This is a genomic window from Mesorhizobium sp. GW821-FHT04C10, from assembly GCF_059420305.1.
In genome coordinates, this window is record NZ_JBWKTL010000001.1 from 3,946,707 (window position 1) to 4,060,337 (window position 113,631).

The 113,631-nt window shown below is 62.8% G+C and carries 103 protein-coding genes and 3 tRNA genes (2 of these 106 running past the window's edge); 52 read left to right on the forward strand and 54 right to left on the reverse strand.

From position 1 onward, the window contains the following. Positions 1-317, forward strand: partial view of a dienelactone hydrolase family protein gene (locus AC07UC_RS19075; protein ID WP_494907043.1) — the final stretch only. The gene continues 421 nt to the left of window position 1, outside the view; the window shows 317 of its 738 coding nt (coding positions 422-738); its start codon lies off the left edge, out of view; it ends in the stop codon at positions 315-317. A 17-nt stretch (positions 318-334) separates the two neighbouring features. On the opposite strand, the gene AC07UC_RS19080 is transcribed toward AC07UC_RS19075, so the two are convergent. Continuing rightward, a complete protein-coding gene (locus AC07UC_RS19080) occupies positions 335-886 on the reverse strand; it encodes a chromate transporter (RefSeq protein WP_140772987.1) in 552 nt (183 codons plus the stop codon). Continuing rightward, positions 886-1,440, reverse strand: a complete 555-nt coding sequence (locus AC07UC_RS19085) for a chromate transporter (protein WP_494907044.1) — start codon at positions 1,438-1,440, stop codon at positions 886-888. The genes AC07UC_RS19080 and AC07UC_RS19085 overlap by 1 nt, the downstream gene beginning before the upstream one ends. A 222-nt stretch (positions 1,441-1,662) precedes the next feature. On the opposite strand from AC07UC_RS19085, the gene AC07UC_RS19090 reads away from it, so the two are divergent. The 3 genes from AC07UC_RS19090 (at position 1,663) to AC07UC_RS19100 (ending at position 5,024) form a co-directional block, all read left to right on the forward strand. Continuing rightward, entirely contained in the window at positions 1,663-2,223 is a 561-nt protein-coding gene (locus AC07UC_RS19090; protein WP_140772991.1) for an RNA polymerase sigma factor, read from the forward strand. A gap of 2 nt (positions 2,224-2,225) precedes the next feature. After that, complete coding sequence (locus AC07UC_RS19095) at positions 2,226-4,391, forward strand: vWA domain-containing protein (RefSeq protein WP_494907045.1); 2,166 nt, start codon at positions 2,226-2,228, stop codon at positions 4,389-4,391. A gap of 363 nt (positions 4,392-4,754) precedes the next feature. Continuing rightward, a complete protein-coding gene (locus AC07UC_RS19100; RefSeq protein WP_181179885.1) occupies positions 4,755-5,024 on the forward strand; it encodes a hypothetical protein in 270 nt (89 codons plus the stop codon). A 15-nt stretch (positions 5,025-5,039) separates the two neighbouring features. On the opposite strand, the gene bmt is transcribed toward AC07UC_RS19100, so the two are convergent. Both bmt and AC07UC_RS19110 read right to left on the reverse strand, forming a co-directional pair. Beyond that, complete coding sequence (gene bmt / locus AC07UC_RS19105; RefSeq protein WP_494907046.1) at positions 5,040-6,062, reverse strand: betaine--homocysteine S-methyltransferase; 1,023 nt, start codon at positions 6,060-6,062, stop codon at positions 5,040-5,042. Positions 6,063-6,170: 108 nt separating this feature from the next. Further along, positions 6,171-7,028, reverse strand: a complete 858-nt coding sequence (locus tag AC07UC_RS19110) for a helix-turn-helix domain-containing protein (RefSeq protein WP_140772996.1) — start codon at positions 7,026-7,028, stop codon at positions 6,171-6,173. 229 nt (positions 7,029-7,257) lie between these two features. On the opposite strand from AC07UC_RS19110, the gene AC07UC_RS19115 reads away from it, so the two are divergent. Continuing rightward, positions 7,258-8,268, forward strand: coding sequence for a fatty acid desaturase (locus AC07UC_RS19115; protein ID WP_494907047.1), 1,011 nt, complete (start codon positions 7,258-7,260; stop codon positions 8,266-8,268). A gap of 90 nt (positions 8,269-8,358) precedes the next feature. Continuing rightward, positions 8,359-9,186 carry a phosphate/phosphite/phosphonate ABC transporter substrate-binding protein gene (locus AC07UC_RS19120; RefSeq protein WP_494907048.1) on the forward strand — a complete coding sequence of 276 codons (828 nt, stop codon included), beginning with the start codon at positions 8,359-8,361 and terminating at the stop codon, positions 9,184-9,186. Here the strand turns inward: AC07UC_RS19120 and AC07UC_RS19125 are convergent. From AC07UC_RS19125 to AC07UC_RS19135, 3 genes are all read right to left on the reverse strand, one after another. Beyond that, positions 9,151-10,506: a M24 family metallopeptidase gene (locus AC07UC_RS19125; RefSeq protein WP_494907049.1), complete on the reverse strand. Its 1,356-nt coding sequence runs from the start codon at positions 10,504-10,506 to the stop codon at positions 9,151-9,153. The genes AC07UC_RS19120 and AC07UC_RS19125 overlap by 36 nt on opposite strands. Positions 10,507-10,515: 9 nt before the next feature. Then, positions 10,516-13,086 (reverse strand): GcvT family protein, encoded by a 2,571-nt coding sequence (locus tag AC07UC_RS19130; protein ID WP_140773003.1) that lies wholly within the window; start codon positions 13,084-13,086, stop codon positions 10,516-10,518. Between the two features lie 74 nt (positions 13,087-13,160). Next, positions 13,161-14,738 carry a trimethylamine methyltransferase family protein gene (locus AC07UC_RS19135; RefSeq protein WP_140773005.1) on the reverse strand — a complete coding sequence of 526 codons (1,578 nt, stop codon included), beginning with the start codon at positions 14,736-14,738 and terminating at the stop codon, positions 13,161-13,163. A gap of 263 nt (positions 14,739-15,001) precedes the next feature. On the opposite strand from AC07UC_RS19135, the gene AC07UC_RS19140 reads away from it, so the two are divergent. The 7 genes from AC07UC_RS19140 (at position 15,002) to AC07UC_RS19170 (ending at position 24,522) form a co-directional block, all read left to right on the forward strand. Next, complete coding sequence (locus AC07UC_RS19140; RefSeq protein WP_494907050.1) at positions 15,002-16,933, forward strand: phospholipase D-like domain-containing protein; 1,932 nt, start codon at positions 15,002-15,004, stop codon at positions 16,931-16,933. 170 nt (positions 16,934-17,103) lie between these two features. Then, the gene (locus AC07UC_RS19145) at positions 17,104-18,285 is read left to right on the forward strand and encodes an MFS transporter (protein WP_140773008.1); all 1,182 of its coding nucleotides are present in this window, start codon (positions 17,104-17,106) and stop codon (positions 18,283-18,285) included. After that, the gene (locus tag AC07UC_RS19150) at positions 18,282-19,457 is read left to right on the forward strand and encodes an MFS transporter (RefSeq protein ID WP_494907051.1); all 1,176 of its coding nucleotides are present in this window, start codon (positions 18,282-18,284) and stop codon (positions 19,455-19,457) included. Before AC07UC_RS19145 ends, AC07UC_RS19150 begins: the two co-directional genes overlap by 4 nt. Positions 19,458-19,530: 73 nt before the next feature. Next, positions 19,531-21,588 carry a prolyl oligopeptidase family serine peptidase gene (locus AC07UC_RS19155; protein WP_494907052.1) on the forward strand — a complete coding sequence of 686 codons (2,058 nt, stop codon included), beginning with the start codon at positions 19,531-19,533 and terminating at the stop codon, positions 21,586-21,588. 257 nt (positions 21,589-21,845) lie between these two features. Beyond that, positions 21,846-23,225 (forward strand): aspartate aminotransferase family protein, encoded by a 1,380-nt coding sequence (locus AC07UC_RS19160; protein WP_494907053.1) that lies wholly within the window; start codon positions 21,846-21,848, stop codon positions 23,223-23,225. A gap of 136 nt (positions 23,226-23,361) precedes the next feature. Further along, positions 23,362-23,727 (forward strand): hypothetical protein, encoded by a 366-nt coding sequence (locus AC07UC_RS19165; RefSeq protein WP_494907054.1) that lies wholly within the window; start codon positions 23,362-23,364, stop codon positions 23,725-23,727. Positions 23,728-23,877: 150 nt separating this feature from the next. Then, the gene (locus AC07UC_RS19170) at positions 23,878-24,522 is read left to right on the forward strand and encodes a cytochrome c oxidase assembly factor Coa1 family protein (RefSeq protein WP_494907055.1); all 645 of its coding nucleotides are present in this window, start codon (positions 23,878-23,880) and stop codon (positions 24,520-24,522) included. Between the two features lie 281 nt (positions 24,523-24,803). Here the strand turns inward: AC07UC_RS19170 and mmsB are convergent, their stop codons facing one another. Further along, positions 24,804-25,688: a 3-hydroxyisobutyrate dehydrogenase gene (mmsB, locus tag AC07UC_RS19175; RefSeq protein ID WP_494907056.1), complete on the reverse strand. Its 885-nt coding sequence runs from the start codon at positions 25,686-25,688 to the stop codon at positions 24,804-24,806. Positions 25,689-25,714: 26 nt separating this feature from the next. Further along, positions 25,715-26,881, reverse strand: a complete 1,167-nt coding sequence (locus tag AC07UC_RS19180) for an isobutyryl-CoA dehydrogenase (protein ID WP_140773024.1) — start codon at positions 26,879-26,881, stop codon at positions 25,715-25,717. Between the two features lie 144 nt (positions 26,882-27,025). On the opposite strand from AC07UC_RS19180, the gene AC07UC_RS19185 reads away from it, so the two are divergent. Together AC07UC_RS19185 and AC07UC_RS19190 are read left to right on the forward strand one after the other, a co-directional pair. Then, positions 27,026-27,640, forward strand: a complete 615-nt coding sequence (locus AC07UC_RS19185) for a dimethylsulfonioproprionate lyase family protein (protein WP_494907057.1) — start codon at positions 27,026-27,028, stop codon at positions 27,638-27,640. After that, positions 27,640-29,115: a cobyric acid synthase gene (locus AC07UC_RS19190; protein WP_494907058.1), complete on the forward strand. Its 1,476-nt coding sequence runs from the start codon at positions 27,640-27,642 to the stop codon at positions 29,113-29,115. Before AC07UC_RS19185 ends, AC07UC_RS19190 begins: the two co-directional genes overlap by 1 nt. 275 nt (positions 29,116-29,390) lie before the next feature. Here AC07UC_RS19190 and AC07UC_RS19195 read toward each other — a convergent pair whose 3' ends face one another. The 4 genes from AC07UC_RS19195 to AC07UC_RS19210 all read right to left on the reverse strand — a co-directional run bounded on the left by AC07UC_RS19195 (position 29,391) and on the right by AC07UC_RS19210 (position 31,879). Then, entirely contained in the window at positions 29,391-29,810 is a 420-nt protein-coding gene (locus AC07UC_RS19195; RefSeq protein ID WP_494907059.1) for a VOC family protein, read from the reverse strand. A 128-nt stretch (positions 29,811-29,938) separates the two neighbouring features. After that, positions 29,939-30,769, reverse strand: a complete 831-nt coding sequence (locus AC07UC_RS19200; protein ID WP_494907060.1) for a helix-turn-helix domain-containing protein — start codon at positions 30,767-30,769, stop codon at positions 29,939-29,941. Positions 30,770-30,870: 101 nt separating this feature from the next. Next, entirely contained in the window at positions 30,871-31,041 is a 171-nt protein-coding gene (locus AC07UC_RS19205) for a hypothetical protein (protein ID WP_080511798.1), read from the reverse strand. A gap of 52 nt (positions 31,042-31,093) precedes the next feature. Then, positions 31,094-31,879, reverse strand: coding sequence for a TSUP family transporter (locus AC07UC_RS19210; protein ID WP_202327356.1), 786 nt, complete (start codon positions 31,877-31,879; stop codon positions 31,094-31,096). 120 nt (positions 31,880-31,999) lie between these two features. Between AC07UC_RS19210 and AC07UC_RS19215 the strand changes: the two genes are divergently transcribed. Next, on the forward strand, positions 32,000-32,431 hold the full coding sequence (locus AC07UC_RS19215; RefSeq protein ID WP_202321861.1) for a TerB family tellurite resistance protein: 432 nt from the start codon (positions 32,000-32,002) through the stop codon (positions 32,429-32,431). 15 nt (positions 32,432-32,446) lie between these two features. Here the strand turns inward: AC07UC_RS19215 and AC07UC_RS19220 are convergent, their stop codons facing one another. From AC07UC_RS19220 to AC07UC_RS19240, 5 genes are all read right to left on the reverse strand, one after another. Beyond that, positions 32,447-34,069 carry an ABC transporter ATP-binding protein gene (locus AC07UC_RS19220; protein WP_494907061.1) on the reverse strand — a complete coding sequence of 541 codons (1,623 nt, stop codon included), beginning with the start codon at positions 34,067-34,069 and terminating at the stop codon, positions 32,447-32,449. Next, complete coding sequence (locus AC07UC_RS19225) at positions 34,066-34,935, reverse strand: ABC transporter permease (protein WP_494907062.1); 870 nt, start codon at positions 34,933-34,935, stop codon at positions 34,066-34,068. Before AC07UC_RS19225 ends, AC07UC_RS19220 begins: the two co-directional genes overlap by 4 nt. Further along, entirely contained in the window at positions 34,932-35,879 is a 948-nt protein-coding gene (locus tag AC07UC_RS19230; RefSeq protein WP_494907063.1) for an ABC transporter permease, read from the reverse strand. Before AC07UC_RS19230 ends, AC07UC_RS19225 begins: the two co-directional genes overlap by 4 nt. A 260-nt stretch (positions 35,880-36,139) precedes the next feature. Then, positions 36,140-37,618: an ABC transporter substrate-binding protein gene (locus AC07UC_RS19235; protein ID WP_494907064.1), complete on the reverse strand. Its 1,479-nt coding sequence runs from the start codon at positions 37,616-37,618 to the stop codon at positions 36,140-36,142. A gap of 227 nt (positions 37,619-37,845) precedes the next feature. Beyond that, positions 37,846-39,123 (reverse strand): acetylornithine deacetylase/succinyl-diaminopimelate desuccinylase family protein, encoded by a 1,278-nt coding sequence (locus AC07UC_RS19240; protein WP_494907065.1) that lies wholly within the window; start codon positions 39,121-39,123, stop codon positions 37,846-37,848. Positions 39,124-39,343: 220 nt separating this feature from the next. Here AC07UC_RS19240 and AC07UC_RS19245 point away from each other — a divergent pair, with 220 nt between their 5' ends. Then, positions 39,344-39,775, forward strand: a complete 432-nt coding sequence (locus AC07UC_RS19245; protein WP_140773044.1) for a L,D-transpeptidase — start codon at positions 39,344-39,346, stop codon at positions 39,773-39,775. Positions 39,776-39,842: 67 nt separating this feature from the next. Here the strand turns inward: AC07UC_RS19245 and AC07UC_RS19250 are convergent, their stop codons facing one another. The 9 genes from AC07UC_RS19250 to AC07UC_RS19290 form a co-directional block, all read right to left on the reverse strand. Then, positions 39,843-40,826: a lipid A biosynthesis lauroyl acyltransferase gene (locus AC07UC_RS19250; RefSeq protein ID WP_181179889.1), complete on the reverse strand. Its 984-nt coding sequence runs from the start codon at positions 40,824-40,826 to the stop codon at positions 39,843-39,845. A gap of 13 nt (positions 40,827-40,839) precedes the next feature. Then, positions 40,840-41,868 carry a zinc-binding dehydrogenase gene (locus AC07UC_RS19255; protein ID WP_056572508.1) on the reverse strand — a complete coding sequence of 343 codons (1,029 nt, stop codon included), beginning with the start codon at positions 41,866-41,868 and terminating at the stop codon, positions 40,840-40,842. Positions 41,869-41,983: 115 nt separating this feature from the next. Next, positions 41,984-43,261, reverse strand: a complete 1,278-nt coding sequence (locus AC07UC_RS19260) for a beta-ketoacyl-ACP synthase (protein WP_140773050.1) — start codon at positions 43,259-43,261, stop codon at positions 41,984-41,986. Between the two features lie 51 nt (positions 43,262-43,312). Continuing rightward, entirely contained in the window at positions 43,313-44,503 is a 1,191-nt protein-coding gene (locus tag AC07UC_RS19265; protein ID WP_494907066.1) for a beta-ketoacyl-ACP synthase, read from the reverse strand. A 56-nt stretch (positions 44,504-44,559) separates the two neighbouring features. Beyond that, positions 44,560-44,853 carry an acyl carrier protein gene (locus tag AC07UC_RS19270; RefSeq protein WP_027029416.1) on the reverse strand — a complete coding sequence of 98 codons (294 nt, stop codon included), beginning with the start codon at positions 44,851-44,853 and terminating at the stop codon, positions 44,560-44,562. Between the two features lie 235 nt (positions 44,854-45,088). Beyond that, a complete protein-coding gene (locus AC07UC_RS19275; protein WP_181179891.1) occupies positions 45,089-46,234 on the reverse strand; it encodes a slipin family protein in 1,146 nt (381 codons plus the stop codon). A gap of 414 nt (positions 46,235-46,648) precedes the next feature. After that, positions 46,649-46,722: transfer RNA gene (locus AC07UC_RS19280), tRNA-OTHER, on the reverse strand. Between the two features lie 224 nt (positions 46,723-46,946). Further along, the gene (locus tag AC07UC_RS19285; protein ID WP_494907067.1) at positions 46,947-47,495 is read right to left on the reverse strand and encodes a histidine phosphatase family protein; all 549 of its coding nucleotides are present in this window, start codon (positions 47,493-47,495) and stop codon (positions 46,947-46,949) included. Positions 47,496-47,594: 99 nt separating this feature from the next. Then, entirely contained in the window at positions 47,595-50,615 is a 3,021-nt protein-coding gene (locus tag AC07UC_RS19290) for a caspase family protein (protein WP_494907068.1), read from the reverse strand. Between the two features lie 128 nt (positions 50,616-50,743). Here AC07UC_RS19290 and AC07UC_RS19295 point away from each other — a divergent pair, with 128 nt between their 5' ends. The 3 genes from AC07UC_RS19295 (at position 50,744) to AC07UC_RS19305 (ending at position 54,461) form a co-directional block, all read left to right on the forward strand. Then, positions 50,744-51,694, forward strand: a complete 951-nt coding sequence (locus AC07UC_RS19295) for an AEC family transporter (protein WP_494907069.1) — start codon at positions 50,744-50,746, stop codon at positions 51,692-51,694. Positions 51,695-51,888: 194 nt separating this feature from the next. Next, positions 51,889-53,346 carry an NAD-dependent succinate-semialdehyde dehydrogenase gene (locus AC07UC_RS19300; protein ID WP_056572490.1) on the forward strand — a complete coding sequence of 486 codons (1,458 nt, stop codon included), beginning with the start codon at positions 51,889-51,891 and terminating at the stop codon, positions 53,344-53,346. 92 nt (positions 53,347-53,438) lie between these two features. Continuing rightward, positions 53,439-54,461 (forward strand): aldose epimerase family protein, encoded by a 1,023-nt coding sequence (locus AC07UC_RS19305; protein WP_494907070.1) that lies wholly within the window; start codon positions 53,439-53,441, stop codon positions 54,459-54,461. Between the two features lie 12 nt (positions 54,462-54,473). Here AC07UC_RS19305 and AC07UC_RS19310 read toward each other — a convergent pair whose 3' ends face one another. Then, on the reverse strand, positions 54,474-55,394 hold the full coding sequence (locus AC07UC_RS19310; RefSeq protein ID WP_494907071.1) for a sugar kinase: 921 nt from the start codon (positions 55,392-55,394) through the stop codon (positions 54,474-54,476). 151 nt (positions 55,395-55,545) lie between these two features. Here AC07UC_RS19310 and AC07UC_RS19315 point away from each other — a divergent pair, with 151 nt between their 5' ends. Both AC07UC_RS19315 and AC07UC_RS19320 read left to right on the forward strand, forming a co-directional pair. After that, positions 55,546-55,995 carry a FixH family protein gene (locus tag AC07UC_RS19315; RefSeq protein WP_140773928.1) on the forward strand — a complete coding sequence of 150 codons (450 nt, stop codon included), beginning with the start codon at positions 55,546-55,548 and terminating at the stop codon, positions 55,993-55,995. 7 nt (positions 55,996-56,002) lie between these two features. Then, positions 56,003-57,202: a cytochrome-c peroxidase gene (locus AC07UC_RS19320; RefSeq protein ID WP_494907072.1), complete on the forward strand. Its 1,200-nt coding sequence runs from the start codon at positions 56,003-56,005 to the stop codon at positions 57,200-57,202. Between the two features lie 64 nt (positions 57,203-57,266). On the opposite strand, the gene AC07UC_RS19325 is transcribed toward AC07UC_RS19320, so the two are convergent. Next, entirely contained in the window at positions 57,267-57,719 is a 453-nt protein-coding gene (locus tag AC07UC_RS19325; protein ID WP_056572481.1) for an Lrp/AsnC family transcriptional regulator, read from the reverse strand. Positions 57,720-57,881: 162 nt separating this feature from the next. On the opposite strand from AC07UC_RS19325, the gene putA reads away from it, so the two are divergent. After that, positions 57,882-61,490 carry a bifunctional proline dehydrogenase/L-glutamate gamma-semialdehyde dehydrogenase PutA gene (gene putA, locus AC07UC_RS19330; RefSeq protein ID WP_494907073.1) on the forward strand — a complete coding sequence of 1,203 codons (3,609 nt, stop codon included), beginning with the start codon at positions 57,882-57,884 and terminating at the stop codon, positions 61,488-61,490. Between the two features lie 82 nt (positions 61,491-61,572). Then, positions 61,573-62,640, forward strand: a complete 1,068-nt coding sequence (locus tag AC07UC_RS19335; RefSeq protein WP_494907074.1) for a glycosyltransferase — start codon at positions 61,573-61,575, stop codon at positions 62,638-62,640. 43 nt (positions 62,641-62,683) lie between these two features. On the opposite strand, the gene hmuQ is transcribed toward AC07UC_RS19335, so the two are convergent. The 4 genes from hmuQ to AC07UC_RS19355 form a co-directional block, all read right to left on the reverse strand. After that, entirely contained in the window at positions 62,684-62,998 is a 315-nt protein-coding gene (hmuQ, locus tag AC07UC_RS19340; RefSeq protein ID WP_019858631.1) for a heme-degrading protein HmuQ, read from the reverse strand. A gap of 59 nt (positions 62,999-63,057) precedes the next feature. After that, the gene (locus AC07UC_RS19345) at positions 63,058-64,104 is read right to left on the reverse strand and encodes an energy transducer TonB family protein (RefSeq protein ID WP_494907075.1); all 1,047 of its coding nucleotides are present in this window, start codon (positions 64,102-64,104) and stop codon (positions 63,058-63,060) included. 91 nt (positions 64,105-64,195) lie between these two features. Then, on the reverse strand, positions 64,196-64,639 hold the full coding sequence (locus AC07UC_RS19350; RefSeq protein ID WP_494907076.1) for a hypothetical protein: 444 nt from the start codon (positions 64,637-64,639) through the stop codon (positions 64,196-64,198). A 5-nt stretch (positions 64,640-64,644) separates the two neighbouring features. Next, a complete protein-coding gene (locus tag AC07UC_RS19355; protein ID WP_494907077.1) occupies positions 64,645-66,864 on the reverse strand; it encodes a TonB-dependent hemoglobin/transferrin/lactoferrin family receptor in 2,220 nt (739 codons plus the stop codon). A gap of 199 nt (positions 66,865-67,063) precedes the next feature. Between AC07UC_RS19355 and hemP the strand changes: the two genes are divergently transcribed. From hemP to AC07UC_RS19380, 5 genes are read left to right on the forward strand one after another with little or no spacing between them, the layout of a single operon-like run. Continuing rightward, on the forward strand, positions 67,064-67,270 hold the full coding sequence (hemP, locus tag AC07UC_RS19360; protein ID WP_010909946.1) for a hemin uptake protein HemP: 207 nt from the start codon (positions 67,064-67,066) through the stop codon (positions 67,268-67,270). Positions 67,271-67,291: 21 nt separating this feature from the next. Next, positions 67,292-68,353, forward strand: coding sequence for a hemin-degrading factor (locus tag AC07UC_RS19365; RefSeq protein WP_494907078.1), 1,062 nt, complete (start codon positions 67,292-67,294; stop codon positions 68,351-68,353). 11 nt (positions 68,354-68,364) lie between these two features. Continuing rightward, positions 68,365-69,255 (forward strand): heme/hemin ABC transporter substrate-binding protein, encoded by an 891-nt coding sequence (locus AC07UC_RS19370; protein ID WP_202321887.1) that lies wholly within the window; start codon positions 68,365-68,367, stop codon positions 69,253-69,255. An 11-nt stretch (positions 69,256-69,266) separates the two neighbouring features. After that, positions 69,267-70,367, forward strand: a complete 1,101-nt coding sequence (locus AC07UC_RS19375; protein ID WP_202321889.1) for a FecCD family ABC transporter permease — start codon at positions 69,267-69,269, stop codon at positions 70,365-70,367. A 23-nt stretch (positions 70,368-70,390) separates the two neighbouring features. Then, complete coding sequence (locus AC07UC_RS19380) at positions 70,391-71,179, forward strand: heme ABC transporter ATP-binding protein (RefSeq protein ID WP_494907079.1); 789 nt, start codon at positions 70,391-70,393, stop codon at positions 71,177-71,179. Positions 71,180-71,446: 267 nt separating this feature from the next. On the opposite strand, the gene rirA is transcribed toward AC07UC_RS19380, so the two are convergent. Further along, a complete protein-coding gene (gene rirA, locus AC07UC_RS19385) occupies positions 71,447-71,908 on the reverse strand; it encodes an iron-responsive transcriptional regulator RirA (RefSeq protein ID WP_494907080.1) in 462 nt (153 codons plus the stop codon). Between the two features lie 330 nt (positions 71,909-72,238). Here rirA and AC07UC_RS19390 point away from each other — a divergent pair, with 330 nt between their 5' ends. The 3 genes from AC07UC_RS19390 to AC07UC_RS19400 all read left to right on the forward strand — a co-directional run bounded on the left by AC07UC_RS19390 (position 72,239) and on the right by AC07UC_RS19400 (position 74,764). After that, positions 72,239-73,534, forward strand: coding sequence for a DUF445 domain-containing protein (locus AC07UC_RS19390; RefSeq protein ID WP_494907081.1), 1,296 nt, complete (start codon positions 72,239-72,241; stop codon positions 73,532-73,534). A gap of 103 nt (positions 73,535-73,637) precedes the next feature. Beyond that, a complete protein-coding gene (locus tag AC07UC_RS19395; protein WP_140773084.1) occupies positions 73,638-74,066 on the forward strand; it encodes a phasin family protein in 429 nt (142 codons plus the stop codon). Positions 74,067-74,266: 200 nt separating this feature from the next. Continuing rightward, entirely contained in the window at positions 74,267-74,764 is a 498-nt protein-coding gene (locus tag AC07UC_RS19400; protein WP_027043813.1) for a MaoC family dehydratase, read from the forward strand. Between the two features lie 25 nt (positions 74,765-74,789). Here the strand turns inward: AC07UC_RS19400 and AC07UC_RS19405 are convergent, their stop codons facing one another. Continuing rightward, positions 74,790-76,265 (reverse strand): MFS transporter, encoded by a 1,476-nt coding sequence (locus AC07UC_RS19405; protein ID WP_494907082.1) that lies wholly within the window; start codon positions 76,263-76,265, stop codon positions 74,790-74,792. 129 nt (positions 76,266-76,394) lie between these two features. On the opposite strand from AC07UC_RS19405, the gene AC07UC_RS19410 reads away from it, so the two are divergent. Continuing rightward, entirely contained in the window at positions 76,395-77,285 is an 891-nt protein-coding gene (locus AC07UC_RS19410; RefSeq protein WP_494907083.1) for a LysR family transcriptional regulator, read from the forward strand. A 16-nt stretch (positions 77,286-77,301) separates the two neighbouring features. Here AC07UC_RS19410 and AC07UC_RS19415 read toward each other — a convergent pair whose 3' ends face one another. Continuing rightward, positions 77,302-78,720, reverse strand: a complete 1,419-nt coding sequence (locus AC07UC_RS19415) for an aminotransferase-like domain-containing protein (protein WP_494907084.1) — start codon at positions 78,718-78,720, stop codon at positions 77,302-77,304. 105 nt (positions 78,721-78,825) lie between these two features. Between AC07UC_RS19415 and AC07UC_RS19420 the strand changes: the two genes are divergently transcribed. Then, complete coding sequence (locus AC07UC_RS19420; RefSeq protein WP_202321899.1) at positions 78,826-79,689, forward strand: DMT family transporter; 864 nt, start codon at positions 78,826-78,828, stop codon at positions 79,687-79,689. Between the two features lie 20 nt (positions 79,690-79,709). Here AC07UC_RS19420 and AC07UC_RS19425 read toward each other — a convergent pair whose 3' ends face one another. Both AC07UC_RS19425 and AC07UC_RS19430 read right to left on the reverse strand, forming a co-directional pair. After that, positions 79,710-80,750 carry a zinc-dependent alcohol dehydrogenase family protein gene (locus tag AC07UC_RS19425; RefSeq protein WP_140773095.1) on the reverse strand — a complete coding sequence of 347 codons (1,041 nt, stop codon included), beginning with the start codon at positions 80,748-80,750 and terminating at the stop codon, positions 79,710-79,712. 110 nt (positions 80,751-80,860) lie between these two features. Beyond that, the gene (locus tag AC07UC_RS19430) at positions 80,861-81,322 is read right to left on the reverse strand and encodes a winged helix-turn-helix transcriptional regulator (RefSeq protein ID WP_202321903.1); all 462 of its coding nucleotides are present in this window, start codon (positions 81,320-81,322) and stop codon (positions 80,861-80,863) included. Between the two features lie 99 nt (positions 81,323-81,421). Between AC07UC_RS19430 and AC07UC_RS19435 the strand changes: the two genes are divergently transcribed. After that, a complete protein-coding gene (locus tag AC07UC_RS19435) occupies positions 81,422-82,666 on the forward strand; it encodes an MFS transporter (protein WP_494907085.1) in 1,245 nt (414 codons plus the stop codon). A gap of 5 nt (positions 82,667-82,671) precedes the next feature. On the opposite strand, the gene maiA is transcribed toward AC07UC_RS19435, so the two are convergent. Together maiA and AC07UC_RS19445 are read right to left on the reverse strand one after the other, a co-directional pair. Beyond that, entirely contained in the window at positions 82,672-83,319 is a 648-nt protein-coding gene (maiA, locus tag AC07UC_RS19440; RefSeq protein WP_494907086.1) for a maleylacetoacetate isomerase, read from the reverse strand. A 12-nt stretch (positions 83,320-83,331) separates the two neighbouring features. Then, positions 83,332-84,030, reverse strand: a complete 699-nt coding sequence (locus tag AC07UC_RS19445; protein WP_494907087.1) for a fumarylacetoacetate hydrolase family protein — start codon at positions 84,028-84,030, stop codon at positions 83,332-83,334. Positions 84,031-84,263: 233 nt separating this feature from the next. Between AC07UC_RS19445 and AC07UC_RS19450 the strand changes: the two genes are divergently transcribed. Beyond that, a complete protein-coding gene (locus AC07UC_RS19450; RefSeq protein WP_140773104.1) occupies positions 84,264-84,947 on the forward strand; it encodes a response regulator in 684 nt (227 codons plus the stop codon). A 76-nt stretch (positions 84,948-85,023) separates the two neighbouring features. On the opposite strand, the gene AC07UC_RS19455 is transcribed toward AC07UC_RS19450, so the two are convergent. After that, positions 85,024-86,364, reverse strand: coding sequence for a hybrid sensor histidine kinase/response regulator (locus AC07UC_RS19455; RefSeq protein WP_140773105.1), 1,341 nt, complete (start codon positions 86,362-86,364; stop codon positions 85,024-85,026). Positions 86,365-86,378: 14 nt separating this feature from the next. Next, positions 86,379-87,515, reverse strand: a complete 1,137-nt coding sequence (locus AC07UC_RS19460; protein WP_181179893.1) for an FIST signal transduction protein — start codon at positions 87,513-87,515, stop codon at positions 86,379-86,381. Between the two features lie 315 nt (positions 87,516-87,830). On the opposite strand from AC07UC_RS19460, the gene AC07UC_RS19465 reads away from it, so the two are divergent. From AC07UC_RS19465 to AC07UC_RS19480, 4 genes are all read left to right on the forward strand, one after another. Beyond that, complete coding sequence (locus AC07UC_RS19465) at positions 87,831-88,331, forward strand: (2Fe-2S)-binding protein (protein WP_140773106.1); 501 nt, start codon at positions 87,831-87,833, stop codon at positions 88,329-88,331. Positions 88,332-88,440: 109 nt separating this feature from the next. Then, complete coding sequence (locus AC07UC_RS19470; protein WP_140773107.1) at positions 88,441-90,792, forward strand: xanthine dehydrogenase family protein molybdopterin-binding subunit; 2,352 nt, start codon at positions 88,441-88,443, stop codon at positions 90,790-90,792. Between the two features lie 12 nt (positions 90,793-90,804). Continuing rightward, positions 90,805-91,602 (forward strand): FAD binding domain-containing protein, encoded by a 798-nt coding sequence (locus tag AC07UC_RS19475; RefSeq protein ID WP_494907088.1) that lies wholly within the window; start codon positions 90,805-90,807, stop codon positions 91,600-91,602. 269 nt (positions 91,603-91,871) lie between these two features. Beyond that, positions 91,872-92,894 (forward strand): acyltransferase family protein, encoded by a 1,023-nt coding sequence (locus AC07UC_RS19480; RefSeq protein ID WP_494907089.1) that lies wholly within the window; start codon positions 91,872-91,874, stop codon positions 92,892-92,894. A gap of 69 nt (positions 92,895-92,963) precedes the next feature. On the opposite strand, the gene AC07UC_RS19485 is transcribed toward AC07UC_RS19480, so the two are convergent. The 3 genes from AC07UC_RS19485 to AC07UC_RS19495 form a co-directional block, all read right to left on the reverse strand. Continuing rightward, on the reverse strand, positions 92,964-93,446 hold the full coding sequence (locus AC07UC_RS19485) for an SRPBCC family protein (protein ID WP_202321918.1): 483 nt from the start codon (positions 93,444-93,446) through the stop codon (positions 92,964-92,966). Between the two features lie 68 nt (positions 93,447-93,514). Continuing rightward, entirely contained in the window at positions 93,515-94,003 is a 489-nt protein-coding gene (locus AC07UC_RS19490) for a GNAT family N-acetyltransferase (RefSeq protein ID WP_494907090.1), read from the reverse strand. Further along, complete coding sequence (locus tag AC07UC_RS19495; protein ID WP_202321923.1) at positions 94,000-94,758, reverse strand: copper homeostasis protein CutC; 759 nt, start codon at positions 94,756-94,758, stop codon at positions 94,000-94,002. Before AC07UC_RS19495 ends, AC07UC_RS19490 begins: the two co-directional genes overlap by 4 nt. 273 nt (positions 94,759-95,031) lie before the next feature. On the opposite strand from AC07UC_RS19495, the gene AC07UC_RS19500 reads away from it, so the two are divergent. Next, positions 95,032-95,487 (forward strand): carboxymuconolactone decarboxylase family protein, encoded by a 456-nt coding sequence (locus AC07UC_RS19500; protein ID WP_494907091.1) that lies wholly within the window; start codon positions 95,032-95,034, stop codon positions 95,485-95,487. 85 nt (positions 95,488-95,572) lie between these two features. Here the strand turns inward: AC07UC_RS19500 and AC07UC_RS19505 are convergent, their stop codons facing one another. Beyond that, on the reverse strand, positions 95,573-96,004 hold the full coding sequence (locus AC07UC_RS19505) for a cupin domain-containing protein (protein WP_202321927.1): 432 nt from the start codon (positions 96,002-96,004) through the stop codon (positions 95,573-95,575). A gap of 130 nt (positions 96,005-96,134) precedes the next feature. Next, entirely contained in the window at positions 96,135-96,428 is a 294-nt protein-coding gene (locus AC07UC_RS19510; RefSeq protein WP_494907092.1) for a hypothetical protein, read from the reverse strand. Positions 96,429-96,658: 230 nt separating this feature from the next. Between AC07UC_RS19510 and AC07UC_RS19515 the strand changes: the two genes are divergently transcribed. Beyond that, on the forward strand, positions 96,659-96,802 hold the full coding sequence (locus AC07UC_RS19515; protein WP_494907093.1) for a hypothetical protein: 144 nt from the start codon (positions 96,659-96,661) through the stop codon (positions 96,800-96,802). Here AC07UC_RS19515 and AC07UC_RS19520 read toward each other — a convergent pair. Beyond that, on the reverse strand, positions 96,799-97,932 hold the full coding sequence (locus AC07UC_RS19520; protein ID WP_494907094.1) for an acyltransferase family protein: 1,134 nt from the start codon (positions 97,930-97,932) through the stop codon (positions 96,799-96,801). The genes AC07UC_RS19515 and AC07UC_RS19520 overlap by 4 nt on opposite strands. 488 nt (positions 97,933-98,420) lie before the next feature. On the opposite strand from AC07UC_RS19520, the gene AC07UC_RS19525 reads away from it, so the two are divergent. Next, positions 98,421-98,615 (forward strand): hypothetical protein, encoded by a 195-nt coding sequence (locus AC07UC_RS19525; protein WP_494907095.1) that lies wholly within the window; start codon positions 98,421-98,423, stop codon positions 98,613-98,615. 358 nt (positions 98,616-98,973) lie between these two features. Here the strand turns inward: AC07UC_RS19525 and AC07UC_RS19530 are convergent, their stop codons facing one another. The 3 genes from AC07UC_RS19530 to AC07UC_RS19540 all read right to left on the reverse strand — a co-directional run bounded on the left by AC07UC_RS19530 (position 98,974) and on the right by AC07UC_RS19540 (position 102,427). Next, positions 98,974-100,065 carry a DNA methyltransferase gene (locus AC07UC_RS19530; RefSeq protein WP_494907096.1) on the reverse strand — a complete coding sequence of 364 codons (1,092 nt, stop codon included), beginning with the start codon at positions 100,063-100,065 and terminating at the stop codon, positions 98,974-98,976. Beyond that, the gene (locus AC07UC_RS19535) at positions 100,062-101,030 is read right to left on the reverse strand and encodes a hypothetical protein (RefSeq protein WP_494907097.1); all 969 of its coding nucleotides are present in this window, start codon (positions 101,028-101,030) and stop codon (positions 100,062-100,064) included. Before AC07UC_RS19535 ends, AC07UC_RS19530 begins: the two co-directional genes overlap by 4 nt. A gap of 113 nt (positions 101,031-101,143) precedes the next feature. Further along, on the reverse strand, positions 101,144-102,427 hold the full coding sequence (locus tag AC07UC_RS19540; protein WP_494907098.1) for a ParB N-terminal domain-containing protein: 1,284 nt from the start codon (positions 102,425-102,427) through the stop codon (positions 101,144-101,146). Between the two features lie 463 nt (positions 102,428-102,890). Between AC07UC_RS19540 and AC07UC_RS19545 the strand changes: the two genes are divergently transcribed. From AC07UC_RS19545 to AC07UC_RS19570, 6 genes are all read left to right on the forward strand, one after another. Next, positions 102,891-103,514 carry a recombinase family protein gene (locus AC07UC_RS19545; RefSeq protein WP_494907099.1) on the forward strand — a complete coding sequence of 208 codons (624 nt, stop codon included), beginning with the start codon at positions 102,891-102,893 and terminating at the stop codon, positions 103,512-103,514. Positions 103,515-103,840: 326 nt separating this feature from the next. After that, on the forward strand, positions 103,841-104,215 hold the full coding sequence (locus AC07UC_RS19550; protein ID WP_494907100.1) for a hypothetical protein: 375 nt from the start codon (positions 103,841-103,843) through the stop codon (positions 104,213-104,215). Between the two features lie 901 nt (positions 104,216-105,116). After that, complete coding sequence (locus tag AC07UC_RS19555; protein ID WP_494907101.1) at positions 105,117-105,605, forward strand: hypothetical protein; 489 nt, start codon at positions 105,117-105,119, stop codon at positions 105,603-105,605. Beyond that, positions 105,602-106,189 carry a hypothetical protein gene (locus AC07UC_RS19560; protein ID WP_494907102.1) on the forward strand — a complete coding sequence of 196 codons (588 nt, stop codon included), beginning with the start codon at positions 105,602-105,604 and terminating at the stop codon, positions 106,187-106,189. The genes AC07UC_RS19555 and AC07UC_RS19560 overlap by 4 nt, the downstream gene beginning before the upstream one ends. Positions 106,190-106,203: 14 nt before the next feature. Then, positions 106,204-106,734, forward strand: coding sequence for a ribonuclease HI (gene rnhA / locus AC07UC_RS19565; RefSeq protein WP_494907103.1), 531 nt, complete (start codon positions 106,204-106,206; stop codon positions 106,732-106,734). A 979-nt stretch (positions 106,735-107,713) separates the two neighbouring features. Beyond that, on the forward strand, positions 107,714-110,215 hold the full coding sequence (locus AC07UC_RS19570) for a hypothetical protein (protein ID WP_494907104.1): 2,502 nt from the start codon (positions 107,714-107,716) through the stop codon (positions 110,213-110,215). A gap of 57 nt (positions 110,216-110,272) precedes the next feature. On the opposite strand, the gene AC07UC_RS19575 is transcribed toward AC07UC_RS19570, so the two are convergent. After that, positions 110,273-111,631 carry a site-specific integrase gene (locus AC07UC_RS19575; RefSeq protein ID WP_494907105.1) on the reverse strand — a complete coding sequence of 453 codons (1,359 nt, stop codon included), beginning with the start codon at positions 111,629-111,631 and terminating at the stop codon, positions 110,273-110,275. Positions 111,632-111,730: 99 nt separating this feature from the next. Then, a tRNA-Asn gene (locus AC07UC_RS19580) sits at positions 111,731-111,805 on the reverse strand. 222 nt (positions 111,806-112,027) lie between these two features. Between AC07UC_RS19580 and AC07UC_RS19585 the strand changes: the two genes are divergently transcribed. Further along, positions 112,028-112,288: a hypothetical protein gene (locus AC07UC_RS19585; protein WP_140773120.1), complete on the forward strand. Its 261-nt coding sequence runs from the start codon at positions 112,028-112,030 to the stop codon at positions 112,286-112,288. A 48-nt stretch (positions 112,289-112,336) separates the two neighbouring features. Here the strand turns inward: AC07UC_RS19585 and AC07UC_RS19590 are convergent, their stop codons facing one another. Continuing rightward, positions 112,337-112,555, reverse strand: a complete 219-nt coding sequence (locus tag AC07UC_RS19590) for a hypothetical protein (protein WP_181179899.1) — start codon at positions 112,553-112,555, stop codon at positions 112,337-112,339. 265 nt (positions 112,556-112,820) lie between these two features. On the opposite strand from AC07UC_RS19590, the gene AC07UC_RS19595 reads away from it, so the two are divergent. Next, a tRNA-Cys gene (locus AC07UC_RS19595) sits at positions 112,821-112,894 on the forward strand. A 91-nt stretch (positions 112,895-112,985) separates the two neighbouring features. Continuing rightward, a protein-coding gene (locus AC07UC_RS19600) for a protein-L-isoaspartate O-methyltransferase family protein (RefSeq protein ID WP_140773122.1) crosses the window boundary here: on the forward strand, positions 112,986-113,631 show its 5' portion. It continues 23 nt past the right edge of the window; only the first 646 of its 669 coding nucleotides appear in the window; it begins with the start codon at positions 112,986-112,988; its stop codon lies beyond the right edge, outside the window.

The following is a 113,631-nucleotide window of genomic DNA, read 5'->3' on the forward strand; positions in this document are numbered from 1 at the left end:
CCGAAAAGATCAAGGCCGCCGCCAGTTTCCATGGCGGCAATCTCGCCAGCGACGCCGCCGACAGCCCGCACCGCAAGGCCGCGTCGATCAAGGCACGCGTCTATGTCGGCATGGCCGGCGTCGACAGGAGTTTCCCGCCGGAACAGTCGACCCGGCTGGAGGAGGCACTGCGGAACGCGGAGGTCGACCACACGATCGAGAACTATGTCGGCATGGCGCATGGCTGGTGCGTGCCGGATCACAGCGTCTACAACGAAGCCGGCGCCGAGCGGCATTGGCAAAGGCTGATCACGCTGTTTGCCGAAACACTGATCTGAGCCGTCGGGCGGATCGCCTAAACGAGGCCGATCGCATGAAGTCCGATGAAAATAGTCACGCCTGCGCCGATCAAAAGCAGCGGATTGACCTTGGTCAGGAGAAGCGCGGCGGTTGATGCCAATGCGATGGCGCGCGCGACCCAGCCGCCATCTATCGCCTGCAGCAACACGTAGGTCGCCGCGAGGATCATTCCGGCGGCGACTGGCCGGAGCCCTGTCTCCAGCGCTCGCTTCCAGCGTGCGCCGCCGTTGCGGGACCACAGATGAGCGACCGCGTAGATCAGAAAGGTGGTTGGACCGAAAATTGCCAGCGTTGAAACGACGGCGCCCCAAAAACCCGCGACTTGCCAGCCGATCAGCGTAACCAGCAGCGATCCCGGCCCCGGGGCCATGCGCGAGATGGCGAAGGCGTCGACGAATTGCGCCTGGCTTAGCCACTGATGGACGTCGACCACCTGCCGGTTGATATCGGCGATGGCGCTCTGCCCGCCGCCGATGGTGACAAGCGAGAGCGGAGCAAAGACCGCCAGCAAGCTCAGCAACAACGATGTCTGTGGGGTCTCGCTCATCAACCTGCCCTGGCGTAGGTGTAGGCGACGCTCACTGTCCCAGCCGCGAGAACGACCCAGAAAAGCGGCCAGTGCAGAAGTGCGACGGCAATGAATGTACCGGCCATGATCGTCATGGGAACAACGTTTCGAGGCACCGCTCGCGCGGCCGTGATGCCCATCGAGAGCGACAGGCCGACGGCCGCCGCCGCGGCTCCGGTTAGCGCAACATGTGTCAGCGCATAGCGCGACAGTGAAGAGAATACCGCTCCCAGCAGGACTATGACGATGGCGGGCGGGACGATAATCCCGACAAAGCCAATAGCGGCACCACGCCAGCCAAGCAGCCTGTAGCCGATCCAGACAGCCATGTTCTTGACGTTCACACCCGGGAGGGCCTGGGAAATCGACAGGCCGTTGAGAAATTCCTCCTGTGTCATCCACTTGCGGCTCTGAACAAATTCCCGCAGCAGCCAGCCGCTCAATCCACCGCCGAAACTGGTCAGGGCGATGCGTGTGAAAATCCAGAACAGCTGCGAGCAGCTGGGGGTGGACGGTGTTTCCGGTTCGGACATGTTCGACGTTCTGACCGTGGCCATCTACTTGCTGGACAAAAGAACCAGAGACCCGAGTCCATATGGAATTGCCAGCACCATGCTTGATGCCAGCGGGTCACTCTTTCTTGCGCCGGATGTGAAGCCGTCCCGGCGGGTGATTGAGCGCTAAAGCGCTGGGCGGAAAAAAATCTTTGCATCACCCCAAGGATCAGCCATTAGCCTTCGTCCAACAGGCAAATGATGGCGATGATGCTGGATGAGAGCGAAGCCTCCGACGCCGAACTGATCGGGCGGGCGAAGGGCGGAGACAGGGGGGCCTTCGGCAAATTGCTGGAGCGCCACTACGACTTCGTCTATCGCGCCGCCTATCGCTGGTGCGGCAAGAAGGCGGATGCCGAAGACATCGCCCAGGAAGTCTGCGTCCGGCTCGGCAAGGCGATCCGCGACTATCGCGGTGGCGGCGCCTTCACGACATGGCTCTACACCATGACGATGAACGCGGCGCGCGACATGATGCGCAAGACCGCCCGCGAGACGGTCAAGACCGAGGCTTATGGCGTCCATGCGCTGATTTCGGGCGAGGCCCCGGCCGAGAGCGAGGATCCGGCCGAGGCGCTGTGGGCAGCGGTGCGGCAGCTTCCGGACAAGCAGCGCGATGCCGTGCTGCTTGTCTATGGCGAGGGCTTGAGCCACGCGGCCGCCGCCGAGGCGATGGCGATCTCGGAGACGACGGTTTCCTGGCACATCCATGAAGCGAAGAAACGGCTGAAGACGCTGATGCGCTCGGCCGGGGAAGTGTGACCATGGTCGACGATAACGAACTCAAGAGACTGCGCGATATCGCAGCACCGGCGCCGGGCGAGAGCGCGAAGGCGCGCGCCTTCGAGGCCGCCATGCGCGCCTATGATCAGGAAAATATTTCTGCCGTCACCCAAGGATCGGTCGGCGGTCTTCGTCTCACAGAGCGAGCACAAAAGCTCTGGAGCGAGATCATGCAAAAGAAACTCATCGCCACGCCGGCCCTTGCCGGGCTCGTCGCCCTGCCGATCGCCGGATACGCCACTTTCCACCTGCTGAGGGAGCAGCCGCCTAAATTCGGCGGCGACGAAAAGATCACCGAGACGCTGGCCAACAAGCCGGCGACCGTGAAGCCGATCGTGGCAGAGCCGAAGCAGGCTCCGACCGAACTGGCGAAGGACAAGAAGGCCGATGCCGATGTGGAGAGCCGCGACGCTGCCGATGCGCTTGTCGCGCCGACCGCTCCGCCGAAACCCGAATCGACTGCGGCCGGCGGCGTGGCGCAGCAGAATGCACTGGGGCGTGGCGTGCCGGCTGAGGCTCCGGCAACAGTCGATGAACTCGAGTCGGGCACTTTGAGGACCTACAAGCCGGCGCCGGCCCCGACGAGCGAGTTCGCGTTGGATGGCACCAGAACCGCGCCCAGCACATCGCGGGTCGCCCGCATGCCCGCGGCCGAGTCCAAGCTGATGGCGCCGCAGCCGGCCATGGCACCGGCCGATCAGATCGCGCCGCAGGAGGAGAGCCGCAATCGCGTCCAGGATTTCAAGACCAATCCGGTGCATGCCGCACTGGAAGACCCGGTCTCGACCTTCTCGATCGATGTCGACACCGCTTCCTATTCCTTCGTGCGCCGTTCGCTGAAGGAAGGCTCCGTGCCGCAGGCCGACACGGTGCGTGTCGAGGAGATGATCAACTACTTCCCCTATGACTGGAAGGGGCCGGACTCGGCGTCGACGCCGTTCAACTCGACCGTCAGCGTCATGCCGACGCCGTGGAACGGGCACACCAAGCTGATGCATGTCGCCATCAAGGGCTTCGACATCAAGCCGACCGAGCAGCCGAAGGCCAATCTGGTGTTCCTGATCGATGTGTCGGGTTCGATGGACGAACCCGACAAGCTGCCGCTGCTCAAGTCGGCATTCCGGCTGCTGGTCAGCAAGCTGAAGGCCGACGACACGATCTCCATCGTCACCTATGCCGGCGAGGCCGGCACCGTGCTGATGCCGACCAGGGCTGCCGAGAAGGACAAGATCCTCAATGCCATCGATAATCTTCAGCCGGGTGGCTCGACCGCTGGCGAGGCCGGCATCAAGGAGGCCTACAAGCTTGCCCAGCAATCCTTCGTCAAGGACGGCGTCAACCGGGTGATGCTGGCCACCGATGGCGACTTCAATGTCGGCCAGAGCGACGATGATGATCTCAAGCGCCTGATCGAGCAGGAGCGCAAGAGCGGTGTCTTCCTGTCGGTGTTCGGCTTTGGCCACGACAATCTGAACGACCAGATGATGCAGACCATCGCCCAGAATGGTAATGGCACCGCCGCCTATATCGATACCCTGGCCGAGGCGGAAAAGGTGCTGGTCGAGGATGCCTCCTCGACGCTTTTCCCCATCGCCAAGGACGTGAAGATCCAGGTCGAGTTCAACCCGAACAAGGTCTCGGAATACCGCCTGATCGGCTACGAGACCCGGGCGCTGAACCGCGAGGATTTCAACAACGACCGCGTCGATGCCGGCGATATCGGCTCGGGCCATTCGGTCACCGCGATTTACGAGATCACGCCGAAGGGCAGCGGCGGCGAGCAGATCGACCCGCTGCGCTATGGCCAGGCCACGGTCAACAATGGCGGTGTCGCCAACGCGGATGAATATGCCTTCGTCAAGATCCGCTACAAGCTGCCCAACGAGGACGTCTCGAAGCTGATCACCACGCCGGTGACATCGGCCAACGAGGTGGCATCCTTCGACCAGGCCAGCACCGACCAGCGTTTCTCCGTCGCGGTCGCGGCTTTTGGCCAGAAGCTGCGCGACGAGGATGCGACCGCGAAGTTCGGTTACGACAAGATCATGGAGATCGCCACCGCCGCTCGAGGAGCCGACCCGTTTGGGTACAGGTCCGAGTTCCTCTCGCTTGTGCGCCTTGCCTCGGCGCTGGGCGGCAACCGGTAGTGGTGATACGGCCGGTTTCTTTCAGATGGGATCGTTCTGATATGGGAAACCGGCCTACGGGCGGGTGAGGCAGGCCGGCGAGGGGTCATTCCCTTGCCGGCCTTTTTTTCGGATCTATTGATATTCAGGTGAGACCGGCCTGCGAATGGCGGCTTCCTGCGCTTCCGGTGCTCACGTACTTTTAAGTACGCTCCGCTCCGGTTCTCGGAAGCCACCATTCTCGGCTCGGCCTGACCTGAATCTCAACAGATCCTGGCGCAGCGCTAAGCGGCATGATCGTTAAATTGCGCGGTATTTCCGGTACCGGATCGCAATGTCCTCTTGTTACACCGGGCTTGTTTACGGGGCTTGAGGGAGCCGGAATTGCAGACTAGGACTATCGCCAACTCGCCGCCGCCGGTGCGAGACGCTTCGCCGGTTTCATCAGCCCCGTCAGCCGAAACCAGACGCATCAGCGACGATGTCGCGCAGGCGCGTGACACCGCAATGTCGGCGCTGACCAACGACCGCTTCCGCTTGATGCTGGAACAGATCACCGACCCGGGTTCATCCGGTGCTCTGATGACGATGCGCGGCGACAACGTGGTCGATTTCAAGTCGGCGCAGTCGAGCTACGCTGACAATAGCGATTAACCCAAAGATATTGCTTCAGGCCCGGCTGCGGCGGCGCTCGCGGCGTGCTTCGCTGGTCTCGGTGGTGTTTTCCGTCGCTACCTTGTTGCGCATCGGACCGATGCGCTCGACGATCGTTTCGACCGTCGGGCGGCTGGCTTTGGTATGGGCGTCGAGCGCCTTGCGCATGGCGGCAAGGTGCTGGAACGAGGTGCCGCAGCAGCCGCCGACGATTTTCGCGCCGGCATCGACAGCGAGACGGACATAGTCAGCCATCAATTCAGGCGTGCCGGAATAATGGATCTCGGTGCCGCGGAATTCGGGAATGCCGCAGTTGCCCTTGACGATCACCGTCGCCTGCGGCTTCGCCTCGGTCATGTCGAGCAGCGAGGCCAGGATATCGGAGGCACCGACACCGCAATTGGCGCCAACGCCGAGCGGGGCCTGCGACAGCCCGTCGGCCACGCCATGGATATCCTTCGGCAACAGGCCCATCATGGTGCGGCCGGCTGTGTCGAAGGAGCCGGTATAGGTGTAGGGCAGGCCGACGCGGATGGCGGCTTGCGCCGCGGCGCGGATTTCGTCGGGCGCCGACATGGTCTCTATCCAGGCCACTTCGGCGCCGCCTTCCTTGAGACCCTCGATCTGCTCGGCAAAGGCGTCGACCGCCTCGTCATAGGTCATGGCGCCGAGCGGCACCAGCAATTCACCGGTCGGGCCAACGGAGCCGGCAACGATCACCTTGCGGCCGGCCTTGTCGGCAACGGCCCGCGCAATCTCGGCGGCGCGCTTGTTCAGCGCATGCACGCGGTCCTGCGCATGGTGGAGCTTCAACCGATGGCGGGTGCCGCCGAAGGAGTTGGTCAGGATGATGTCGGCGCCGGCATCGACGAAATTCTGGTGCAGGCTGGTGATGGTGTCGGGCGCGGTCTCGTTGAGCAGTTCCGGCGCCTCGCCGGCCTCCAGACCCATGGCGAACAAATTGGTGCCCGTGGCGCCATCGGCCAGCAGCACGCCCTTTTCAGCCAGCAGGGCATCGATCGGATTGGTCGTCGTCATCGGATTGGCTTTCATATTTCGAATTCGAATAAGGATATAAAGAAGTCTTTATGTCTAGTCAATGATTTTGCAAGTGACGGGCTGCTCGATTGCCGCGATGGCCGTCGATCAGGCAGAGCCTGACGGGAACGTCATGCCGGCCAGATTGCGCGCGAAGGCGGCGGCCTCGTGCGGGTTGACGTCGGCGGCCCGGATCAGGTTGTCGAAGTGCTGGGTCAGTGCCTGAACCGGCTGGGTGGCGTTCAGCACGACATACATGTCACCGACATAGATGGCAGCGCGATAGGGCCCGAAGATGGTGAGCGGGATCGAATAGCGCATGCGGCCGTCATAGAGAAACAGCCGGAAGGTCGGGTAGAGATCGTCAAGCAGCGTCGCCATATGGGCGAGCTGCTGCTGGCGATCGGCCTCCGGAAAACGGTCCCAGACGCCGAGGCCGCGGGCAAAAATCTCCAGCGTGTGGCGCGGCATGCAGACTTCCATGTCGGTTTCCGGGCGCCGGTTGTATTCGATGCGGTATTGCGTCTCGCTGGCCTGCGCCAGGCGGCTCCTGTTGGTGATGTTGGCCTCATAGTCGACCAGCGCGCGGGTCCGCAGCAGGTCGGGGATGCCGGCCGGCACGTAACGGATCTTGGTGCCCGCGGCCTCGGCGAACCATTTGGCGAGCAGGGTGCGGTCGAAACCGTCGGGCGCTTCCTCGATCTCCAGGCTTTCACGGATTTCGCCGGTGACGCCTTCGTCCTGACTGAGACCGAGCAGCCAGTCGAGCGATACCTTGAATTCAGCGGCGATGTTGAGCAGCGTTTCGGCCCTCGGCAGGCGCGTCGAAGCGCCCGACATCAGCTGCGACAGTGCCGACCGGTCGATGCCGACCGCTGAAGCGAAGGCAGACTGGTTGAGATCCGATCGTGTCAGGAGCAGCCTCAGACGCTCCCGGAAGATTGCTGACAGGTCGCGTTTGTCCATCGTCCGGTTCTCCGAATCCTGAGGAAAAATTTGCGCCGAAGCGGCCCGGGGTCCGTCTCAGGCGTAAATGAATCCCTAAGGTTGTTTACAATGTGTAACATATGCGGTCAAAAATGCGCAATCGCAACATTTTGTATACTTTGTCGCGTTGAGTGGAATCGCTTCTCCTGACACTATGCTGTCAGGAGCCATTGGGGGTTCCGGCGACTGAGGGGCAGTGGTCGATAGCATGACAGGCAAGAGCATCAAGCGACGCAACGCACCGGCCATCGAGTGGCCAACCACGGTTCTCGCTTTCTTCTGTTACGGAACGTGGCTTGCCATCGGTTTCCTGCTCTGGCCTTCCTACCCCATCTTGGCGCTCTTTCTCCTCGGCTTTGTCCTGGCACTGCAGTCGTCGATCATGCACGAAGTGCTGCATGGCCATCCGACGCGCAACGCGTTGATCAACGAAGCGTTCGTCTTCCTGCCGATCGGTCTTGTCTGGCCGTTCCGGCGCTTCAAGACGCTGCACTTGCGCCACCATGCCGACGAGCGGCTGACCGATCCACTGGACGATCCGGAAAGCTACTATCAGGCGCTGTGGCAGCACGACGAATTGCCGCCGACGATGAAATTCCTGCTCAAGGTCAACAACACCATGGCCGGACGGTTCTTCCTCGGCCCCTGGCTGTCCTGCATCGGCTTCTTCATCGACGACGCCAAGCAGATCATGGCCGGCGACAAGGCGATCCGCAAAGCATGGCTGTTGCATGCGATCGGCCTCGCCATCGTGGCGCCTATCGTGCAGTTCGGCTTCGGCATTCCGCTTTGGCTCTACATTCTGGCACCGGTCTGGCTCGGTCAGTCGCTGATCGCGATCCGCACCTTTGCCGAGCATCAATGGTCCGAGCATCCGGAGGGCCGCACGGTGATCATCGAGCGCTCGCCGCTGTCGTTCCTGTTCCTGAACAACAATCTGCACTTCGTCCACCACAAGACCCCGACAGTCGCCTGGTACAAGCTGCCCAAGCTGTTTCGCGAGCGCCGCGACGAGTGGCTGCGGATGAACAATGGCTATGCCTATCCGAACTATTTCGCGCTGATCAAAGCCTATGCCTTCAAGGCAAAGGAGCCGATCGTGCACCCGGTGCTGCGTCGCGCGCCTGAGCACGGCCGGGCGTTCAAGCCACGCATCCGGGCCCGCAACATCAATGGGCTCGGCAGCGCGCCGGTGCCCGCCGAGCCGCCAAAGGAATAGTCCGGGCATCCCGGGATACGTGTCGGCCAATTCTGATTGGACGCCGCGTTTTTGCGATCCTTTCTCCAAACATGATGATTTGATATCGGCATGAGTGAATCGATTGCGGCCCTGCCAATGTATGACTGGCCCGAGGCGCGCGGCGAGGTAGACGCGCAATGGGCGCTGTTGCGGGACGCCTTCCGTCAAAAGGGCATCGATGCGCCGCAAACCATCGTGCGCCGCAATGGCGACCTGCCGCCCGTGCCGGGCGGCATCCGCGATGCCCAGGGAGCCTTGATCGCTCCGGATCCGGTGACATTGCCGCCGGATGAACTCGATTTTCACAAGCTCTGGCTGCACCCGGCGCTGCTGTTCGCGCAGACCTGCTGGGGACCGATGGAACTCGGCCTGTCGAACCATGTGCAGGTGGTTGGCCAGCCAAGCTATGACGCTTATGAAGGCGGGCAGGGCGAGCTCTATTCGAGCGCGCTGGTGATGCGGATCGGCGAGGGGCCGGAAGTCCGCTCGCCCGCGGACGGCAAGGCCTTGCTGCCGCTCGACCTGATCCGTGGCAAGCGCTTCACCTTCAACAGCCTCGATTCGATGTCGGGCATTATCGGGCTGACGCGCGACCTGCAGGCGGCCGGCGAAAGCCTCGATATCTTTTCCTCGCGCAGCGCAAGCGGCGGCCATCGCGGCTCGATCGTCACCGTTGCCGAGGGCAAGGCTGACATAGCCGCGATTGACTGCGAGAGCTGGGCGCTGGCGCAACGTTTCGAGCCGGCGGCGCGCAAGGTCGTGATCGTCGGCTGGACGGCACGGCGCAAGGGCCTGCCGTTCATTACCGCCCGGACGACGCCGGAAAAGACAATCAAGGCAATGCGCGAAGCCCTTGCCGGGTTAGCCGAGCAGCCTCGCATCCAACGGGTAGGTTGAAAGCTGCTCGTTGCCGGTCTCGGTGATCAGGATCTGCTCCTCGATCTTGACGCCCTCGCGCCCGCCCAGCCGGCCGATATAACTTTCCACGCACAACACCATGCCCGGTTCGAGCACGCCGTCGGGCGTGTCCGGCGTCCAGTCGCTGGCATGCGGCAGCGTGGGGTATTCGTCGGCCAGCCCGACCCCGTGGTAGAGGACGCCGTAGCGCGTCGGGAAGCAGTCTCCAGGCGGCACCACCGAGCGCTCGACAAGATCGCGGAACGAAATGCCGGGCTGCATCAATTGCGTGTTGTGTTCGATCTGCTCGGCGGCGATGCGGAACAGGTCGCGCTGCTCGTTGGTCGGGTTTGCGTCGCCGCAAAGCCAGGTGCGCGACAGGTCGGCGCAGAAGCCGTAGGGGCCGATCAGGTCGGTGTCGAAGGCGACGAGGTCGCCCGCTTCGATCACGCGCGACGAGCATTCCTGGAACCAGGGATTGGTGCGCGGGCCCGACGCCAGCAGCCTCGTCTCGATCCATTCACCGCCGCGCGCAATGTTGCCGCGATGCAGTTCGGCCCACAATTCGTTCTCGGAGATGCCTGATATCAGTGCCCGTTCCATCTCACCCATTGCCGCCTCGCAGGCGACGATGGCACGGCGCATGGCGAGGATTTCATCAGGCGATTTGATCAGCCTTGCGTTTTCCATCACCGCTTCGCCGTTGCCGATGGAGACACCTAGGCGCGCCAACTCCTCGACGCCTTCCGGATTGAGGTGGTCGACCGCGATACGGCTGTTGCCGCCGCCATGTTCCCTCACCAGATCGGCGATGCCGGCGGCCCAGCGGCGGACCTTTTGGTCTGTCAGTTCGCCGCCATAGAGATACATCCACGACACGGCCGGACGCACCTCGTCGACGACGCCGGAGTGATCGGACAGATGTTCGCAGGAGAAATAGTCGAACAGCACCACCGGGCCCTCGGTGGCGACGAAACAATGCCGCGTCGGGTTGTGCGCCACCCATAGCTGCATGTTGGTGCTGTCGGTCGCATAGCGGATATTGACGGGGTCGTAGAGCAGGGCACCGGCATAGCCGCGCCGCTTCAGCTCGGCGCGGATGCGCTCCAGCCGGTATTTGCGCATCGCCGGAAGATCGGGGGCGGCAATGCCCGCCGCCGCCCACTCCGCTTCAGCTATCGCGCCATAGCCCAACACATGCTGGTTGAGCGAAGCCGCCTTCTGGCGGGAGCCTTCGCGCAATTCCTCGATCGAGCCAGGCTCGAACGGCATGATCTTGCGATGGCGGCCGAAGCTGCCCTTTGGCGCCGCGCTGTCCATGGTCGAACCTCAGGTTCGCATCTTCTCGCCGCTCGGATCGAACGGCGCCTCGACATTGATGCGGGCCGGACGCCGATGTCCGAGGATCTCGATCTCGAACAGCCCGGCGCTTTCATCCTCGGCCAGTGCTGCCGGAACGTAACCCTGCGCCATCGACTTCTGGACATAATGGGCATAGCCGCCCGACGTCACCCAGCCGACCACGCGCCAGTCGCCGTCGATGATGCCGCGCACGGCCGAAGCGCCCTCGGCGGCCTTGGAGCCACGCACTTCCTTGCCCTTGTCGTCGAATCGCGGCGCGCCATAGCCATGCGGCTTTTCCACCGTGCCAAAATCCTTGCTCACCTTGGCCCAGATCGGTTCGTCTCCCATGACGTCGGCATCTGCAGCGTCGACGATGAAGGAGACACGGCGCAGTTTTGGTCCTTCCGCCTGTTCCTTGGCGGCGGCTTCGCGGCCGATGAAATCGTTCTTCTCGAGCTTGATGAAGCGGTCCATCGAACCTTCGAACGGGCCGTAGATCGGCCGCAACTCGCGGAACCAGGTCGGGAAGTTCTTTTCCAGGCGCATCGACAGCAGCGCGCGCATGCCGAAATCGACCAGGCCGAATTCTTCACCGGCATCCTTGATCGCCTTGTAGACCAGGCGCTGATAGGCCGGCGCCATCCAGATCTCGTAGCCGAGATCGCCGGTGTAGGTGATGCGGTTGACTAGGCAGGGCGCGCCGCCGACCGCCATCTCGCGGAAATCCATGAAGCGGAAGGCTTTGGTCGAGATGTCGACGTCGACCAGCTTCTGCAAGAGGTCACGTGACTTCGGCCCAGCAATCGAGAGGCCGACCAGCGTCTGGTCGAAGCGATGGATGCGCACCGAACCATCCTTCGGCAGGTGTTTTTCGAACCAGCGCATGTGGTATTTCTGCGCGGCCGACGAGCCCCAGATCATGAAGCGGTCTTCGCCGGCTTTAGCGATGGTGAAGTCGCCGATCAGCTTGCCGAATTCGTTGATCATCGGGGTGAGCACGATGCGGCCGGTCTTCGGCATGCGGTTGGTCATCAGCCGGTTGAGGAACTCTTCCGCGCCCGGTCCCGACACTTCGTATTTGGCGAAGTTGGCGATCTCGGTGACGCCGACGCGCTCGCGCGTGGCGCGCACTTCCTCGCCGATCGGGCCGAAATCGTTGGAGCGGTGGAAGGAGACGATGTCCTTCGGCTCCTTGCCCTTCGGCGCGAACCACAGCGGGGTCTCCAGGCCCCAGCTATCGCCCATGACGGCGTTGTTGGCGAGCATTGTGTCGTAGAGCGGTGTCGTCTGCGCCGGACGCGCTGCCGGCAGCTCTTCATTGGGGAAGCGGATGGAGAAACGGCGCGAATAGTTTTCGCGCACCTTGGCGTTGGTGTAGCGCAGGCCGGCCCATTCGCCGAAGCGGGCGACATCCATGCCCCAGACGTCGAAGCCGGGATCGCCATGCACCATCCAGTTGGACAGAGCGAGGCCGACGCCGCCGCCCTGGCTGAAGCCGGCCATGACGGCGCAGGCGCACCAGAAATTGGTCAGGCCCTGCACCGGGCCGACCAGCGGGTTGCCGTCAAGCGCGAAGGTGAAGGGGCCGTTGATGATCTGCTTGATACCGGCCTTTTCGATGCCGGGGAAATGCTTGAAGCCGATTTCCAGCGACGGCGCGATGCGGTCGAGGTCCGGCGGCAGCAATTCATGGCCGAAATCCCACGGCGTGTTGACCGGCGACCACGGCTTGCAGGCCTTTTCATACGTGCCGAGCAGGATGCCGTTGCGCTCCTGGCGGGTGTAGATCTCGCCCTTGAAGTCGAGCACGCCGATCATCTCGCGGCCGGTCGACTTGTTGAATTCCTCGACCTCAGGCATCGGCTCGGTGAGCAGGTACATGTGCTCCATCGCCAGAACCGGCAGCTCGACGCCGACCATGCGGCCGATCTCGCGCGCCCACAGGCCGCCGCAGTTGACGACATGCTCGGCATGGACAGTGCCCTGTTCGGTGACGACGTTCCAGGTGCCGTCGGGCTGCTGCGTCAGGTCGACGACGCGGTTGCGCAGCACGATCTCGGCGCCGAGTTTCTTGGCCGCCTTGGAGTAGGCGATCGTCGTGCCCGAAGGATCGAGATGGCCTTCGACCGGATCCCACATGGCGCCGACGAAGTTCGTCTCATCCATCAGCGGGAACATCGCCTTGGCTTCCGAAGGCGTGATCAGCTCGGTGTCCATGCCGAGATAGCGGCCCTTGGCGTGGGCGAGCCGCAGGAAGTCCATGCGCTCGGGCGTATCGGCCATCATCACGCCGCCGGTCAGGTGCAGCGAGCAGGACTGGCCTGATATTTCCTCGATCTCCTTGTAGAGCTGGACGGTGTAGGCCTGCAGCTTGGCGACGTTGGGGTCGCCGTTCAGCGTATGGAAGCCGCCCGCCGCGTGCCAGGACGAGCCGGAGGTCAGTTCCGAGCGCTCGATCAGCATGATGTCGGTCCAGCCGGCCTTGGCCAGGTGATAGAGCACCGAGCAGCCGACGACGCCGCCGCCGATGACAACCGCTTTTACGTGGGATTTCATGAAGATAGGTCCGTTTTTGCGTAAATTGAATCAGAGGTTTCGGTCGCTCGCGTGACGACGCACGCCAAGCGCGATCAAAAATCGGTCGGCGCGCCGCCTTCGGCCGTGCGCTTCTGGACGAAGTCGTTGAGTTCCTCGCGGATGGCCGGGTCCATGTAGGGCTCGTCATAGGACGCCAGCCGCTCTTTCCAGACCTTGTTGGCTTTTTCCAGCGCCGTCGGCGAGCCGGCTTCCGCCCAGGTCTCGAAGTTGCGCCAGTCGGAAAGGATCGGCGAGTAGAAGGCGGTCTTGTAGCGGTCCTGCGTGTGCTGGGTGCCGAAGAAATGGCCGCCTGGGCCAACCGACTGTATGGCGTCGAAGCCTAGCGCTTCTTCCGACAAATCGAGCGGGGTCAGGAATTCCGCCACCATTTGCAAGAGGTCGATGTCGAGAATGGTCTTTTCGTAGGAGCAGCGCAGGCCGCCCTCCAGCCAGCCGGCCGCGTGCATCATCAGGTTGCCGCCGCCCTGGATAGCGCCCCACAGCGAGAACACGCTCTCATAGGCCGCCTGCGCGTCGACCGTATTGGCGGCGCAGGTGTTGGAGGTGCGATAGGGAATGTTGTAGCGGCGGGCAAGCTGGCCGCCGACAAGCTGCGCCTTCATGTATTCGGGCGTGCCGAAGGCCGGCGAACCGGACTTCATGTCGACATTGGAGGTGAAGCCGCCATAGCCGACAGGCGCGCCCTTCTTCACCATCTGGGCAAAGGCAATGCCCGACAGCGCCTCGGCATTCTGCTGCACCAGCGCACCGGCGATGGTCACCGGCGCCATCGCGCCCGACAGGGTGAAAGGCGTGACGATGACGACCTGGCCCTTGCTCGACATCTGGATGATGCCTTCCATCATCGGCACGTCGAGCTTGAGCGGCGAATTGGTGTTGATGATGGTGAAGACGGACGGCTCCTCGAGCAGCTGCTCGTGGCTGATGCCGCGCGCGATGCGGGTGATTTCAATGCCGTCGACATTGCGTTCCTTGCCGAGCGAATAGATGTGGAACACCTTGTCGGTCAGCATTGCGAGGTCGCGAACGCATTCGAGGTGGCGGACGGACGGATGGATATCGGTCGGTTCGACGGGATAGCCGCCGGTGCAGTTCAGGATGTTGTGCATCTGCGCAAGGCGCAGGAAATTGCGGTAGTCCGCCTGGTTGCCGGGCCGGCGGCCACGGTCGATGTCGGAGCAATTGGGTGCCGACGCCATCATCGAGATGATGAGATTATTGCCGCCGAAGCGGACATTGTGCGCGGGATTGCGGGCATGGATGGTGAATTCGGACGGACAATGCGAGACGAGTTCGAGGATCATGTCGCTGTCGAAGCGAACGCGTTCCGAGCCTTCGCGCACGTCGGCGCCATGCGCCTTCATGATACGCCGGGCCTCGTCGTGCAGGACGTCGACGCCGATTTCCCTGAGCACGCGCAAGGAGGCGAGGTGGATTGACTCCAGTTCGTCGTCCGAAACCAGCTTCGTGGGCTGCAGCGGGATCTTCAGCTGCCGAAACGGCGGCTGCTCGAACGCGGCCGAGCCTCCGGCTCGCTTTCCGGCGCGGCCGCCACGGCGGGCACGGTCGGGTGCCAGGGCCGGTTCTGCAGGGTTTAGGGCGGCGGTCATGATGGTCCTCGTAGGATGCGAATAGCGGGCGGCATAATGGACCGGCGGCCCGCCGGCCATTGCGGAGGCGGCGACCACTAGGGCGAGGGAAGCGACATGCCGGAACGACAGTTGTGCGGCTACGACATTCGCCTTGGCCAGACCGGCTCGCCGGGAAATGCCAGCGGGCGGCAGGCGGGACGGAGGCCGACGTGGGGTGCGTTACACTTCCGTCTTTTACTTCTGATATACTTTGGCGCTTAACGTCTTTGGAGGGGGCAGCCATGCCTGACGTCGTCAAAGTGCGTGCCGCGACAAACAACGAAGTCGCGTTCCTTTCCTGGGATATTGATGGGATGATCCCGGGTTGCCTCGGTTTCGAGATCGTGCGCCTCTATCCCGACACCGGCGAAGAGCGCTGCCTGGCGTCCTGGGTGCCGTTCAAGGGGCAGCGCAATCCGAGATGGATTCCGCAGGACACCGGCGTCTGGCCGGTGCAGAAGACATTTTGGCGCGATTTGACCGTACGGCGACGGCGCGACAGCATCGACGTCAGGCCGGATGGCGAGATGATCGCCTACCGGGTGCGTCCCATTGGCGACATGAAGCCGGGCCTTGATCCGGTGCCGGTGCGCCCTAATCAGGTCGTCGACGGCAAACCCGCCTATACGGGGCCGGCGCGGCCGCTTGGCTATCTCGGCCAGGGCGCCGTCAGCCCGCCGATCTTCCTTGGCCAGATGTTCGGCAAGGCACGCGTTGCCTTCACCAATGGTGTGCTGTCGACGCAATGGATGTCGCACGCGTTGCAGGAGGCGGGAATCAAGGTGGGGCAGCGCGAGAAGATCGCCGCGATCCTTCAGGACCCGACCAGCAAGATACGCGCCTATCTGCATGGCGATGTACCCGATGTGCTGACCAGTCTCCTGAAACGGGCCAGGACCGAGGGCGGCACGGTCAGGCTTGCCCTCTATGAGCTTGGTGATGACGAATTGTGCGACGCTATCATCGCCGCGAAGGATGTCGTCGAGGTCATCCTTTCCAATTCCGGCAAGGGCAAGCTTCCAGACGCGGCCGAAGACGACAAGACCGAGGTTTGGGATGCCGGCAACTTTCGCTACAGGCAGCGCCTGCGCGATGCGGGTGTGGTGGTGACGGATCGCCTGTTCAACAACAACCATATCGGCCACAACAAATTCGCTGTCTACCGTGATGGGCAGGGCAAGCCGCTGGCGGTGATGACCGGCAGCACCAACTGGACCTCGACGGGCATTTGCGGACAGTCCAACAATGCCTTCGTCCGTGACGATCCCGCGATGGCCGAGGTCTTCAACGACTATTGGCAACGCATGAAGGCGGATGTGTTTCCTCCGCCAGCCAGCGAAACCGCTGCCGGGCACGTCGTGCAGATGCAAGGTGTGCCATTCCGCGGGGACAACCATTTGCCCAATCCGCTGAACGGCGCGACCTCGGCGCTGGACGGCATGACCGTCTGGTTCTCCCCGAACGACCCGAAGCGCAGCAAGAAGGATATCTCGGTGCGCCCGGTGGACCTCGAGGATGTCTTCGCACGTATCAAGGCGGCGAAGCGGGCGGTGCTGTTCCTGGTGTTCAATCCTTCGCGGCTTGGCGAAAACTCGATTGTCGACCAGGCCGTCGCGGCCGCGAAGGCAGATCCGAATTTGATCGTGCAGGGCGCGATCAGCGATGAAACCGCCATGCCCAACTATGTCGCTCCGACCAAGGATCCGGTCACCCACAAGTCGAACAAGGACGGCAAGGCGCCCTTCGTCTATCCGGAGAAGGTCTGGGAAGCGCCGAATGTCTCCATCGTGCGAGCGGCGAACCTTACCGGCGCCACGATCGCGCGTGACTTCCAGGCGGAGGTACTGACCGTCGGTCATGCGATCGTGCACGACAAGATCGTCATCATCGATCCGATGGAGGACAACGCCACCGTCATCACCGGCAGCCATAATCTCGGTTACAAGGCGTCCTACGAAAACGACGAGAACCTGGTGATCGTGGAAGGCGACAAAACGTTTGCCGCGGCCTATGCCGTGCACATGCTCGACGTCTTCGACCACTACAAGTTCCGCGCCTGGCGAAGGACGATCGGCAAAGGGCCTTCCTCCGATGACGGGATTTCCATCGACGACAAGTGGCTGAAACCTTACGCCGAAGGCAAGAAAGGCGCGATTGCCCGGTATTTTCCGTAGCATCGCCAAGTCGCGCGTTTCAATCCGGACCGATCGGTGACCGCCAATCGCTCGGGTTGATTGGCGCAAGCGGATTTCCCGTGCCGGCCCTTTCTTTCCCCTGATCGAACCAGTAGCTAGTGACGCTTGCCGGCCGGGAGGTCAGCCGGCACCTCACATGGAATGACGGAATGGTCGCAACCGGCTCGAGCGAAGGCGAAGCGGGGACGCAGTGGGCGGCGCTTGCCGGCGTGACCGCGGCGCTTGCCATGTTCGGCGCCGCGCAAGGGCTGAGCTCGCCCCTGTTCACGCTCCTGATGCAGAAGCAAGGCATGTCGCCCGGGCTGATTGGCCTGTCGGCGGCAATGATGCCGCTCGGGCTGATCCTGTCGGCGTCGTTCGTGCCGGCGGCGGTACGGCTGGTCGGTGCGCGAAACCTGGCGGTCGGCTGCTCGCTGGTTGGAGCGCTGTGCTTCCTGGGCATCGGCTACCTGCAAAACTGGGTGGCCTGGTACGTCATCCGCTTCATCATCGGCGTCGTCATCAACCCGCTCTATATCCTCGGCGAGGTCTGGGCACTGTCGCTGGCTCCGCCCTCACGGCGCGGTCGTGTGATGGGTGTGTTCAACACGCTGATGGGCGCCGGCTATGCGGCCGGCCCGTTCACCTTGACCCTGGTCGGCACTTCGGGCTGGGGGCCTTTCAGCGTCGGTGTCGGCGGCTTCGTGCTTTGCGCTATCATCCTGCGCCTTGTCTCCTCGAAGCTCACCGGTTTCGAGGATGACGGCCAGCCCGCCGGCAGCTTTATCGGTTTTGCACGGCTGGCGCCGGCGCTGCTGCTGGCCGTGCTGGTCTCGGCCGCCGTCCAGCAAAGCACCTACGCGCTGGTCCCGGTCTTCGGCGCCGGCTATGGCTTGCCGGAAGCCGTGCTCGCCGCGCTGGTGATGGCGCTTTCCCTGGGCAATATCCTGCTGCAGATCCCGCTTGGCCTGCTCGCGGAGCGGTTCGGTGGCCGTGCGATGATCCTGGCTTGCGCGATGGCAACGGCCGCCTGCGCGATTCTGCTGCCGCTGCTGATCCTGACGCCGCTGATATGGGGCGTGCTGCTGGTGATGGGCGCCGTCGGCTACGGCGTCTATACGATGGCATTGGTCGAACTCGGCAGCCGGTTCAAGGGCTCACTGCTTGTCACCGGCAACGCCGCCTTCGCCTTGCTGTGGGGCGTTGGCGGTATCGTCGGGCCGCCCGGCGCCGGCCTGCTGATGCAGGGCATCGGCCCGCTGGGCCTGCCCGTGGTGATCATCGGCCTCGACGCCTTGCTGGTGATCTTCGCGCTCTATCGCGCATCGGTTCGCCGGAGCGGCCAGGCATGATGGCGGCCAGTCCGGACAACAGCCAGGCCGGGATGCAATGGGCAGCGATCACCGGTGTGATCGCGACCGTGTCGGTGTTCGCGATCGCGCAAGGGCTGTCCTATCCGCTGTTGAGCTTCATCCTGCAGCGCCAGGGCGTCTCGCCGGCAATGATCGGCTTGTCGGCGGCGATGACGCCGATCGGTTTCATCGTCTCGTCGCCGCTCATCCCGGGGCTGGCGCGGCGGTTCGGGGCAGGGCGGACGGCGCTTACCTGTGCGGCGCTTTCGGCTGTCGTGCTGGCGCTGATCGGCTGGACGCAGAATGTCTATCTGTGGTTTCCGCTGCGCTTCCTGATCGGCGCGGTGACCAATCCGCTCTACGTGCTGAGTGAAATCTGGGTGATCGCACTGGCGCCGCCGGCGCGGCGAGGGCGCATCATGGGCGTCTATTCGACGATCATCTCGGCCGGCTTCGCGGCCGGCCCGCTTTGTCTGCTTGCCGTCGGCACCGAAGGCTGGCCACCCTTCCTCGTCGGTATTTCCGCCTTCGTTCTATGCGGCATCTGTCTGGCTTCGGTACTGCCGCGCCTGCCCAAGGTGGACGAGGCCGGTCACCAGGTTTCGGTCCTGGGCTTCGTACCGATGGCGTGGCTGCTTTTGTTTGCGGTCATCGTTGCCGCGGGTTTCGAACAGGGGGCGCTCGCCCTGCTGCCGGTCTATGGCACCCATTACGGCATCGCGGAGGTCCGCATGTCGGCGCTGCTGTCGATGATGATTGCCGGCAACATCGCCATGCAGGTGCCGCTCGGCCTGCTGGCGGAGCGGATTTCCGCGCGTCTGGTGCGGCTTGCCTGTGTTTGCTTGACCGTGCTCGGATGCGTGCTGCTGCCTCTTCTCATCGAAACGCCGCTGATCTGGCCGATGATCTTTGTCTGGGGCGCGGTTTCGTACGGCATCTACACGATGTCGATCATTGAGCTTGGCGAGCGCTTCACCGGCTCGACACTGGTTGCCGGCAACGCCGCCTTCTCGCTGATGTGGGGCGTCGGCGGCATCGCCGTGCCGCCGCTGGCGGGAAGCGCGATGGATTTGCTGGGCGCCGGTGGCCTTCCGATCACGCTGGGCCTGATGTGCCTGGTGCTGGCGGTTGCCAGTGTCGCTGGTCGCGGTAAGGCCCGAATCCTTTGTTGAGATGCCGCAGCTATTGAATATCGGACAAGGCATGTCGATGTTGCATGCCGAAGCACTGCCTATCGGAGATTACATGACCAAGCCCATCGCCAAGCCAGAAGCCGCAGATCCCTTCCTCTGGCTGGAAGACAGGACCAGCAAACAGTCGCTGGACTGGGTGCACCGCCAGAACGAGATCACGGTTGGCGAATTGCAGGGCGATCCGTCCTACCAGGCGTCGTTCGAGACGGCGCTCGACCTGATGACGGCCGAGGACAATATCGCGGTCGGCGCGGCAATCGCCGGCCATGTCTATAATTTCTGGCAGGACAAGACCAATGCGCTCGGCCTGTGGCGCCGCACGACCGTCGCTTCCTACAAGACCGAGAAGCCGGTCTGGGAAACAATCATCGACTTCGACCAGCTTGCGGCGAAGGAGGGGATAAAATGGGTGTTCAGCGGCGCCAGCCGGCTCTATCCGGATTTCAGCCGCTGCCTGCTGTCGATGTCGCCCGATGGCGGCGACGCCAGCGAGATGCGTGAGTTCGACATCGAAACCAAGTCGTTTATCGAGGGTGGATTCCGGGCTCCGGCCTCGAAGTCGAGCTTCGGCTGGCTGGACAAGGACACGGTCATTGTCTCGGCGGCCTTCGAGGAGGCCGACAAGACCGAGTCCGGCTACCCGCGCGTGATCAAGCTCTGGAAGCGTGGCACGACGCTGGAAAAGGCAACGCCGATCTTCGAGGCAAAGACCGAGGATCTCGCCGCCGGCGCCGGCGTCGAGTTCGATGGCGACAAGCGCCACGTGTTTCTGGCGCGGGCGATCAATTTCTTCGCGTCGCACAGTTTCCTGCATCTGCCGTCTGGTGAAAACAGGCGCATTCCGCTGCCCGACGACGCCACCGATACATCGCTTTTCAAGGATCAACTGGTGTTCGGCGTGCGCACGCCGTGGACGGCGCCTGACGGCACGGTGTGCCAGCCGGACGGGCTCTATTCGCTCGATTTCGCCCACTGGATCGAAACTGGCGGTTTTGGGGCCATCGAAACCCTGTTGGCGCCGGCGAATCGCGTGTCCATCGCCGGGCTCGCCAGGACCCAGGACCGGTTGTTCATCAGCCTGATGGACAATGTCCGCGGCAAGGTTCTTGTCTGCGAACGCAAGGAGGGCGCCTGGTCCATGAAACCGGTGGCTTTGCCTGAAAACGGCACTGTCGGCATCAGCCATGCCGAGCATTTCGGGTCGAGCGTATCGTTCTCCTTCACGGATTTCCTGACGCCGAGCTCGATCATCTGGTCGGATGACGATGGCGAGACGCTGGCCATGGTGAAGTCGCAGCCGGCGCGGTTCGATGCCGCGCCGCTGATCTCGGAGCAGTTCGAGGCGCGCTCGAAGGACGGCACGATGATCCCGTATTTCGTCGTCAGGCGACGCGACCAGAAGGGTCCGGTGCCGACGCTGCTCTATGGCTATGGCGGCTTCGAAGTGCCGCTCTTGCCCGGGTATGCCGGCGTGCGCGGCAGGCTGTGGCTGGAGAAGGGCAACGCCTATGTGCAGGCCTGCATCCGTGGCGGCGGCGAGTTCGGGCCGGCCTGGCATCAGGCGGCGCTGAAAGGCAATCGCCAGAACGGTTTTGACGATTTCGCCGCGGTGGCTGAGGACGTCGTGAAGCGGGGCATCGCGACAGCAAGCTCGCTCGGCATCCAGGGCGGCTCGAATGGCGGCCTGCTGACCGGCGTTTCGCTGACGCAGCACCCGGAACTGTTCGGCGCCGCCATCATCGAGGTGCCGCTGCTCGACATGCTGCGTTACACCGAACTGCCGCCCGGCGCCTCATGGATGGCCGAATATGGCGATCCGTCGAAGCCGGAAGACGCCAAGTGGCTGTCCGCCTATTCACCCTACCAGCACGTCAAGGCCAATCCCGCCTATCCGCCGGTGCTGCTGACGACCTCGACCGCCGATGACCGCGTCCATCCCGGCCATGCGCGCAAGATGGCGGCTCGCCTGCAGGAGGCCGGCCACGCCAAGACGCTGTTTTTCGAGGAAACCGAAGGCGGACATGGCGGGCGTGGCGACCGCCGGCCGCAGGCGGCGCAGACGGCGATGAAGTATGTCTTCCTGCAGCGGGCGTTGACCGCCAAGGCCTAGAATCATTCGTTCATGGCCAAGCAAAGGGTGGTTCACCTCGACCAGCCTTTGCTCTAAGGTGCCGGCATGGCTCTCGTCAGGACCTTGGTTAGCGCATTTGAGGCTCGCGCATCGCGGGTCGCGGTGACACCGTCACCGCGCACGCTGCGCGCCGAGCTTTTGCGGCTGTGCGCCCGCATCGGTTATTCACCGCCCGCAGCCCTCTGATGCATTCGCCCCGGCGCCAGCCGGACTGAATCCAGAGGAAAGATCCAGACATGACCTATCAGAACTATTCGCTGAAGCAGCTTCAGCAGATCGATGCCGCGCATCATCTTCACCCCTTCACCGATCACAAGGAACTGCGCGAAGCCGGCTCGCGCATCATCACCCACGCCAACGGCCCGTTCATCTACGATTCCGAAGGGGCCGAAATCCTCGACGGCATGGCCGGGCTGTGGTGCGTCAACATCGGCTATGGCCGTGACGAACTGGCCGAGGCCGCTTACGCCCAGATGAAGGAACTGCCCTACTACAATTCCTTCTTCAAATGCTCGACGCCGACGCCGGTGCTGTTGTCCAAGAAGCTGGCCGAGATCGCGCCGAAGCACGTCAACCAGGTGTTTTATGGTTCCTCCGGTTCGGAGGCCAATGACACGGCGTTGCGCCTCGTGCGCCACTACTGGGTGCTGGAAGGCAAGCCGGAAAAGAACCGCGTCATCTCGCGCAAGATGGCCTATCATGGCTCGACCATCGCCGGCACCTCGCTCGGCGGCATGGATGCCATGCACAAGCAGCTCGGCGGCGCCGTGCCCAACATCGTCCATGTGATGATGCCCTATGCCTATGAACTGGCACTGCCCGGCGAGAGCGACCATGATTTCGGCCTGCGCGCGGCAAAGTCGGTCGAGGACGCCATCCTCGAGGCCGGCGCCGACAAGGTCGCAGCCTTTATCGGCGAGCCGGTAATGGGGGCGGGCGGCGTCAAGATTCCGCCGGCGAGCTACTGGCCGGAAGTCCAGCGCATCTGCCGCAAATATGATGTTCTGCTGATGCTGGACGAGGTCATCACCGGCTATGGCCGCACCGGTGAATGGTTCGCGGCGCAGACGCTTGGCATCGACCCGGACACCATCACCACGGCCAAGGCGCTGACGTCAGGTTACCAGCCATTGTCGGCCTTGCTGGTCGGCGACCGCATTGCATCGACGCTGGTCGAGAAGGGCGGCGAGTTCAATCACGGCTACACCTATTCCGGTCATCCGGTGGCTTGCGCCGTAGCGTTGAAGAATCTTGAAATCATCGAGCAGGAGGGCCTTGTCGACCGTGTCAGGAACGACACCGGGCCTTATTTCGCCAAGGCCCTGCAGGAGCGCATTGCCGGACATGACCTCGTCGGCGAGGTGCGTTCGATCGGCCTGATGGGCGCGATCGAGATCGTCAAGGACAAGGCGACCAAGGAGCGGTTCCTGCCGTCGGGAAGTGCCGCGGTGACGGTGCGCGACCATGCGATCGCCAACGGCATGATGCTGCGCGCCACCGGCGACACGATGATCCTGTCGCCGCCACTGATCTGGACCCGCGACACGATCGACATGGCCTGCGAGCGTATCGGCAAGGCGCTGGATCTGGCTCAGGCAGATCTGCGCAAACGATAAGAACCTCGGCTGGGCGTTTCCCCGACGGAAACGCCCAGCCTCGGAAAGATGCTGTCCTTATAGGGAACGAATTCCACTCACGGCGCGTAGTGTGTCAGGCAGCGGCCGCGTCGGCCGCGACAAGGGATTTGTTTTCATGAAAAAGACCGGCAAGAGCCGACGTATGCAAGACGCCGCCGGCATCGGCGCGGATCTGATGCTGGCGCCGTTGGTGGCCATGATGCGCCTGCCCCTGATGGTCATGGACGCCAGGAGCGGCGAACCCTGGGGCACCGAGACGGCAAGGGCGGTCAGCGAGAAGACCGTTGCCATGGCCGAAGGCACGCTTGCGGCGCAAATGTCCTTGCTGCAATCGGCATCGCGGTTCTGGCCGGAGGTTTTTTCCGGCCGCACACCGTCGCTGTTCAACGGCGTCGCCGCTGAACTTTCGGTCAGCGCGGCGTTGAGGCCGGCCAGCCGCACGGTAAAGGCGAATTTTCGCCGCCTTTCGTCGAAAACTTGACCCCGAGGCCACGGATTGTCGCCCGAAGGGGACCGGTTACGGTTTTCGGGATGGTGATGTAGAACCCACTGAAGCAGATTTGCCTGCAGCGCGTTATGCGTGCCGTTATTCCAGAGCCGATCTGGGCCGGCTTGCATCAGGGGGACCTCCATGGCCGGACAGCCGCTTAACCAACCCGCCGAAATCCCGGCCGAACTCGACCGCTGGAATTGGGGCGCCTTTTTCCTCAACTGGATCTGGGGTATCGGCAACAGCACTTTCATCGCGCTGCTGGCGCTGATCCCGGTCGTCAACCTCATCGTGATCATCGTGCTTGGCGCGCGCGGCAGCCGCTGGGCGTGGCAGAACCGGGCCTGGCGCGACGCGGAACAGTTCCGCAAGACGCAGCGCAACTGGGCGATCGCCGGCCTTGCCGTCTGGGTGGTCAGTATCGGCGGCTGTGCGACCATGGTCGGCAGCATCCCCTTCATGCTCAAGGGCAACGACGCCTACCACATGACCATGGATGCCATTCGCACCGACACTCGTGTGCAGGCTGCCATTGGCGACGACCTGACCGACAAGTTCTGGGTCGGCGGCCATCTCAACGTCAACGCGAATGGGACGGGCGACGCGCAGTTCAGTATTCCCGTCCACGGCGCCAAGGGCAAAGGCACCGTGTTTTCCCATCTGGTTCGCAATGCCGGCACTTGGAGCATGCGCCTGCTCGTGGTCAGGGTTGATGGAGTGGATGCGCCGATCGTGCTGACCAACGAAGATCACGTGCCAATCCCGAACGCGGCGATCGGAATATAGACGTCTGCCCGGCTTGAGCGCTGCAGAAATGCAAAAACCGCGCTCCATCGGGAACGCGGCTTTGCCAGATACGCATGGCGCTTCGCTACTCGAACACTTGGCGAAACTTACGGGCTCCGGTACGCGAGACCTGATCCGGAGCGCCGGGCGGATGCGATATGTCCGCCTCACGATCAGTTTTATAGCGACATCGTTACCGCGGAGTTATCGAGAGCTTAAGCAAATCTAAATTTGCGGTTTTTCTGCCGGAGGAATCCGGAAAAGTCCATCAAATCCGTTGCTTACGCTGGGTTACCCCTGAGAAAATTAATTATGCCGGAGAAATCGGCGCCGCCATGGCCCTGGGCGCTGAACAGGGCGTAGAGTTGCGCCGCTTCGGCGCCAAGCGGGGTCACCGCTCCAGCGCCAAGTGCTGCCTCCTGGGACAATTTCAGGTCTTTCAGCATGAGGGCGGCGGCAAAGCCCGGTTTGTAATCCCTGTTGGCGGGAGAGGTCGGCACGGGGCCGGGCACCGGACAATAGGTGGTCAGCGACCAGCATTGGCCTGAAGATGTCGAGGCGACGTCGAACAGCGCCTGATGCGACAGGCCGAGTTTTTCCGCCAGCACAAAGGCCTCGGCGACGCCGATCATCGAAATGCCGAGGATCATGTTGTTGCAGATCTTCGCCGCCTGGCCGGCACCATCGCCGCCGCAATGGACAATACGGCCGGCCATCGGCTTCAGGATCGGCTCGGCGGCGGCGAAGGCATCGTTGGAGCCGCCGGCCATGAATGTCAGCGTGCCGGCCGTGGCACCTCCGGTGCCGCCCGAGACGGGCGCATCGATCGAGAGCAGGCCGTGTTTGGCAGCGAGCGCATGCGCCTTGCGCGCCGATTCGACATCAATGGTCGAGGAATCGATGAACAGCGCGCCCTTCTTTGCCTTGGGCGCAATGTCTTCGTAGACCGACAGCACGTGCTTGCCGGCGGGCAGCATGGTGATCACAACGTCGGCATCCTTCACCGCCGCCGGTGCGTTGGCCATGACGACGATGCCATGCTCGCGCGCGATCGTCAGATTCTCGGGCATGAGGTCGAAGCCGTGCACTTGATGCCCCGCCTTGACCAGATTCGCGGCCATTGGATTGCCCATGTTACCGAGGCCGATGAAGGCGATCGTCGTCATTGTCTCTCTCCCGGAGTTTGCTGGCTTCAGCGGCCGATCAATGCCCGCGCGATGATGACGCGCATGATCTCGTTGGTGCCTTCGAGGATCTGGTGAACACGCAGGTCGCGCACCAGCTTCTCGATGCCGTAGTCGTGCAGATAGCCGTAGCCGCCGAGCAGTTGCAGCGCATTGTTGGCGACGTTGAAGCCGGTGTCGGTGACGAAGCGCTTGGCCATGGCGGACCATTTGCCGGCATCGGGCGTCTTGCGGTCGAGCTTGGAGGCGGCGGCATAGAGGAAGATGCGCGACGCCTGCAACTCGGTCTCCATGTCGGCCAGCCTGAATTGCAGGGCCTGGAACTGGTTGATTTTCGAGCCGAAGGCCTTGCGCTCGGCGGTATAGGACAGCGCCTTGTCGAGCGCCGACTGCGCGCCGCCCAGCGAACAGGCGGCGATGTTCAGCCTGCCGCCATCGAGCCCGGCCATGGCGATGCCGAAGCCTGCGCCTTCGCCCGACAACAGGTTCTCCGCCGGCACCTTGCAGTCCTCGAAGATGACCTGGCGGGTGGACTGCATGTGCCAGCCCATCTTGTGTTCATTCGCGCCGAAGGAGAGCCCGGGCGCATCTTTCGGTACGATGATCGTGGAAATGCCTTTCGGCCCATCGGCGCCGGTGCGCACCATCACGGCATAGACGTCGCTGTCGCCAGCGCCCGAGATGAACTGCTTGGCGCCGTTGAGGACATAGTCGCCGCCGCTCTTGACCGCGCGCGTCTTCAACGCCGCGGCATCCGAGCCGGAGCCCGGCTCGGTCAGGCAGTAGCTCGCCAGCCATTCCATCGAGGTCAGCTTCGGCAGGAAGCGCTGGCGCTGCTCGTCATTACCGAACCGGTCGATCATCCAGGCCACCATGTTGTGGATCGAGATGAAGGACGAAAAGCCTGGGTCGGCATGCGACAGAGCCTCGAAGATCAGCACGGCGTCGAGGCGGCCGAGGGCCGAACCGCCGACATCGTCCCTGACATAGATGCCGCCGAGGCCGAGCGGCCCGGTCTCGCGGATCACGTCGGCGGGGAAGTATTTCCTGCGGTCCCAGTCGAGCGCATTCGGCGCGACGCGATCGGCGGCGAAGGCCTGCGCCATCTCCTGGATGGCACGCTGTTCCTCGTTGAGTTCGAACTGGCTGGTGCTCGCATCGACCGCGGCGTCCATGGCGTGCTCCCTATGTGCTGGCCAGCTAGCCCGCTGGCCTGTCGTTTTTGGCTTTGCGCGCGCACCAATCTAGACCAATGATGCCGCCGCGCAACCCGATCCCCTGCGGAGCGGCTGTGCGCCAATGCATGTCCGGAGCAAGATGTGACGACAAAATTCGATGAGCTGCTGGGACGGTTCCACGCCTATCTCGCTTCGGTGGATGACGCGCTGGTGCGCGACGCCGTCGTGCGCATCGGCTGGGATATGCCGGCGCGCGCGCTGGAGTCGCATGCGCTCGGTTGCCTGCGCCATCTCGCTTGCGTGGCTGACCTCGCACCGATGTCTGCGCAACCGCTGGTCCAATTGCTGGCGCAGCGACGCAACGAATTGCATTGGGGGCAGACCTACACCGGGGCCGATTTCGGCAAGACCTTCATCGACAATTATGGCTGGCTGGAATTGTTCGGCACGCGCGGTCATTTCGCCAATGATGAGGTGGCGGCCGGCCTGCTGATCCTTGGACCCGAAATCGTCTACCCAGACCATCATCACGTCGCCGAGGAGATCTACATCCCGCTGACCGGCGGCACGGAATGGCGCATGGGCGAGGGCGGTTTTCACAAGCGGGAGGCCGGCGAGGTCGTCCATCACGCTTCCAATGTCAACCATGCCATGCGAACCGGCAACGAGCCGCTTCTGGCGCTCTACATCTGGCGCGGCGGACCGCTGGCGCAGAAATCCACGATCACCGGAACCGCGGCGCAGGGCCGAAGCTGATGGCCAAGGCGATCATGCTGCAAGGGACGGGTTCGGATGTCGGCAAGACGGTGTTGGTCGCCGGCCTGTGCCGCGCCGCGAAAAAGCGTGGCCTGAAGGTGCGGCCGTTCAAGCCGCAGAACATGTCGAACAATGCCGCCGTCGCCGACATTCCCGGAGACAACAGCCATGGCGGCGGCGAGATCGGCCGCGCGCAATGGCTGCAGGCGATCGCTTGCGGTGTTGCACCGTCGGTGCACATGAACCCGGTGCTGCTCAAGCCGCAGACCGATGTCGGCGCGCAGGTCATCGTCCAGGGAAAAGTGTTCGGCGAGGCGCGGGCGCGTGACTACCAGGCGCTGAAGGGCCGGCTGATGGATGCGGTTCTGGACTCCTGGGCCAAGGTCGGCGAGGGCGCTGATCTCATCATCGTCGAGGGAGCCGGCTCGCCGGCCGAAATCAACCTCAGAAGCCGCGACATCGCCAATATGGGCTTTGCCACGCGTGCCGATGTGCCTGTGGTTCTCGTTGGCGACATCGATCGCGGCGGCGTCATCGCTTCCATCGCCGGCACGCATCTGATCCTGACGGAAGAGGACCGGCGCATGATCGTCGGCTACCTCATCAACAAGTTCCGCGGCGATGTCTCGCTGTTCGATGACGGCATCAAGGCAATCGACAGTTTCACCGGCTGGCGCTGCTTTGGCGTCGTGCCGTGGCTGAAGGCGGCGGCGCGGCTGCCTTCGGAGGATTCGGTGGTGCTGGAACGGCTGGCCTCCGGCGAGGGGCGTGCGTTGAAAGTGGCGGTGCCGATGCTTGGCCGCATCGCCAATTTCGACGACCTCGATCCGCTCAAGGCCGAACCGCAGGTCGAAGTGGTGTTCGTGCCGCCGGGGAAGCCGTTGCCGGAGGACGCCGGGCTGGTGGTCATTCCCGGCTCCAAGTCGACGATCGGCGATCTCCTGAAATTTCGCGAGAACGGCTGGGACCAGGATCTTGCTGCGCACCGCAAGCGCGGCGGCCATGTTGTCGGCATTTGCGGCGGCTTCCAGATGCTTGGGCGTATGGTGCGCGATCCCGACGGCATCGAAGGCAGCGTCACCGAGGCCGAGGGGCTTGGCCTGCTCGACATTGAAACGGTGATGGAGCCGGAGAAGACGGTGCGCAATGTCAGCGCCCGCTCGGTCCAGTTCGACCTGCCGCTCGATGGCTACGAAATCCATCTCGGGCGTACCACCGGCCCGGATACGCTGCGGCCGTCGGCTGTCATCAATGGCGTCGACGATGGCGCGATCTCGGCCGATGGCAAGGTGATCGGCACCTATATGCATGGCCTGTTCGGCGCCGACGCCTTTCGCGGGAAATTCCTGGAAAGCCTTGGCATCAAGGGCGGTGGCATCGACTACCGTGCCGAAGTCGAACGGGCGCTGGACGAGGTCGCGGCCGAATTGGAGACCCATCTCGACTGTAACGCGATTTTCGGCCTGGCTCGGTAGGGGTCGGTTGGCGAACCGCCTTGGCAATTAGCGATAAACGCCCCCCGGTCGTCATCCACGGGCGGAGCAAGGAGCGTAGCGACGCGGCGCAGACCCGAGGATCCATTCCGTGAGGTTAACGCGTTGCAACGGTTCAGAATTCTGCTCCGCTGCGTCCTTCGATAGAGGTCACGGAATGGATCCTAGGGTCTTCGCGACGGAGCTTCGCTCCTGCTTCGCCCTAGGATGACGAAGTTCGGATGCTTTCGCCAACCTGCAGCGTCGGCGACGGTAGCTCAGCCCTTATCCCCCGCCTTCGGCCAGTAAGTGCCGAACGACCAGACGCCGCCTTCCGGATCGCGGCAGATGAATTCGCGGCTGCCATAGTCGCGATCGACCATTTCCTGGATGATCGTTGCGCCGGCCTTCTTCGCCCTCGCATAGGCGGCGTCGGCATCGTCGACGGCGATATAGATCGATTTGCCGCCGCCTGTGCTGGGCTCGCCGACCATCTTGCCATAGTCGTCGTCGCGCGCGCTGCCCAGCATGATCATCGAGGCGCCGAAAACCAGTTCGGCATGGTGTACGACATCGCCTTCGCCATAGCGGGCGCGGACGCTGAAGCCGAAGGCTTCGCAGAGCCAGTCGATCATTTTCGCCGCGTTCTTGTAGCGCAGGGCAGGGTACAGGCGCGGGGCTTCGTTGCTGGTGACCATGTCGATCTCCTTCAATGGGGTTGGTCGATGAATCCTGCTTGTGCATGTCGTCGTCCCGAAACCGCTACGCACTTTTGGGCGACATGCATCAATCTGGGTGAAGGCCGTTCCGGCGTCTTGAAGAAATGTTACCTGACCGAAAGTGCCGTCGGCGTCTCGCCGGCAAGGTCCCTGAATTCGCGCACCAGATGCGCCTGGTCGGCATAGTCGCAATCGGCGGCGATATCGGCCCAATCGGCGGTCTGCTGCCGCGACAGGCCGAGCGCCCGGTTGAAGCGGACGATGCGCGACAATGTCTTTGGGCCGATGCCGATCGCATTGGAAAAGCTGCCGGCGAGATGCTTTCGGCTCCAGCCGAGTCTTTCCGCAATGGAGGAAATGCGGGCCCGACCGCCTGATGTGATGATGCGGTCATAGGCCCAGGCGATTTCGAGCGGCGTTTCGCCGGCGTCGGCAAGACGGGCGGCGACGAAAGCTTCGGCGAGGTCGAAACGCGACGCCCAGTCCGGCGCGTTGCCGAGCCGTTCGCGCAGCGCCAGGCCCTCGGCGCCCAGCACGTCGTCGAGGACGACCATGCTGTCGGTCAGTTCGCTCATCGGCAGGCGGAAGAAACGGCGCGCGCCAAGCGGGGTGAAGTTGACCTGCACGCAGCAGGCGGTGCCGAAGGATTCGATCATCACCGGTCCGGCAAAGAGGCCGGCGGCGAAACTGGCGAAGCGGTCATTGTCGCCGGGCGCCTTGCCGAGGCCGATGGCGAAGGGTTCGGCGAAGCTGATCACCAGCGGCACTGTGAGCGAAGCGTATTCGACATTACGGACATGGCCGGGCGCCGTTTCGCGATAGCCGCAAATGTCTGACACGATGCCATCAAGCACAGGATCGGGAAGGCGCCGGCGCATCTCGAAGCGCCCCGCGATGGAGCGGTCCTGTTCCTTCCCGCGCTGCGTCTCGATCGGCATCGGCCATCCTTCTGCTCGGGAAATCTAGCAGACCGAAGGTCAGAATCAAAAGCGCCCGGCTTTTGGCCGGGCGCTCTGCGTCCCCACTTCAAGGGAACTTGTCAGGCGCCGCGCATCAGGCAGCCGGCGGCGAGCACGATGTAGGCAATCAGAACGATCCACACCGATGCGAGCGGGATAAAGGCGAGAACGCCAAGGGCGGCGAGAATGCCGATGATGGCAATGACAAGAGAAATGATGAAAACAATCTGGGTAGGCGCGCTGAGATTCATGTCCGGGCTCCTCCAACATGATTCGAACACCGGCATAGTAACAGGCGCGTGATCACACACCAATCAGGACACGCAGCGGGTTGGCCGGGTCGGCCAGCAGTTTCACCGCCAGCGCCAGGCAGACGATCACCAGCAGCGGCTTGATCAGTCTGGCGCCGATGCGCATGGCGAGGCTCGCACCGACGCGGGCACCGAGGAACTGGGCAACGCCCATCATCAGCCCGATCTTCCAGGAGATGACGCCGACGGCGGCGAAGACGATGAAGCCGCCGATATTGGAAGCGAAGTTGAGCAGCTTGGTATGTGCCGTCGCCTTGAGCACGCCGTAGCCGGCAAGGGCGACGAAGGCCAGCATGTAGAAGGAACCGGCGCCGGGGCCGAACAGGCCGTCATAGAAGCCGATTGCCGGTACCAGGGTCAGTCCGAACAGGAAGGGCGACAGGCGCTCGGCCCGGTCGACATCGTTCATGTTGGGCTTGAGCGCGAAATAGAGTGCGATGGCGATCAGCACCAGCGGCAACAGGGCGCGCAACAGGTCGCCCGGAACGATGGTGGCCAGCAAGGCGCCAACGACACCTCCAGCGGCCGCCAGCAGGGCCGACGGCAATTGTCGGCGCAGGTCGACATGACCCTTGGAGGCATAGTGGATCGTCGCCGATCCGGAGCCGAACATGCCTTGCAGCTTGTTGGTCCCAAGCGCTTCGACCGGCGAGAACCCGGCAAGCAGCAGTGCGGGGATGGTTATCAGTCCGCCGCCACCGGCAATCGAGTCCACAAAGCCCGCCGCAAAGGCGGCCAGGGCGAGCATGGCGACAGTCTGGGTGGTGAGGTCGATCATCTGATATGTGGAGATGTCCGGTAGACTGGAGATAGCGGGGCGTTCGACCACGACAGCCCCGTTTGCGCAAGGCCGATTCCGCGCTAACTCTATTGAAGAGGAATCGGAAAGGGGCCGCCCATGGCATTCGCATTGCTGGACCAGATACGCTCGATCTTCGACGGCGACCCCGGCGTGCGCAAGGTCGCGGACGATCCGGTGCTGTCGGCCGAACTTCTGATGCTTTTCCGCATGATCCTGGCCGACGGGACGGTGAGCGAGAGCGAGATGGTTGCCTTCCGGCGCATCTGCAAGGATGCCTTCGGCATCCAGGAAACCAGCATCGACGCCGTCATCGAATATCTCAACGAGTTCGGCTACGAGACCAACGGCTCGCAGGCGATCGCGCTGTTTCGCGATCTCGACGTCGAACGGCGCAAGCAATTGGCTCGGCACATGGCGGAAATCGCCAAGGCGGATTCGCAGCTGGCCGAGAGCGAGGTGCGCCTCTTGCGCCGCACGCTCGACCTGCTCGACATCAGCCCGGTCGATGTGGTGAAGCCGGAAGAATAGGGGCTGTCATCCCGCTCACCCTTGCTCTTGCATCTTCCGGGCGATCGCTCGGTGCAGGTCTGGCGCGGCGGTGACCAGCGCCCGTGCCGCTTCTGATTGGGGATGGTCCAGCACCTCGTTCGTCTTGCCACGCTCGACGATCCTGCCTTCATGCATCACCAGAACCTCGTCGGTGATGGCGCGGGCGACGGTCAGGTCATGGGTGATGAAGAGGTAGGCGATGCCGAGCTTCTGGTTGAGCTCGGCGAACAGATCGAGGATCTGGGCGCGGATCGAGACGTCGAGCGCCGAGACCGGCTCGTCGGCGACGACCAGCTTGGGGCGGGTGATGATGGCGCGGGCAATCGACAGACGCTGGCGCTGGCCGCCGGAGAACTCGTGCGGGTACTTCTCCATGTCGCGCTGGTCGAGGCCGACCTCGTGCAGCGCATGCGCCACCATCTCGCGGCGCTCGGCGCGCGTTGGTTTTTTCTCCAGCACATGCAAGGGTTCCGAGACCAGTTTTTCGACCTTCTGGCGCGGGTCGAAGGAGCCGTAAGGATCCTGGAAGACAACCTGCATGTCACGCCGGGCCGGCTTCAGTTCGGCTTCGCTCTTGCCGGTGATCGCTTCGCCGCGAAACCGGATCATGCCTGAACTCGGCCGGTCCAGCGCCAGGATCATGCGCGCGAGCGTCGACTTGCCACAGCCGGAGCGGCCCACCAACGCCACCGACTGGCCCGGCGTCATCGACAGCGAGACGTCGTCGACGGCGCGGATGTCAGGCGTGCGGCGAAACAGCGAGGCGCTGCGGCCGCGATAGTCGCGGGTTACACCTTCGACCTGGAGCAGGGGCTTGCCCTGGCTGGCGTCATGTCGTCTGGCGCGTGCCGGCACATGCATCGAGGCTTGCGCCAGCTGGCGCGTATAGGGGTGGAGTTGTTCGGACAGCGTGCGCGCGGTATCTCCGGCCTCCATCACCTCGCCGCGGCGCAGGATGGTGATGCGGTCGGCCATCTCGGTCACCACGGCGAGGTCATGCGAGATCAGCAGCAGGCCCATGCGGCTCTCCGCGACGAGGTCACGCAGAAGGTCCAGGATCTGCGCCTGCAGCACGACGTCGAGCGCCGTCGTCGGCTCGTCGGCGATCAGCAGTTTCGGTTTCAAGGCGCAAGCGATGGCGATGACGACGCGCTGGCGCTGGCCTCCGGACAGTTCATGCGGATAGCGCGACATCGGGAATTTTGCCGAGGGCAGACCGACCCGGTCGAGCATTTTTCGCGCCCGCTCCTCGGCTTGCGCGCGCGTCGCCTTGGTGTGCCAGCGTATGCCCTCGGCTACCTGTTCGCCGATGGTCTTGACCGGGTTCAGCGCCGTCATCGGCTCCTGGAAAACCATGCCGATGTCGTCGCCGCGCAGCGCGCACATCTGGTCCTCGCTTGCCGCCAGGATATCGATGCCGTCGAACGAGACGCGCCCGGTGGCGCGCGCTGCATGGGGAAGAAGCCGCATCATCGTCAGCGCGGTCATCGATTTGCCGGAGCCGGATTCGCCAACCAGCCCCATGACCTCGCCGGGCGCGACGGAAAGCTCCATGTCTTTCAGGATCCGCGTGTCGCCGATGGACAACGACAGGTTCTCGATCTCCAGCAGGCTCATCGCTGCCGCCGCGATTTCGGGTCGAGAATATCGGCGATGCCGTCGCCAAGAAGATTGAGCCCAAGCACGGTGATGACGATCGCCATGCCGGGGAAGATCGCCATCCAGGGGGCCACCACCATGCGGGTCTGGGCGTCGAACAGCATGCGGCCCCAACTCGGCATTGGCGGCTGCGCGCCGAGGCCGAGATAGGAAAGCCCGGCCTCGGCCAGGATACCCAGTGCGAACTGAATGGTGCCCTGGACCAGCAGCAGCGTGGCGATGTTGGGCAGCACATGTTCGACGGTGATCTGCGTGCTGCTCTTGCCTGCTGCGCGCGCGGCAAGAATGAATTCGCGCGGCCAGATCGCCAGCGCGCCGGCGCGGGCGACGCGGGCAAAGACCGGGATGTTGAAGATGCCGATGGCGATGATGGCGTTGACCGCGCCCGGCCCGAAGATGGCGGTGATCATGATGGCCGACAGCAGCGCGGGGAAGGCGAAGACCAGGTCGTTGACGCGCATCAGCGCCTCGTCGACCAAGCCGCCGCGTGCCGCGGCAAAGGCACCGAGCGGCACGCCGATACCCATGCCGATGCCGACCGCGACGAGCGCCACGGCGATCGAATTGCGGGCGCCGACCATGATCATCGATAGAATATCGCGGCCGAAATGGTCGGTGCCGAACCAGTGCGCCGTCGAAGGTCCTTGCGTCTTGTCCGCAATGATCAGCTTCGTCACGTCGTAAGGCGTCCAGACATAGGAGGCTACAGCCATCGCCAGGATCAGCAAGGTGATGACGAAGCCGGTGACGAAAGCCGTGTTTCGGAACGCCTTGGCCAGAATCGAACTGAATGTCTCCTCGGGGATATCGAGGTGCAAGGTCATTGCAGGCCTCTCAGGCGCGGATCGACGACCGCGTAGGAAAGGTCGACAACGAGGTTGACGGCAATGACGGCGGCGACCAGCAGCATGACGACGCTTTCGACGACGATCAAATCGCGCTGCGTGATCGCCTGGAACACCAGCCGGCCGAGGCCGGGCAAATAGAAGACGTTCTCGATGATGATGGTGCCGGCAAGCAGGAAGGCGAATTGCAAGCCGAGGATGGTCAGCACCGGGATCATGGCGTTGCGCAGTGCATGCCGCCACAGCACGGCGCGATAGGGCAGGCCCTTGGCGCGGGCGGTGCGGATGTAGTCCTCGTTCAGTACCTCGATCAGGGCCGAGCGGGTGACACGCGCCAGGATCGCTGCTTGCGGCAGCGCAAGGGCGACCGCCGGCAGAAGCAGAGATTTCAAGGCTTGCCATGCGCCGGCTCCCCAGCCGGGAAACCCGCCTGCCGGCACCAGCCGCAACCAGACGGCGAAGACATAGATCAGCATCAGCGCGAACCAGAAATTGGGCACGGCGACGCCAAGCTGTGCCGCGCCCATGGAAATCGTGTCACCGGCGCGGCCGCGCCGACTGGCGGAAAACAGGCCGACCGGAATGGCGATGAGGGTGGAGAGCGCGAGCGCGATCAGCGCCAGAGGCAGGGAAACGGCCAGGCGTTCGCGCACGAGGTCGATGACCGGCACCGAATAGGTGTAGGAGCGGCCGAAATCGAGGCTGAGCAGGCCACTGGCCCAATGAAGGTAACGCCAGGCCAGCGGCGCGTTGAGACCCATCTGGTTGCGCAAGAGCTCCACCTGGTCGGCGCTCGCGTTCATGCCCAGCATCAGCCGCGCCGGATCGCCCGGCAGGATTTCGAGCACGGCGAACACCACGATGGAGGCCAGCACCAGCGTGGCGAGCGAGATGGCGAGCCGCTTGAGGAGGTAGGCGGTCATGGGAGGCGCCGGACGACAGTAACGTCGTCATCCTGGGGCGAAGCAGGAGCGAAGCGACGTCGCGAAGACCCCAGGATCCATGCCGTGACAGAGATCAAAGAGCGCGACGGTCCAAAACCAGCGCCTCCTTCTGTCTCCACTGCTGCGTCTCCCAGATTCTGCGCCCCGGGGGGGCGCTCGTAAGTCACGGAATGGATCCTAGGGTCTACGCAGCCGCTGCGCGCCTGCTTCGCCCTAGGATGACGAAACCGAGAAGAGCCTCACTCGCTCCACTTCACCTTGGTCAGATCGTTGGCGGGGATCGGTGCGTTTTCCCACAGCCCTTGCAGCTTGGCGTCCCAGACCCCGACCTTGGGCAGTTCGTAGAGGAAGCCCACCACGGCGTCGTCGGCCAGGATCTTTTGCGCTTGCGCATACAATTCCTTGCGCTTTGCCTCGTCGGACGTCAGCTCCAGATCGGCAATGACCTTGTTGAAGGTAGGGTTGTCGTAATTGAAGTAGTAGTCCTTGCGCGCGTAGATATCGATGTCGTTCGGCTCGGTGTGGGAGACGATGGTCAGGTCGTAGTCCTTCTTGGTGAACACCTGGTCCAGCCACTGCGCCCACTCGACGGGGATGATTTCCAGGTTGATGCCGACATCGCGTAGCTGCGAGGCGATGATCTCGCCGCCGAGCCGCGCATAGGTCGTCGGCGGCAGCTTCAACGTGGCCTTGAAGCCGTTCTCCAGTCCCGCCTCCTTGAGGAGTTCCTTGGCCTTGGCCACGTCATGCGGATAGCGGCCGGTCAGGTCGACATAATATTTGTTAGCCGGCGACATATGCGAGCCGATTGGCAGGCCGAGCCCGGCCGAGGCGCCGTCGATGATTGCCTTGCGATCGAGCGCGTAGGAGATCGCCTGCCTGACCTGCAGCTTGTCGAAAGGCGGCTTCTTGTTGTTGATGGACAGGATGGTCTCGCCTTCGGTCGCGCCGACCACAACCTTGAAGCGTGGATCATCCTTGATCTGCGCGACGCTGTCGGGATCGAAGAAGGGGAAAGCCTGTATGTCGCCGGAAAGCAGAGCCGGCACCGCGGCCGCGGCATCGGGAACGATGCGGAATTCGACCTTTTCGAGGAAAGCAGGAGTGCCCCAGTAATGATCCGATTTCACCAGGGTGATCGATGAGCCCTTGGCCCAGCTTTGGAATTTGAAGGGGCCGGTGCCAACGGGCTTTTCCTTGTTGGTGTCGGCGGATTTCGACGACACGATCACCGCATCGCCCCAGCCCATATTGTAGAGGAACGAGCCTTGCGGGTGGGTGAGCGTCACCTTCACGGTGGCGGGGTCGACCACGTCGACCTTGTCGATGGCGGCAAAGAGCTGCTTTTGCGCGTTGATGGAGTTTTCCGCGCGGGCACGGTCGAGCGAGAACTTCACGTCGTCGGCGCTGAAATCGGCGCCGTCGTGGAATTTCACGCCGGTGTGCAGCTTGAAGGTGTAGACCTTGCCGTCATCGGAAATGGTCCAGCTTTCGGCAAGATCCGGCAGAACCTCGCCATTGGGGCCGATCCGGGTCAGGCCCTCGAACACGTTGGCGTAGGTGACCTCCCTGATAGCCGCGGCCGCTCCCGCCGTCGGGTCGAGATGCGGGGGTTCAAGCGGAATGCCGATGACAAGATCGGTCCGGGCGGCAAACGCCGAAGTGGCGGTTGCGACCGCCAGCACGGCGGCGGCCAGAAGGGTCTTCCACAGTTTCATCGCTGAACTCCCCATGTGCTCAAATGCTCAAGCCTAAAGCGCGTCGCGTTGAAACGGATCCATGCGACGCGCTTTAGGTCCTTGTTTTTATGCATGTCGTTCTCCCAAAACCGAGGTCACTTTTGGGCGACATGCATTAGGGATAGAAGCGTGATTTCGCGCGGGAGTAAATTGCGTTTCGTGCTGTCGCGCCGCGGCAGGAGAAATGTCTTTGCGCCGCAGGCCGATCATCCGATTGTGCCGCGCAGCAGCACGTTGAGCCCGATCGCCATCACCTTGGCCGATTCCACCATGTCCTCTATGCCGACCCACTCGTCCGGCCGGTGGGCGAGGTCGAGAATGCCCGGTCCATAGGCGATGCAGTCATAGATGTGGCCGATGCGGGCAATGTGCTTCTGGTCGTACGTGCCGGGCGAGATGACGTAGTCGGGTTCGCGGTCGAAGATCGCATGAATGCCTTGCGCCACGGCCTTGACCACCGGCGCGTCGCGCTCGGTCATCAACGGCAGTACTTCCATCAGGTCGCGGATCTCGTAATCGAATTTTTTGCGCTCGCGCTTCAGCCGCTCGAGAATGCCGGTCACTTCGCCCTTGACCGTCGCCAGATCTTCCTCGAGCAGGAAGCGGCGGTCGATGGTCAGCCGGCAGGAATCGGGCACGTTGGGCGAGGGCAGACCCGGCCGGAAATCCTCGGTCTGGCCGCCATGGATGGAATTGATGTTCATGGTCGAGCGCCTGGCGCCTTCGGGCACGACCGGCATGCGCGTCACCTTGCGGTCGAGCGCCGGGAACAGTTCATCCTCGAAAGCCTTGAGCACGGCGCCCATATGGCGCACCGCATTGTCGCCGAGAAACGGCATCGAGCCATGCGCGATCTCGCCCTTGGTCTCGATCTCCGCCCACCAGACACCGCGGTGGCCAAGGCAGATGCGGTCCTTGTTCAACGGCTCGGGGATGATGACGTGGTCGACCTTGGGCTTGGAGAAATAGCCGAGGCTGGCCAGATGGGCGACACCGCCGAAGCCGCCGGATTCCTCGTCGACCGTGCCGGATATTTCGATGGCACCGGGAAAATCGGGATAGACGTCCATAAAGGCCTCGACCGCGATGATCGACGCGGCCAGGCCGCCCTTCATATCGCAGGCGCCACGTCCATAGACCTTGCCGTCCTTGACGATGCCGGCAAACGGATCGACGGTCCAGCCGTCGCCAGCCTCGACGACGTCGATATGCGAGTTGAAGTGGACGCAGGCACCGGGCGATCGGCCGTCGAAACGGGCCACGACATTGACGCGTGGGTAGCGATCGGTGTCGCCGGGCGTGCCTTCGGCGCGGATGAATTCGGTTTCAAAACCACGCTTCCTCAGCCGCGCGCCAAGATATTCGGCGCATGGCCGGTAGGCTTCGCCCGGTGGGTTGATGGTCGGAAAACGGATGAGGTCGGCGGTCAGCGCGACGACATCGTCGCGCCTGTCATCGATTGCTTGCAGGAGTCTCTCGTTCATCGGGAGAGTTGAGCAGCGATCGGTGTTGCATTGCAAGCCCGCCAGGCATCAAGCCTGCGCGACGTGTCGTTGCGGCAACTATCGCGGGAAATCGTTCAAATTCGCTGCTTTGGATTGGGGAATTGATCAAGGAGTGTGTGCTATCTGTTCACTGCCATTAAAAAGGTGAAAAACAACGTGATGGCAAGCAGGCAAGGGGCAATCAAAGGGGTTTGATCGCATGAAGAAGTTCTTTCTCGTGGCAGCGGCGATGTTGGCAACCGCGCTGTTGGGTACGCCGTCCGCAAGTTACGCGGCGATGTTGGAAGCGAAGATCGACGTGTCGTCGCAGACGATGACGGTGCGGTATGGGTCGGAGGTCTATCGCTGGGCCGTGTCGACCGCCCGCTCGGGTTATTTCACCCCGCGTGGCACATATCGGCCGCAGCGAACCGCCAAGATGTGGTATTCGCGTAAATACGACATGTCGCCGATGCCTTATTCGGTGTTCTTCCATGGTGGCTATGCCATCCATGGGACGGGCGCTGTCAGGCAACTCGGCCGTCCGGCCTCGCATGGCTGCGTGCGGCTGCACACGGCCAATGCCGCGGCCTTCTATTCGATGGTGCGGGAAGTGGGCTTCGGCAACACGCGCATTGTCGTGACGAACTGAAACGTCCCGGATTCGCCGGTCGCATCAATAGCTGGCGTAGAAGTCGCTTTCTCGCCAGCAGCTTGGGCTAAGCGCTCGCGGCAGGAGCCGGCTTCGGCCGCTTCTTGCGCCGCCAGTTGCTGATTTCCCACCTTTTGTGAAACCACATCCACTGGCCGGGATCCTCGCGCACCCAGCGCTCGACCACATCGTTCAGCATCTGGGTGGTGGCGTGGACGTCGACGCTGCCATCAGCGGTGCGCGGCAAGACCAGCTTGTCCTCGATCTCGAGCCGGAAACGGTTGCCTGGCAATCTGATGCAGCGCGCCGGATAGACGTCGCAGTCATAGTGGCGGGCAAGGGTGCCGAGCACACGGTTGCTCTGGCAGGGACGGCCGAAGAAGGTCGTGTCGAGACCGTTGGAGAATTTCTGGTCGACAAGGACGCCGATATTGCCGCCGTTTTCCAACACAGACGCCAGGGCAAACGAGGCTCCCGCCATCGACGGCAGCAGCGATCCCATGGTCGAGCGGCGGGTCGAAAGTATGTAGTCGGCAAGATAGGGATTGTTGGGCGGGCGAAACAGCGCCGTGATGTTCATGCCGAAAGTTGCCGCTGCCACCGGCAGCAGTTCGAAATTGCCGAGATGGCCGGTGAAGACGATGTGCGGCTGCTTCTCCGCGGCGATCTCGACGAAATGCTCTGTTCCCTTGACCTCGACGCGGCCGGGCTTGCTGGCGGCAGGGTCATAGTCGAACAGGGCGTCGAGGAAGATGTATTCGGCGGCGAGGCGGGCCATGTTGCCCCACATATCGGAGGCGATGGCCTGGATTTCGTCCTCGCTCTTTTCCGGATAGGCCTTGCGCAGATTGTCGATGGCGACCTGATGGCGCCCGACCCGGGGACCAATGAGGCGCGCGACCCGGTCGGCGAAATTCAATGCGCTGTCGACCGGCAGCAGACGCAGCACCGAAAGGATGATCATCGCCGCACGCGCAACCAGCCAGTAGTTCGCCTGGCGCAACTGCCGGCCGTAGCGAAATCTGAGGTCGCGGCGAAACTTCTTGAGCACCGAGGTCAAGGCTCTAGGCGACGCGCAGGATGATCTTGCCGAAGACGTCGCGGCCTTCCATGCGCTTCAGCGCGGCGTCGATATCGTCGAATCCGACCTCGGTGTCGATGACCGGTGCGACCTGTCCCGCCGCCATTTTCTGCATGGCGTTGGCCATGTTCTCCATGCGGCAGCCGAAGGATCCGAGCAGCTTCAGTTGCTGCTGGAACAGCTGCATCAGGTTGATCTGCGTCGACACGCCGGAGGTCGAGCCGCAGGTCACCAGGCGGCCGCCGCGCTTCAGGCACAGCATCGAGCCGGCAAAGGTGTCGGCGCCGACATGTTCGAACACGACGTCGACACCCTTCTTCTTCGTCAACTTGCGCACGACGCCTTCGAAGCGGTCGTCGCGATAGTTGATGACATGGTCTGCGCCGAGCGCCTTGGCCTTGTCGATCTTGTCGTTCGAGCCGACCGTGGTGATGATGGTGCAACCCATCCGCTTGGCCAGCTGAATGGCGGCCGAGCCGATGCCGGAGCCGCCGGCATGGACGAGGATGGTTTCACCCGGCTGAAGCCTGGCATTGTCGAACAGCATATGCTCGACCGTGCCGAAGGTGACAGGCGCCACCGCGGCGCCAATGTCGGTCACGCCGGGCGGGGCGGGGACCAGCAGGCGTGCGGGCAGGTTGATCTTTTCCTGCGCGAAGCCGTCGAGATGGAAACCGTGAACGCCGGAAACATGTTCGCACAGATTGTCGCGGCCTTCGCGGCAGGCGCGACAAAGGCCGCAGGTGCGCGCGCCATAGATCGACACCAATTGTCCGGGCAGCAGGCTGGAAACGCCTGGGCCGACCGCCTCGACCTCGCCAGAGGCTTCAGCACCGACGACCAGTGGCAGCTTGCGCTTGGCGAAGGCCATGCCGCGCCAGCCCCAGACGTCGATGTGGTTCAGCGCCACCGCCTTGATGCGCAGCGTGACTTCGCCAAGTGCGGGTGGCGGCGGGGGCGGCAGGTCCACCGTTTCGAGACGGCGGTCCTCGATAAGTTGCAGTGCGCGCATAAGCCTGTCGGTTCTGTTCTAAAGCGCGTCGCGCTTCAGGTCTTGGTTTTATGCATGTCGTTGTCGCAGAACCAAGGTCACTTTTGCGCGACATGCATTGGTGGAAAGCGCTCGCTTAGACCGGTTCCCGCGCCATGACAAGGCAAGTGTTCTGGCCGCCGAAGCCGAAGGAGTTCGACAAAACACTGCGAACCTCGGCGTTGCGCTTCTTGTTCGGCACCACGTCGAGGACGATCGCCGGGTCGGGATTGTCGTAGTTGATGGTCGGCGGGATGACGCTTTCACGCATCGTCATCAGCGAGAACGCCGCCTCGACGGCTCCGGCCGCCGACAGCGTGTGGCCGATCATCGACTTGTTGGACGAAACCGGCATGGAGCTTATGCGCTCGCCGAATACGGTCGACAGTGCCAGATGTTCCATCTTGTCGTTCTCGGGAGTCGACGTGCCGTGGGCGTTGACATAGTCGATCTCGTCTTCACTCAGGCCGGCATCGGCGAGGGCGGCGCGAACCGCGGCGATGGCAGGCGAAGCGTCCGGCTTCGAGCGGGTGCGATGGAAGTCGTCGGCCTTCTCGCCGCAACCGCTGAGGACGCCAAGAATGGTCGCGCCGCGAGCCAATGCCGCCTCAAGCGATTCCAACACCAGTGCCCCGGATCCCTCGGCCAATACGAAGCCATCGCGATCCTTGGAGAAAGGCTTCGATGCCTTTTCGGGAATGTCGTTGTGCGTGGAGAGCGCCGAAAGCAATGAGAAGCGGATCAGTGCCTCGGCGGTGGCGGAACCGTCCGCGCCGATTGATAGCGCACGGTCGCATTCGCCGCGCCGGATCGCCTCGACACCGAGCTGGATCGCGGTGGCGCCCGAAGCGCAAGCCGTCGACAGGGTGATCGGCAGACCGCGCGTGCCAAGGCGGTCGGCAAGGCGGTCGGCGATCGAACCGAACTGGGTGGTCTCGAAAATATCCAGCTCTTTCAAGCTGCGCGCCACCCGAAGCAGTCTTTCGGCGGCGGTGTCATCCTTGTCCTTGTCGGAATTGTAGAGCGAGAAGCGCTCGGCCCAGTCGAGTTCGACCGGCGGCGATGCAAGGAAAAGCGGTCCGCCGAAGTCGCTGGAATCAAGACCGGATTCGGTCACCGCTTCGAGGCCCGCAAGCTCGGCCAGCTCATAGGTGAGCGGGCTGGCACCTTTCGAACTCGACGGCAGGAAATCGACCATGCCGGAGATGCGGGTGTTCAGTTGGTCGATGGGAAAGCGGGTGATCGGGTGGATGCCCGACTTGCCGGAGGTCAACGCCGCCCAATTGTCGGTCTTGCCGACGCCAAGCGAGGTGACCACGCCGATGCCGGTGACGGCGACGATTGGCCTGCCCATGTGATCGTTCAGATTGGCCATCCGGGAGCCCTCGAGCGTTTATCGTTGCAGCATGGATCGCGGAGCGCCGCGTTAGGCGGCGTTGACCAGCGCCATGCCCTCGAATTGGTGATAGCCGATCGCCGTTGCAAGGACGCTTGCGGGAATGCCTTCGAACGGCTTCTCGGCCGCGGCATCGAAAACAGGGTAAGCGGCCTTGCGGTCGACGGCGAGTGCCGCCAGCGCCACGGCGAACGGAAACTGCGCTTCCTTCATGTGTCCGGTCAGTGTCGAGAAGCCGCGCGCGGCGATCTCGGGATTGGCATCGAGCACTGCCTTCTCGGCAGTGGTTGCGGCATGCGCGCCCGAGGCGCCCGACAGGGCAAGCAGCTTGCCGTTCGGCAGCGCCGCCTGGCCGAGCAGCGCGGCAATCTCGGCATCGAGCTCTCCGCGTGGCCGCCTGGCGCGGCCTGAGACGACCGGGCCGAGTTCAGCATAAATCTTGCGCCCGCGGCTTGTCGCGTGTTCGCGCTGCTCCAGCACAAGGAAGGCACCGCCGGATCCGGTGACGATGCCGCCGCCCTCGGCGCCCTGTCTTTGCCACACGGGTTTCCAGGGGCCGCGATGCAGATAGCCGGCAAGCTCGTAACCGAGCAGCATGTCGGAATGTTCGGTCTGGAAGGCGCCGCCGACCAGGATGTGCGTCGACTGGCCGGAGCGGATGCGCGCGGCGGCCGTTTCGACGGCGGCGACCCCGGCACCTTCCTCGCCCATGAAGGTGCGCGACGAGCCCGTCACCTTGTGGACGATGGAGATGTTGCCGGCGAGCAGGTTGGAAAGCTGCGCCAAAAACAGGGTCGGCCGCAACTCGGTGGTCAGCTTCTCATTAAGCAGCACGTCGCGGTCGTTGCGGCTCTCGGATGCGGCGAGAATGGCGGCATCGACCGCCTCGTCGCGCTCGCCGCCGCCGGCGGCCACCACCATGTCCATGGTCGTGCTGAGCTCGTCATTGCCTTTGATGCCGGCGTCGTCGAGCGCAAGCCCGGCGGCATAGGTGCCGAGCCGCTGCCATGTTTCCATCTGCCGCTGATCGCCGCGCTTGGCGATCTGCAGGTTCCAGTCGATCTCCGGCAGCGGATGGACGGTGTAGGGCGCAAAGCGCGCGGCTTCGAGCACCGGCTGCAGGCCCGGCTGCGCCAGCTTCTGCCAGTGGGCGTCAGGGCCTTCTCCCAGCGAGGAGACAAGGCCGATACCGGTGATGACGACGTCGCGGGGGCTGCTCATGGGCGGCTTTGTGGGTCAGGCGGCGGAGCGCGTCAAGGTCGCGCGCTCAACTGACGTCAGGCGGTCTTGGCGGCGACCAGCGCGTCGATCTTGGCGCACAGGTTCTTCATGACGAAGTAGTCGTCGGTCGACGCCTTGCCGTCATTGACTTCCTGGGTCCACTTTTCCAGCGGCACCTTGATGCCGAATTCCTTGTCGATGGCGAAGACGATGTCGAGGAAATCAAGGCTGTCGATGCCGAGATCGTCGATCGTGTGGCTCTCGGGTGTGATGGTGTCGATATCGATCTCGCTGGTGTCGGCAATGATCTTGGCGACTTTGTCGAACGTGGTGGAATTCGTGGTGGACAACGGGGCTTTTCCTTCTTTGCGGGCGGAATCTGTCCGCATCTTGTTTGGGCGCTGTCTAATCGGTTTTTCCGGGCAGGAAAAGGCCTGATAGTCCGGGCGCAGATGGGTAGGCTGCCCAAGAAACGCAAGAAGGGCCGCCGGTCAACCCGGCGGCCCTTCCCATTACGTCACGTCAGTCTCTGTTTCGATGCCTGTCGTTTTCCCAAAACCGGAACCAATTTTGGGCGACATCCCATCAGTTGTCGCGGAGCTTGACCAGATCGTTGAGCAATCCGCCCGTTCCGTTGTGGACGGTCAGCCGCTCGACCTTGCCGGCGATGGTTTCCAGAGCCTCGAGCTCCTTCAGCCGCAGCATCACCGGGTTCTCCGCCATCACCCTGGCCGTGTTGAGCAGCGAACGCGTAGCGTTCGTCTCCTCGCGGCGGCGGATGACATTGGCCTCGGCCTGCTTTTCGGCCGACACCACCTGGTTCAGGATCTCGCGCATCTCGCCCGGCAGGATGACATCCTTGAGGGCGATATCGCTGACCTCGACACCGATCTCGGCCATGTCGGCACGGACCTTGGCTGCCGCTTCCTCGTCGACCGTCACCTTCTTTTCAAGGATCTGGTCAAGCGTCAGCGCGCCCAGCGTCTTGCGGAAAGCGTATTGCAGGGCGCGGTAAAGGGCTTCAGAGAAGTCCTTCACGGCACTCACCGCCTTGACCGGATCGACGACCCGGTATTCGGCGGCGATATTGACGCGGATCGTCACGCGATCCTTGGTCAGCACTTCCTGCCCGGCGACGTCGAGCGACTGGCGCTTGAGGTCGACGACCTTCATCTGCACCATGCGTCCGACATTCCAGAAGCCGTGCACGCCCGCGGAAAGCGTCCTGACCAGGACACCGTCGATGAACAGCAACCCGGCCTGCCCGTCGAGGACCGGGTGGACCGACATCAACTCCGCCTTCCGGGCCTGGCCGAGCCGGCGCATGACCGCCGGATCGATGGCCAGATCGGCCGATGTGTCGATCAGCGCCACAGTCCACGGACCGGCATCCGTCCACAGCACCAGCTTGCGGTCCGGTGCCAGCACGGCATGCAAATTGCCGTCACGCTCGATGACGGCGACATCCGTGCGCCCGGTGCGAACGACGGTGAAATGACGCGCGGCCACATCCGGGAGCTTGTCGAACAACGCCTTCTCATATGCCGAAACGAATTCCGGGTTCTTCAGATCGTGCCGCGACACTTCCAGGCTTCCGCGCCGATTGGCGAGCGAGTGCTCGCCCGGCAGCAGGACGGCCTTGATCTCCCCCTTGTGGAGGGTGAGGGCACGTTCGTTTTCCTTTACGAGGACGCGCTGGCGTCCAAGAACCTTGTCGAGAATAGTCGTCATTTTATTACTCCTGTCGGGCATGGCCCCATGCGAGGCGTCACGTCATGCGTCGATCTTCCCTTCGTTTCTCGTTTCACGTCGTCATGGTCCGGACACGAATGATCCGGGGACTGGTGGCATCAATCCGTGGCGGGTCTTCGGGAGCGGGTCGCGGGGCAGCGAAGCGGGCTCGGCAAGCCGTGGCCTGCCTTGCCGGCGACACCGCGCCTTGACCGTCACCGCGGACCTGGCCGCGAGCCGATGGCGTCAAACCTTTCGATACGGCCTTGGCCCGAAGGCTTCGGTCGTCCGTCGGGTCTTCGGCATTCCAGTCCCCGGACCGTTTTTCAGATAACACCGTGGCAGGGTGGAGAAGGATTCGAACCTTCGACAATCAGAACCTAAATCTGATGCTCTACCAAACTGAGCTATCCGTGGTGCAGACAGCAGGAATCGAACCTGCGACCTCCGGACCCAAATCCGGCGCTCTACCCCTGAGCTACATCCGCGACCCCAATCCCCAAAGCGGCGCCGTATACAGGGCGGCAACGCCGCCTGCACGGGCGGAGACGAAAGCTCCAACCGTTGTGCTCACTTCGGTTCTCGTGACCGGGAGCGCGGCTATAGAGCCTGCGACGGGTTGTCGCAAGCGGCATTGTCGGGGCGAATTCGCGGCTTTTTTCAGTGGTGGCAATTCGGCAACACTGCGTCCAACGTTGGAAGCGCGGTACCGTTAGAAGGTGACGCGACCGAGTACACGCAGGCCGTCGCCCTGCGGCTCGACGATCACGGCTTCGCCCTCTCGCGGCGAAACCCCGGTCAGCGCCATGATGTCTTCCAGATGGGTGACCATGACCAGGTTGTCGGAACCGGAATAGGCGCGGATTTCCTTCATGATGGCGGCGATCTGCGCTGCCTTCTGCGCATCGTCGCCCTTCAGCAGATCGAGCGGCGCAAACAGCTCCGGCTCGGCCTCGAAGGCGATGCGCGCGGTGTCGAGGCAGCGGCAGTAGCGGCTGGACAGCACGCGCTCGATCGGAGCGGCGCGGGCGGCAAACAAGGCGCCGATCTTGCTTGCCTGCTGCTTGCCGCGCGCCGAGAGGTTGATCTGGGTGGCGCAGCTGTCGACGTCGAAATTAGCCGGATCGGTGGTGCCGGTGACCATGGCATGGCGCAGCAGCACCACATGGCCGCCATCGCGCAGCAACGCCCAGCCGGCATCCGTGGCATGGGCCGCGACGGGAATGACGAGCAGGAACAAGGCCAGGGCAAATCGAATCATCGCGGTCCTTCCAGGAGCCTGACACCGGGCTCCGGTCATTCGCATATAGGGATCGGAAGGCCGGCACAAAGACAAGCGGGCGTCGCGGACGTCCCAGACTCACTTTTTGGCGAGCTGCTGCTTCACCAGATCGATCTTCTGGTCGGTGAGCGGGATGGGGATGGTGTAGCCGGCTTCGGTAAAGCCCAGCTTGGCGTTCTCGAAGAACTCGATGGCCCTGAGATATTCCGGCTTGCCGCCGCCATAGCTGGCGCGGTTCCAGTGGATATCGCCGAGATTATTCTGTTCGAAAGCCCATTGCATGGGCTGGTTTTCCCTGGTGAACACCTTCAGCGTCGCGGTGAAAGCCGCCTCGGCCTCGTCGAGATATTTGCCGGTCCGTTCGATATTGCCGAGGTTGAGCAGGCTCATGCCGATGCCGTTCTGGGCGTTGGCCCAGTCGACCGGTGCGGACTCGATGGACAGCACTTCAAGTGCCGCCCGCCGCGCCGCGATCGAATCCTGCAAGGTTTTCGGATCGGCATTGCTCATGCTCAGCCAGTGCAGCGTCGAGCCCAGACCGGCCTGGGCCAGCGCCCATTGCCGAGGGTTCGTCTCGCGCTTGTATTCGCGCAACGCATTCCGATAGGCGTCGACCGCCTCGCTGTAATGCTCGGGCTTGTCCGTCACGCCGCCAAGAAGCTGCAGCGTGTTGCCGAGATTGTAGTAGCTCATGGCCCAATCCAGCGGGAATTTCCGCCTGACATAGATCTGCCGGGCTGCCTGGAAGGCTGCCGCCGACTGTTCGAGCTTGGCTGCATCGCGGGTCCGCTGGCCAAGCGTCTGGTAGATCGAGCCGAGATTGTTCTGCGCCGACGCCCAATCCATCGGGAACCGCTGGCGGGTAAACACCGTCAGCGCGTCGTCATAGGCCGCGGCGGCCTCTTCGAGCGTGCCCGTGCCCATATCGAAGCGGGCAACCCCGCTCAGTGCGTTGCCGAGGTTGAGCCGGCTGGTCGCCCATGACACCGGGAAGGTCTCGCGGGTCCGCACCTTCAGCGCCGCGCGGAACGCATCGGCCGCCTCGTTGATCTTGGCCTTGTCGTTGAGCTGGATGCCTGAAGTCACGAGGGTATTGCCGAGATTGTTCTCGACCATCGCCCATTCCACGGGCGTTTTCTCGCGCGTGTATTCCTCAAGCGCCAGCCGGTAGGCTGCTTCCGCATCCTTCAGATGCCCGCCGTCGGGCTCTCGCTCCGAGAGCGCATAGAGCGCGAGGCCGAGATTGTTCTGCGAAGCGGCCCAGTCGAGCGGCAGCTTGTCGCGCGGGCGCTTTTCCAACGTGGCGCGCATCGCAGCCACGGCTTCATTGAGGCGCTTTGGGTCACTCTCGCGTTCGCCGATCTTCAAAAGTACGTTGGCGAGATTGTTCTGCGCGGCGGCCCAATTGGGGTCGTCCTTCTCGCGCTCGAAGACGACAAGCGAATCGCGGAAGATCTGTGCTGCTTCCTCGAGACGCGCGGTCTCGGTCTCGCGCTCGCCGATGGTCTGCAGCACCACCGCCATATTGTTGCGGGTGATCGCCCAATCCCTGTTCTGCTCGCCATTGGGAATGAAGTTCAGGATGATGTGATAGGCTTCGATCGCGTGCTGCAGCGCATCGAGGTCGCCGGTGGCATAGCCATAGGCGTTGACTGCCTCGGCTTCCTGGTTCTTGTAGTTCCAGCGCAGCTTGTCGTCCCATTTCTCGACCAGCGAGAAGGCTTTGGCGTAATCGTTGGCGGCGGATTTGTAGTCGAAGACCAGGGCGGCGGCGTCGGCGCGTTTGGCATAGATGGCGGCGTCGGCGATGCGTTTCTGTCGGACCAGGTCCTCGGCCTCGTCAACCGCGTCGCTGTTCTGCTCGACCCTGCCGACCGCGTCATCGAGGAATTTGCGCGCCGTCACCATGGCGCCCTGGCCTATGGCCTTGTCGGCGGACGCGACCAGCCGCTTGATCTCCGGATCGTCCGTGCGCAGCGCCGCGCGCTCGGACATCATCTTCTTCAGGCGCTCGGCTTGGGCGTCGAGCACCTTCTGCAGGTCGGCCGGATCCTCGGGGATCTTTTCCGTGCCGAGTGCCCTGAGCACGCCATAGAGCGCGTCGAGCGGCACTCCGTCCTGCAGCGAGGCCAGTTCCACCTGCGCCCGCTTGGGATCGGGCAGGTCGGAGATGGTCAAGAGCAACTGCCGTCTTTCGCCGGTGATCAGCCCGTCATCGCCTGTCGGTTCCGGTGGCGCGACGCCGAAATAGAGCAGCCGGCGCAGGCTTTCATTGACCCAGGGGCGCTGCTTTGCCTTGGTGTCGAGATAGACCTCCTCGGTCACCATGCGCATGACCGAGCCGAACTCCGTGCCTTTCATCGCCGCGAGGTGGCGCAGCAGCGCGGCCGCGTAAGGGCTGTTTTCACCGGCGGCGCCATCCAGAGCCGGACGCCCCGGTTCGGCGGCGAAGCCGACCACCGTGCCCAGGCTCGCATCCGCCGCCGGTGCGTTGCCGAGGGCCTTGGCACCACGCACCGGTTCCAGCCCGCCAGCACCGATCGGCTCGGCGGAAGCGGTTGGCGCGCGCCGCACCACGGCGTCGGCCGGGAACGGATTGGTGCGGCAGGCGTCGAGCAGCATGATCGTCACCGGCACGGTCTTCTTCAATTCATCCATGACGGCGGACATCGGCACCAGGGCCTGACCAGCATCCTTGAGCGACGAGACGTCTGCATCGACAGGAACCAGATAGTTTTCGCCACCGGCTTCGATACCGTGGCCGGAATAGTAGATGAAGGCGACGTCGGCGCCTTCGGCATCCTCGACGAACCGTTCGAGGTCGCGCTTCAGCTTGCCGGCATCGCGATCGGTGACGTTGCGGGCGTCGAAGCCGAGGTCGGTCAGCATCTTGGCCATGTCGCGGGCGTCGTTGGCCGGGTTGGGCAGGGCGGCGATGTGTTCGTATTTCGACTGGCCGATGATCAGCGCCACGCCCTTGAGGCTCTTCGTCTCGGCAAATGCAAACGCCGTCGCGGCAAGACAAAGCAGAGCGGCGACGAAGGCCGTCAGCCACATCCGTGCAAAAAGATTACGTCCTGAGGTCTCGACAAAGGTCATTTGTCGTTCGTGTCCGCCCTGATGTTCCAAACCCTCTATAACGCTGCCAGCAGACCATGATCAAATTCAGGCATGATCAAATTCGGGCGCGATTGCGCCACGGGCGCGGCTCGCCTATCCCTGAAAAAATGTCCCCGCTCACAGAAACCGTCCTTTTTGTCTTCAGCCTTGTCGCGCTCGGCTATCTCGCCGGGCTCACCGGCTATCTCAGGCCGGCGAGCGGCGAGGGGATATCGGACTTCGCGGTCTCGGTGGCGATGCCGCTGCTTCTGTTCCAGACGATGGTGAATGCCGATTTCCACGGCGTGGCGCCATGGCCGCTGTGGGGGGCTTATTTCACGGCGGTGGCGATCACCTGGGCCGCCGGCCATGTCGTCACCACGCGGATATTCGGACGTGATGCGCGCGCCGGCGTCGTCGGAGGCGTGTCGTCGGCCTATTCCAATGTGGTGCTGCTCGGCGCGCCGTTCATCCTCGGCATATTCGGCCCAAGCGGCTTCGAAGTGCTGTCGCTTCTGGTCTCGGTGCATCTGCCGGTCATGATGATGGCCTCGATCGTGCTGTTCGAAATGTTCGGCCGCGGCAGCGGCGACCATGTCCATCCGCTGCGGGTGCTGCGCAGCTTCCTGCGGCGGCTGTTCATGAACCCGCTGATCATCGGCATTCTGCTGGGGCTGGCATGGCGCCTCAGCGGCGTGCCGCTGCCCAACCTCGCCATGCGGCTGGTCGATGCGCTGGCCGACACGGCTGGGCCGGTGGCGCTGTTTGCCATGGGGCTCAGCCTGCGTCGCTTCGGCGTTTCGGGCAATGTCAGGCCGGCCCTGGCGCTTTCGGCGCTGAAACTGTTCCTGATGCCGGCGCTGGTTCTCGCCTTCGTCTGGCTGCTCGGCCTGCCGCCGATGACCGCCAAGGTGGCGGTCGTGGTCGCGGCGCTGCCGTCCGGCATCAATTCCTATCTCATCGCCGTGCAGTTCAACACCGGCCAGGCGCTGGCTTCGAACCAGATGACCATCGCCACGGCCTGTGCCGCCATCACCACGGCTTTCTGGCTGACCGTCGTCTTGCACGTATTCGGGTAGGCATTCCACGGACGAAGATGTCGACCGCTCTCGTCTCCGGCTGGTCCAACCCCTATATGCCATCTTGCGATTGCTTGCGGGCCTTGCCCTAGGTAAAGAGCAATGGCTCCGGCGTGCCGGCTTTTCAAGTCCTGGCGCACGCTCACCGAAGATTCACAGACCGGCCCGTCAGCGCGCCGAACGGAGGATAGACCATGCTTCAGAAAACCAGCCATTTCATGCGGCAAGCCAATCTCATCAACGGCGAATGGGTGCAGGCCGACAGCGGCCAGACGGTCGACGTCAACAACCCCGCCACCGGCCTCAAGATCGGCACCGTGCCGAAGTCGGGCAAGGCCGAGACCCGCCGCGCCATCGAGGCGGCCGATGCCGCCTTCAAGTCGTGGCGCAAGACGACCGCGCTCGAACGCTCGAAGCTGCTGCGCAAGCTGCATGACGCGATGATGGACAATCAGGACGTGCTGGCCGAACTGCTGACCATCGAGCAGGGCAAGTCGCTGTTCGAATCGAAGGGCGAGATCGGCTCGGCCGCGGCTTATATATTGTGGTTCGCCGAGGAGGGCCGCCGCACCTATGGCGACGTCGTGCCGTCACCATGGGCGGATCGCCGCATCCTGGTTACCAAGGAGCCGGTCGGCGTCATCGCTGCCATCACGCCGTGGAATTTCCCGTCCTCGATGCTGGCCCGCAAGCTCGGTCCCGCACTTGCCGCTGGCTGCACCGCCGTCGTCAAGCCGGCCTCGCAGACGCCATATTCGGGCCTCGCCTGGGGCGCGCTGGCCGAGGAAGTCGGCTTCCCCAAGGGCGTCGTCAACATCCTGACCGGTGCCGCCGGCGAAATCGGCGACGAGATCTGCGCCAACCCGCTGGTCAAGAAGATCACCTTCACCGGCTCGACCGAAGTCGGCAAGATCCTGATCCAGAAGTCGTCGGTCACCGTCAAGAAAGTGTCGATGGAACTCGGCGGCAACGCGCCGTTCATCGTCTTCGACGACGCCGATATCGACCGTGCCGTCACCGGCGCCATAACCGCCAAGTATCGCAATTCCGGCCAGACATGCGTGTGCACCAACCGCTTCCTCGTGCAGGCCGGCGTCTATGACAAGTTCGTCGAGAAACTGGCCGCCGCCAGCAACGGGCTGAAGGTCGGTTCCGGCCTCGAGGAAGGCGTGCAGCAGGGACCGCTGATCGACGAGAAGGCGGTCGAGAAGGTCGAGGAACTGATTGCCGACGCCACCTCAAAGGGCGGCAAGATCGTCGCCGGCGGCAAGCGTCATGCGCTCGGCGGCTCGTTCTTTCAGCCGACGGTCATCGCCAACGCTACGCCCAAGATGCGCTTCATGAAGGAAGAGATCTTTGGCCCGGTGGCACCGGTGTTCAAGTTCGAGACCGAGGAAGAGGCGGTGCAACTCGCCAACGACACCGAGTTCGGCCTTGCCTGCTACTTCTACACCGGTGATCTCGGCCGTGCCTTCCGGGTCATGGAAGGACTGAAATACGGCATGGTCGGCGTCAATGAAGGCCTCATCACCACGCCGGAAGCGCCGTTCGGCGGCGTCAAGGAATCGGGTCTTGGCAAGGAAGGCGGACATCAGGGCATCGAGGATTATCTCGATACCAAATATGTCTGCATCGGCGGCCTCGGCCTCTGATAGACTGGTCTTGAGATGGGCAAGCCAACGGGCGGCCCATCTCTCCTGGGAAAACCTCCCGAAGTCCTCTGGATCAACTGGCATTTGCGGGCATGGCGATGAAGGACGGCGAGGTTTTCGGCACGACGCAGGCGGGCGAGCCCGTGCGCCGCTTTACCATCAGGGGCGGCGGCCTCACCGCCAACATCATCGGTCTCGGCGCCATCATCCAGGATTTGCGCCTGACCGGTCACGATGCGCCGCTGGTGCTCGGCTACGGCACTCTGCAAGAATATGAGGCCGACAACGCCTTCTTTGGGGCTGTGGTCGGCCGCTATGCCAACCGCATCCGCGACGGCCGCTTCACCATTGGCGGCAACCGCTACCAGACCGAGCCAAATTTCCTCGACAAGCACACGCTGCATGGCGGCTCGCAGGGCTATTCGCACCGGCCATGGGCGGTTTCACTGCACGGCCGGGATTTCGTCACGCTGACGCTGCACGATCCCGACGGCGCGATGGGCTTTCCCGGCGCGCTCGACGTCACCTGCACCTACCGGCTGAAGATACCCGGCACGCTCAGCGTCGAACTGACGGCGACCTGCGAGGAGCCGACACTGTGCAATCTCACGCAGCACTCCTATTTCAACCTGGATGATGGCGGCGCCGGCGACATTCTCGATCACAGGATGATGCTGAATGCGGGCGCCTATCTGCCTGTCGACAGCGACATGATCCCGACCGGCGTGGTCAAGCCGGTCGATGGCACGCCCTTCGATTTCCGCCAGGCTCGGCCACTGCGCATGGAAACCGAAGGCGAACAACTGCCCTACGACCAGAATTTCTGCCTTGCCTCGGCGCGCGGGCCGCTGCGGCAAGCGTCATGGACGCAAGGGGCAAGCTCCGGCGTCGAGATGGAGGTCTGGACGACGGAGCCCGGCGTCCAACTCTATACAGGCCAGTATGTGACGCCCCGCAAAGGGCTGGAAGGGCGGGACTACAAAGCCTTCAGCGGCTTCTGCCTGGAGCCCCAGATATGGCCGGATGCGCCAAACCGGCCGTATTTTCCACAGGCGACGCTGTGGCCGGGTGCAATTTATCACCACGTGACGGAATATCGTTTCCGCCTTCCCTAGTTTCTCCAGACATTAGTTTTCAAACGCCGCCCGCAATGTCTCGAACGGCGCCAGGGCGCCGCGGACCTGCACCACGGCGGCGGCGACGCGATGGGCCCGGCTTGCCGCTTGCCGCGGGCCATGGCCGGCAAGGCGTGCCGCCAGATAGCCGCCATTGAAGGAATCGCCGGCCCCGGTCGTGTCGACAGGGTCCGCGACATGGATGGCCGGCACGTCGTGCAGTGTTCCGGTTTCGGCAATCAGCGCCGGCTGTTCACCGTTCTTGACGACGACTTCGCCGACCCATTGCCTGAGCCGCACTGCGGTCGCCTGCGGTGTCTCGTCACCAAACAGCATCTGCTCGTCGGGGAAGGTCGGCAGTGCGATGTCGGTGACGCCGAGTGCTTCGACAATCGCTGCCTGCGCGCTTTCGCGGTTGCGCCAAAGCCGCGGCCGATAGTTGGGGTCGAAGGCGATCAGCGAGCCAGCGGCGCGTGCCTTGGCCACGGCTTCCAGCAGTGTTTTGCGCGCCGCATCCTCCAGAATTGCCAAAGTGATTCCGGAAAAGTACACAAGCGCTTGGTTTTCAAGGTTTTTCAACAGCGCGGCGGGATCCGAAGCAAGCTGCCGGGCAGCGGCGTCGCCGCGCCAGTATGTGAAGGAGCGTTCGGCTCCGGTCAGCGTGATCGCGTAGAGGCCGGGGCGCGCGCCCGGTATCACCGGGCTGGAGCCGATGCCGATACCGTTTTCGGCGAAGAAGCCGATCTGGCCTTGCGAGAAGGGGTCGTCGCCGAAGGCCGAGACATAGGTCGCCGGCCGGTCCTGACTCAACGCATGAAGTGCCCAAAGCGTGTTGAACGTGTCGCCGGCAAAACCCATGCGCCAGTTCGTGCCGGTCTGGCCCGACAGTTCGAGCATGCATTCGCCGATCGATGCGACGCCGTTTCCCGCCATCTGCTATCCTCCAGTGATTTCCGTGCTGTAGCTTTTTGCCGGCGGCGGCGCCATGCTTGGCAAGCAGGCTTTTTTCCGCCACAGCGTTTTCCCACAGGCTGGCGGGATGCGATCCACCCGGCAGAACGTTGTCTGCAGAAGAGGAACCGGTTTGGCATCGATATGGCGTTATCTCCTGGCGGGTCTTGGTCTGGCTGCTCTGCTGGTCGGCGTTCTCGCGGTCGTCTATCTGACGGCGCCACAATCAGCGCAGCTTGCCGGCCCGGATGTCTCGCGGACGAAGAAATCCGAGAATGGGCTGTACATGGCCAGCTTCGTGCCGGAACGGGGCGTGGTGCGGCAGGGCGAACTGGAATCCTGGCTGCTGACCCTGAAAACAAAGACAGGGGCTTCGGTGGAGCGCGCCGCGATCGCCATCTCCGGCGGCATGCCGCAACACAATCACGGCCTGCCGACCAGCCCGCAGGTGACCGATTACCTGGGCGACGGCCGCTACCGCATCGAGGGGCTGAAATTCACCATGAGCGGCTGGTGGCAATTTCGTTTCGCCATTTCGTCCGGCGCCGGCTCCGACACGGTGCTGTTCAACGTGGTGCTGTGAGCGATCTATGAAGCGCCTTTTCTGCTTTCTGGCGCTGACGGTCGCCGTCATCCTCGTCGGCTGCGGCAAGCCGGATTTTTCCGACGCCGAGAAGAAGACCATCGCTTCGCTGGCGTTGAACACGCTGCCGTCGTTGAAGCCCGACACCACCAATCGCTTTGCCGACGTGCCGGCGGCAGCCGCGCTTGGCTCGACACTGTTCTTCGATCAGGGCATGAGCCGCGACGGCACGGTGTCGTGCTCGACCTGCCACAAGATCGACCGCCAGTTTCAGGACGACCTGCCGCAGGCCGTCGGCGTTGGCCGCACCAACCGGCGCACCATGCCGCTGGCGGGCGTGGCGCGCGATCCCTTTTTCTTCTGGGACGGCCGCCGCGACAGCCTGTGGGCGCAAGCGCTGACACCGCTCGAAAACCCGCTGGAGCAGGCTGGAAACCGCGCCGCCTACGCGCATTACATCAAGGCGCGCTTCGGCGAGCGCTATGAGCGGATCTTCGGGCCGTTGCCGGATTTTTCCGGCGTTCCGTCGAATGCCAGCCCGCTGGGAACCGATGCCGAGAAGGCCGCCTGGAATGCAATGAGCGATGGGCAGCGCGACGCCATCAACCGCGTCTATGCCAATATCGGCAAGGCGATCGCTGCCTTCGAACGCTCTATCGAGCCCGCGCAGACGCGTTTCGACCGCTTTGCGCTGGACCTTGCCACCGGCGCCGAACCCAAAGGCGATGCCGTCTTTTCCCGGGAGGAAATCCTCGGGCTGAAACTGTTCATCGGCAAGGCCAATTGCGTGACCTGCCACAACGGCCCGCGCTTCACCGACAACAGTTTTCACAACACCGGTGTGCCGCCAGTCGCGTATCTGCCACCGGATCGCGGGCGTGTCGATGCGGTTGCTCAGGTCGAGGCCGACCCGTTCAATTGTCTCGGCGCCTATCGCGACGGTGATGCGAGCGCCTGTGGCGAATTGCGCTTCATGGTCAAGGATGGACCGCAACTGATCCGCGCCTACAAGACGCCATCGCTGCGCGGCGCGGCCACGCGGCCGCCCTATATGCATGCCGGGCAATTTTCGTCGCTGGACGAGGTGGTGGCGCACTATGCCAAGGCGGCTCCCAGCGTCGAGGGGACATCCGAGGTCCATCCGCTGGAGCTGTCGGATCGCGAGCGTGCCGCGTTGGTGGCGTTCCTGAAGACGCTGTCGGAGTAGGCTCTGTTTTCTTGTTTGACCATGATTCCGTCCGAAAACCGGCGCCCGATTTTCGGGATCATGGTCAGCGGTCCTTCACCGTCTCCATTGCCACGAAGGTCGAGGTCTGGGCGACGTGGGGAAGGGCCGAGATGCGCTCGCCCAGCACACGGCGATAGGCGGCGATATCCCTGGTACGGACCTTCAACAGGTAATCGAAACTCGACGCCATCATGTGGCACTGCTCGATCTCAGGCACGGACTGTACCGACCGGTTGAATGCGTCGAGTGCTGCTGAACGGGTGTCGGACAATTTCACCTGGACGAAGGCGACATGGCCTTCGCCCATGCGCTCGCGGTCGATGATTGCCTGGTAGCCCCTGATATAGCCGTCCTTCTCCAGCCGCTTCACCCGCGCCTGCACCGGTGTCTTCGACAGACCGACCTTTGCCGCCAATTCCGACATGGAAAGCCGGCCATTGCTTGCCAGCGCCGACAGGATGTTCCGGTCGATGCGGTCCAATTGGTCTTCTGTCATGCAAATCACAGTCCAAACCTTGGAAAATTGGCAGAATGATAGATCGATTGATTTGTCTTGTCGATTTCTTTGGACCGATGGAAACTCGCAGCTGTGCTAGCTTGCGCCATTCGGTCCGGTGACCGCCGGCCCGTTCCCCGATGCTCGTTCCGCAGGACCGCCATGCCGCTAGACACCATCCGCCAGCAGATCCGTGCCAACTATTTGCCTGACGAAGACGAGGCCGTGAAGCGGCTGGCCGAGGCGACAGGACTCTCGACAGAAGATCGGAATGCGATCTCTGCCCGCGCCGCCGATCTGGTGCGGGCGGTGCGCGGCTCGTCCGATCCCCGGCTGATGGAGGTCTTTCTCTCGGCCTACGGTCTCTCCACCAAGGAAGGCGTGGCGCTGATGTGCCTGGCCGAGGCGCTGCTGCGCGTGCCGGACACCGAGACGATGGACGATCTGATCGCCGACAAGATCGCGCCGCATGATTGGTCCGCGCATTCCGGTGGTTCGAGCTCGATCTTCGTCAACGCCTCGACCTGGGCGCTGATGCTGACCGGTCGTGTCCTCGACGAGGGCGAGGGCGGTATCGAAGGCACGCTTCGCTCGATGGTGCGGCGGCTGGGCGAGCCGGTCATCCGCAAGGCGGTGGCCGCCGCCATGCGTGAAATGGGCGAGCAGTTCGTGCTCGGCCGCACCATCGCCGAAGCCGTCAAGCGCGGCCGGCCGATGATCCAGAAGGGCTATCTCTATTCCTTCGACATGCTGGGCGAGGCGGCCCGCACCGAGGCTGACGCGCTGCGCTACCACAAGGCCTATGCCGATGCGATCTCGTCGCTCGATTCCGGCTCGAACGGTCCTGACATCAGGCAGAACCATGGTATCTCGGTGAAGCTCTCGGCGCTGCATCCGCGCTATGAAGTGGCGCAGAAGGAAGAGATGCTTCCTGTCATGGCCGAGCGCCTGTTGTCGCTGGCGCTCGCGGCACGGCATTCGCGCATGGGCCTCAATATCGACGCCGAGGAGGCGGATCGGCTCGACCTCTCGCTCGACGTCATCGAGCGGGTTCTGGCCGAGCCCGAACTCGCCGGCTGGAACGGCTTTGGCGTCGTTGTCCAGGCCTATGGCCCGCGTGCAGCTTTCGCTATCGACTGGCTCTACGCGCTGGCGAAGAAGTACGACCGCACCATCATGGTGCGGCTGGTCAAGGGTGCCTATTGGGATACCGAGATCAAGCGGGCGCAAACGCTCGGGCTTGACGGCTATCCCGTCTTCACCCGCAAGGCCAACACCGACGTTTCCTACATGGCTTGCGCGAAAAAACTGCTCGGCATGACCGACCGCATCTATCCGCAGTTCGCCACCCATAACGCGCATACCGTCGCCGCCATCCTGTCGATGGCGGGTGATCGCAATTCCTTTGAGTTCCAGCGCCTGCATGGCATGGGCGAGGCATTGCACGAGACGGTGCGCCAGGCCGAAGGCACGCGCTGCCGTATCTATGCGCCGGTCGGCGCGCATTCCGACCTGCTGGCCTATCTGGTCCGCCGGCTGCTGGAAAATGGCGCCAACTCTTCCTTTGTCCACCAGTTGACCGACGAAGACGTCGAGCCGGAGGACATCTCGCGCGATCCGCTCGAAACGATCGAAAACCAGGGCCCCGCCGCCAATCCGGCGATAGCCCGGCCTTCCCAGATTTTTGGCGCTGGCCGCCGCAACTCGAAGGGATTCGACATCACCGACACGGTGACGCTGGCGGCGATCGACAGGGCCAAGGCGGCCTTTGCCGGGCCGGACCGCTGGCATGCCAAGCCGATTACGCGGGCCGCCGGCTATGGCAAGCAGCGCCCGGTGGTCAATCCGGCCAAGCCTGACGACGTGGTCGGCACCGTTCACGAGGCCGCGGCCAAGCAAGTCGCGACCGCCGTGCGCATTGCGGTGGAAGCGCAGCCGGCCTGGGCAAAGCGCCCCGTTGCCGAGCGCGCCGCCATCCTCAACCGCGCCGCCGACCTCTATGAAGCCAATGCCGTCGAGTTCTTCGCGCTGGCCACCCGCGAGGCCGGCAAGTCGCTGGCCGACGGTGTGGCGGAAGTGCGCGAAGCCGTCGATTTCCTGCGCTATTACGCGACCGAGGCGGCAAACGCCGAGACGGGCACACAAGCGCGCGGCGCCATCGTCTGCATTTCACCGTGGAATTTCCCGCTCGCCATCTTCACTGGCCAGATCGCGGCAGCGCTGGTCACGGGCAATTCGGTGATCGCCAAGCCGGCCGAGCAGACGCCGCTGATTGCCTTCCGCGCCGTCGAATTGCTGCGCGAGGCCGGCGTGCCGGAAGACGTCATCCAGCTTCTGCCCGGCGACGGCCCCTCGGTCGGCGCGCCGCTGACGGCCGACCCGCGCATTGCCGGCGTCTGCTTCACCGGCTCGACCGAGGTCGCCAAGCTGATCGAAAAGCAGCTTGCCGAGACCGCGGCACCGGATGCCATGCTGATCGCAGAGACCGGCGGTCTCAACGCGATGATCGTCGATTCCACCGCGCTGCCTGAACAGGCGGTGCGCGACATCCTGGCCTCTGCCTTCCAGAGCGCCGGCCAGCGCTGTTCGGCACTGCGCGTGCTCTATGTGCAGAAGGACGTCGAGAAGAAGATGCTGGAGATGCTGAAGGGCGCCATGGAGGCGCTCAACATCGGTGATCCCTGGCAGATTTCGACCGATGTCGGCCCTGTTATCGACGATGAGGCACAGGCTTCGATCCGCGACTATTGCACCAGGAAGGGCCTCGAGGGCCGGCTGATCGCCAAGCTCGAGGCGCCGAAGGATGGCCGCTTCGTCGCGCCGCATGTGTTCAGGGTCAAGGGCATCGAGGAGATGGAGCGCGAGGTGTTCGGGCCGGTGCTGCATGTCGCGACATTCGACGCCGATGAGATCGACGCTGTGATCGCCGCCATCAACCGCAAGGGCTATGGCCTGACTTTCGGCCTGCATACCCGCATCGAGGGACGCGTGCAGCATTTCGTCGACGGCATCCATGCCGGCAACATCTATGTCAACCGCAACCAGATCGGCGCTGTCGTCGGTTCGCAGCCTTTTGGCGGCGAGGGGCTGTCCGGCACCGGGCCGAAGGCCGGCGGACCGCATTATCTGCGGCGCTTCCGCAAGGGGCCGGAGGCGGGCACCCATCTGCAGGATGGCCACAAGGTGACGGCGACCGAGCTGGCCGACAATCTGCCCGATCCCACGCTGGGCGGCTGGTCGACGCGCCCGGACCGAATCGCCATCCTGAGGAAGCACCTGCGCGGCAAGGGAGCTGCCGCCATCGGGGCCGCCGCCGGTATCGATTTCGGCCAGGTCGATCTGCCCGGGCCAACCGGCGAGGCCAACACGCTGTCGCTGTCGCCGCGCGGCCGCGTGCTGTGCCTGGGGCCGGATGCCGACACGCTGCTTGCCCAGACGATCCAGGCGCTTGCCGCCGGCAATGCGGTGCTGGCCGTTGCCCCTGGGGCGCCAGCGGCGCTTTCGGCGTTGACCGGCAAGGGGCTGCCGCTCGCGGCAATTGATGGCCGGCCTGATCCGGTCGAGGCCCGCTCGCTGCGCGTCGATGTCGTCGCTTTTTCGGGCACGCCTGAAGCCGCGCGCATCGTGCGCAAGGTCATTGCCGAGAGGACTGGCCCGATCGTGCCGCTGGTCAGCGAAGTGCTCAACCCGGCGGCCTATGCGCATGAGCGGGCCGTCTGCGTCGACACCACGGCGGCAGGCGGCAATGCCAGCCTGCTGGCGGCGGCATAAGGGACTATTCGTACCTCGCTTGCCTTATGTCGAGTTGCCGGGGATAAACATGGCCGGCGACTCGAGCGGGGCAACCGATCAAATGAATGACAAGTCCCCACCGTTCGAACTGCCGTGCGTGGCGGTGGTCATCACCTGCTACAATTACCGAGCCTACGTCGAACAGGCGATCCGCTCGGTGTTGGCGCAGACCTATCGGAACTGGGATTGCGTCATTGTCGACGACGCCTCGACCGACGGCTCGGCCGACCATATCCGCGAGCTTCTGGCGGCCATAGACGATCCGCGCCTGCGCCTGCTGGCGCGCCCGCAGAATGGCGGGCAGATCGCGGGATTCCGCGATGGCTTCGCCGCGACCGACGCGCCTTTCGTGGTATTCCTCGATTCCGACGATGCGTGGCTGCCGGATTTTCTCCTGGCGCATCTGTCCGCCCACCTCAACGCAACACATTCGGCCGCGCTATCGAGCTCCGACGTGTTCCTGGTCGACGGCCGCGGCACCTTGCTGAGCGGCACTTTCATTCCCTTGCGCAAACCGCGCTCCGGACCGGATGGCAATGGCCTCGCCATCGTGCCTGATGGCCAGCTTGCCGACGTGGCGTCCGGGATTGCCTACGCATCGGAGCATCCGGTGACTTATTTCGCGCCTGCGATAACCGGCTGGCTATGGTCACCATGCTCGGCGATCATGTACCGGCGCGGCGCGCTGGAACCGGTCTTGTCCTTCCCGTTCAAGGCCAATATGGGGGCGGATTATCTGACCGCCACATGCGCGCATCTGGCCAGCGGCAGCCTCATCCTGTCCGAAGGACTCAGCCTCTACCGCCTGCACGGATCGAACATGTCCTCCATCGGCGCTGCCTTCACCGGGGGCCATGTACCGCAAACGCCTAGCTACCGCGCCTACAGGAGCATATTGGCGGCGGATGTCGTCGACTATGTGCTGGAGAATTCAGCATGGCTCAGTGATGTCCACGGACGCAAGTTCATACCCGCATTCCTGAGGCAGCATGTGCGCCAGTTCAGAGAGATAGCCGACGATCCGCGGCTGATGCGATACCTGACCCGAGGACGGCCCTGGCAGTGGCTGCGCATGCACATTGCCCAATGGCTGCGTCGGCTGGGTGGGCGCGGTTCCACGCGATCATGACGAGGGTGCCAGAGGTCCTCACATTCGCTCGGGCAAAGCCACGTCAGGCGCCCTCGACGACGGAGAAGCCCTCGAATTGCGGATGGCCGAGATAGTGGACTTTCGTCGTGCCGACATTCCTGTGGGCAGCGCGGAAATTCTCCGATTTGGTCCAGGCGACGAAATCGTCCTGGCTTGCCCACACGGTGTGCGAGGCAAACAGCGTATAGCCTTCGGTCTCGTTGACCGGGCCGCGCAGCAGGTGGAATTCCCGAAAACCCTTCATCTCGGCAAGGCTGGAATCGCGGTTTTTCCATACGGCTTCGAAATCGGCTTCCGAGCCGTTCTGCACCTTGAAGCGGTTCATGGCGATGTACATGGGATTTCCTTTTTCAATCAATGAATTGCATGAGCGGTTGATGGTGGAAAGCGGGTCATTCAAAACGGCCCGATAGCGCCGGTAAACTCGAGGCTGCTGCCAATTTTGGGCGGAATGGGCGGGAACGGCGCCGCCTTGCGGACGATGCCAAGCACGATCTGGTCGAAGTTTGGCGATCCGGAGCTTTCCAGGATACGCAGGTCATCAATGCCGCCTTTGCTGCTGATAACGAATGTCACAACGGCATTGTTGCGCGCGGTCAGTTGCAGGGAAGGCGGGACGGCTCGATTGACGCGGCTGAGCTTTCTGATCACATCGCCGCGGTAGCTGTCTTCCGCGGCGCTGCCTGGCTCTTCCTGTTTTTTGCCCTTGCTGGCCGCCTCCGCCAGCCGGTCCTGGCCGTCAGCGGTGCCGCGCTTCTCGTCCACCGCTTTTGAAGGCGCCGCCGCCGGCGTTGGCCTGGCGCTGGGGATCGGCGGCTGGTCCGGAACGGCGACAGGCATATCGATGGTTTCGGCCTGGGCGCTTGGCTGTGCCGGCGTTTCGGCCTTGGCAGCCACGCTTTGGTCATCGGGGCGCGGGGCCGCCGCCACCAGTATGTCCGGCGTGACCGCTTGCTGTTTGACAGCTTCCGGCAAAGGCTGGGGCGGTTGCTTTGCCGCTTCCTTTGCCGGCTTTGGAGCTTGGTTCACGGATTCCTGCTCGGGCTGCGGAGGTTTTGCCGGCGTCGCTGGTCTGGCGTCCTCTGCCTGACGTGGCTTGGCCGGCTGAGGGCTTGGCACCAGCCTGACGTTTACCGCCGCGGGGTCCTTGTCGAGCGCGCTGCCGGCGACCTTGTCACCTGTCCGATCGCTGCCTTCCGACTGCTCCGCGTCCTGGAAATCGAATGTGCCGGCCGGCGAGATCAGAAGGGCCGCCGCTGCCGCGGCATGGAGCAGACCGGAGATGATAATAGCCGTCGCCCACTTGCCGTTGCCGGCTTGCGGTCGCGTCAGGGCAAGCGGCTCGGCCGGCGCTATCGCCAACTCGCCGCCAGCGTCGGGGAGGGGACTGACTTCCTGCATGTTGCGGGCCGGAAACTGCAGCGGCCCTCGCAGTGTTGTCAAATCAAGATCGTTTGCCCCGCACGGCAGCAGACCGCAGCCGGCCATGGACCATGCCGCGGTGTCTTGTGTGAACGTGGTGTGCAGCCCCACCTCAGACGCCGAAAGCGATGCCGGTCTTGGTGTCGGTCTTCAGCTTGCGCATGCAGGCATTCGGCTCGACGCCGGTGCCGGCGCACTCGGTCGCGCTGTTGATCAGAACTCGGCTGACCTTGGTGCAATCGGTGCCGGCGAGATCAAAGCGCGTCACCTTGGTCTTGCCTTCAGGCAAATCCTTGAAGTCGAGCACGGTCAGCCGGTCGACGACGCCGGCCTCGTTGAACAGCGCGATCTCGAACGCCGCCTTGGAGAGGTCGGCACCGAGGTTGTTGTTGACCAGGAATGTCAGCCGGCAACCCTTGTCGGAAGGTTGCGCGGCATTCAATTCGAGGGTCAGTGCGGGGACCGGCGCGGACCCTTCAGCCCACGCCGGAACCATCGCCAGCGACATCGCAAACGTCGAGGTCAGCAGACGAAGGGATGTCGCCAAGCTCTTCATGACCATCAGCCTCCAAAACGCATGGTTGCAGCCAGCTTCAACGTTATGCCCGGCTCATAGACCGCAACTGTCGTGCTGCCGTTCAACGGGTTGGCGTATTTGACGTCGAACAGATTGTCGGCCCGGAAATCGACCTTCAGATTGTCCGTCGCCTGATAGCTGGCGAAGGCGTTGACCAGCGTATAGTCCGTGGCCACGGCATTGCCCTTCGGCTTGCCATTATATTGCACTTCGCCGCCGACGGTCAGCTTGTCCTCGAGGAAGCGCAGGCCAAGCTGGGCCGTGACCTGGGAGGAAGGAATGGTGGCGAGGTCTGCTCGAACGCCCGCGTAGGAAATGGTGTGACCATTGGTTATCGAGGCAGAGAGGCCAGCATACCCCCACGCGGCGTCATAGACGCTTTCAAACTCAAAGCCTTGGATCTTCGCATTGGCAAAGTTCTGATACTGCGCGCAGGTGGGTATGTAGTAGCCGCCGGGCGGGCCAATGATCGGCAGGCCTGGAATGAAACGACAGCCATTGTTGCCGATGCCGACATCGTCGTTCAGACCGATGTAGTCGTCTACATCGTTGTGGAAGTAGGCCGCCTTGATGCGCAATGCATCATCGGATTGAATGACGCCATTGGCTTTGTAGTTAATGCCGGCTTCGAGCGTCTTTCCGGTTTCCGGCCTCAGATTCGGATTGGGCAGGAACGGGAAGCTGACACCGGCCGGATGAAGGCCGCTGATCAGGGTTTCCGTGAGCGAGGGAGACCGGTAGCCTTCTGCGTAAGTGCCATAGAATTGCAGCCCATCCAGGCCCGCACTCTCGAATGGCGACACGCCTACGGTAATACGCGGTGAGAGGCGATCCCCCGACGTATTCCCCTCATCGCTCTTCAAACTATAGTTGTCATACCGCAGCCCGGCGATGACTTCGAGCCAGTCCCAGGTGAGCTTGTCTTGGACATAGGCGCCGGACACGTTGCGCTTGCCCGAAGGGGTGTAGAAACTGTCGCCACCCGTCGTGCCACCTGTCTCGACATTGTCGCCCACCCAGTCGCCGCCATAGGTCAGTTCGTGGGCGATGCCACCTGTCTCGAACCGTGACGTGTTCCAGATGTCGATGCCGGTGGTGCCGACATCGAAAGTCGATGTCGAGCCTGCCGGCAAGATGACGGGAAGGCCGGTGACCGGGTCAAACCTGTTGAGCGGGGCCAGACTTGTCAGGCCGAGATTGGTCTTGTTGTAGGAGGCATTGATGTGCAGGTCGAGCCAGCTCTTTGCGTCGTCGGTAATGTTGTAGCGGGCGGTAAAGGTGTTGGACTTCAGATCCGCGTCATTGGCCGGGATGCCGCGGCTGGTTTCAGTCCAGCCGTCGCTTGAGCCGACCCAGCCGAGCTTCAGCTCGCTGTTGTCGGTCGGGCGGATGGTGGTCTTGAGAAGGCCGCTCAGCACGTCGAAGCCGGTGCCCTTGACTGTGTCGCCGCCACCATCCTTATAGTCGTCATAGTTGCGGTAGACGATATTGCCCAACACATCCCAGTTCTCGTTGAGACGATAGGCGCCGGTGGCGCTGGTGGTCCAGCCCTTGCCGTTGCTTTCGTAGCGTCCGGTGACGGAGCCGGCCCACGTCTCTTCAGGCTTGAGAAAATCCGAGGCATCCTTGGTGTCGAAGAAGACGACACCGCCAATGGCGCCCGAACCGTAGGTGTTGGCGACAGGACCACGGATCACATCGACGGATTTGACGAGCTCGGGATCGATATAGAAGGTCGACTGCGTGCCGTGGTCGGACCGCTGGAAATCCTGGCGTGCGCCATCGACGATGACGGCGACACGGCCAAAATCCTGCAAGCCGCGGATGTTGATGCTGGTGCTGACACGCCTGGCGTCGGCCTGTGCGGCGACACCGGGCACGCCGAGCAGCATCTCGTTCGGCGTCGTCGCCATGCGGCGGTCCAGCTGTTCCTGATCGATATGGCTGGCCGAGGCCAGTGATTCGATCGCTGTTTCGCCGGTGCGGCTGAGCACCAGGATCTTGTCGAGCAGCGTCGCGCCCGCGGGGGCTGCTTTTTCCTGGTCAGCCTTCTTCGATTGATCCGTTTGATCGCCCGCCGGCTGCGTTGCCTGTTGGGCGTGGGCTGCTGGCGCGGATAGGGCGATGACCGCCACGCTTGCCAACAAAGCCGCCATGCCGCTCGCCGCCGACCGGCCGCGCGATTCCCAGTTCACCAACCCCATGCCCCAACTCCAAATTCCAGGTTTCATGCTGGCTGGCCCGGGGCTGGCTGGCATTTTTCATCGTGTCCGGCGTGTTAAATGTTGACTCATTTGCTCCGGTATTGCACTGACTAATAAACATGATTATTCAAGTCAAGAAATGAATCGGCAATATGCAACGCCTAGCCAGATGCCCGGCACAGGAAAGGGATCGACCCAGATGAACACGCACAATCCCAACGATTTTCGTTATCGCGTCCGCCGTTCCGATGATGCCTCCACCCGCTTCGACCGGATCCCGCTGGCGGTGCGAACGCTGTCCAGCAACACGCTGTTCCAGGGCGAGCACGAGATCGGCATCGAGCATCATGGTGCGCTCTACCGGCTGAAGATCACCCGGCAGGGCAAGCTCATTCTCAACAAGTAAAAAGGTATCAGGGGTTAAGACATGGACCAGCGCGTAAAACCCGCCCCACATGAAATCCGGCGGGCACGGACGGACAATCCGAAAGCGCGCGAGCGTGACCTGGCCGCCCAGCTCGGCATTTCGGAAGCCGAACTGGTGGCTGCGCATTGCGGCGACGGCGTCGTGCGCGTCGAGCCGCGCGTCAACGACCTTCTGACCGGCCTCGAGGCCGTCGGCGAGGTGATGGCGCTGACCCGTAATGAAAGCGCGGTGCACGAAAAGATCGGCGTCTATGACAAGGTGGTCACCGGCAACCACAATGCCATGGTGCTTGGCGAGAACATCGACCTGCGCATCTTCCCGAAAGTCTGGGCGCATGGCTTCGCGGTGGAAAAGCGTGACGGCGAAGAGATCCGCCGCAGCTTGCAGTTCTTCGACGCGGCGGGCGAGGCGGTGCACAAGGTGCATCTGCGTCCGGCCTCCAGCCTCTACGCCTACCAGAAGCTGGTCGCCACGCTGGCATCGTCGAACCAGGAGCCGACGATCGATATTTCGGGACCAATCGCGGATGATGAGAGCGAGGCCGGAGCAACCACCGCCAATCTTGACGACCTGCGCGACCGCTGGAGCCGGCTGACCGATGTGCACCAGTTCTTCGGCATGCTGAAGACACTTAAGCTCAGCCGTCGCCAGGCGGTGCGCATGGTCGGAACGGACTATGCCTGGCTGCTCGACAATGACGCGGTCCGCGCCATGTTCCATCACGCCTCCGAAGGCGAGATGCCGATCATGTGCTTTGTTGGCAACCGCGGCTGCATCCAGATCCATTCCGGACCGGTCAGGTCGATCAAGCCGATGGGGCCGTGGATCAACGTGCTCGACGAGACCTTCCATCTGCATCTGCGCACCGACCACATCCATGAGGTCTGGGCGGTGCGCAAGCCGACCAAGGATGGCCATGTCACCTCGCTCGAGGTCTATGCCGCCGACGGCGAGATGATCATCCAGTTCTTCGGCAAGCGCCATGAAGGCGAAAGCGAGCGCGACGATTGGCGATTCCTGGCGGAGAATCTGCCGCGCATCCCAAACCCGACCGCAGCCTGAGGAGAACGACAATGGGCTGTTTTTCCAGGATCATCGCCGGCCCGATGGTCGGCCTTGCCTTGGCTTTCACCGCGCTGCAACCGGCGGGTGCCGCGGAGGGCGTTTCCGTTTTCTCCGATCCGTCGAAGATCGCCGCCATAGGCGGTTCGATCACCGAAATCGTCTATGCGCTTGGCGAGGAGAAGCATCTGGTGGCGCGCGATTCCACCAGCCGATATCCAAAGGCGGCGCTCGACCTGCCCGATGTCGGCTATATGCGCGCGCTGTCGCCGGAGGGCGTGCTGTCGGTCAATCCGACCGGCATCCTGGCGTTACAGGGCAGCGGTCCGAAGGAAGCCGTCGACGTGCTGAAGAAGACGAGCATCCCCTTCATCGAAGTACCTGAACATTATAGCCGTGAGGGCATCCTGGAGAAGGTCCGTATCGTCGGCAAGGCACTGGGCGCCGACGCCAAGGCCGAGGTGCTGGCCAGGGAGCTCGATGCCAGGCTCACCGCTGCCGAAAAGCAGACTGCCTCGATCAAGGAGCGCAAGCGCGTCCTGTTCGTGCTGTCGGTCCAGGGCGGCAAGATCCTGGCGGCCGGCAGCGAAACCGCGGCCGACGGCATGGTCAGACTGGCGGGCGGCGTCAATGCCGTCGAAGGCTTTTCCGGCTACAAGCAGATGTCCGACGAGGCGATCATTACCGCCAGGCCGGATGTGATCCTTATGATGAGCAATGCCGGGCCGCCGGTATCGGACGACGAATTGTTCGGCAATCCGTCCGTCGCCTCGACGCCGGCAGGTGCCGCCCGCAAATTGATCCGCATCGATGGCGGTTATCTGCTCGGCTTCGGGCCGCGCACGGCCGACGCCATCCACGACCTCGCCGTCTCGCTCTATGGCGGGCAGGTCACGGACTGAGCGGGCGCATCATGGTCGATCAATCGATCGTCGGCCCGGTGAAGGCGATGAGTGTGTCCGAAGGCGATCGCTCGGGCCGAGCCCGCATCGTCATCCTGCTGCTGTGCCTCGGGCTCACCGCCGCCGTGTTTCTGTCGCTTACATCAGGCGCGTCGGACGCATCGGCCGTCAATGTCATCAGGGACTGGCTGTCCGGAGCTGTTCCACTTGATGCGGCGCTGAGCGCGCGTGACAGCCTGATCGTCTACGATATCCGACTGCCGCGCATCATCCTCGGCATGCTGGTCGGCGCGGCGCTCGCGGTGTCGGGCGCCGTCATGCAGGGGCTGTTCCGCAATCCGCTGGCCGATCCCGGCCTGATCGGCGTTTCGGCCGGCTCCAGTCTCGGTGCCGTGGCCATCATCGTGCTTGGCGGCACCATTCTGGCGCCGGTAACGGCTTTGCTGGGCACGCTTGCCCTGCCGCTGGCGGCTTTCTTCGGCGGCCTCGCCACGACCCTGGTGCTCTACCAGGTCGCCACGCGGCGCGGGCAAACCTCGGTTGCGACCATGCTGCTCGCCGGCATCGCGCTGGCAGCGCTTGCCATGGCGCTGACCGGCATCCTCATCTTCATGGCTGACGATCGTCAGCTGCGCGACTTGACCTTCTGGTCACTGGGATCCCTTGGTGGCGCAACCTGGGCGAAGATCGCGTCCGTCGGGCCGATCATCATATTGGCGCTGGCGGCAATGCCGTTCCTGTCGCGCGGTCTCAACGCGCTGGCGCTTGGCGAGGCGACCGCCGGCCATCTCGGCATACCCGTCCAGCGACTGAAATACACCGCCATCATCGGTGTCTCGGCGGCGGTCGGTGCGTCCGTCGCCGTCAGCGGCGGCATAGGCTTCGTGGGCATCGTCGTGCCGCATCTGCTGCGCCTGCTGATCGGTCCGGACAATCGCTATCTTTTGCCGGCCTCGGCACTGCTCGGAGCCTCGCTGCTGCTGCTTGCCGATGCCGTCGCACGTACCATCGTGGCGCCGGCGGAATTGCCGATCGGCATTGTCACCGCGGTCGCCGGCGCGCCGTTCTTCCTGTGGATACTGCTGCGCAAGCGAGGCGTAATTGACCTGTGAAATTCGGGATTTGTGAGGCTGGGATGATCGAGGCAAGGGATGTTTCGGTTGATATAGCCGGCAAACGTATCGTCGGCGGTGTCGATTTCGATGCGCGACCCGGCGAAATCGCGGCGATCGTCGGCCCCAACGGCTCGGGCAAGACGACCTTCCTGAAGGCGTTGTCCGGCGAGCTTGCCCATACCGGGCGCGTCGCCCTCAACGGCCGCGACCTCGCGGCGATGAAACCGGTCGAGATTGCCGTCCATCGCGCGGTCCTGCCGCAGGCGACGACGCTGTCATTTCCATTCACCGTGCGCGAGGTGGTCAAGCTCGGGCTTGTCGGCGGCCGCTCGGGTGCCTTGCCTGGTGAGGATGCGCGGCTGCCTGAGCGGGCATTGGCCCGCGTCGATCTCGATGGGTTTGCCGGGCGGTTCTACCAGGAGCTTTCGGGCGGCGAGCAGCAGCGCGTCCAGCTTGCGCGCGTGCTGTGCCAGGTCTGGGCGCCGGTGCTCGACGGCAAGCCGCGCTACCTGTTCCTCGACGAGCCTGTTTCCAGCCTCGACATCAAGCACCAGCTGATCATCATGAACATCGCCCGCGATTTCGCCAGAAGGGGTGGCGGCGTGGTCGCCATCCTGCACGACCTCAACCTGACGGCCATGTATGCCGACCGTATCTTCGTCATGCATCGCGGCCGGTTGGCCGCGACCGGCTCGCCGCAAGAGGTGCTGAGCGACGATTTGATCGAGAAAGTGTTCGACTGCCGGCTCAAGGTCGGTGTGTTGCCGGCCGGGAATATGCCGTTCGTGCTGCCGCAATCTGCCGCTTAGGCTTGGCAGTGACCTTCGTCATCCACGAGCGAAGCGGACGCGCAGACCCGAGGATCCATTCCGTTACATCAACCGAAGGATGCGGCGATACAGAACAGGCGCTGCCGCCACTCGTTCTGCATCGTTGCGGCGCCCGAGCGTCACGGAATGGATTCTAGGGTCTGCGCTGCGTCGCTTCGCTCCTTGCTCCGCCCTAGAATGACGACCTCATGGGCGGCGTCGCGCGCAAGGCGCCAATAGAATCAACCCGCTAAGCCTCGTCGTGGACTAGGCGGCCGGGGCGCGGCGCTCCAGCATGTCGATGCCAAGCAGGTTGCGCACATTCGGCCGTGCCGCCACCATATCGGCGATCGTGTAGCGGGAAAGCACGGCGAAGAAGGCGTTGAGCGCCTCGCGCAGCGCTGAATTCAACGCGCAGCTGTCGACCAGAGGGCACTCGGCCGCGTCGTTCTCGAAGCATTCGGCCATGGCGAAGCTTTCCTCGGTGACGCGCACGACGTCGAAGAGGTTTATCGCCTCGGCGGCACGGCCAAGCCGGACGCCGCCATTGCGGCCGCGCACCGTCTCGACCAAGCCATGCTCTACCAGCGGCTGCAGGATCTTGAACAAGAAAAGTTCCGAAACGGAGTAGGCGGCCGCGATTTCGGGAATGCGGCTCAACCGGTCATTGTTGGCGGCACAATACATCAGGATGCGCATGGCATAATTGGTCTGGCGGGTAAGCCGCATTTCGTCCTCACTAGGCGCCGGCGTGGTGCGACCGCGCCAGATTCCAGAACTTTGCTGGCGCGGCTGTGATCCGGAATTTCGGATTCGCCACACTGGCCTCGACCGAATATGGCCTATACCTTGGAATAATTCCAGACTAGCTTCGCACTATAGATGAATATTCTCGTCAACTTTATGTGCGCAACCGGGCGGAACGCTGGGAAAACCGGTCGTCACGGGCATTTCGGCTGATGAAACCCTAGATAGGCCGGAGATCGACCCCAGAGATCGACCAGCGGTCGACCAGAGATACCAGTGGTCGACCAGAGATCGACGAGGAGCAGTTCGTCCATGTCACAATCGGCTTCGTCCCTGGTGCCTGTCCGTTTCGATGCCGACGCGGCCGCCAAGCTCTCGGCGCTGCGGCGGACCAAATTCATCGCCACCGCCGCACTGGCGCTCTGCGTGCTGGTGTTCGCCTTGGCCAAGTCGTTCCAAAACACCTATCCGTGGCTGGGCTTCGTCGCCGCCTTCGCCGAGGCGGCAACCATTGGCGGCCTGGCCGACTGGTACGCGGTGGTGGCGCTGTTCAGGCGGCCGCTCGGGTTGCCGATCCCGCACACCGCCATCATCCCGGAAAACCAGAACCGCATCGCAGACAATCTCGGCCGCTTCATCGAGGCCAATTTCCTGGCGCCGGAGCCGGTACGGGAAAAACTCGCCGAGGTGGATTTTGCCGCGCTCGTCGCCGACTGGCTGACTGATGCCGAACGCGCCGCCGGCCTGTCGCGTTTCGTCGTGCGGCTGGTGCCTCAGACGCTGGCCGCCGTCGAGCAATCCGGCCTGCGCGGCTTCGTCACCAGCCGCATGCTTGAACAGATCGAAAAGGTGCCGCTTGCGCCGCTGGCGGCGGAACTCCTGTCGGCGCTCACCGACGATCGTCGCCACCAGAAACTGTTCGACGAATTCATCAAGGTGGTCGGCCGCTTCCTCAACGATGAACAGGCGCTGGCAACGATGCGCGAAAAAATCCGCGAGGAATTGCCGTCGCTGTTCAACCTGTTCAGAGCCGACGCCTATCTCCTGAAGAAGATCGTCGCTTCGGCGGGCTCCCTGCTCGACGAGGTGCGGGCCGATCCGGACCATCCGATGCGGGCCGAGTTCGATCGTTTCGCGCAAGGCTTCGTCGAACGGCTACGGACGTCCAAGCAATATGCAAAGCGTGCCGAGAAGATGAAGCACGATTTCCTCGCCCGCCCCGAAGTCAGGGCGCTGGCCGGGGACATGTGGGAGAGCCTCAGCCTGTTCATCGAGCAGGACGCCAAGGCGCCGAATTCGGTGATCCGCGCGCATCTCGCCAATATGTTCGTCGAGGTCGGCCGCCATCTTGCCGGCGATGCGCAGATCCGGGCCGATATGAACCAGGGGTTCGTCGTGGCGCTGGCCTCCTTCGTCGAGAGCCAGAAGAGCGGCGTATCGAAATTCATCGCCGACCAGGTGAAGCGCTGGGACCTTGCCCAACTGACGCGGCTTATCGAGATGAACATCGGCCGAGACCTGCAATACATCCGCTTCAACGGCATGATCATCGGCGGGCTGGCGGGCATAGTGCTTTATACGATCGAGTTGCTGCTCCCGGTCAATTGATTCCGTGTCCATCGCCATGCCTGTGTCCGAATGGACTCGTGACACGCGAGTGCTATTCTCCGGCGAGGGCGCCCGCATTCGCGGCGACAGGGGAGAAGACGTCATGGCAAAACAACCGGAATCCGATTCCTTCATGGACATGTTCGGCAAATTCGGCCGCGACCTGAAGGTGCCCAATGTCGATGTCGAGGCGATCCTCGCCCATCACCGCAAGAACCTGGAAGCGCTGGAGAAGGCGGCGCGCGCCGGCGCAGCCGGAGCGACCTCGCTGTTGTCAAGGCAACGCGAGATGCTGCAGGACACGTTGCGCGAGGTTGCCGACGTGGCGCAAAGCTATCGGGCGCCGGGCAATCCGCAGGAACTCATGGCCAAACAGACGGAGTTCGCCAGGAAATCGTTCGAGGCGGCGCTCAAGAATGCCGGCGAAGTGGCTGAGCTGGCCAGGAAATCCGGCACCGAATCGATCGACATCCTGCGCGCGCGCATCAAGGAGGCGATGGAGGAAATCCGCGCCGGCTACGAGAAGAAATAGGTCTGCGTGGGCTGTCGTCCGCATCCCCACGCGGATCGCCGGCACTCCTCGCCCACTTGCGCATAGTTGCATCGGCGCCACGCGTCAGGCGGCATGGCACGATTCAGCCGGAATTCGGCGGAACGGATTCACGCAAGGCGAATTGACAGGAGCCGTCCGTTCGTGGTCCGGAGGCACTGCAAGCTATCGGGAAAGCAGGAATGACTGAAGTACGGCCTAAAACGCCGCCGACCTACGAGCAGTTGAGGACGATGTCCGGGCAGGAACTGGGCGTCTCGGAATGGACCACGGTCGACCAGAACCGTATCAACCAGTTCGCCGAATGCACTGGCGACCATCAATGGATCCATGTCGATCCCGAGCGGGCGCGGCGGCAAAGCCCGTTCCGCACGACGATCGCGCATGGCTACCTGACGCTGTCGATCATCGGCGCGCTGGCGCTCGGCATGGGCATCGTGCCCGAGAATACGCAGGCCGCCTTCAACTATGGCTTCGACAAGGTGCGCTTCCTCGCGCCGGTCAAGGTCGGCGCACGCATCAGGCTGCGCACGGTCTTGCTTTCCATGGAAGACAGAGGCCCTGGCCAATATCTGATGAAGGCAGCCAACACCGTCGAGATCGAAGGCGAGGAAAAGCCGGCACTGACGGCCGAAACGCTGGTCATGCTGTATGAGCGCCGCAAACGGGCAGGGGCCTGAGCGCATCAGCCCAAGCCCCGCACTGTCAGGACACCCGCGTTGATTGCCCCGGCTGTTCAAGCTTGATCGCATTGCGTGCCGAAAACAGGGCAAGCAGCAGCGCCACCAAGGCCATGGCTGTTGCCGTCTCAAAGGTGATTTGCATGCCGCGGGCCGCAGAAGCGGAGGTCAGGACGTCCGGTCCTGTTGCTTTCGGAGCACCAGCCGACGCAACCGCGAAGATGGCGCCCATCAAGGATGCGCCGGTGATGAGGCCGAGATTGCGCGACAGGTTGAGCAGGCCCGACATGACACCGCGTTCGCCGGCGCCGACACCGCTCATGACGGCCGCATTGTTGGAGGTCTGGAACAGGGCATAGCCGAAGCAGGTGACGGTGATCGGAACGACATAGCTGGCAATGCCGAGTCTAGTCATGGCGAGCGAGAGCAGGAACGTGCCCGCGGCAAGGCTGGTGAGCCCGGCGACCATCATCCTGTTGGCTCCGAAGCGATCGGAAAGCCGCCCAGCCAGCAGCGCCGACAGGGTCGAGACCAGCGGTCCGGTTGAAAGCACCAAGCCGACCATCGCGGCATCGAGCCCCAACCCTCGCGACAGATAGAACGGGGCAACCACCAAGGTTGCCATCATCACCGTGGCGACGATGAGGCTCATGGCCAGGCTGGCGCTGAGCCGCGGATCCCGGAAACTGGCAAGCTGAATCAACGGGGTTTTCACTCTTGATTGCGTGACGGCGAAGAGAGCAACGCCGATGCCGGTCGCAAAAAGCAGGCCAATGTTGAGCGCGCCGAAATTGCCTCGCCCAAGTGTCATGGCCAGCGCATAGGCAGCCAGGCTCAGGGCCAGCAGGACAGTGCCTGTCGCGTCGAACCTGCCTTGGGCGGCCCGCGCGTTCTTGTCCCTGACAGGCAAGGCACGCCAGGCGAGGGCGAAGGTCAGCAGACCCAGCGGCACATTGACGAGAAAGATCGCGCGCCAGCCGAGGCCGGCGATCAGCAGGCCGCCGAGCGAGGGACCGAGCGTGGTGCCGATGGCCGACATGGCGCCGAGCAGACCCATGGCGCTGCCGGTCCGCTCCTTGCTCACGGTCTCGGCGACAAAGGCCAGCGTCAGCGCCATCATCAGCGCCGCGCCAAGCCCCTGCACGGCGCGCGCGGCGATCAGCAGCCAAAGCGTCGGGGCCAAGCCGCAGAGCACCGAAGCCGATGTGAACAGCGCGATGCCGCCAAGCAGCAGCGGCCGGCGTCCGAACATGTCGGCCAGCCGCCCGGCGCTGACGATCAGCGTGGTGATGGCGAGGAGGTAGGCCAGAACCACCCATTGCACGGCCTGGAACGACGCGCCGAACGTCTGCATCAGAGATGGCAGCCCGACGCTGGCGATGCTGGTCCCGAGCGACGACAGCAGCGTGGCGAGCGACAGGCTTGCCAGAGCCCAGCCGACCGATTCTTTCTCTTGCGGGGCTGATATCAACCCATCTCGACTTTGTGCGGCGACTGCCATGGCGATCTCCTTTCCATTCGCTCCGGAACCGGAACCATCAGAGATCTAGTCTTGTGGTTGATATGGCGGAAGGCGCAGCATTTGCATCATATCAATGCATGAGACGCCACATCATGTTATGATCCGCCGATGACGTCTCCTGATCTCAATCTGCTCTTCGCTCTCGACGTGCTGCTGGCGGAAGGCAGCGTGGCCCGCGCCGCGCGCCGTCTGCGGCTCAGCCCCTCGGCGATGAGCCGGACGCTGGCGCGGTTGCGCGAGGCAACGGGCGATCCCTTGCTGGTGCGGGCCGGGCGCGGCCTGGTGGCGACGCCGCGCGCGGAGGAACTACGGCGGCAGGTCGGCCCCGTCGTCCAGGACGCGGAGATGCTGCTGCGCCCTGCCGAACTGCTTGATCTCTCAAGCCTGGACGAGGTCTTCACGCTGCGCACCAATGAAGGCTTCGTCGAGGAGTTCGGGCCTCGCCTTGTCGCCCGCATCGAGGCTGATGCGCCAGGAGTGCGGCTGCGTTTCGCGCCGAAATCAGACAAGGATGTGATGTCGCTGCGCGACGCGGCGATCGACCTGGAAATCGGCGTTGCCGGCGAAACCGGACCCGAAGTGCGCATCCAGGCCTTGTTTCGCGACCGCTTCATTGGTGCTGTTAGAGCAGGCCATCCCTTGAGCGAAGGCACGGTGACGGCCGAGCGCTATGCGGCGGGCCGGCACATCAGTATTTCGCGGCGCGGCCGCGAGAAGGGGCCGATCGACGAGGCCCTGAGCGCGCTTGGCCTGCGGCGGACGGTCGTGTGCATGGTTTCGGGTTTTTCGGCAGCACTCGCCATGGCGCGCGCCTCGGACCTGATCGCCAGCGTGCCCGAGCGGCACACCGCCGGCGCGCGCGCCGGCATGCACAGTTTTCCACTGCCGGTCACGACGGTGGAGGTCACCATTTCGATGCTCTGGCATCCGCGCCTCGATGCCGATCCGGCGCAACGCTGGTTGCGCGACTGCGTGCGGGAGGTCTGTGCGGGGCGCTGATTGAAGGCGGCTGAGATCACCGCTTCATCGCGGTTTCCAGCACCTTGAAGATCCGCTCGTCGTTGCACTGGGCGACGTTGAAGCGCAGGAAACGGCTGGCCGTCTGCGACAGGCTGAACGCATTGCCGGGCGCCAGCACGACGTTGTCTGCCAAGGCATGGCGTGCGACGTCGGCCGCATCCACGCCATCGGGCAGGCCGCACCACAGGAACAGGCCGGCCGGCTGGTCGATCCAGGGCGTGATGCCGATCGCCTTCAGGCGAGTGCCGGTCTCGGCCATCGCGCGCGCGAGCTTGGCGCGCAGCAGATCCATATGCTTGCGGTAGCTGCCGTCCTTGAGCAGCGTCAGCACCAGTTCGGCCGCCAGCCGCCCGCCGCCGAAGGTGGTGGCGATCTTGAGGTCGGTCAGGCCCTCGATCCAGTCGCGGGGCGCGGCGATGAAACCGCAGCGGACCGAGGCCGACAGCGTCTTGGAGAAGCTGCCGATCTGGACGACGCGGTTCAGCCCATCGAAGGCCGCCAGCCTGGGGGCAGGGGCATGTTCGAAATCGGCGAAGATATCGTCCTCGACGATAGTCAGGTCCGACTGGTCGGCGAGTTTCAGCAAGCGGTGCGCGGTGACCGGCGACAGGATCGCGCCGGTCGGGTTGTGGATGGCGGAATTGGTGATGTAGAGGCGCGGCCGGTGCTCGGCGAGCGCCTGGGCGAACAGCTCGATATCAGGCCCCGACGGCGTGTAGGGAACGCTGATGACCTTGGCGCGGTGGGCACGCAGCAAAGCGTGGAAGTTGAAATAGCAGGGGTCGTCGACCAGCACCGTGTCGCCGGGTTCGATCAGGAACCGGCACAGGAGGTCAATGGCCTGCGTGCCCGATTCCGTCAGCACGATCTGTTCGGGCGAGGCTTCGATGCCGTGCCCGGCCATGCGCCGTGCCAGCAATTGCCGCAGCGGCGGCAGGCCGAGCGGCGTGCCGTAGTCGGCAAGCGCGGCATCATCGGCACGCGCCGCCGTGCGTAGCGCGCGGCGCAGTCCGGCCTGAGGCATCCACGAGGCCGGCAGCCAGCCGCAGCCGGGTTTCAGCACCTCGTCGCCAGCATCCAGCGACTGGCGCGAGACCCAAAGCGGATCGACGGCACGGTCGAGCCGGGGACCGATCTCGGCCAGCGACAGCGGCGCCAGCGTGCCGGCGGCATAGAAGCCTGAACCCGGCCGGGAGCGGATCGTGCCTTCGGCGGCGAGCCGCTCATAGGCTTCGACCACGGTGGATTTGGACACCTGCATGGATTGCGCGAAGGCGCGGATCGACGGCAGCCGGGCTCCCGGTGTCAGGCTGCGCGCAGCGATCCGCTGGCGGATGGCCGCCATGACGCTTTCGACCAGAGTGGGGGCGGCCAGGGCGCGCGCGCCGTCGGTTTCCAAAGCGAAGTCCGTCATCCGTACTGCTCGTCATGCCATTACAGTTTCGCTGAATTGTACTCCATTGTCTCTGGCTGCGCCATGACATCTGCCCGATAGAGGGCGAAAGACATGGAGCCTGGAATGGACAAGACCGCGAGCGGCTGGCTGAACGGATTTATCGGCGTGCTGATCTTCTCAGGCTCGCTGCCGGCGACGCGCGTGGCCGTGATGGATTTCGATCCGACCTTCGTGACATCGGCCCGCGCCGCGATTGCCGGGCTGCTTGGCCTGGCAATGCTGGTCTTGTTCCGGCAGAAACGACCGGAGCGGGGCGATCTGCTGTCGCTGGTGATCGTCGCCCTTGGGGTGGTGGTCGGCTTTCCCTTGCTGACCGCGCTGGCGCTGAAGCACGTTACCTCCGCCCACTCGATCATCTTCGTTGGCCTGCTGCCGCTGGCAACCGCGATCTTCGGCGTGCTGCGCGGCGGCGAGCGTCCACGACCGGCGTTCTGGCTGTTTTCGTGCATCGGCAGCGCGCTTGTCGCCGGTTTTGCCCTGTCGCAAGGCGTGACCGCGTCACCGCTCGGCGACGGCCTGATGCTGGGCGCCATCGTCGTGTGTGGACTGGGCTACGCCGAGGGCGCCGCGCTGTCGCGCAGGCTAGGCGGCTGGCAAGTGATCTGCTGGGCGCTGACGCTGTCGCTGCCGATCATGCTGGTGCTGACTTTCGCGACCCTGCCACCATCCTTTGCCGCCGTCGGCTCCCACGCCTGGATCGGTCTCGCCTATGTCTCGCTGTTCAGCATGCTGATCGGCTTCGTCTTCTGGTATCGCGGCCTGGCGCAAGGCGGCATTGCCGCGGTCGGCCAACTGCAGCTGTTGCAGCCCTTCTTCGGCCTGGCGCTCGCGGCGAGCTTGCTGCACGAACAGGTCAGCCCGCTGATGGTGGTTGTCACGCTCGGCGTGGTGGCCTGCGTGTTTGGCGCGAAGAAGTTTGCGCGGTAGTTGGGGAAGCGACGCCCGCCTTAGAACTTCGTGACCACGCCGATACCGATGCCTTCGAACCCGCCCATCGCCATCAAGGCCGCGGGCGCTTCGTCGAGGCTGATCTTCTTGCCGACCAGCAGTTCGGGTTTGAGCTTTCCGGTACGAATCATCTCCATCATCGCCTGGTAGCGGTAAGCTTGCATGCCGTGACTGCCGAGGATCTCCAACTCGAAAGCGATGATCTTGCTCATGGGAACCGCAGCCTTGGCATGGTCGCCGAGCATCAGGCCGACCTGCACATGGCGGCCGCGCCGGCGCAGGTTCGAGATGGAGTTGAACGAGGTGGTCGGATGGCCGAGCGCGTCCATCGACATATGAACGCCGCCATTGGTGATCTGCTTGACGGCCTTCACCACATTGGGGGTGGTCGATGCGTTGATGGTCGCCACCGCGCCGATCTTGCGGGCAAACTCCAGTTTCTCGTCGGTGAGATCGATGGCAATGACATTGGCGCCCATGGCGCTGGCGATCATGATCGCCGAAAGCCCGACGCCGCCGCAGCCATGCACGGCAACCCATTCTCCGGGCTTGACCCGTCCCTGGTCGACGATCGCCCGGAACGACGTGACGAAGCGGCAGCCCAGGCTGGCGGCGGTGGCGAATTCCATCTCTTCCGGCAGGCGTACGAGATTGGTGTCGGCGAAGTCGATGGCGACATATTCGGCGAAAGAGCCCCAGGCGGTGAAACCAGGCTGGAACTGATGCTCGCAGACCTGGTGGTTGCCGGACGTGCATTCGAAGCAGTGGCCGCAGCCGCCTACAAAAGGCACCGTGACCCGGTCGCCTGCCTTCCAGTGCGTCACGCGCTTGCCAGCCGCCACAACGACGCCCGCCAATTCATGGCCCGGCACATGCGGCAGCCGGATATCATCGTCATGGCCCATCCAGCCATGCCAGTCGCTGCGGCAGAGCCCCGTCGCCTCGACCTTGATGACGACACCATCGGCGGCCGGCTTCGGATCGGGGACGGTCTGGATCGTCGGCGCTTCGCCGAATTTCTCGAAGACGACGGCTTTCATCGGTCACTCCACCCTGCGTACTGTCTGTGGAAACGATAGCCGATTCCCTGTCCGGTCAAGCGGAAATCGATTCCGCCAGCCCTGCCAGTCCGCCGAACCAGCCAGGGCGCTCAGCTGTTTTCCTGGTCGCGGAAATCGGCGAGCCTCGTGTCGCCGGGGACCAGCAGCCTCCCGTCCTCGGCATGCACTTCCAGGCGCCTGATCGGCCGGCCGCTCTGCGTGTCGACCATGAAAGTGTAGGGCTCGCCCGGTCCGGAGAAATAGGCCTCGCCCCATTGCCGCAAGGCGACCAAGACATAGAACAGGCCGCGCCCTTTTTGCGTCAGCACATATTCATGGTGCGCGCTGCCGTCGGGCGCGGGAACCGTTTCCAGTATGCCGTGCGCGACCAGATTGCGCAGCCGCGCCGACAGGATGTTCTTGGCGACGCCGAGGCTCTTCTGGAATTCGCCGAAGCGGCGCAAGCCGTCGAAGGCGTCGCGCACGATGAGCAGCGACCACCAGTCGCCGATCGCATCCAGCGGCCGCGCGATCAGGCAATCCGCTTCGTGGTGGCTCGTTCGTTTCACCATGGCAATCGTTGGTCCAGATCAATCATGTCGGTTGCAAGATAAAACTCATTTGGTTATCCAGCAAGTGGTTTCAAGTTGAAACCTATTGTGGAGAGCGACATGAATCTGCGAGTGGCGAACGGCGCGGCAACAGGGGCGGAGCGGGCCGACAGGCTGTTGCAGGCAACACCAGATTCACCACCGGGATTGTCGAGAATGACGGCACTGGTCTTCGCCATTGCCTGTGGCCTGAGCGTCGCCAACATCTATTTTGCCCATCCGCTGCTCGACGCCATCGCGCATGATTTTGCCATCGCGCCGGCCTCGGTCGGCATCGTGGTGACGGTCACCCAGGTCGGCTACGCGCTCGGCCTGTTCTTCATCGTGCCGCTTGGCGATCTGTTCGACCGCCGCAAGCTGATCGCCGGCCAGGCGGTGCTTTCCGCCGTGGCGCTGATCGCGGTCGGGGTCGCGCCGAACGCCGCGATGCTGCTGGCAAGCCTGGCGGTTGTCGGCCTGCTTGCCGTGGTGGTGCAGGTGCTGGTGGCGTACGCCGCCGACCTCGCGCTGCCATCCGAGCGGGGGCGGGCAGTCGGCACCGTCACCAGCGGCGTCATAACAGGCATCCTGCTTGCCCGCTTCGTCGCCGGCGTCGTCGCCGACTTCGCCGGCTGGCGCTGGGTCTATCTGGTCTCGGCGACGCTGACGCTCGTCATGGCGGTGCTCCTCTTCCTGATCCTGCCGCGCCACGAGACGGAGCGGCCGCGCACGTCCTATCCGCGCCTGCTCGCTTCGGTCGTGCTGCTGTTCGTGCAGGAGCCGCTGCTGCGCGTGCGCGCCGTGCTCGCCATGCTGATCTTCGCCACTTTCAACGTGCTATGGGCGCCGCTGGTGCTGCCGCTGAGCGCCGCGCCATTTTCACTCTCGCACACCGCGATCGGGCTGTTCGGCCTTGCCGGTGTCGCCGGCGCACTGGGCGCGCGCTGGACGGGAGGCCTGGTCGATCGCGGGCGCGGGCAACTGGTCACCGGCCTCAGCCTGCTTCTGATGACGGCTGCCTGGCTACCGATCGCCTTCATGGGTCTGTCGCTGTGGCTGCTTGTCGCCGGCATCGTCATGCTGGACCTGGCGATCCAGGCCGTCCACGTCGCCAATCAGAGCCTGATCTTTTCGCGCCGCCCGGATGCGCGCAGCCGGCTGGTCGGCGGCTACATGATCTTCTATTCGCTCGGCAGCGCGCTCGGCTCCATCGCCTCGACCATGGTCTATGGCGCCATGGGCTGGAGCGGCGTCTGCCTGCTTGGGGCGGGTATCGGCCTGTTCGCTTTGGCGTTCTGGGCACTCACGCTGCGCGTGGGTCGGTAGAGGCCCTATTCGGCATCGATCTGGTTCTGCGGCGCGGCTTTCTGGAAGGCCGGCAGTGCCATGCACGCGGCGTGGATGCGCGCGATCGTCGGGTAAGGCGCCATGTCGACGCCGAAGCGGGCATTGTTGGTGACCTGCGCTGCCAGGCAGATATCGGCAAGCCCCGGCGCCTCGCCGTGGCAGAACGTTCCAGTGTCGGGCGAGGAAGCCAGAATCTTTTCAAGCGGCTGAAAGCCTTCGTTCACCCAGTGGCGGAACCAGTTGGTGATGTCCTGGTCGCCGGCGCCGAACAAAGTGCGCAGCGAGGTCAACACGCGCAGATTGTTCACCGGGTGGATGTCGCAAGCGATCATCTGCGCCAGCATGCGCACGCGCGCTCGGCCAAGCGCGTCCTTCGGCAGCAGTGGCGGTTCCGGCCGGATCTCGTCGAGATATTCGATGATCGCCAGCGACTGCGTCAAAAGCGTGCCGTCGAGCATCAATGCCGGCACCAGCCCCTGCGGGTTGACCGCGAGATAGGCCGGTTCCAGGTGCTCGCCATGGCGCAGATGATGCGGGATGTAGTTATAGCTCAGCCCCTTCATCTCCAGCGCGATCCGCACCCGGTAGGAGGTGGAGGAGCGATAGTAATTGTGCAGGACGATGTCGCTCATGGCTTTGTCGTTTCAAGATTGCGGCTGGCCGATCGTCACTTCGATCGTGCCGATGCCGTCGACGCCGCCGGTCATCGTCTCGCCCGGCTTGACCGCGCCGACGCCGGCCGGCGTGCCGGTGAAGATCAGGTCGCCCGGTTGCAGTTCGACTGCCTCGCTGCAGATCGAGACGATGTCGGCGATTGGCCAGATCAATTCGGTGAGGTCGGCATCCTGTTTCACAGCACCGTTGACGGCGAGCCAGATGCGGCCTTTCGTCGGGTGCCCGGATTTCTGCGCGGGAACCAGCGGGCCGCAAGGGGCAGAACGGTCGAAGGCCTTCGACCAGTCCCAGGGCCGCGCCGCCTTCTTGGCCTCATCCTGGAGATCGCGGCGGGTGAGGTCTATGCCGACAGCATAACCCCAGACATGATCCAGCGCCCGCTCACGCGCGATGCGGAAGCCCGCCTTGCCGATCGCGGCCACCAGTTCGATTTCGTGGTGCAGATTGGCCGTCAGCGGCGGGTAGGGGATCACTGTGCCGGAATCGACCACGGCGTCGGCGGGCTTGGTGAAGAAGAAGGGCGGATCGCGTTCATCGTTGCCGAACTCGCGCGCGTGCGCCGCATAGTTGCGGCCAACGCAGAAAACGCGCCGCACGGCAAAGCGCTCGGCCGACCCGCTGATGGCGACTGAAGGTGTTGGCGGCACGGGAAGGACAAAGGCGGTCATGGTGGTCTCTGCGTTAGGATATCGGGTTGCTGGCGGCACCTTCGACCGATTTCGGGGGGCGGGCAAGGCGTCGCTTTTCATAAAGCATGGGCTTTGCCTGGGCTGTATGAGAAATTCAGGGTTTCCATTGCTTTTACAGCGATGCAATCCTGGCAATTGGCGATAGACTATTTGCCAATAATCCGGCCATGGTCGCGGGACTATGGTGTGGCGGGTAAACCGGAACGAGCCACATGACAGCACCCAACGATCGCGCCCGGTTCCTGATCATCGACGACCATCCGCTGTTTCGCGAGGCGCTGCATAGCGCCGTCCAGATGGCCTATCCGGAAGTCGATACGGTGGAAGCGCGCTCGATCACCGAGGCGGTGGAATTGCTGGCAGGCGCCAAACCTTTCGACCTTGCGCTTCTCGATCTCTCAATGCCCGACGTGCACGGTTTCGAGGGCCTGCTGCAGCTCAGGACCCGCTATCCGCGCCTGCCGGTGGTGATCGTGTCGGGATATGAGGAGCCGAGGATCATTTCCGAGGCGCTGTCCTATGGTGCCGCCGGCTTCATCCCGAAATCGGCCCGCAAGAGCGATCTGGCCGCCGCCATCCGCTCGGTGATGGACGGCGCAATCTATGTGCCGGAAACCTATGAAGGCCAGCCGGCGGATGCCGACAGCATCGACCGCGCCGACATGGTCCAGCGCCTGTCCAAGCTGACACCGCAGCAACTGCGGGTGCTGCAAATGCTGCGCCAGGGCCTGCTCAACAAGCAGATCGCCTATGAGCTGCAGGTCGGCGAGACCACGGTCAAGGCGCATGTCTCGGAGATCCTGCGCAAGCTCAACGTGTATAGCCGCACGCAAGCGGTGATCGAGGTCTCGAAACTAGACAATGCGGAGCTTTTCAGGGATCAGGCGGGGTTCTGAGCTTTTACCTCCCTTGGCGCCGCACCCCACCCCGGCGCTGCGCGCCGACCCTCCCCATCAAGGGGAGGGTAAGCCTCTAAGCCAGCAAATGCGCCAGCAGCGCGCGCAGCTGGGCAGGTTTCAGCGGTTTGCGCATTAGCTCGATGCCCCCGGCGCGCGCGGCCTTGGCGACGGCTTCGGAACTGTCGGCGGTGACGATGAGCGCCGGCACGGCGCGGCCGAGATAGTCGCGGACTTCCGATATGGTGGCGGTGCCGAGATCGCCGCCGTCGAGATGCTGGTCGGCGATGATGATGTCCGGCACCCAGTCGGTGTCGCCGAGCAGGTCCAGCGCATCGTCGGTCGAGGTCGCGGCGCGCACCAGGCACTGCCAACGCTCGAGCAGGAAGGTCATGGCCTCCAGCACCTCGATGTCGTTCTCGACCAGCAGCACCTTGGTGCCGAACAGGCCGTAGCCGCGCGACCGCTCAAGGCCGGTGGCGCTGGCGATGGCGTCGGCGGGCGCCCCGATGCCGACGGGGACATCGATGTGGAAGATCGTGCCGCGCCCGACCTTCGACGAGAAAGTCACGGGGTGGCCGAGCGCGCCGGCCATGCGGCGCACGATGGCAAGCCCGAGCCCAAGGCCGCCGCCGTCGAGTTCGGCACTGGTAGGCGAGGTGCCGCGATGGAACTCCTCGAAAACCGCCTCGCGCTGGTCCTCGGGAATGCCGCAGCCGGTATCGGCGACATCGATGCGGATGGTGTCGCCGCGATGCCTGGTGCCGACAAGGACGCCACCCGAGCGGGTGTAGCCCAGCGCGTTGGAGAGAATGTTCTGCAGGATGCGGCGCAGCAGCGTCCGGTCGGAGCGGACCACGGCATTGACCGGCCGGAATTTCAGCGACAGCCCCTTCATTTCCGCGACCGGCTGGAAATCCGAGCGCAGCGACGAGAACAGCGCCTCGAGGCTGACGTCGCCAATGTCGGGCTGCACCACGCCGGCGTCGAGCTTGGAGATGTCGAGCAGCGTGCGCAGCAGGTCCTCCATCGTTTCCAGCGAGCGCTCGACCTGCCGCACCAGCTTCCTGCCCTCGTCGCTGGTCTGCACCTCGGCGAGCGCCGAGACGGAGAGATGGGCCGCGTTCAGCGGCTGCAGCACGTCATGGCTGGCGGCGGCGAGGAACCTTGTCTTGGACAGGTTCGCCAGTTCGGCATTTTCCTTGGCGGCGCTGAGATCGATGTTGGATTGCTCAAGCCGCCGCAAGGTCGAGTGCAGCTCCTCCGTACGCGTGCGCACGCGGTTTTCAAGCGAGATCGCGGTCTGGAACAGCGAGAAGGCATTGCCTTGCTGGTCCATCGACCGCTCGACGCGGCTGACCAGGGCGGCGTTGATCTTCTTCAGCTTTTCGAGATCATTTATGTCCCTGAGCGGCATCTTATTTCGCCGCCCTATTCTGCTGCTTGGCGTTCGCCGAAAGCGATGCCGGTGAAAGTCTGGTTGAGGTGCATCGACCGGTACTGCTCGCCATAGGTGCCGAAGCCGACGACGTTGTTGACCCGGTAGAGTTCCGAAATGTCACGAAAGACCTGCCGGTTGCGTGCATCGAGCCGGCGCAGCACGCAGTCGAAGCCGAGGATCATGTCGATGCCGCCAAGCCGCTCCTCGACCTCGCGCAGGGCGGCGCGTGTCGATTCCACCATATCCTTGGGCTGGGCGATCGACAGCACGACGCCGTCGTCGATGGCGCAGAAGAACGACAGCGAACCGTCCGGGTGCATCTTCTGGATGGAACGGCAATAATATTCGCCGCCCACCTTCACCACCACCGGATGCGAGGCGAAGCTCAGCGGCGTCAAGGTCTGCGGGATGATCCCGACGGAAGCGGCATATTCCTCCGCCGCATTGGTGGCGTTGAATTCGCGTACGATGCGGTGATCGGCATCGGACGCCGTCACTACCAGCTTTTCGTCGGTCGGAACGAAATTGTCGGTCTTGAAGACGTGGAACGGAATTTCCGTGGCGATCAGCACGATGATGGCGCTGTCCGAGGTGACCCTGCCGTTCGAGATCAGGCGTGTGGTCTCGAACTTCAGATCGTCGCCGGCCGAGCCGCCGAGCAGCGGTATGTCGTCAAGTCCCCAGTGGATGGCGGAGCTTACCGCTTCCTCGGCATAGGACAGCCCATCGATGAAGCAGAGCGCGAAGGTGTTCCTGGTCTGCTCACCGCCGAGCCGGCGGCGCAGCGTGCGCCGCAAGGCCTCGACCTCGCCGGTGATCCTGTCCATGCCCGATGTGGACAGGTTGTCGACCATGGTGCTGACCGCGGTGAATGAGGCGGAGGGCAGCAGCATTGCCAGCATATGGCCTTCTTCGAGCCCTTGCGGCGTAATCTCGCCGGCGGTGGAGCACCCTGCATGATGGAGCCCCGGCGCGTGGACCGAGAGTGCCCGCGACAGGGCACCGGCCTCGACGAGGCTCTGGGAAAAGAACAGCAGCGCAAAGCCGGCGTTGATTGCGGCAGCCTCGGCGGCCACCGCGCGCGCGAAAACATCCGGGTTGGGCTCGTCCGTGGTCAGCGCCGACAAGCCGCATGCGTAGCGCGTCCGTGAACTGGCCAGCGGCGTTCTCCCGCATTTCCTCCGACGCTGTTTTTGTACGCGGCTGTTTTTACAAGCTTCTGGCGCGCGAGCGTCGGGGGATATTGTTGCTTCCAATAGGCGTTTTGGCAATGGGGGCGAGGGAGTGCACCTTTGGCCTTGGCCATGACCCGAAAGTACAATGATCCGCCTTTTCCGTCGCGCTGTTTTTTGTGCGTTGTGCGGTGTACGAATAACGCATGGCCGAAGCGCCAGCGGCGCGTCGGCAGCGTGATGACCAAGGTTGATACCCAGGGAGGGACCATGTCGGACGTTTCTTTGATGGTGAACGGGAGGCGCGTCAGCGGCGTTGCCGAGGATCGAACGCTTCTGGTCCATTTCCTGCGCGAGAATCTCGGCCTTACAGGCACTCATGTCGGGTGCGATACCTCGCAATGCGGGGCCTGCGTCGTCCATGTCGACGGCAAGGCGGTCAAGTCCTGCACCATGCTTGCGGTCCAGGCGTCCGGCTCGAGCGTGGTGACGATCGAGGGTCTCGCCAACGGCGCCGACCTGCATCCGGTGCAGGCAGCCTTCAAGGAACATCACGGGCTGCAGTGCGGTTTCTGCACGCCGGGCATGATCATGACGGCGACCGACATGATCAACCGCCACCCCGAAGGCCTCGACGAGGCGACGGTGCGGGCCGAGCTGGAAGGCAACATCTGCCGGTGCACCGGCTACCACAACATCGTCAAGGCGATCCTCGCCGCATCGAAGACGATGTCGAAGGGAGCCAAGGGCAAGGCGAAGCAGGCTGCGTGAAGAGTGAGCAGTAGAGTAGTGAGTAGTCAGTAGCCGGTCTGAACCGGCGGCGATCTTCACTATTAACGTACTCGCTACCTCATACTCACCATTTCGGGAGGAATTTCTTATGGGCATTGAAGGTGTTGGCGCTCGGGTCGCGCGCAAGGAAGACAAAAGATTCATCACCGGCGCCGGCCGCTATGTCGACGACATGGTGGTTCCCGGCATGAAGCATGCGGCCTTCGTGCGCAGCCCGCACGCGCATGCGCAGATCAAGAAGATCGACGTCAAGAAGGCGCAAGCCATGCCCGGCGTCATCGGGGTTCTGACCGGCAAGGAGCTCAAGGCCGATGGCATCGGCAACCTGATCTGCGGCTGGATGATCCATTCCAAGGACGGTTCGCCGATGAAGATGGGCGCATGGTCGCCGCTGGCTTTCGACAAGGTGCGCTATGTCGGCGACGCGGTCGTCATCGTCGTCGCCGAGACCAAGGGCCAGGCACGCGATGCGGCCGAAGCGGTCGAGATCACCTACAAGGAACTGAAGGCGGTTGTCGACGCCTCGAAGGCGATGGACAAGGGCGCGCCGCAGATCCACCCGGAAGCCGACAACAACCTGATCTTCGACTGGGACATCGGCAATGCCGACGAGACGGCGGCTGCCTTCAAGAAAGCATCCCATGTCGTCAAGATGGACATCATCAACAACCGGCTTGTTCCCAATGCCATGGAGCCGCGGGCGGCTCTTGGCCACTACGACAAGGCCGAGGATCATTACACCTGCTGGACCACGTCGCAGAACCCGCATGTCGCGCGGCTGGTGATGAGCGCCTTCTACAATGTCGCGCCGGAGAACAAGCTGCGTGTCATAGCACCGGATGTCGGCGGCGGCTTTGGTTCCAAGATCTACATCTATCCCGAAGAGATCGTCTGCCTGTGGGCGTCGAAGAAGACCGGTGTGCCGGTCAAATGGGTAGCCGACCGCACGGAGAGCTTCCTCACCGACGCGCATGGCCGCGACCATCACACCCATGCCGAAATGGCCTTTGATGCGAACCACAAGATACTTGGCCTGAAGGTGGAGACCAAAGCCAATCTCGGCGCCTACATGTCGCTGTTCTCGTCGGCGACGCCGACATACCTCTACGCGACGCTATTGTCGGGCCAGTACAACATTCCGGCGATCCACGCCAATGTGAAGGCGATCTACACCAACACCGCGCCGGTCGACGCCTATCGCGGAGCGGGGCGTCCGGAAGCGACCTTCGTCATGGAGCGCATGATGGAAACCGCCGCTCGCCAGTTCGGTGTGTCGCCGGCAGAGTTGCGGCGCAAGAATTTCGTCACCTCGTTCCCGCACCAGACGCCGGTCATCATGTGCTATGACGCCGGCGACTATGCGGCTTCGCTCGATGCGGCCATGAAGGCTTCGGATTATGCCGGCTTTGCCAAGCGCAAGGCTGCCGCCGCCAAGAAGGGGCTGCTACGCGGCATCGGCATGAGTTGCTACATCGAGGCCTGCGGCATCGCGCCGTCGGCGGCGGTAGGCAGCCTTGGTGCCGGCGTCGGTCTTTGGGAATCGGCGGAGGTGCGGGTCAATGCTGTCGGCACGATCGAGGTGCTGACCGGCTCGCACAGCCACGGCCAGGGCCACGAAACCACGTTCGCGCAGCTGGTCAACGAACGTTTCGGGGTGCCGATCGATTCGGTTTCGATCGTCCATGGCGACACCGACAAGGTGCAGATGGGCATGGGCACCTATGGTTCGCGCTCGGGGGCGGTCGGCATGTCGGCCATCGTCAAGGCGCTCGACAAGGTTGAAGCCAAGGCCAAGAAGATCGCGGCTCATCTGCTCGAAGCAGACGAGGGCGATATCGTCATCGAGAATGGTGCGCTGAAGGTCGCCGGCACCGACAAGAACGTGCCGTGGTTCCAGATGGCGCTCGCCGCCTACACCGCTCACAATCTGCCGGGCGGTATGGAGCCCGGGCTGAAGGAGACGGCGTTCTACGATCCGTCGAATTTCACCTTCCCGGCGGGCTGCTACATCTGCGAGGTCGAGGTCGATCCGGAAACCGGCCTGACCGAGATTGTTCAATTCGTTGCCGCCGATGATTTCGGCAACATCATCAACCCGATGATCGTCGAAGGCCAGGTGCATGGCGGACTGGCGCAGGGCATCGGCCAGGCACTGCTGGAAGGCGCCCACTATGACGCCAGCGGACAGCTGCTGACGGCGAGCTACATGGATTACACCATGCCGCGCGCCGGCGATCTGCCGTCGTTCACGGTCTCGACCTCGAACACCCCATGCCCGGGCAACCCGCTTGGGATCAAGGGCTGCGGCGAGGCCGGCGCCATCGGCTCGCCGCCGGCGGTGATCAACGCCATCACCGACGCCATCGGCATCGCCGATATCGCCATGCCCGCTTCGCCGTCCACCGTATGGGCCGCGATCCGCGCCGCGACGAAGCACTGAGGAGGAACAACCATGTACTCGGTCAACTATCACCGCGCCGCCTCGGTCACTGAAGCCGCCAAGCTTGTGAAGAGCGGCGACGCCAAGCTTTTGTCGGGGGGCATGACCTTGATCCCCGCCATGAAGACGCGGCTGGCGGCTCCTTCGGATCTCGTCGACCTCTCGCGCATCAAGGAACTGCATGGCGTCAAGGTATCGGGCAAGACGGTCACCATCGGTGCCGCCACGACCCATTATGATGTCGCCAATGACGAGAAGCTGCGGAAGGGGTGTCCGGCGCTTGCCCATCTGGCGTCGCTGATCGGCGACCCGGCCGTGCGCCACAAGGGCACGATCGGCGGCTCGATTGCCAACAACGATCCGGCGGCGGACTACCCGGCGGCCCTGCTGGCGCTGGGCGCCACCATCGTCACCAACAAACGCGAGATATCAGCCGACAAGTTCTTCAAGGGACTGTTCGAAACGGCATTGAAGGACGGCGAGATCATCACCGCGGTCAGCTTCACCGCTCCGGCAAAGGCCGCTTACGAAAAATTCCGCAACCCGGCCTCGCGCTACGCGATCGTCGGCGTGTTCGTGGCCAAGGGCAAGGATGGCGTCAGCGTTGCCGTCACCGGCGCCGGCGACGACGGTGTCTTTCGCTCGAAGGAAATCGAGGCGGCCCTTGCGAAGAGTTTCGACGCTGCATCGCTCGCGGGCGTCAAGGTGTCGGCCAAGAACCTGATGAGCGACATCCACGCCTCCGCCGACTATCGCGCAAATCTGATCGCGGTCATGGCCAAGCGCGCCGTGGCAGCCGCCAACGCCTGACACTGACGCGTTTCATGGTTTCACGGAAAGGGGCCATCGCGGCCCCTTTTTCGTGCGTCGCGGCCCAGTTGCTGATGGAATCAGCCGCAGCGCGACATCCTTTTGCTTGAAGCAATTCCGGGCCGTACCGGTCTGGAAACCGTATCGGCGGCAATCTCGCACTTGCACAAATTTATATTGCACTGCAGTATGGGCGGGGGCGGGAATGCGAGCCGGGTTCGGAACACGTACCGCCGTGCCCTTTCGCATGCCAATGCGAAAGGATCGGCATGTCCGAAATTTCCGCGACCCATTTGGTTCCGTCCCGGGCCGTCGTAGACAGGTCGGCCAGGACAAGGTTGGCCTATCTCGATGGCTGGCGCGGCCTGTCGATCGCCCTGGTGTTGATCGGCCATTTTTTCCCGGTTCCTGGAATCAACCTCGGCGTGCTCGGCGTCGAGTTCTTCTTCGTGCTCAGCGGCCGGCTGATGGCCGAGATCCTGTTCATCGAACGGTATCCGCTGAAGAAGTTCTTCAAGCGCCGTTTCTCGCGCATCTATCCGGCGCTCCTGGTCTTCGTCATTGTTGCCATGATCGCGCTGTCCGGCACATTCATCGCCTTCAAATGGAAGGCGGCGCTGACGGCGCTGACATTCACCTACAATTACGCGGGAATCCTCGTCACCCGCGCCGGGGCGCTTGACCATATCTGGTCGCTCTGTGTCGAGGAGCACGCCTATGTCATCCTGGCGCTGATCAGCGCGACGGTCGTCAGCCGCAACCGCGTCCTCCCTTTGCTGGTGGCGCTGGCCTTGCTCGCCATGGCCAATGGCGCTGTATCGTACTGGGTCTTCAAACTGGACTACGAGGCCACGTACTGGCGCACCGATGTGCACATCGCATCAATCCTGCTGTCGGCCTCTATCTGCCTGCTCAAGGCCGAGGGCAGGCTGCCGGACGTGCTGAAAGGGCCTTATGTCGCCCTGGCAGCGGCGGCTGGCGCGGTTTTCCTGTTCGTGGACGCGGTGCCGACGCCGATCCATTATCTCCTGGCCACGCCGCTGCTGGCGTTGGCCGTCAACGCGCTCGATTTCAGCAGCCGGATTTTTTCCGGTCTGCTGTCGTCCTGGCCAATGACGACATTGGGCCTGTGGTCATATTCGCTCTATCTGTGGCAGCAGCCATTCTACAAATTCGTCTATGAGCAAGGCAGCAACCCCTGGCTGATGCTGGCCGGCGCCTTCGCCTGCGCGCTCTGCAGCTACTACCTCATCGAGCGCCCGGCGCGTGAATGGCTCAACCGCAACTGGTGAGTACGCCAAGGCAGTTGCGGCGGGGCGGACATCGTGGCTGCAACCGGCCGCCGAATTTCGGTTTGGCGGTCAAGCGGCTCTGTTTTTCGCCATCAGATAACGGCGCAGGCCGGCTTCGCCGCGCGGCGTGGTCCAGCGATGGTTCCATGCGAAGGCCGGCCGCAGCAACGGTGCGAGGAATTTGAGGATGGGCCTCTCGACCGTGACCTGCCAAGTCAGCTGAACATGGGTGCCGGCGCCTGAGGGTGACAGTTCGGCCCGCCACAATCCGTCGAAATCGCCAAAAGTTTTCACCACCACCAGCCGGCCGGGCTCGAGTTCGGCGGCTTCGATGATGAAGTTCAGTTCATAGGGCAGGGCGCCGCGAGCACGCGCCCTTGCCCGCGAACCGACTGACGCCTTGCCCTTGGCGTCGAGCGGCACGACTTCCTTGTAGACGTCGCCCCACCACAGCGGCAGCAACTCGGCGTCGGAGAGCACGTCCCACACTTGCCGAGGTGTGCCTTCGGGAATGTGCCAGCTTTCGTCGAAGCGGAAGACGTTGCTTGGCATCGCTGTTCCTCCGGTTGGCGGAACGGCTATATTAGTTGCCGCTTCATTGTGGGGCCAGCGCTAGCGGATCAAGCGACGATCCGCCTGACGTAGTAGCGCACGGCTTTCTTGCCGCCATGGATGACCGCGTCGCCGACTTCGGCGAAACCGAGAGCGGCGTGGAAGGCATCAGACGCGGGGTTGGGCGGGTCGATGTTGACCTCGCAGGTGACCAGCGTGTAGCCGGCGCGCTCCGCATGCTCGAACAGATCCTGATAGAGCCGGCGCGCGTGGCCGCGGCCCCTTGCGTGCGCCGCCACGACGACGCGGTCGACATAGATGAAGCGTTCATAGCGCTCGCGGAACCAGACGAAGTTCGGGCTGTCGTAGTTGGCTTCCTGGTCGAAGGTCATGATGAAGGCTTCGAGATCGCCGATGCGCCGCGCGTAGAATGCCTCGCCAAGCAGGAACGACAGCCGCTCGGCTTCAAGCCAGGAGAGTTCCGCTGCATGTTCGTTGTTGAGCGCCAGTATGGCAGATTCGTCGTCCGGCGCTATGCGGTCTATCGGAGAGATCATGCCTTGGCCGCCGCGATCGTCGCCGCCACCAACGGTGTGTCGGTCAATGTGTTGCGGTATTCGCGGTCGAGATCGGAGCCGCCCATGCCGACCTTGGGATTGCGGTAACCCATGGCGCTTGGCACATCCTTCAGCGCCGCGAAATGCATCTCGGCCAGGCCGGTCTTTTTGCGCACCTCGGCGATGTTGCCGAGATCGAGCCCGCCGCAGCCGAGGATGACTATGCGGTCGCCCGCTTGCCGCACCAGATCGGCCAGCAATGGCAGGCCTTCGATCGCGGTGTCGCGCTGGCCGCTGGTCAGCACGCGGCCGACTTTGCAGCGGATCAGCGCCTCCAGCGCCTCGCTGGGATCGCGTGTCATGTCGAAGGCGCGGTGGCAGGTGACGTTCAGGGACCCGGCAGCCTGCGTCAGCTCGCCCATGCGCTTCTCGTCGATGGTGCCGTCGGCGTTCAGGCAGCCGAACACCACGCCGGCCACACCGAGATCGCGCAGCGCGGCGACGTCGGCGAGCATCGAGCCGTATTCGGTCTCGCTGTAGAGAAAATCGCCACCGCGCGGCCGCACCATGACATGAAACGGCACCGTCGCCTGGTCCAACGCCGCGCGCACGGTGCCGAGGCTCGGCGTGATGCCGCCTTCGACCAGGCTGGCGCACAGTTCGACCCGATCGGCGCCGGCAGCCTGCGCTGCGAGCAGGCCATCGATGCCTTCGACACAGATTTCGATCAGCGGCGGGCGGGTTTGTGTGGTCAAGGGGCGATCCAGTCCATGATGGTGTGCAATGCCCTAGCACCCGGGCGGCCAACGCGAAAGCGTGAACGAAACAAAGCCATTTGGACCAGGCGCCATTTCCCTGCTTGACAGTCATATAACCATGTAGTTATGAATTATACCCATAGCTGATGGGTTATTGATTGACCGTCGGCGATCCGGCGGCCGCCGAAATTTCATCAAATCGAAGCTGGATGCGCGGCATCCGGGCTCGGCAAAACATGCCCTGCGAAACGCCTTCAATGGAGAAAGACCATGCAAGCTCGAATCAAGAACCCGGTCATGCTCATCCCGGGCGCCCTGCAAGCGCTGCTGGCCCTGGACAAGTCGACGGAGGCGGCCGATGTGCCTTATGTGACGCGCAAGCTCGTTCATCTGCGCGCCAGCCAGATCAACAATTGCGCCGTCTGCGTCGACATGCACGCGCGCGAACTGAAAAAAGCCGGTGAAAAGGACGAGCGCATCTTTGCGCTGGCCGCATGGCGCGAGACGCCGTATTTCACCGATGCCGAACGGGCGGCCCTGGCGCTGGCCGAGGCAGGCACAAGGCTCGCCGACCGCCCGGACGCCGTGCCGGACGATGTCTGGGACGAAGCCGCCAGGCACTATGATGAAAAGGCGCTTGCCGCCTTGGTTGTCCAGATCGCCTTGATCAACGCCTTCAATCGGCTGAATGCGACCACTCGACAGATGGTCGGAGCCTGGGGCTGAGCGCTCTTTGAAACGCTTGGGGCAGGGTGGTGTCCGCGACGGCAGGAGAAAGCGGATTGCTTTTCCGCTTTCGGGGCATGGGCGGCTACTGCCGCAATTCCGTATTCTTGGCGCCTTCCTCGACCTGATCGATCACCAGGAGCTTGACCGGGCCATCGCCGACATTGGTGGCTTGGTGCCACTGCCCGATCATTTCGATGATGAAATCGCCTGTCTTGTAGGTGTTGCTGTTGCCGGTCTCGACATTGGTGACCTTCAGCGTTCCGGCCTCGACATAGGCGTAACGCGGGAAGGGGTGCCGGTGCACCGGCAAGGTCGCGCCCGGCGCGATATCATAGGTCGACACCAGCACCTGCACGTTCTTTTGCGGCAGCGTGATCGGCTGGCCGGACGCGGTCGTCGTGCGCGACGCAAGCGGTGTCACCACGACGGGCGTGCCGCTGCTGTCGAGTGCGAGAGCACAATTTGCATAAAGTGCGGCTGCGGACAGCAGCACCGATGCCAGGATCTTCCGCATGATTCCTCCCTGAACCGGCGCATCTATCGCGCGACGGATATCCAAGCGCAAGCGCCGTGAGGTGCTGATGGACACCTCCAGATCGGGGAAAACGTCAATCCATGCGCGATTGCAAAGGCGAATCCGCCGATCACTCGGAAACTTGAGGCGAGGGCTGTTCGCACCGATAGACCATGCATTGACCGCCGCTGGTCGGAACATAGGCTACCATCGGTATGAAGGGAGCATCGCATTCATCGCCGAATTGTCTAATGTAGCGGTCATAGGTGTTCGGCCCGGTGCTCAGCACCACCGCATGCTGGCTCCGGATGAGCGCCTGGGTCTGCGCGCAGGTCATCTTGCGCGTGTCCGGCCTGGCGCTGGCGAAGCTTGTAGCGGCAACCATCATCGCTGCCGCGCAGAGCACAATCTTGCAGATGGGCATGACGACATCCTCGCGAAACATCGGAGCGGCAAATTCGCATCTTGCGAGGGGGGCGGCAATGGTCGCGCTGTCACGATGCAGCGAGCCGGACCGCGACCGATAAGCCGTGCCTGTTTTGCCTAAACTTCAAATGTTTGACGCGCTTGCCGACTTTGTCGCGTCGGCTGTCTCGCATCATCGCCCAGCCCCGACCATCGCAGCGAATCTAGCCGCATGGTTTGTGAGAGCAAATGCTGCTCGGGAAGCCAGGGCTGCTATCGAGGCTGAAGCCCAAGCCGCTCGCCGCAGCCGTTGAGGCCGAAGCCGTGCGCCTTGCCGACACGCAGGCGCTGATAGCTGCGGCCATCCAGGCGGCCCTTGCCGCGAAGAACTAGGCAAGGGCAGTGACCCTGCTGCGGAAACGCTCCTTCATCAGCAGGGCGGGAGTTTCGATGTACTTGAATGACATGCCTGCCATGGCATAGGAAACGGGCGCCAGGATGAATAAACCGATTGCTTGCTTTTCTCCGACAGACAGTGCGGTTCCGAACTTGTGCACCGTCAAATACCAGATCGGGTAATGGTAGAGGTAAAGACCGTAAGATATTTTGCCTGTGTAGACGAGCCAGTCAGCCGACATTGCTATGTGCATGCGCGAGCCTGCATTTGACGAAAGATGGAGCACGATGACGGCGACCGACGCAACAACAAACGGCTGCTTCCAGGCGAGGTAGTCAGCAGGCAACAGCAGCACAAGAATGATTACCATCACGCCAGCGGGCGCCGCCAACCAAAGCAACCGCTTGAACTGTTCCGATATTCTGGCGTGCGCGACGATGATGGCGGGCAGCGCTCCGGCAAATATCGCGTCTGCGCGAGTGTGGAATGCTGCAGAGACCCACATCTCCGGCGCGCCACGGGCCACCAACGTGTAACGGTTCACCTGTATTGCCAGAACCAAAAACAGCACACCGGCAAAAATCGCCGTGAAGTTCCGGACGCGACCAATCAAGAAGAGGAGCGCTATCGGCCAGATAAGATAGAACTGCTCTTCTATTGCCAGCGACCAAGTGTGCCCGAACTCAAACATATTCCACCGATCTGTGGCGCGCACCCAGTTGCTCACATAAAAGATAGCGGCAGGAATTGATCGCAGGATGATGTTGCGGGGGAATATCCCAAATGCGAGATCGATTGCGCCGAAAACAAAAACACAGACGAGCAGAGCCGGAGCCAACCGCAGCACTCGGCGGGCATAGAAATTGGCAAAGCTGACGGTGCCTGTGTCGGCAATTTCGCGAAGCAGCAGCGAAGTGATTAGAAAACCACTCAAAACGAAGAAGATGTCGACACCGAGATTGCCTTTGGTGATGCCGAAAAGTCCGTCAAAGTGAGAGCACATCACGACTAGCACTGCGCACCCGCGAAGTCCGTCCAGTGAAGGAATCCGCTGGCGTTCTACAGTCGCTAGAGCATCGGCAGGCGCTGATCTCGGGAACAGTCTTTCTGCAAGCGACCTAAGCAATCGGGGTCTCTCAATTGGAAAATTGGGCGCAACCTATTCGCGGTCATGGTTCATGACAACTGAAAGAAAAGGCAGAAAACAACTTCTGCGGACTTTAGATGGACTAAACCAACTCGTCCTTCCACTGGCAAAGTGCGCCACACGGATGAAATCCTGATCGGTAGGCTCCCGGCCTAGCCCGTCCTTCACTGGTCCCCAGGCAGCAGCGGCTTCAGACATGCTGCCGCTCTCTATCTCGAAGCGCCTGATGGCTTTGCCAGCGTGCATCAACACATCATTTGAGGATGAAGTAGAGCGGGACGAGAATCGCGAATGCCGCGACAGCGGCGAGAAACAGGTCTGTGGTCATGAGCCCCCGCTCGGAATTCCATGACCATCTCCCACATCTAATTTGGCTAAAATGCAAGGCGTCACATCGCCCCGATGGGAACGGAAGCGGGGGGGCGAAGTTTACTGATCGCTAATGCGACCTTGCGCGGAGGTGGCAAATGAAAATAGCGGTTGGACCTGACACAGTCGACGTGGCCATGGTGGTCGAGGCGATGCTGGGTGAAGATGACTTCCAATCCATGGCCGAATTTATCGAATTGCTTCGCCAAAGGACGGGAACGGAACGTTCCGACGCGGATTTGAAAGCTCTGATCTTGAAGAAGGCGGCAGTGCATGGTGTCGTTGTAGAGTGAGACGCCCGACGTTCGGGTACGGTGAGCACCCTGAAAACTGGTCGATTCTCTCACGCCGGCACTGGATTGTTGCCCCGAACATTGCCCAAGGCAGAGCTTGGCACTGTTGAGTGCGCTCTAAGATATCACAAGTGCATGGAAATGATTGGCTCCCCGGGCCGGGCAAACCGAAAGAAATCGAACCGGGGCAAAAAGCCGAATTACCTAAATAATTTCAATAGCTTAGGAGACTACCGTCCACCTACCGCATTCCTTGGTTGTGTACCTCATGCGGGCGCATTTGTGTACCGCGACGCAATGATAGCAAAGTGAAGCTACTGATCAAGGTCTAGAACGGCCGCATGTTCACGCTTGCGACCTAGGTCAGCCGAAACACGAAGTCGTGTTCCTGCTTCTCCTGCCGCTTGCTGCCGGGCCTAAACGAGTTGATCTGACCCCGCTTTATGTCGGTAGTTACGGGGGCGCCGAGAAGGTCAACCCCCACCTGCAGGCCCCGCCGAAGCGAATTTAGCAATCCGTCCGCCAGTTCGGCTACAGACTGTTTCCGTCCGCCGATGCGAACGACGATCGTAGCCTTTCCGTGGAGTAGCGGAGCGCAGCCCTTCCACGCGTCTTCTAGGAACTTCCAATAATTGGCAGCAACCTTGTGTCTATCATCCTTGCTAAGGAGGCGCGTAGGCGTCGTCGGGCCGCCAAGAAACCACAACCGCAACCACTGATCCTCCGAGTAGTCAGTGGTGTCGAGATACGGAGGCGAAGTTACGACCAGTTTCACCTCGCTGAGGAACTCGGGGAAAACATCGGCGCACCGACGCGCATCTTCAAGGACCACTCTCGCCTGACCCGATGGTGTGGGAACCGACAGCCTGTAGTTTATCAAAGGAGGTAAAATCTCGAAAACAGGGCGTCTGTCTGGCTGCAATCCCCGCTCTCGCCACCATCGAATTGAATACTCGGGTTTGGTGCTAATGGTGCGAGGCATTCTATTGCTCAAGTAATTTGGCGAGCGATGCGCTTCTCCATGCAATATGCCAAGGAGTACAGCCGCTATGAAGCGGTCCTCTGTATTTTCGCGCCAATTCAATTCCCGTCGCAGAAACGCAATTTCCCGAAGCGTTTCGGCATGGAAACAGTGTTCAAAAAATTCCTCGGATGGAAGGCTGACTTCTGCCGTTGGATACCGATCGCGGAGTTCGCCCAAACGAGCAATGGCTCGCTCTCTCTGCGGCACGTCGGCCTTTGCTCCGGACACGCAGGCCGCAACGAGATTGACGTCCGTCCCAATGACACGCCTATTGCTCAACAGGCTTTCCAAAATCGTGGTACCCCGGCCGCAGAAAGGATCCAAGATCAGGTCGCCGGGGCGCGTGAAAGCGAGGAGTTGCCTAGCTACGAAATCCTCTGGAAACATCGCGAAATAGGGACAGATAGCATGGAGGGGATGTCTCAAGCCGCTGCCTCCGTAAGTTCAGCGAGCATATCGCCAATCCATTCGGTCACTGTATGAAGCTGAGGAAAGCCGTCGATCAGCGCCCTTTCGCCCTCACTCAATTCTTGAGCGATGGCTGCGAACTTGGCCACTCTGAACCGATCAAAAATGACGCCGAAATCACTAGAGTGATAAAGCATTCGGCCATTCATTTGTTGATCCCACGTATACTCATTACTTTCATCAAGGTCATGATGGATCGGAAAGGGAATGAGTATTGCGGGCGCAACATGTGCCGGCGGCGGGGGGTCGAACCAATTCATGAATTTTGTTTTGAACCCAAGGAGGGTTTTCCCCGTCCAATCGTATCCTGAAGCGACTTGGCCAAATATCACACTGCGGGCACCCCTGCCGTCGGCAAAGTCTATCCACGCGATGATGTCTATGCCCGCGTCCTTAAGTTGTGGTGGATAGCCGGCCGGAACGCTGTTGACCACCACATGGTTGCCGAACCTTTCAACTGCGGCCGCAAGTGCCGGGAGGAAGGCTGTACGCTCCGGTCTCGGGAAGCCGAACCAGATTACGTGTCCCTTCAAATACCCGCCCATTGCCAGGCAACTCGCAACTTGAAACAGGAGCCCAAGCCTGTGACTGGTTACGTTTGTGTCCCCTACTGCGATAATTTCATCCCGCACCCCGGTCTCCAGCAAACCGAGTAGATAAAAAATATATTTGCTTCCTTCAGTGATTTCACCAAGTCTGCACCTAAGCCGAAACGTGCCATTGAAACATTCGACGCCGGCCCCGTACTCGATCTCAAAAGGATAGTGCTCACCGCATATCTTTGAGCGATAGACGAGCTCATCATGCACTTGGTCGACAATTGCGGAGCTTTGAGGTTCCAATATTTCTTTGTCTAGCGCTTCTCCCGTAGCCGGGTCCACCTCAATCCCGGCCTCTTCACCGTCTGACTGTAGGTCGATCACCTTCCGTATATCGTGTGACGTGCACACTCGCTCTGGAGAAACGACAGATAACATTTCCAAATAGTCGGCCCACTTGCTTCGATGGGTCACTTTTACGGGTGATAGAAGTGGCATTATTCTTCATCACCTTCGATCTTCTTGCGCATATTGTCTCGCAGACCTCGCACAGTGGCAAACAAGTTGAGGGCCGCTTCAAAATGCGTTGGGTCTCCATTGTAAGACGCGTTCAGTCCTGCTGCCTTTTCTGCACTTCTGACGGCGTCATAAAGCGCGTCGACAAAACGACTAGACTTCGGGACGACCTCTTCGTATGCGGCATCGAGATTTCGTGACCGGACAAGCTCCGCCGTTGCAGTCGCGCTGGCGAGAACTTCCGCTATTCGATTGAGATCAGGATTTTGACTACGCAGCACCGGGGGCCGATCTGAACCCTGTCCATATAGCCATCCCATGAGTTCGATCAGTTGAGCGCGATGATCTGCCGGCACCGGGTTCTGCGGCACGACGTCAGATAGGTCGGACGTAAGGCCGAGATATTGTCGTACCGACGGACGTGCGATGGCCGTATAAAGATGGGAGAATGAAAAGCGTTTCGTTCCACGCTGCCCAATGTCAAAGCCCCACGAGACCGCTTGTTCTAGCACCCGCCAGCCGTCTACCAGACGACGTATCGTGTTATGATTATCACCAAGGGCACGGCTAACTTCGCTGAGAGAGCCTTGATCGTTCAGCCAGTCAACCGCAAATCTTGCCTTCGCATATGCGTCCCACTTGGCAGGGCCATTGACATGTTTGAAGCCGATGAATGAACGCGCCGCCTTGCGGTCTGGGACCCAACGCACCCTTATGGTCGCTGGCAACGGTTTGGCGTTGGGTATCTCGGGCAGGGTATAACCCACCTGTGCTCTCAGCCCCGGTGAAGCAATCAGCCTCAACGCCGCAAGCCGGCGGTTCCCCTCAAGAACGATGTTGCTTCCCCGTTCTACGATTAGTGGCTCGAAGTCCAACCATCCGGTAACCAAGATTGATCGGACAAGCTCGTCCACGTCGAAGCTGTCCTTCAGGTAGCGGACGGCATCAGGTTCCTCATGGAACGTCATCAACGGCATGCGCGGATTAACAGGATCAAATCTCAGATCAGCGGGGGCGACATCGCCTTCGCCGTCGTCAACTGGCGCATTAATCACTGCGGGTGCGGGAGTCCCGGTACCTGCATTTTCTTCTGCATCTTGCGAAGGCCCTTGGTCTCCGCCTTCCGTGTTTGCCATGCCTTTTCCCCTGCTTTGCCCGACGTGCTTATGGATGGCTTGGAGCCGTGCAATCCGCCACGGGAGTGGAGCCGCCTGCATCCCATGTTCGTCGCGGTTTTGCAATTCCCGCAAATAGTCGCCGTCCATAGCAGAAAGGCTCACTAAGCCGCTCAGTAGGGCCGTTTGAACGGCGCCGCGCCGTCCGTTTGTCGCTTGGCCGCTCCTCCGATATATCCAATCTCCAGGTCGAATGTTACGGGTGCACCCTTCGACAAAAAGGGCCGGCTCCCCGTTTCAAAAATACCAAAAAATCTGTCAGCCTGACATCGACCAGTGCGGAACCGTGAGGCCCCCCGTGGGGGTCCAGCCACTGGACGACAGCGCATGGTCTCCCTTTAGGCCGCACGATGTCATCGCCCCGCCGCCCGTTTCCTTCTGCCCCGATAGCCGGCGCGATGCTCGGAGGAGCTTCGTGATTCCGTCCACTTAGACCTTGCCCTAGTGGTACGCTCCGAGCGGCCTCAATCAGCGTTCAAATAGGGTGGATATTGACTTTTGGGACGCATCGTTCCACAAGGCTAATGAGGCTATTGGAACGGAAGGGCTTGCCATGACAGCGAACAGAACGAAGACCGCCACGGGTGAACAGCCGCCACGAGGGCAGCTAGTGGGTTATGCTCGGACCTCGACCACGGACCAGAAGGCGGGCCTTGCGGGGCAGCTTAGGGACCTTGAGGGCATCGGGTGCGACCGCATCTTTAGCGAAGAAGTGTCCTCGGTAGCGGCGGGGAAGCGGGGACAGCTAGAAGCGGCATTGGAATACGTCCGCCAGGGCGACACGTTCATCGTGACGAAGCTGGACCGTCTAGCGCGTTCGGTTGCGGACCTCGTGGCGATCACAGGCCGGCTCAACGGGAAAGGCGTCGGCCTCCGCATCCTCGCCATGAATCTCGACACGGGGACACCTACGGGGAAGCTCATGGTGAACCTATTGGGCTCCATTGCCGAGTTCGAGCGGGAGTTGATGCTTGAGAGGCAGCGAGACGGCATCGCCAAGGCAAAGGCAGATGGCAAGTACAAGGGCAGGGCACCGACAGCCCGGAACAAGGCCGAGGACATCTTGAGGCTTCGCGGGGAGGGGAAAACCGCCGAGGCGATAGCGGCAGAGACCGGGGTAGGGAGGACAAGCGTCTTCCGTGTCCTGAAGAACGCCCGCGACGGTGCCGAGGCGTAGCGGCCCCACCCGATCTTCTTGCCTCAATCTCAAAGGCCCTTGGTGCATCAACCGGGGGCCTTTTTCTGTTTGCCGCCTGCATAAGGCAGTCTGCGATGGTGCGACAAAGTGTCAAGAATGGTTTCCGTAGTGGGACCTTTCGGAGACCTCCGCAACCCTGCACCCTTTTAGCGACTGCTAAGCACTGTCTCGATGGTGGGAACAGTTTTGCGTGAGATAGTCCCACCACCGAGACGGTCCCTATAGTGGGATAACTATCTGCTTTTAAACATTAATTCAGTCTGCAAAGGTTGGCGCGTCGATCGCTCACGCACTGGAGATTTTCTATGCAGACCACAGCCGAAACCGCCCGCTCAACCATCAAGACGCTGGATGCGTTCAAAGCGTCGTTGGAGATGTTGATAGCGGCAGATGATGCCTACTACGGAGCCGCCGCCGCCAACGGCCTGACCGCCGATGTCCTGACCGCACTATCGTGCCTTCGCGCTGCCGACGACTTCCTACTGCAAGCCTCAATGAGCGTTGCCACGGGGGCGGGGATTGCCTCTCCAGAGGTTCTTGACCCCTTCCGATGGGCTGTCATGAAGATTGCCGAGTTCAACGCCATGCTGCCGGAAGACCTTCGCGGCGATCTGTCCGCAGATTGCTTCCGCCACGGGCATGGCAAACGGCGCGTGAACGGAAACTTTTCCGCCCGGTGAGGTGACGCAAAAACCGTGCGCCGCATCAGGGGATACATAGCTAGTCGGGGGCTCGGCAAAACGTCCGGGCCTTCGTCACATCGTGCGCAAAAAAGTTTGGGCACAGTTTTGGGCACAATAAGTCCGCAACCCGTTGGACCGCATGGGTCCGCACGGGATGTCTGAAAATGTGTGTGTTATCCTATTGAACATGCTGCGTTTTTCCGGTTGACGCCAACGGATACAACGTCCATATTGGGTCTACGGAGCGCAGAGCCGCTCCCATCGCCTACCCGAGCGGCGGAGACCGAAAGGTCCGGGGCCGCTGAACCCAAGTGTTCGACAAGCCTCCGCATTCGAGGCCCCGCCGATCTTCCGGCGGATCAACCAATATCTCCCCAAATTTACCAAGGCGGGACCGCCCCCGCTTCCACGTCGCCTATGCGCCGGTTCAGGAGACACAAAGGGACAAGCGGAACCGGCCAGAGGCCGGACTGATCGGGACAGGCCCGACAGGAGGAAACCGCAAGTCGGCGGTGGCGTAGGTACGACCTAGCCATTCATGCGTCCGGCCATGGGATGAACCCTACACGGCGCACCGCACAGGGGGCTACCAGCCCCCAATTACTGCGTATCCGACCAATCGAGCGTCGTGTGCGCGTTCTTTCAACCTTCCGCCACTGTGCGTCTAGAGGCGGATACCAAGCCCATTAGGAGCTCATTTGACCAGCACAGAATCCCAAGGCGGCGCATGACGGGTAGAACTTGCCGTGTTCCCCATTGCGGAGCACCAGCATCCTCGCGTTTCTCACAGCACTGCCGCCACCACAAATCCACCAACCGCCGACAAGGAGACCCCACACAGAAAGCCATTGCGGTAGCAGAACTCAAACCCTTCATCGACCGCGTGCGGGCTCGCATATTGAAGAATGGAGATAGCCCGCTCTGGGATCATCTCGACGCCCTTTGGGGCACCATCGTCGCCGAGGCGAGGACCGAAGCCTCTCGTTGTGTCGGCAATCGGTATGAGCGCAGCGCCGCTCATGAACTACTCAACATTGATGCCGACAACGAGCCACGCAAGATCGTCATCACCACGCTCGCAATGTTTATCTTATGGCGTGACATGCCGTGGCGCTTTCGTTCGGACAGCGCCTTTCGCCTGCAACTGGTCCGCCGCGTTCGTGCGCTCACCAGCCGCCATACTGGCCAGATGTACGACCAACGCACGGGAAAGCAGAAGTACTTCTATCGGGAGATGACGCCGAAAGCCGGCGGCATCATCGGTCAGAAGCTGTCACGCGCGTTTGGTGCCGCCGGGCTCCAGCTGGCTCTTCTGGACGAACGAGACCGGGAGGAGGCACGCGAGGGGCGCGAAGCAATAGCAACTGCAATCAAGGAACTGAAATGAACACCGATCACAACCCTGACCTCGCCGCCAAGATTGCGGCCGAGAATGACTACCGCATTCTGGAGGTCGCCTCCGCAAAGGCAAAGGTCCTTGCTCTTCTCCTAAGGGGCGGGCGGAAAGCTGATCCAAATGTCGAGAAGCCTTTGGCGCTTGCTAAGGAGTTGTCGGCTTGGCTGGCCGCCGTCCATGCCCGTTATTCCAAGCGACAAAGGGTCCTGGACGACTTCAGGGAACCGGAGGCGCTGGCAGACGACATCGACCTCCCAGCACTGCTCACAGCCGTGGGGCGGGATGTCCGCTATCTGCAAAATCTGACGCGCGGGGGAATGGGCATGAACCCGAACGTGGTCACGCCGATTCTCACTCTGTCGGCGCTAATCGACAAGATGGAAATGCTACAGGCCCGGTGGCCGGAACTCCAAAGCATCGAAGCCACCCCAATCACGCCGGTTCGTCGCCCAAGGGGATCCCGGATGGTCGATGAAATGTTGGCCGCTGGCGAGGTGAATTTCTGTCGAGATGGGACCGACCACAATCCCCTCGGTTTGCTCATCGCCGCCGACCGTCGCCGCCTTGGATACTGATCGCTAGAACCACTATGACCAACGAAAGGAAAACCTTGCACACATCTGACTGGCTCCCCGAGGGCCGACATATACTGATCCACTTTGACGGGTCCTGCTCCGGCAATCCCGGCCCCGGTGGATACGCCGCTGTGCTTCGTCGCATGGAGGGCACTGCCGAACTCAAGCGAAGGACCGTCCGAGGGCACGAGGCCGAACCGACCACCAATGTCCGAATGGAGATGACAGCCGCAGCAGCCGCGCTTGAGGCGATCAAGTCGGGGGAGGCGGACCCCATCGTCATCTATGGCGACAATAGCTTAGTTACGAAGGGTATGACCGAATGGGTTCTGAACTGGCCCAAGAAAGGGTGGAAGGCATCAGACGGCAAGCCCGTTGCTAACCGCGATTTGTGGCAACGTCTCCTAGCCGCCTCGGAAGGAAAGGTTATCGAGTGGCGATGGGTGAAGGGCCACGCCGGACATAAGCACAACGAGGAGGTTGACCGCCTCGCTCGGGCCGAGATGGAGAAGGCTCGGGCTTTGTCATTCGGTTTTGCCTCATGACGGCGCGGACGCCAAAGGCTTATAGCCACGTCCTCGGTGAGGTTCGGGACGACAACGGCAAGTGGCATACCGGTTGGTTACCCTATGGACACCTCGCCAAGCTGATAGGGACCAGCACGGCAGACCTTTTGCGGCGGCTTGCGCTGCTCGGTATGGTGGAAGCCCGTGGCGGGCGCCACAGGTTGACGCCGTGGGCGAGAACCAGAAGTTACGGCACCATCTACCGGAGGCGAGCTAGGGGCGTTGTTCCCACTCTTGCCATGGACGTGATCCTTCCCGAGGGAATGGTCCTCTTGGTTCAGAATCTCGAAGCCACTAACATACCACTTACGGAGGCCGAGAGGTTGGTCGGACAGGGCCACTCACTTTCCACCGTGGCAGCACATCTCGGGATCAGCAAACAGGCTACTCACAAGCGACTAAAGGCTCTTCCGCCTCGGTTGAAGAATTGGCCGGTTGTGGGAACGTGGGCCGCTGAAGTCGGAGCGGACAACGACAACTCCGTAAACCTCTCCGTCTCCGCCGCCTGACCTTCAAAAGCCGCTCAAAGCCTTATACCGTAGGGGTTTTGCGTCAACCACTCCGCTATTACTATAGTGGACGCTAGTTGCCGTCCCTTCGGGCCTACCTCGACGGCGGACCTCCCCCCGGCATCCAAGGGCGAAGCCCTATATAGACAGCACCCCATTATCTGCGTCTCGCTCTCTGGGAATAAGTTCCCGAGACAGCCGTAATGCGTAGGGCTTAGTCAGACGGGGACGGAGTTCGCACCTTCGTCCAAGCCGACACTCAAGCACTTTCCACACACCTTCCCTCGGGCTTGGTGTCGTGGGCTGTCTATCGCTGGGGCGAAGTCGCGCCGCCGTAGGTCGTCAGATCAAGGGGCTCCCGTGTGCCCATGATCCACCGGTCTGGTCCCCCGTCTTTCAGACGGCCCAGACGTTCCCTCATCAACATCACCAATCCGAAAGGAACTAGTATGGCCAACGGCCTCTTTGGGACGGGTGCGCAGATTGCGCCCCTCCGTCAAACCGCAATCCAACCCGCAGGCATCCCCGGTAGCACCTTTGTTCGCCCACAGGAGCGACAGGTCGGGGGCAACCTTCGTGCCCTTGCCGAGGCTCTGGGGGGCCTAAACGGCGTACTCCAGAGCTTCGCCAACGTGCAGACGCAAAAGGAGACCGATCCGAAGTCTCGCGAGAACGAGGAGTGGGTTGCACGGCGTCAGCAGATGACCGCCGAACAGCTTCGCGAGGAAGCCCGCAACGGCACCCCGGACGGCGTTCGTGTCCGCGAGGACGCGCTCAACACCCTGCTCGGGGAGCGGGCCAACGACGACTTCCGCAAGAAATGGCTGGAGTATTACAACACCGACTTCGACCGGACCTCCGGCAACGCCGATGCAGAGTATCAGCGGATGCGGCAGGAGTACGCCGATGCGCTCCCGAACGACATCGCCAAGGGCAACTTCTTCCGCCTGACCGGGGAACATCACCGGGCGTGGGTGGAGAAGGACACCGAGGACAAGGTGGAGTTCGCCAAGCAACAGGTGAACACGACCGTCATCGACAGCTTCCGCAACTCGGTGGACGACGCCCGCAACGGCGGCAAGGACGCCAAGGCAGCAGCCCAGATCGTCTTCGCCAAGTCGGCCTCGAACCGGGACTTCCTCGGGCTCTCCGGTCAGGAGCAGAACGATACGGTCTTCCGGCTGGCCGAGGAGTATGCCCTCAACGGCGACGAGGACATGGCGCGGGCTCTGCTCGAAGGCACCCGCACGGGCGCTGACGGGCGCAAGCTGCCACCCATCGCAAAGATCGCCGGCTACACCGACAAGGCTATCCGGCTGCTCGAACAGGCCGGCAATCAGCGAGACAAGAAGGTCCGGGAGGACGGTCTTAACTCGTTCATGGAGGACGACGACCTCATTCTCCGGGGTGCGTTCACACTCCAGGAAGCCAAGAAGCGCAAAGGCACCGGCCTCTACAACGACGCGCAGTTGGCCTCGATGGTCGATCAGTCCAACAAAAACCGAGAGTTGATGGAGCGCAAGGCCGCAGAGGAGGCCCGGAAGCGTGAACTTCGTGTGCGGTCAGAACGCGAGGAGCAGCAGGTCTATTCCCAAGCGTATGCCGCGATGGGCCGCCTAGGCGGAGTGAACCGCATCCGCGACACCGACATTTCCAGCACCACGGGCGAAGGCACCCGGACGCTCTCCAGGCAGGCCATCATCGACCATGTGGTGGACATGAAGGAGGACGAGTTCAACGAGCAACAGGAGACCCTCGTCGCCCAAGGCATGGACGCGAAAGCTGCCAAGGCACAGGTGGACAGGCTCCGCGTCGATTGGTTCGCCGGCAACAAGCTGGTCAACGATGGTTGGCAAAACACCCTCAACGGGATCGCCGGTCGCGCCACCACGGACACGCTCCTCCAGAAGGGCGAAGTGTCCGAGTACATGAAGCAGAGCGTGGCCCTCTACCGGCAGCTTAAGTCGGTCAACCCGGCCTACCTCTCCACGCTCCTGTCGGACAAGTCGTCCCGTGAGTTCCTCGAAGCCTACGACACTGCCGTAACCCATCGGCGGATGCCGGAGGACGAGGCGCTCCTGTACGCGGCGCAGTGGACGGCCAAGCCGGAGGCCGAGAAGTCCCGGACCCTTCTTCCGTACGACAAGGCGGACAAGCTGGCGACAAGCACCCTGTCGTCCCTCGGGCTCGACAGCCGCAACGCCAACTACAGCTACGCCATGAGCCGGATCGAGGAAATGTCCCGCAACGGGGCGACGGACAAGGAGATCAAGGCCAACCTTGAGAAGGAAATCCTCGACACCGCCGCACCTGTCAACGGCGTCCTCGTGTTCGCCAACAACGACCTGCCGGACGACTTCCCGGACCTCATGCAAGTCGAGATCGACAAGCGGTTCAAGGACCTCGGGGCCAAGTACGGCATCACCGATGCCTCGGACCTCTACATTGCCTCGGACGGCTCGGAGAGCAAATGGTACGTGATGAGCAAGTCCCTCCGTATGCCCATCGGCACCGCGCCAATCACCGGCAGTTCCCTTGAGGGCACCCGAACCGAGCGCCGAAAGGCTCACGAGGCGGAAGTCCGGAAGATGGCCGAAGCCAAGGACAACGAGCGGGCCGAGTACAAGCGCAAGTACGACGCGCAGATCGCCGGAGAGCGTGAGCGTATCCAGTATTGGCGCGATCAGGCGGCAAAGCGGAAAGGCACGAGCAAGTCCGTCGCCGGCTTCATGGCCGACAAGCTCCAGTCGAACCTAGACGAGCGGCTACGCTCCGACAGCGGCGAGTTCCAAGCCAAGCGCCGGGAACTGGAAGGCCGGATCAAGAAGGCTCGGGATGCAGACAAGGCCGCGCAGCAGAAGCGCCTCGACTGGCTCAAGTCCCTCATCCCCGAAGTCCAGATCGGCAACACCACCGTCATCGACGGCTGGAACGTCAACAGAGACCGATAACACCTAGTGGCCCCGCTTGGAGACGCTTACGCGCTTTGGGCGGGGCCTGTTTTCCGGCTAAGCCGCTTTCTTGACGCCAGCCAGGGCGGCTTTCAATGCCCTAGCGGCGACCACGAGCCGCGCCTCGTCGCCACCGTAGTCCTCCCCGACGCTGCCGGAGGAATGGCCGAGGACGATGTCTTGGTCTGACTTTGTCACGCCCGCCAATCGCAGCCGGTCTTTCATGAGGTGGCGTAGCGAGTGTGTGGTGACTTTGGTGTCACTGACCGTGGCCCGCACATGCTTGCCTAAAGCGGCAGAGGCGGACGCAGGGCCACCGCTACGACCATATGCGGGGAAGAGTAGGGTCTGACCCTTTGCTGCTGCTACGGCCTCTGTGGCCGCCGTAAGGGCCATGCCTATCAACGGCACCGCACGGCGTGAAACCATGTTCTTGATACGGCGCTCGTCGTGCCACTCGACCACGATATGCGGAATAGCATGGTCAAGGTGAACGTCCGAAACCCGCAGGCCCGCCACCTCGGCAAGACGGCATCCTGTCCCCTCCAGCATCTGCCAAATCTGCCGGAGATCGCTTTTAGCGCGGGCTTCAATGCGCCGATTGGTGGCCTCCAGTTCCTTCGGGGCGAAGGGGCGGCGCTTATCGCGGTCAGGTTCCGCCTCGTCCTTCTTGCCGACCTCAAGGTGCATGAACGGGTTAACTAAGTCGGTAAGGTCAAACTCGCGGATTGCATGATTGAGCGCGGCTCGGACCACGTTTAAATATCGGTCCACGGATGACGCCTTGCGGCCGTCTGCCATGTGATCCCGAACTTCTTTCGCGTCCTGCCGCTTGAGGCTTCGAAGCGTCCGGTCCCCTCCGAGGGCCTCGCTGACGAAAGTGAAAACCCTAGCCAGTTCCAATTTCTTCTTGCCGTCGTCGCCCACTATCTCTTTGAGATACAGCTTCCGGGCATCCTCGACCGTTGGCTCGGGGCGGGGGACGTTGCCCTTCTTGGACAACATAGCCAGCGCCATGGCTTGCACCTCCGGGACGCCGACAGGTTCGCCAGTCTCGGGGTGTTCGGTGAACGCCGAGAGATAGCTTTCGCGGAGAATCTCTGTGGCTTCGGGGCTTCCGCCCGGAAAGGTGCGACTGCCGAGGGTTGCGGACGCCTGTGCAAGTTCCAACGCCTCGCGGTAGATTTCCATCGGCGTGACAGCTTTTGCGTCGGTTCCGTTGCTCCGCCTGCGGAGGACAGCCGCAACGTACCTCTCAAACTCCAGATTGACCTTGGGCCAGTTCCGCGCGGCCTCTTTCTCTGTTGAGCCCAACAGGCGTTTGAATTCGCCTCGTCCCGATGCCTCAGCCACTGCCTTTGGAAGTCGTCTGCGATAATGCCAAGTCCCTGCCTTGGTAGGCACGATGTATTTCAAAATTAGCCCCATTGTGGGCCTCCCGTGTACCGGAATGTGTACCGGAGGGAGCACCTAGCGACTGAAATTATTGGCAAATATGGCTTTGCACAAGCAAATTGGCTCCCCGGGCCGGATTCGAACCAGCGACCAACCGGTTAACAGCCGGTTGCTCTACCACTGAGCTACCGGGGAACGGAGGCTCTTTCAGCAAGTGGCGCAGCCTATAGCAAACCCCTTTCGGCTTTGCAAAGAAGCATTTCGTATTTTTCCGAGACTTTTTCGCGCGGCGGTTTCTCGCAATCGATGGTGTCCGCCCTCATATTAGCCGTCTTGGCGACGGGCGCGGAACCGATAGGGCGGTCGCGGCTTTCGTAAACTGACATTATCGAGCCACCAGATGGGCAGCCATTCGCGATGACGGCAGCAGACGAAAACCGGATACCGGCACGAAAGATCTCGATTTTCGGGCGCGAGTTCACCATGCCGCAGTCGCGGGGCCTCAGAATCACGATCGGTGTTCTTTTGACCATGGGCGGCATTCTCGGGTTTCTGCCGATTCTTGGCTTCTGGATGGTTCCGATCGGACTGCTGGTGCTTTCTTATGAATTCGCCATGGTGCGGCGCCATCGTCGTCGCCTCGTCGTGTGGTGGGAGCGGCGGCGGCGTCCGGACTGAACGACGGTCACCGAGCCGCGTCCTTGACCGGGCCGACCTGCCGGCGCGTCATGCCCTTGTTCGGGTTTCGGATTTTCGCGAATCCGCTTGCCGGTCCGCACTTCTTTCCAGGTCCTCGCGGATTTCCCTGAGAATGGCGGCAGCCGAGGCGAGGCGCGCGCGGTCACGCGGCGAGAGCTTGGCGGCGCCGTCTATCGCAAGGCAGTCGATGGCATGCCGCAGCAACTCCTCGCACACCGATCGCGACAAGCCGTCCCAGGCGTTCATTGCGTTGTTGTTCGGGGCGTTGTTCGGCTTGCAGGCAGCATGGAACAGTCCTCCCGTTTCTCAACGACGGCCGGGGGCGTGGAGTTTCGCGTGATCTGCTGTTATACCTAATGCCGTGCTAATATGCGTCGTGATCACCGTGGCCGCGACGCCCGATGTGGGGGTAAGGATTCATTCAGAGGAAACCGCGAGGAATGCATGGAGGCCGCTTGACGCCATTTTCGCCGCAACCTATTGGAACCGGGTGGAACGCCGGGAGCAATGAGGCCTCGTGGCGGAGTGGTTACGCAGAGGACTGCAAATCCTTGCACCCCGGTTCGATTCCGGGCGAGGCCTCCAATGCCCCAGGCTCCCGCGCAAAAGCGCCGGGGCCTGAAGTTCCAGTCGAAATGAGCCGCGTTTTCGACGCGGCAAGCGGATTGGTTGGAACATGAGCGCTGATTTCTCCGAGCTTCGCGTCAAGATGGTCGACGGTCAGGTTCGCACCACCGACGTGACCAGCGCCCCGTTGCTGGAAGCCTTGCTTTCCGTGCCGCGCGAGCTCTTCGTCGGCGACCGACAGCGCGATCTCGCCTATATCGATGAGGACATCCGCATCGGCGGCGGCGCCGATGGCGCGCGCTATCTCATGGAAGCATCACCGCTGGCCAAGCTGATGCAACTGGCCGAGATCAACCCGACCGATTCGGCGCTCGATGTCGGCAGCGGCAGCGGCTATGCCTCGGCCATCCTGTCGCGGCTGGCGAGATCCGTCGTTGCGCTCGAAAGCGATTCGGTGCTGGCGCAAATGGCGGAGTCGACCCTTTCCGGCCTGGGCTGCGGCAATGTGACCGTGGTCCAGGGCGCGCTGGCGCAAGGTCATGCGGCCAAGGCACCCTATGACGTCATCTTCATCGGCGGCAGCGTCGAGAAAGTGCCGGCGCCGCTGCTCGATCAGCTCGCCGATGGTGGCCGACTCGTCGCGGTCGAAGGGCAGGGCAATTCCGGCGTGGCGCGACTTTTTTTCAAGGCTGGGGGGGTTGTAACCGGGAGACGGGCATTTAATGCGGCAATTAAGCCACTACCCGGATTCGAAC

Coding starts and splice junctions, on each gene's coding strand:
- AC07UC_RS19405 (WP_494907082.1), bottom strand. CDS start 76,265: ATGGCAGTCGCCGCACAAAGTCGAGATGGGTTGATATCAGCCCCGCAA.
- AC07UC_RS19180 (WP_140773024.1), bottom strand. CDS start 26,881: ATGGACGCCGCGGTCGATGCGAGCACCAGCCAGTTCGAACTCAACGAG.
- AC07UC_RS19475 (WP_494907088.1), top strand. CDS start 90,805: ATGTACTCGGTCAACTATCACCGCGCCGCCTCGGTCACTGAAGCCGCC.
- AC07UC_RS19325 (WP_056572481.1), bottom strand. CDS start 57,719: ATGACAGAAGACCAATTGGACCGCATCGACCGGAACATCCTGTCGGCG.
- putA (WP_494907073.1), top strand. CDS start 57,882: ATGCCGCTAGACACCATCCGCCAGCAGATCCGTGCCAACTATTTGCCT.
- AC07UC_RS19510 (WP_494907092.1), bottom strand. CDS start 96,428: ATGCCCATCTGCAAGATTGTGCTCTGCGCGGCAGCGATGATGGTTGCC.
- AC07UC_RS19200 (WP_494907060.1), bottom strand. CDS start 30,769: ATGCCGATCGAGACGCAGCGCGGGAAGGAACAGGACCGCTCCATCGCG.
- AC07UC_RS19205 (WP_080511798.1), bottom strand. CDS start 31,041: ATGAATCTCAGCGCGCCTACCCAGATTGTTTTCATCATTTCTCTTGTC.
- AC07UC_RS19375 (WP_202321889.1), top strand. CDS start 69,267: ATGGTCGATCAATCGATCGTCGGCCCGGTGAAGGCGATGAGTGTGTCC.
- AC07UC_RS19220 (WP_494907061.1), bottom strand. CDS start 34,069: ATGAGCCTGCTGGAGATCGAGAACCTGTCGTTGTCCATCGGCGACACG.
- AC07UC_RS19095 (WP_494907045.1), top strand. CDS start 2,226: ATGGTCGACGATAACGAACTCAAGAGACTGCGCGATATCGCAGCACCG.
- AC07UC_RS19400 (WP_027043813.1), top strand. CDS start 74,267: ATGACTGAAGTACGGCCTAAAACGCCGCCGACCTACGAGCAGTTGAGG.
- AC07UC_RS19140 (WP_494907050.1), top strand. CDS start 15,002: ATGCCTGACGTCGTCAAAGTGCGTGCCGCGACAAACAACGAAGTCGCG.
- AC07UC_RS19210 (WP_202327356.1), bottom strand. CDS start 31,879: ATGATCGACCTCACCACCCAGACTGTCGCCATGCTCGCCCTGGCCGCC.
- AC07UC_RS19525 (WP_494907095.1), top strand. CDS start 98,421: ATGAAAATAGCGGTTGGACCTGACACAGTCGACGTGGCCATGGTGGTC.
- AC07UC_RS19215 (WP_202321861.1), top strand. CDS start 32,000: ATGGCATTCGCATTGCTGGACCAGATACGCTCGATCTTCGACGGCGAC.
- AC07UC_RS19260 (WP_140773050.1), bottom strand. CDS start 43,261: ATGGCCAATCTGAACGATCACATGGGCAGGCCAATCGTCGCCGTCACC.
- AC07UC_RS19245 (WP_140773044.1), top strand. CDS start 39,344: ATGAAGAAGTTCTTTCTCGTGGCAGCGGCGATGTTGGCAACCGCGCTG.
- AC07UC_RS19370 (WP_202321887.1), top strand. CDS start 68,365: ATGGGCTGTTTTTCCAGGATCATCGCCGGCCCGATGGTCGGCCTTGCC.
- AC07UC_RS19570 (WP_494907104.1), top strand. CDS start 107,714: ATGGCCAACGGCCTCTTTGGGACGGGTGCGCAGATTGCGCCCCTCCGT.
- AC07UC_RS19390 (WP_494907081.1), top strand. CDS start 72,239: ATGTCACAATCGGCTTCGTCCCTGGTGCCTGTCCGTTTCGATGCCGAC.
- AC07UC_RS19435 (WP_494907085.1), top strand. CDS start 81,422: ATGAATCTGCGAGTGGCGAACGGCGCGGCAACAGGGGCGGAGCGGGCC.
- AC07UC_RS19240 (WP_494907065.1), bottom strand. CDS start 39,123: ATGAACGAGAGACTCCTGCAAGCAATCGATGACAGGCGCGACGATGTC.
- bmt (WP_494907046.1), bottom strand. CDS start 6,062: ATGACGACGACCAATCCGATCGATGCCCTGCTGGCTGAAAAGGGCGTG.
- AC07UC_RS19335 (WP_494907074.1), top strand. CDS start 61,573: ATGAATGACAAGTCCCCACCGTTCGAACTGCCGTGCGTGGCGGTGGTC.
- AC07UC_RS19085 (WP_494907044.1), bottom strand. CDS start 1,440: ATGTCCGAACCGGAAACACCGTCCACCCCCAGCTGCTCGCAGCTGTTC.
- AC07UC_RS19505 (WP_202321927.1), bottom strand. CDS start 96,004: ATGCGGAAGATCCTGGCATCGGTGCTGCTGTCCGCAGCCGCACTTTAT.
- AC07UC_RS19235 (WP_494907064.1), bottom strand. CDS start 37,618: ATGAAACTGTGGAAGACCCTTCTGGCCGCCGCCGTGCTGGCGGTCGCA.
- AC07UC_RS19465 (WP_140773106.1), top strand. CDS start 87,831: ATGTCGGACGTTTCTTTGATGGTGAACGGGAGGCGCGTCAGCGGCGTT.
- AC07UC_RS19275 (WP_181179891.1), bottom strand. CDS start 46,234: ATGACGACTATTCTCGACAAGGTTCTTGGACGCCAGCGCGTCCTCGTA.
- maiA (WP_494907086.1), bottom strand. CDS start 83,319: ATGAGCGACATCGTCCTGCACAATTACTATCGCTCCTCCACCTCCTAC.
- AC07UC_RS19380 (WP_494907079.1), top strand. CDS start 70,391: ATGATCGAGGCAAGGGATGTTTCGGTTGATATAGCCGGCAAACGTATC.
- AC07UC_RS19120 (WP_494907048.1), top strand. CDS start 8,359: ATGAGTGAATCGATTGCGGCCCTGCCAATGTATGACTGGCCCGAGGCG.
- AC07UC_RS19455 (WP_140773105.1), bottom strand. CDS start 86,364: ATGCCGCTCAGGGACATAAATGATCTCGAAAAGCTGAAGAAGATCAAC.
- rnhA (WP_494907103.1), top strand. CDS start 106,204: ATGACCAACGAAAGGAAAACCTTGCACACATCTGACTGGCTCCCCGAG.
- AC07UC_RS19150 (WP_494907051.1), top strand. CDS start 18,282: ATGATGGCGGCCAGTCCGGACAACAGCCAGGCCGGGATGCAATGGGCA.
- AC07UC_RS19230 (WP_494907063.1), bottom strand. CDS start 35,879: ATGACCGCCTACCTCCTCAAGCGGCTCGCCATCTCGCTCGCCACGCTG.
- AC07UC_RS19225 (WP_494907062.1), bottom strand. CDS start 34,935: ATGACCTTGCACCTCGATATCCCCGAGGAGACATTCAGTTCGATTCTG.
- AC07UC_RS19545 (WP_494907099.1), top strand. CDS start 102,891: ATGACAGCGAACAGAACGAAGACCGCCACGGGTGAACAGCCGCCACGA.
- AC07UC_RS19590 (WP_181179899.1), bottom strand. CDS start 112,555: ATGAACGCCTGGGACGGCTTGTCGCGATCGGTGTGCGAGGAGTTGCTG.
- AC07UC_RS19480 (WP_494907089.1), top strand. CDS start 91,872: ATGTCCGAAATTTCCGCGACCCATTTGGTTCCGTCCCGGGCCGTCGTA.
- hmuQ (WP_019858631.1), bottom strand. CDS start 62,998: ATGTACATCGCCATGAACCGCTTCAAGGTGCAGAACGGCTCGGAAGCC.
- AC07UC_RS19450 (WP_140773104.1), top strand. CDS start 84,264: ATGACAGCACCCAACGATCGCGCCCGGTTCCTGATCATCGACGACCAT.
- AC07UC_RS19540 (WP_494907098.1), bottom strand. CDS start 102,427: ATGGACGGCGACTATTTGCGGGAATTGCAAAACCGCGACGAACATGGG.
- AC07UC_RS19490 (WP_494907090.1), bottom strand. CDS start 94,003: ATGATCTCTCCGATAGACCGCATAGCGCCGGACGACGAATCTGCCATA.
- AC07UC_RS19090 (WP_140772991.1), top strand. CDS start 1,663: ATGGCGATGATGCTGGATGAGAGCGAAGCCTCCGACGCCGAACTGATC.
- AC07UC_RS19355 (WP_494907077.1), bottom strand. CDS start 66,864: ATGGGGTTGGTGAACTGGGAATCGCGCGGCCGGTCGGCGGCGAGCGGC.
- AC07UC_RS19290 (WP_494907068.1), bottom strand. CDS start 50,615: ATGACCTTTGTCGAGACCTCAGGACGTAATCTTTTTGCACGGATGTGG.
- AC07UC_RS19415 (WP_494907084.1), bottom strand. CDS start 78,720: ATGACGGACTTCGCTTTGGAAACCGACGGCGCGCGCGCCCTGGCCGCC.
- AC07UC_RS19080 (WP_140772987.1), bottom strand. CDS start 886: ATGAGCGAGACCCCACAGACATCGTTGTTGCTGAGCTTGCTGGCGGTC.
- AC07UC_RS19110 (WP_140772996.1), bottom strand. CDS start 7,028: ATGGACAAACGCGACCTGTCAGCAATCTTCCGGGAGCGTCTGAGGCTG.
- AC07UC_RS19285 (WP_494907067.1), bottom strand. CDS start 47,495: ATGATTCGATTTGCCCTGGCCTTGTTCCTGCTCGTCATTCCCGTCGCG.
- AC07UC_RS19115 (WP_494907047.1), top strand. CDS start 7,258: ATGACAGGCAAGAGCATCAAGCGACGCAACGCACCGGCCATCGAGTGG.
- AC07UC_RS19430 (WP_202321903.1), bottom strand. CDS start 81,322: ATGGTGAAACGAACGAGCCACCACGAAGCGGATTGCCTGATCGCGCGG.
- AC07UC_RS19125 (WP_494907049.1), bottom strand. CDS start 10,506: ATGGACAGCGCGGCGCCAAAGGGCAGCTTCGGCCGCCATCGCAAGATC.
- AC07UC_RS19155 (WP_494907052.1), top strand. CDS start 19,531: ATGACCAAGCCCATCGCCAAGCCAGAAGCCGCAGATCCCTTCCTCTGG.
- AC07UC_RS19300 (WP_056572490.1), top strand. CDS start 51,889: ATGCTTCAGAAAACCAGCCATTTCATGCGGCAAGCCAATCTCATCAAC.
- hemP (WP_010909946.1), top strand. CDS start 67,064: ATGAACACGCACAATCCCAACGATTTTCGTTATCGCGTCCGCCGTTCC.
- AC07UC_RS19190 (WP_494907058.1), top strand. CDS start 27,640: ATGGCCAAGGCGATCATGCTGCAAGGGACGGGTTCGGATGTCGGCAAG.
- AC07UC_RS19445 (WP_494907087.1), bottom strand. CDS start 84,030: ATGACCGCCTTTGTCCTTCCCGTGCCGCCAACACCTTCAGTCGCCATC.
- AC07UC_RS19295 (WP_494907069.1), top strand. CDS start 50,744: ATGTCCCCGCTCACAGAAACCGTCCTTTTTGTCTTCAGCCTTGTCGCG.
- AC07UC_RS19145 (WP_140773008.1), top strand. CDS start 17,104: ATGGTCGCAACCGGCTCGAGCGAAGGCGAAGCGGGGACGCAGTGGGCG.
- AC07UC_RS19470 (WP_140773107.1), top strand. CDS start 88,441: ATGGGCATTGAAGGTGTTGGCGCTCGGGTCGCGCGCAAGGAAGACAAA.
- AC07UC_RS19485 (WP_202321918.1), bottom strand. CDS start 93,446: ATGCCAAGCAACGTCTTCCGCTTCGACGAAAGCTGGCACATTCCCGAA.
- AC07UC_RS19560 (WP_494907102.1), top strand. CDS start 105,602: ATGAACACCGATCACAACCCTGACCTCGCCGCCAAGATTGCGGCCGAG.
- AC07UC_RS19195 (WP_494907059.1), bottom strand. CDS start 29,810: ATGGTCACCAGCAACGAAGCCCCGCGCCTGTACCCTGCCCTGCGCTAC.
- AC07UC_RS19320 (WP_494907072.1), top strand. CDS start 56,003: ATGAAGCGCCTTTTCTGCTTTCTGGCGCTGACGGTCGCCGTCATCCTC.
- AC07UC_RS19305 (WP_494907070.1), top strand. CDS start 53,439: ATGGCGATGAAGGACGGCGAGGTTTTCGGCACGACGCAGGCGGGCGAG.
- AC07UC_RS19410 (WP_494907083.1), top strand. CDS start 76,395: ATGACGTCTCCTGATCTCAATCTGCTCTTCGCTCTCGACGTGCTGCTG.
- AC07UC_RS19395 (WP_140773084.1), top strand. CDS start 73,638: ATGGCAAAACAACCGGAATCCGATTCCTTCATGGACATGTTCGGCAAA.
- AC07UC_RS19515 (WP_494907093.1), top strand. CDS start 96,659: ATGCTGCTCGGGAAGCCAGGGCTGCTATCGAGGCTGAAGCCCAAGCCG.
- AC07UC_RS19425 (WP_140773095.1), bottom strand. CDS start 80,750: ATGAAAGCCGTCGTCTTCGAGAAATTCGGCGAAGCGCCGACGATCCAG.
- AC07UC_RS19130 (WP_140773003.1), bottom strand. CDS start 13,086: ATGAAATCCCACGTAAAAGCGGTTGTCATCGGCGGCGGCGTCGTCGGC.
- mmsB (WP_494907056.1), bottom strand. CDS start 25,688: ATGACGACGATCGCCTTCATCGGCCTCGGTAACATGGGCAATCCAATG.
- AC07UC_RS19550 (WP_494907100.1), top strand. CDS start 103,841: ATGCAGACCACAGCCGAAACCGCCCGCTCAACCATCAAGACGCTGGAT.
- rirA (WP_494907080.1), bottom strand. CDS start 71,908: ATGCGGCTTACCCGCCAGACCAATTATGCCATGCGCATCCTGATGTAT.
- AC07UC_RS19365 (WP_494907078.1), top strand. CDS start 67,292: ATGGACCAGCGCGTAAAACCCGCCCCACATGAAATCCGGCGGGCACGG.
- AC07UC_RS19585 (WP_140773120.1), top strand. CDS start 112,028: ATGACGGCAGCAGACGAAAACCGGATACCGGCACGAAAGATCTCGATT.
- AC07UC_RS19420 (WP_202321899.1), top strand. CDS start 78,826: ATGGACAAGACCGCGAGCGGCTGGCTGAACGGATTTATCGGCGTGCTG.
- AC07UC_RS19135 (WP_140773005.1), bottom strand. CDS start 14,738: ATGACCGCCGCCCTAAACCCTGCAGAACCGGCCCTGGCACCCGACCGT.
- AC07UC_RS19160 (WP_494907053.1), top strand. CDS start 21,846: ATGACCTATCAGAACTATTCGCTGAAGCAGCTTCAGCAGATCGATGCC.
- AC07UC_RS19265 (WP_494907066.1), bottom strand. CDS start 44,503: ATGAGCAGCCCCCGCGACGTCGTCATCACCGGTATCGGCCTTGTCTCC.
- AC07UC_RS19310 (WP_494907071.1), bottom strand. CDS start 55,394: ATGGCGGGAAACGGCGTCGCATCGATCGGCGAATGCATGCTCGAACTG.
- AC07UC_RS19170 (WP_494907055.1), top strand. CDS start 23,878: ATGGCCGGACAGCCGCTTAACCAACCCGCCGAAATCCCGGCCGAACTC.
- AC07UC_RS19350 (WP_494907076.1), bottom strand. CDS start 64,639: ATGAAGAGCTTGGCGACATCCCTTCGTCTGCTGACCTCGACGTTTGCG.
- AC07UC_RS19165 (WP_494907054.1), top strand. CDS start 23,362: ATGAAAAAGACCGGCAAGAGCCGACGTATGCAAGACGCCGCCGGCATC.
- AC07UC_RS19255 (WP_056572508.1), bottom strand. CDS start 41,868: ATGCGCGCACTGCAACTTATCGAGGACCGCCGTCTCGAAACGGTGGAC.
- AC07UC_RS19500 (WP_494907091.1), top strand. CDS start 95,032: ATGCAAGCTCGAATCAAGAACCCGGTCATGCTCATCCCGGGCGCCCTG.